Origin of the sequence: Vibrio nigripulchritudo (assembly GCF_027924785.1) — a bacterium.
Classification (GTDB): Bacteria; Pseudomonadota; Gammaproteobacteria; order Enterobacterales; family Vibrionaceae; genus Vibrio; species Vibrio nigripulchritudo.
Genome location: NZ_AP027049.1, coordinates 979,915 through 1,095,257 on the forward strand (window position 1 = coordinate 979,915; position 115,343 = coordinate 1,095,257).

General features: G+C 46.3%; 101 protein-coding genes and 1 tRNA gene (1 of these 102 running past the window's edge). 65 read left to right on the forward strand and 37 right to left on the reverse strand.

From position 1 onward, the window contains the following. Positions 1 to 200: 200 nt before the first annotated feature. From QMG91_RS04750 to QMG91_RS04780, 7 genes are all read left to right on the forward strand, one after another. Positions 201 to 2,510: a helix-turn-helix transcriptional regulator gene (locus QMG91_RS04750; RefSeq protein ID WP_281829199.1), complete on the forward strand. Its 2,310-nt coding sequence runs from the start codon at positions 201 to 203 to the stop codon at positions 2,508 to 2,510. A 248-nt stretch (positions 2,511 to 2,758) separates the two neighbouring features. Then, a complete protein-coding gene (locus QMG91_RS04755; protein ID WP_281829201.1) occupies positions 2,759 to 3,781 on the forward strand; it encodes an ABC transporter permease in 1,023 nt (340 codons plus the stop codon). A 1-nt stretch (position 3,782) separates the two neighbouring features. Then, positions 3,783 to 4,703, forward strand: a complete 921-nt coding sequence (locus tag QMG91_RS04760) for an ABC transporter permease (RefSeq protein WP_223094630.1) — start codon at positions 3,783 to 3,785, stop codon at positions 4,701 to 4,703. 2 nt (positions 4,704 to 4,705) lie between these two features. After that, positions 4,706 to 6,358, forward strand: coding sequence for a dipeptide ABC transporter ATP-binding protein (locus QMG91_RS04765; protein WP_281829204.1), 1,653 nt, complete (start codon positions 4,706 to 4,708; stop codon positions 6,356 to 6,358). Positions 6,359 to 6,389: 31 nt separating this feature from the next. Next, on the forward strand, positions 6,390 to 7,949 hold the full coding sequence (locus QMG91_RS04770) for a hydantoinase/oxoprolinase N-terminal domain-containing protein (protein WP_022551308.1): 1,560 nt from the start codon (positions 6,390 to 6,392) through the stop codon (positions 7,947 to 7,949). Beyond that, positions 7,946 to 9,028, forward strand: coding sequence for a DUF917 domain-containing protein (locus QMG91_RS04775; protein ID WP_004407414.1), 1,083 nt, complete (start codon positions 7,946 to 7,948; stop codon positions 9,026 to 9,028). The genes QMG91_RS04770 and QMG91_RS04775 overlap by 4 nt, the downstream gene beginning before the upstream one ends. Before the next feature lie 77 nt (positions 9,029 to 9,105). Continuing rightward, the gene (locus tag QMG91_RS04780; RefSeq protein WP_022613514.1) at positions 9,106 to 10,668 is read left to right on the forward strand and encodes an ABC transporter substrate-binding protein; all 1,563 of its coding nucleotides are present in this window, start codon (positions 9,106 to 9,108) and stop codon (positions 10,666 to 10,668) included. 91 nt (positions 10,669 to 10,759) lie between these two features. Here the strand turns inward: QMG91_RS04780 and argS are convergent, their stop codons facing one another. After that, positions 10,760 to 12,493: an arginine--tRNA ligase gene (gene argS / locus QMG91_RS04785; protein ID WP_281829205.1), complete on the reverse strand. Its 1,734-nt coding sequence runs from the start codon at positions 12,491 to 12,493 to the stop codon at positions 10,760 to 10,762. A 218-nt stretch (positions 12,494 to 12,711) separates the two neighbouring features. On the opposite strand from argS, the gene QMG91_RS04790 reads away from it, so the two are divergent. After that, the gene (locus QMG91_RS04790; protein WP_281829206.1) at positions 12,712 to 13,314 is read left to right on the forward strand and encodes a VOC family protein; all 603 of its coding nucleotides are present in this window, start codon (positions 12,712 to 12,714) and stop codon (positions 13,312 to 13,314) included. 62 nt (positions 13,315 to 13,376) lie between these two features. On the opposite strand, the gene purU is transcribed toward QMG91_RS04790, so the two are convergent. Further along, positions 13,377 to 14,210, reverse strand: coding sequence for a formyltetrahydrofolate deformylase (purU, locus tag QMG91_RS04795; RefSeq protein WP_004407423.1), 834 nt, complete (start codon positions 14,208 to 14,210; stop codon positions 13,377 to 13,379). A gap of 214 nt (positions 14,211 to 14,424) precedes the next feature. Between purU and QMG91_RS04800 the strand changes: the two genes are divergently transcribed. The 8 genes from QMG91_RS04800 (at position 14,425) to rnd (ending at position 22,280) form a co-directional block, all read left to right on the forward strand. Further along, the gene (locus QMG91_RS04800) at positions 14,425 to 14,622 is read left to right on the forward strand and encodes a hypothetical protein (protein WP_022589972.1); all 198 of its coding nucleotides are present in this window, start codon (positions 14,425 to 14,427) and stop codon (positions 14,620 to 14,622) included. Between the two features lie 116 nt (positions 14,623 to 14,738). Continuing rightward, positions 14,739 to 16,688: an ATP-dependent DNA helicase gene (locus tag QMG91_RS04805; protein WP_281829208.1), complete on the forward strand. Its 1,950-nt coding sequence runs from the start codon at positions 14,739 to 14,741 to the stop codon at positions 16,686 to 16,688. A gap of 1 nt (position 16,689) precedes the next feature. Then, the gene (tsaB, locus tag QMG91_RS04810) at positions 16,690 to 17,391 is read left to right on the forward strand and encodes a tRNA (adenosine(37)-N6)-threonylcarbamoyltransferase complex dimerization subunit type 1 TsaB (RefSeq protein WP_281829209.1); all 702 of its coding nucleotides are present in this window, start codon (positions 16,690 to 16,692) and stop codon (positions 17,389 to 17,391) included. A gap of 56 nt (positions 17,392 to 17,447) precedes the next feature. Further along, on the forward strand, positions 17,448 to 17,744 hold the full coding sequence (locus tag QMG91_RS04815) for a hypothetical protein (protein WP_022551301.1): 297 nt from the start codon (positions 17,448 to 17,450) through the stop codon (positions 17,742 to 17,744). Between the two features lie 89 nt (positions 17,745 to 17,833). Then, positions 17,834 to 18,379, forward strand: a complete 546-nt coding sequence (locus QMG91_RS04820; RefSeq protein ID WP_004407431.1) for a Slp family lipoprotein — start codon at positions 17,834 to 17,836, stop codon at positions 18,377 to 18,379. Continuing rightward, complete coding sequence (locus QMG91_RS04825; protein WP_281830437.1) at positions 18,379 to 19,233, forward strand: alpha/beta fold hydrolase; 855 nt, start codon at positions 18,379 to 18,381, stop codon at positions 19,231 to 19,233. The genes QMG91_RS04820 and QMG91_RS04825 overlap by 1 nt, the downstream gene beginning before the upstream one ends. A gap of 104 nt (positions 19,234 to 19,337) precedes the next feature. Beyond that, complete coding sequence (fadD, locus tag QMG91_RS04830; RefSeq protein WP_004407435.1) at positions 19,338 to 21,020, forward strand: long-chain-fatty-acid--CoA ligase FadD; 1,683 nt, start codon at positions 19,338 to 19,340, stop codon at positions 21,018 to 21,020. A gap of 144 nt (positions 21,021 to 21,164) precedes the next feature. Beyond that, on the forward strand, positions 21,165 to 22,280 hold the full coding sequence (rnd, locus tag QMG91_RS04835; protein ID WP_281829212.1) for a ribonuclease D: 1,116 nt from the start codon (positions 21,165 to 21,167) through the stop codon (positions 22,278 to 22,280). Between the two features lie 94 nt (positions 22,281 to 22,374). On the opposite strand, the gene QMG91_RS04840 is transcribed toward rnd, so the two are convergent. The 6 genes from QMG91_RS04840 to queF form a co-directional block, all read right to left on the reverse strand. Next, entirely contained in the window at positions 22,375 to 23,127 is a 753-nt protein-coding gene (locus tag QMG91_RS04840; RefSeq protein ID WP_200766837.1) for a DNA/RNA non-specific endonuclease, read from the reverse strand. Between the two features lie 179 nt (positions 23,128 to 23,306). After that, positions 23,307 to 24,077 (reverse strand): flap endonuclease Xni, encoded by a 771-nt coding sequence (xni, locus tag QMG91_RS04845; RefSeq protein ID WP_004407443.1) that lies wholly within the window; start codon positions 24,075 to 24,077, stop codon positions 23,307 to 23,309. Positions 24,078 to 24,155: 78 nt separating this feature from the next. Next, a complete protein-coding gene (ppnN, locus tag QMG91_RS04850) occupies positions 24,156 to 25,520 on the reverse strand; it encodes a nucleotide 5'-monophosphate nucleosidase PpnN (RefSeq protein WP_022551297.1) in 1,365 nt (454 codons plus the stop codon). Positions 25,521 to 25,677: 157 nt separating this feature from the next. After that, entirely contained in the window at positions 25,678 to 27,249 is a 1,572-nt protein-coding gene (locus tag QMG91_RS04855; protein WP_004399385.1) for a GGDEF domain-containing protein, read from the reverse strand. A 100-nt stretch (positions 27,250 to 27,349) separates the two neighbouring features. Beyond that, positions 27,350 to 29,614, reverse strand: a complete 2,265-nt coding sequence (locus QMG91_RS04860) for a tetratricopeptide repeat protein (RefSeq protein WP_022597548.1) — start codon at positions 29,612 to 29,614, stop codon at positions 27,350 to 27,352. A 28-nt stretch (positions 29,615 to 29,642) separates the two neighbouring features. After that, positions 29,643 to 30,488, reverse strand: a complete 846-nt coding sequence (queF, locus tag QMG91_RS04865) for an NADPH-dependent 7-cyano-7-deazaguanine reductase QueF (RefSeq protein ID WP_281829216.1) — start codon at positions 30,486 to 30,488, stop codon at positions 29,643 to 29,645. Positions 30,489 to 30,589: 101 nt separating this feature from the next. Between queF and syd the strand changes: the two genes are divergently transcribed. Both syd and QMG91_RS04875 read left to right on the forward strand, forming a co-directional pair. Further along, positions 30,590 to 31,144 carry a SecY-interacting protein gene (syd, locus tag QMG91_RS04870; RefSeq protein ID WP_022551293.1) on the forward strand — a complete coding sequence of 185 codons (555 nt, stop codon included), beginning with the start codon at positions 30,590 to 30,592 and terminating at the stop codon, positions 31,142 to 31,144. Between the two features lie 3 nt (positions 31,145 to 31,147). After that, a complete protein-coding gene (locus tag QMG91_RS04875) occupies positions 31,148 to 31,921 on the forward strand; it encodes a Zn-ribbon-containing protein (protein ID WP_022551292.1) in 774 nt (257 codons plus the stop codon). 60 nt (positions 31,922 to 31,981) lie between these two features. On the opposite strand, the gene QMG91_RS04880 is transcribed toward QMG91_RS04875, so the two are convergent. The 4 genes from QMG91_RS04880 to QMG91_RS04895 form a co-directional block, all read right to left on the reverse strand. Then, positions 31,982 to 32,428 (reverse strand): YaiI/YqxD family protein, encoded by a 447-nt coding sequence (locus tag QMG91_RS04880; protein ID WP_004399380.1) that lies wholly within the window; start codon positions 32,426 to 32,428, stop codon positions 31,982 to 31,984. After that, positions 32,425 to 32,706, reverse strand: a complete 282-nt coding sequence (locus QMG91_RS04885) for a hypothetical protein (RefSeq protein WP_281829219.1) — start codon at positions 32,704 to 32,706, stop codon at positions 32,425 to 32,427. The genes QMG91_RS04880 and QMG91_RS04885 overlap by 4 nt, the downstream gene beginning before the upstream one ends. Positions 32,707 to 33,452: 746 nt before the next feature. After that, complete coding sequence (locus tag QMG91_RS04890; protein WP_004399378.1) at positions 33,453 to 33,752, reverse strand: DUF3301 domain-containing protein; 300 nt, start codon at positions 33,750 to 33,752, stop codon at positions 33,453 to 33,455. Positions 33,753 to 33,772: 20 nt separating this feature from the next. Next, a complete protein-coding gene (locus tag QMG91_RS04895; protein ID WP_281829221.1) occupies positions 33,773 to 34,810 on the reverse strand; it encodes a DUF3549 family protein in 1,038 nt (345 codons plus the stop codon). Positions 34,811 to 34,892: 82 nt separating this feature from the next. Between QMG91_RS04895 and QMG91_RS04900 the strand changes: the two genes are divergently transcribed. Both QMG91_RS04900 and truC read left to right on the forward strand, forming a co-directional pair. Next, positions 34,893 to 35,210: a YqcC family protein gene (locus QMG91_RS04900; protein WP_004399375.1), complete on the forward strand. Its 318-nt coding sequence runs from the start codon at positions 34,893 to 34,895 to the stop codon at positions 35,208 to 35,210. Continuing rightward, the gene (truC, locus tag QMG91_RS04905) at positions 35,204 to 35,938 is read left to right on the forward strand and encodes a tRNA pseudouridine(65) synthase TruC (protein ID WP_281829224.1); all 735 of its coding nucleotides are present in this window, start codon (positions 35,204 to 35,206) and stop codon (positions 35,936 to 35,938) included. Before QMG91_RS04900 ends, truC begins: the two co-directional genes overlap by 7 nt. Before the next feature lie 69 nt (positions 35,939 to 36,007). Here truC and QMG91_RS04910 read toward each other — a convergent pair whose 3' ends face one another. The 3 genes from QMG91_RS04910 to map all read right to left on the reverse strand — a co-directional run bounded on the left by QMG91_RS04910 (position 36,008) and on the right by map (position 40,178). Next, positions 36,008 to 36,391, reverse strand: coding sequence for a DUF3461 family protein (locus QMG91_RS04910; protein ID WP_004399373.1), 384 nt, complete (start codon positions 36,389 to 36,391; stop codon positions 36,008 to 36,010). Positions 36,392 to 36,574: 183 nt separating this feature from the next. Further along, positions 36,575 to 39,196, reverse strand: coding sequence for a bifunctional uridylyltransferase/uridylyl-removing protein GlnD (gene glnD, locus QMG91_RS04915; protein WP_281829226.1), 2,622 nt, complete (start codon positions 39,194 to 39,196; stop codon positions 36,575 to 36,577). A 103-nt stretch (positions 39,197 to 39,299) separates the two neighbouring features. Further along, a complete protein-coding gene (gene map / locus QMG91_RS04920; RefSeq protein WP_022598387.1) occupies positions 39,300 to 40,178 on the reverse strand; it encodes a type I methionyl aminopeptidase in 879 nt (292 codons plus the stop codon). 406 nt (positions 40,179 to 40,584) lie between these two features. Here map and rpsB point away from each other — a divergent pair, with 406 nt between their 5' ends. From rpsB to QMG91_RS05030, 22 genes are all read left to right on the forward strand, one after another. Next, positions 40,585 to 41,319: a 30S ribosomal protein S2 gene (rpsB, locus tag QMG91_RS04925; protein ID WP_004406902.1), complete on the forward strand. Its 735-nt coding sequence runs from the start codon at positions 40,585 to 40,587 to the stop codon at positions 41,317 to 41,319. 130 nt (positions 41,320 to 41,449) lie between these two features. After that, positions 41,450 to 42,292, forward strand: a complete 843-nt coding sequence (gene tsf / locus QMG91_RS04930; RefSeq protein ID WP_004406903.1) for a translation elongation factor Ts — start codon at positions 41,450 to 41,452, stop codon at positions 42,290 to 42,292. Positions 42,293 to 42,446: 154 nt separating this feature from the next. Further along, positions 42,447 to 43,175 carry a UMP kinase gene (pyrH, locus tag QMG91_RS04935; protein WP_004406904.1) on the forward strand — a complete coding sequence of 243 codons (729 nt, stop codon included), beginning with the start codon at positions 42,447 to 42,449 and terminating at the stop codon, positions 43,173 to 43,175. 45 nt (positions 43,176 to 43,220) lie between these two features. Then, positions 43,221 to 43,778 (forward strand): ribosome recycling factor, encoded by a 558-nt coding sequence (gene frr, locus QMG91_RS04940; protein WP_004406905.1) that lies wholly within the window; start codon positions 43,221 to 43,223, stop codon positions 43,776 to 43,778. A gap of 96 nt (positions 43,779 to 43,874) precedes the next feature. Then, entirely contained in the window at positions 43,875 to 44,627 is a 753-nt protein-coding gene (locus QMG91_RS04945) for an isoprenyl transferase (RefSeq protein WP_022551285.1), read from the forward strand. Positions 44,628 to 44,642: 15 nt separating this feature from the next. Beyond that, the gene (locus QMG91_RS04950) at positions 44,643 to 45,485 is read left to right on the forward strand and encodes a phosphatidate cytidylyltransferase (protein ID WP_022598389.1); all 843 of its coding nucleotides are present in this window, start codon (positions 44,643 to 44,645) and stop codon (positions 45,483 to 45,485) included. Between the two features lie 56 nt (positions 45,486 to 45,541). After that, positions 45,542 to 46,750: a 1-deoxy-D-xylulose-5-phosphate reductoisomerase gene (ispC, locus tag QMG91_RS04955; RefSeq protein WP_281829230.1), complete on the forward strand. Its 1,209-nt coding sequence runs from the start codon at positions 45,542 to 45,544 to the stop codon at positions 46,748 to 46,750. Beyond that, positions 46,747 to 48,105: a sigma E protease regulator RseP gene (rseP, locus tag QMG91_RS04960; RefSeq protein WP_281829232.1), complete on the forward strand. Its 1,359-nt coding sequence runs from the start codon at positions 46,747 to 46,749 to the stop codon at positions 48,103 to 48,105. Before ispC ends, rseP begins: the two co-directional genes overlap by 4 nt. 62 nt (positions 48,106 to 48,167) lie before the next feature. Then, the gene (gene bamA / locus QMG91_RS04965) at positions 48,168 to 50,594 is read left to right on the forward strand and encodes an outer membrane protein assembly factor BamA (RefSeq protein WP_281829234.1); all 2,427 of its coding nucleotides are present in this window, start codon (positions 48,168 to 48,170) and stop codon (positions 50,592 to 50,594) included. A gap of 25 nt (positions 50,595 to 50,619) precedes the next feature. Next, the gene (locus tag QMG91_RS04970; protein ID WP_022551281.1) at positions 50,620 to 51,120 is read left to right on the forward strand and encodes an OmpH/Skp family outer membrane protein; all 501 of its coding nucleotides are present in this window, start codon (positions 50,620 to 50,622) and stop codon (positions 51,118 to 51,120) included. Between the two features lie 3 nt (positions 51,121 to 51,123). Continuing rightward, on the forward strand, positions 51,124 to 52,143 hold the full coding sequence (gene lpxD / locus QMG91_RS04975) for a UDP-3-O-(3-hydroxymyristoyl)glucosamine N-acyltransferase (protein ID WP_281829236.1): 1,020 nt from the start codon (positions 51,124 to 51,126) through the stop codon (positions 52,141 to 52,143). 110 nt (positions 52,144 to 52,253) lie between these two features. Then, positions 52,254 to 52,685 (forward strand): 3-hydroxyacyl-ACP dehydratase FabZ, encoded by a 432-nt coding sequence (gene fabZ / locus QMG91_RS04980; RefSeq protein WP_173425408.1) that lies wholly within the window; start codon positions 52,254 to 52,256, stop codon positions 52,683 to 52,685. Between the two features lies 1 nt (position 52,686). Continuing rightward, positions 52,687 to 53,475: an acyl-ACP--UDP-N-acetylglucosamine O-acyltransferase gene (lpxA, locus tag QMG91_RS04985; protein WP_281829238.1), complete on the forward strand. Its 789-nt coding sequence runs from the start codon at positions 52,687 to 52,689 to the stop codon at positions 53,473 to 53,475. A gap of 92 nt (positions 53,476 to 53,567) precedes the next feature. Beyond that, positions 53,568 to 54,716: a lipid-A-disaccharide synthase gene (gene lpxB, locus QMG91_RS04990; protein WP_281829240.1), complete on the forward strand. Its 1,149-nt coding sequence runs from the start codon at positions 53,568 to 53,570 to the stop codon at positions 54,714 to 54,716. A 15-nt stretch (positions 54,717 to 54,731) separates the two neighbouring features. Next, positions 54,732 to 55,352 (forward strand): ribonuclease HII, encoded by a 621-nt coding sequence (gene rnhB / locus QMG91_RS04995; protein WP_281829242.1) that lies wholly within the window; start codon positions 54,732 to 54,734, stop codon positions 55,350 to 55,352. Between the two features lie 88 nt (positions 55,353 to 55,440). After that, entirely contained in the window at positions 55,441 to 58,920 is a 3,480-nt protein-coding gene (gene dnaE, locus QMG91_RS05000) for a DNA polymerase III subunit alpha (protein ID WP_281829243.1), read from the forward strand. 44 nt (positions 58,921 to 58,964) lie between these two features. Next, on the forward strand, positions 58,965 to 59,924 hold the full coding sequence (gene accA / locus QMG91_RS05005; RefSeq protein ID WP_004406923.1) for an acetyl-CoA carboxylase carboxyl transferase subunit alpha: 960 nt from the start codon (positions 58,965 to 58,967) through the stop codon (positions 59,922 to 59,924). 62 nt (positions 59,925 to 59,986) lie between these two features. Continuing rightward, complete coding sequence (gene tilS / locus QMG91_RS05010; protein WP_281829244.1) at positions 59,987 to 61,303, forward strand: tRNA lysidine(34) synthetase TilS; 1,317 nt, start codon at positions 59,987 to 59,989, stop codon at positions 61,301 to 61,303. Between the two features lie 58 nt (positions 61,304 to 61,361). Further along, positions 61,362 to 61,676, forward strand: coding sequence for a c-type cytochrome (locus QMG91_RS05015; protein WP_281829245.1), 315 nt, complete (start codon positions 61,362 to 61,364; stop codon positions 61,674 to 61,676). A gap of 238 nt (positions 61,677 to 61,914) precedes the next feature. Further along, the gene (locus QMG91_RS05020) at positions 61,915 to 62,289 is read left to right on the forward strand and encodes a hypothetical protein (protein ID WP_004406928.1); all 375 of its coding nucleotides are present in this window, start codon (positions 61,915 to 61,917) and stop codon (positions 62,287 to 62,289) included. Positions 62,290 to 62,377: 88 nt separating this feature from the next. Then, a complete protein-coding gene (gene glnB / locus QMG91_RS05025) occupies positions 62,378 to 62,716 on the forward strand; it encodes a nitrogen regulatory protein P-II (RefSeq protein ID WP_004406929.1) in 339 nt (112 codons plus the stop codon). A 64-nt stretch (positions 62,717 to 62,780) separates the two neighbouring features. Then, on the forward strand, positions 62,781 to 63,623 hold the full coding sequence (locus tag QMG91_RS05030; protein WP_281829246.1) for an endonuclease/exonuclease/phosphatase family protein: 843 nt from the start codon (positions 62,781 to 62,783) through the stop codon (positions 63,621 to 63,623). On the opposite strand, the gene QMG91_RS05035 is transcribed toward QMG91_RS05030, so the two are convergent. The 3 genes from QMG91_RS05035 to gloB all read right to left on the reverse strand — a co-directional run bounded on the left by QMG91_RS05035 (position 63,612) and on the right by gloB (position 66,696). Beyond that, positions 63,612 to 64,295 (reverse strand): YIP1 family protein, encoded by a 684-nt coding sequence (locus QMG91_RS05035; RefSeq protein WP_004406932.1) that lies wholly within the window; start codon positions 64,293 to 64,295, stop codon positions 63,612 to 63,614. The genes QMG91_RS05030 and QMG91_RS05035 overlap by 12 nt on opposite strands. Next, complete coding sequence (locus QMG91_RS05040; RefSeq protein ID WP_022551272.1) at positions 64,292 to 65,866, reverse strand: LysM peptidoglycan-binding domain-containing protein; 1,575 nt, start codon at positions 65,864 to 65,866, stop codon at positions 64,292 to 64,294. The genes QMG91_RS05035 and QMG91_RS05040 overlap by 4 nt, the downstream gene beginning before the upstream one ends. A 71-nt stretch (positions 65,867 to 65,937) precedes the next feature. Further along, positions 65,938 to 66,696, reverse strand: a complete 759-nt coding sequence (gene gloB, locus QMG91_RS05045) for a hydroxyacylglutathione hydrolase (protein WP_022551271.1) — start codon at positions 66,694 to 66,696, stop codon at positions 65,938 to 65,940. 39 nt (positions 66,697 to 66,735) lie between these two features. On the opposite strand from gloB, the gene QMG91_RS05050 reads away from it, so the two are divergent. Further along, a complete protein-coding gene (locus QMG91_RS05050; RefSeq protein ID WP_022598411.1) occupies positions 66,736 to 67,473 on the forward strand; it encodes a class I SAM-dependent methyltransferase in 738 nt (245 codons plus the stop codon). On the opposite strand, the gene rnhA is transcribed toward QMG91_RS05050, so the two are convergent. After that, on the reverse strand, positions 67,470 to 67,934 hold the full coding sequence (gene rnhA / locus QMG91_RS05055; protein ID WP_022551269.1) for a ribonuclease HI: 465 nt from the start codon (positions 67,932 to 67,934) through the stop codon (positions 67,470 to 67,472). The genes QMG91_RS05050 and rnhA overlap by 4 nt on opposite strands. A 55-nt stretch (positions 67,935 to 67,989) precedes the next feature. Between rnhA and dnaQ the strand changes: the two genes are divergently transcribed. Then, positions 67,990 to 68,730, forward strand: a complete 741-nt coding sequence (gene dnaQ / locus QMG91_RS05060) for a DNA polymerase III subunit epsilon (RefSeq protein ID WP_022598413.1) — start codon at positions 67,990 to 67,992, stop codon at positions 68,728 to 68,730. Positions 68,731 to 68,738: 8 nt separating this feature from the next. Continuing rightward, the gene (locus QMG91_RS05065; protein ID WP_022551267.1) at positions 68,739 to 69,995 is read left to right on the forward strand and encodes a TIGR03503 family protein; all 1,257 of its coding nucleotides are present in this window, start codon (positions 68,739 to 68,741) and stop codon (positions 69,993 to 69,995) included. A gap of 129 nt (positions 69,996 to 70,124) precedes the next feature. On the opposite strand, the gene QMG91_RS05070 is transcribed toward QMG91_RS05065, so the two are convergent. Next, on the reverse strand, positions 70,125 to 72,695 hold the full coding sequence (locus tag QMG91_RS05070; protein ID WP_045966372.1) for a hypothetical protein: 2,571 nt from the start codon (positions 72,693 to 72,695) through the stop codon (positions 70,125 to 70,127). A 416-nt stretch (positions 72,696 to 73,111) separates the two neighbouring features. Continuing rightward, positions 73,112 to 75,559 carry an acyl-CoA dehydrogenase FadE gene (gene fadE / locus QMG91_RS05075; protein ID WP_281829251.1) on the reverse strand — a complete coding sequence of 816 codons (2,448 nt, stop codon included), beginning with the start codon at positions 75,557 to 75,559 and terminating at the stop codon, positions 73,112 to 73,114. Positions 75,560 to 75,909: 350 nt separating this feature from the next. Here fadE and lpcA point away from each other — a divergent pair, with 350 nt between their 5' ends. Next, positions 75,910 to 76,485, forward strand: a complete 576-nt coding sequence (lpcA, locus tag QMG91_RS05080) for a D-sedoheptulose 7-phosphate isomerase (protein WP_022551264.1) — start codon at positions 75,910 to 75,912, stop codon at positions 76,483 to 76,485. Between the two features lie 14 nt (positions 76,486 to 76,499). Next, a complete protein-coding gene (locus QMG91_RS05085) occupies positions 76,500 to 77,345 on the forward strand; it encodes a class II glutamine amidotransferase (RefSeq protein WP_045966367.1) in 846 nt (281 codons plus the stop codon). A 78-nt stretch (positions 77,346 to 77,423) separates the two neighbouring features. Here the strand turns inward: QMG91_RS05085 and purN are convergent, their stop codons facing one another. Beyond that, positions 77,424 to 78,062, reverse strand: coding sequence for a phosphoribosylglycinamide formyltransferase (purN, locus tag QMG91_RS05090; protein WP_281829254.1), 639 nt, complete (start codon positions 78,060 to 78,062; stop codon positions 77,424 to 77,426). A gap of 3 nt (positions 78,063 to 78,065) precedes the next feature. After that, positions 78,066 to 79,106, reverse strand: coding sequence for a phosphoribosylformylglycinamidine cyclo-ligase (gene purM, locus QMG91_RS05095; protein ID WP_004403425.1), 1,041 nt, complete (start codon positions 79,104 to 79,106; stop codon positions 78,066 to 78,068). A gap of 249 nt (positions 79,107 to 79,355) precedes the next feature. On the opposite strand from purM, the gene upp reads away from it, so the two are divergent. Beyond that, positions 79,356 to 79,982 (forward strand): uracil phosphoribosyltransferase, encoded by a 627-nt coding sequence (upp, locus tag QMG91_RS05100; protein ID WP_004403426.1) that lies wholly within the window; start codon positions 79,356 to 79,358, stop codon positions 79,980 to 79,982. 144 nt (positions 79,983 to 80,126) lie between these two features. Here the strand turns inward: upp and QMG91_RS05105 are convergent, their stop codons facing one another. From QMG91_RS05105 to QMG91_RS05115, 3 genes are all read right to left on the reverse strand, one after another. Continuing rightward, a complete protein-coding gene (locus QMG91_RS05105; protein WP_281829256.1) occupies positions 80,127 to 81,512 on the reverse strand; it encodes a TRAP transporter large permease in 1,386 nt (461 codons plus the stop codon). Further along, positions 81,502 to 82,038 (reverse strand): TRAP transporter small permease subunit, encoded by a 537-nt coding sequence (locus QMG91_RS05110; RefSeq protein ID WP_281829258.1) that lies wholly within the window; start codon positions 82,036 to 82,038, stop codon positions 81,502 to 81,504. The genes QMG91_RS05105 and QMG91_RS05110 overlap by 11 nt, the downstream gene beginning before the upstream one ends. A gap of 81 nt (positions 82,039 to 82,119) precedes the next feature. After that, positions 82,120 to 83,178 carry a TRAP transporter substrate-binding protein gene (locus QMG91_RS05115; protein WP_022598430.1) on the reverse strand — a complete coding sequence of 353 codons (1,059 nt, stop codon included), beginning with the start codon at positions 83,176 to 83,178 and terminating at the stop codon, positions 82,120 to 82,122. A gap of 157 nt (positions 83,179 to 83,335) precedes the next feature. On the opposite strand from QMG91_RS05115, the gene QMG91_RS05120 reads away from it, so the two are divergent. Continuing rightward, entirely contained in the window at positions 83,336 to 84,367 is a 1,032-nt protein-coding gene (locus QMG91_RS05120; RefSeq protein ID WP_004403430.1) for a sensor histidine kinase, read from the forward strand. After that, positions 84,342 to 84,968 (forward strand): response regulator, encoded by a 627-nt coding sequence (locus QMG91_RS05125; RefSeq protein ID WP_004403432.1) that lies wholly within the window; start codon positions 84,342 to 84,344, stop codon positions 84,966 to 84,968. The genes QMG91_RS05120 and QMG91_RS05125 overlap by 26 nt, the downstream gene beginning before the upstream one ends. A gap of 39 nt (positions 84,969 to 85,007) precedes the next feature. Here the strand turns inward: QMG91_RS05125 and QMG91_RS05130 are convergent, their stop codons facing one another. Continuing rightward, a complete protein-coding gene (locus QMG91_RS05130; protein WP_022590013.1) occupies positions 85,008 to 86,252 on the reverse strand; it encodes a uracil-xanthine permease family protein in 1,245 nt (414 codons plus the stop codon). 214 nt (positions 86,253 to 86,466) lie between these two features. On the opposite strand from QMG91_RS05130, the gene QMG91_RS05135 reads away from it, so the two are divergent. Next, on the forward strand, positions 86,467 to 87,753 hold the full coding sequence (locus QMG91_RS05135; RefSeq protein ID WP_281829262.1) for a DUF2066 domain-containing protein: 1,287 nt from the start codon (positions 86,467 to 86,469) through the stop codon (positions 87,751 to 87,753). Between the two features lie 100 nt (positions 87,754 to 87,853). Here QMG91_RS05135 and QMG91_RS05140 read toward each other — a convergent pair whose 3' ends face one another. Continuing rightward, on the reverse strand, positions 87,854 to 90,946 hold the full coding sequence (locus tag QMG91_RS05140; RefSeq protein WP_281829264.1) for a hybrid sensor histidine kinase/response regulator: 3,093 nt from the start codon (positions 90,944 to 90,946) through the stop codon (positions 87,854 to 87,856). A 112-nt stretch (positions 90,947 to 91,058) separates the two neighbouring features. Between QMG91_RS05140 and QMG91_RS05145 the strand changes: the two genes are divergently transcribed. After that, entirely contained in the window at positions 91,059 to 92,282 is a 1,224-nt protein-coding gene (locus tag QMG91_RS05145) for an EAL domain-containing response regulator (RefSeq protein WP_004403440.1), read from the forward strand. An 87-nt stretch (positions 92,283 to 92,369) separates the two neighbouring features. On the opposite strand, the gene minE is transcribed toward QMG91_RS05145, so the two are convergent. From minE to minC, 3 genes are read right to left on the reverse strand one after another with little or no spacing between them, the layout of a single operon-like run. Then, positions 92,370 to 92,633, reverse strand: coding sequence for a cell division topological specificity factor MinE (gene minE / locus QMG91_RS05150; RefSeq protein ID WP_004403443.1), 264 nt, complete (start codon positions 92,631 to 92,633; stop codon positions 92,370 to 92,372). 2 nt (positions 92,634 to 92,635) lie between these two features. Then, positions 92,636 to 93,448: a septum site-determining protein MinD gene (minD, locus tag QMG91_RS05155; protein WP_004403445.1), complete on the reverse strand. Its 813-nt coding sequence runs from the start codon at positions 93,446 to 93,448 to the stop codon at positions 92,636 to 92,638. A 13-nt stretch (positions 93,449 to 93,461) separates the two neighbouring features. Continuing rightward, positions 93,462 to 94,121, reverse strand: a complete 660-nt coding sequence (gene minC / locus QMG91_RS05160) for a septum site-determining protein MinC (RefSeq protein ID WP_281829267.1) — start codon at positions 94,119 to 94,121, stop codon at positions 93,462 to 93,464. Between the two features lie 177 nt (positions 94,122 to 94,298). Here minC and QMG91_RS05165 point away from each other — a divergent pair, with 177 nt between their 5' ends. Further along, complete coding sequence (locus QMG91_RS05165; RefSeq protein WP_004403448.1) at positions 94,299 to 94,574, forward strand: YcgL domain-containing protein; 276 nt, start codon at positions 94,299 to 94,301, stop codon at positions 94,572 to 94,574. A gap of 26 nt (positions 94,575 to 94,600) precedes the next feature. Next, the gene (locus QMG91_RS05170) at positions 94,601 to 95,572 is read left to right on the forward strand and encodes a lytic murein transglycosylase (RefSeq protein ID WP_281829269.1); all 972 of its coding nucleotides are present in this window, start codon (positions 94,601 to 94,603) and stop codon (positions 95,570 to 95,572) included. Positions 95,573 to 95,665: 93 nt separating this feature from the next. Here the strand turns inward: QMG91_RS05170 and QMG91_RS05175 are convergent, their stop codons facing one another. Continuing rightward, a complete protein-coding gene (locus QMG91_RS05175) occupies positions 95,666 to 96,871 on the reverse strand; it encodes a hypothetical protein (RefSeq protein WP_281829271.1) in 1,206 nt (401 codons plus the stop codon). A gap of 208 nt (positions 96,872 to 97,079) precedes the next feature. Beyond that, positions 97,080 to 97,934, reverse strand: coding sequence for a bifunctional methylenetetrahydrofolate dehydrogenase/methenyltetrahydrofolate cyclohydrolase FolD (gene folD, locus QMG91_RS05180; protein WP_004403453.1), 855 nt, complete (start codon positions 97,932 to 97,934; stop codon positions 97,080 to 97,082). A 200-nt stretch (positions 97,935 to 98,134) separates the two neighbouring features. Here folD and QMG91_RS05185 point away from each other — a divergent pair. Continuing rightward, positions 98,135 to 98,211, forward strand: a tRNA-Arg gene (locus tag QMG91_RS05185). A 157-nt stretch (positions 98,212 to 98,368) separates the two neighbouring features. After that, complete coding sequence (locus QMG91_RS05190) at positions 98,369 to 98,857, forward strand: DUF2867 domain-containing protein (RefSeq protein ID WP_281829273.1); 489 nt, start codon at positions 98,369 to 98,371, stop codon at positions 98,855 to 98,857. Positions 98,858 to 98,879: 22 nt separating this feature from the next. Here the strand turns inward: QMG91_RS05190 and QMG91_RS05195 are convergent, their stop codons facing one another. The 3 genes from QMG91_RS05195 to QMG91_RS05205 all read right to left on the reverse strand — a co-directional run bounded on the left by QMG91_RS05195 (position 98,880) and on the right by QMG91_RS05205 (position 104,574). Beyond that, on the reverse strand, positions 98,880 to 101,369 hold the full coding sequence (locus tag QMG91_RS05195) for a hybrid sensor histidine kinase/response regulator (RefSeq protein WP_281829274.1): 2,490 nt from the start codon (positions 101,367 to 101,369) through the stop codon (positions 98,880 to 98,882). Between the two features lie 165 nt (positions 101,370 to 101,534). Further along, complete coding sequence (locus QMG91_RS05200; protein WP_022590020.1) at positions 101,535 to 103,256, reverse strand: methyl-accepting chemotaxis protein; 1,722 nt, start codon at positions 103,254 to 103,256, stop codon at positions 101,535 to 101,537. 181 nt (positions 103,257 to 103,437) lie between these two features. Beyond that, positions 103,438 to 104,574, reverse strand: a complete 1,137-nt coding sequence (locus QMG91_RS05205) for a GGDEF domain-containing protein (protein WP_004403461.1) — start codon at positions 104,572 to 104,574, stop codon at positions 103,438 to 103,440. 640 nt (positions 104,575 to 105,214) lie between these two features. On the opposite strand from QMG91_RS05205, the gene QMG91_RS05210 reads away from it, so the two are divergent. The 8 genes from QMG91_RS05210 (at position 105,215) to QMG91_RS05245 (ending at position 112,909) form a co-directional block, all read left to right on the forward strand. Next, complete coding sequence (locus tag QMG91_RS05210) at positions 105,215 to 105,943, forward strand: response regulator (RefSeq protein WP_004403472.1); 729 nt, start codon at positions 105,215 to 105,217, stop codon at positions 105,941 to 105,943. A gap of 3 nt (positions 105,944 to 105,946) precedes the next feature. Next, positions 105,947 to 107,383: an ATP-binding protein gene (locus QMG91_RS05215; protein WP_004403474.1), complete on the forward strand. Its 1,437-nt coding sequence runs from the start codon at positions 105,947 to 105,949 to the stop codon at positions 107,381 to 107,383. Between the two features lie 155 nt (positions 107,384 to 107,538). Continuing rightward, a complete protein-coding gene (locus QMG91_RS05220; RefSeq protein WP_022551248.1) occupies positions 107,539 to 108,786 on the forward strand; it encodes an ABC transporter substrate-binding protein in 1,248 nt (415 codons plus the stop codon). Between the two features lie 169 nt (positions 108,787 to 108,955). Next, positions 108,956 to 109,879 (forward strand): carbohydrate ABC transporter permease, encoded by a 924-nt coding sequence (locus QMG91_RS05225; RefSeq protein WP_004403479.1) that lies wholly within the window; start codon positions 108,956 to 108,958, stop codon positions 109,877 to 109,879. Continuing rightward, positions 109,876 to 110,763, forward strand: coding sequence for a carbohydrate ABC transporter permease (locus tag QMG91_RS05230; RefSeq protein ID WP_200766869.1), 888 nt, complete (start codon positions 109,876 to 109,878; stop codon positions 110,761 to 110,763). The genes QMG91_RS05225 and QMG91_RS05230 overlap by 4 nt, the downstream gene beginning before the upstream one ends. Positions 110,764 to 110,767: 4 nt before the next feature. Continuing rightward, on the forward strand, positions 110,768 to 111,877 hold the full coding sequence (locus tag QMG91_RS05235) for an ABC transporter ATP-binding protein (RefSeq protein ID WP_281829282.1): 1,110 nt from the start codon (positions 110,768 to 110,770) through the stop codon (positions 111,875 to 111,877). Between the two features lie 186 nt (positions 111,878 to 112,063). Beyond that, complete coding sequence (locus QMG91_RS05240) at positions 112,064 to 112,489, forward strand: hypothetical protein (RefSeq protein ID WP_281829284.1); 426 nt, start codon at positions 112,064 to 112,066, stop codon at positions 112,487 to 112,489. Then, positions 112,490 to 112,909 carry a hypothetical protein gene (locus QMG91_RS05245; RefSeq protein WP_281870184.1) on the forward strand — a complete coding sequence of 140 codons (420 nt, stop codon included), beginning with the start codon at positions 112,490 to 112,492 and terminating at the stop codon, positions 112,907 to 112,909. It begins immediately after the preceding gene. Positions 112,910 to 112,987: 78 nt separating this feature from the next. Here QMG91_RS05245 and QMG91_RS05250 read toward each other — a convergent pair whose 3' ends face one another. After that, positions 112,988 to 114,031 carry a type III polyketide synthase gene (locus QMG91_RS05250; protein ID WP_004406249.1) on the reverse strand — a complete coding sequence of 348 codons (1,044 nt, stop codon included), beginning with the start codon at positions 114,029 to 114,031 and terminating at the stop codon, positions 112,988 to 112,990. A 353-nt stretch (positions 114,032 to 114,384) separates the two neighbouring features. Here QMG91_RS05250 and QMG91_RS05255 point away from each other — a divergent pair, with 353 nt between their 5' ends. Further along, positions 114,385 to 115,343 carry the 5' portion of a TRAP transporter substrate-binding protein gene (locus QMG91_RS05255; RefSeq protein ID WP_045961409.1) on the forward strand. It continues 40 nt past the right edge of the window, so the window shows 959 of its 999 coding nt (coding positions 1-959); it begins with the start codon at positions 114,385 to 114,387; the stop codon falls past the right edge of the window.

Here is a 115,343-nt window from a genome sequence, read left to right on the forward strand (position 1 = left end):
ATAAAGTTGTTTGTTTTTTAAAGCCCATTCAATCCTTTTTGAATGGGCTTTCTTTATGGGATTGAGGTAACACTGGTAATTTTATGTCCTCTGCTTTAGGTTAATAAGTAATCAGTCATTAAGAGGTTGAGTTGTTTATCTGAAGCATGCACGAACGGAAATCTTTGTTATATCGGCTCAGGGACATTGAGCTCCCCATAGTGTTAATCAGCGGTTTTCCGGGAAGTGGAAAAACGCGCACTCTGGAAATGTTTGCCCGACTTCTGGATGTCGATATTCAGGAGCATTTCCTTGGTGCGGACGAACTACGAGAAGGGGAACGGGTAGTCATTGATGCCGGACATGATGAAGATACCTTTCAACTTGACCTTATCTTAAAGCAACTGCCTCAAATCAAACGTAAAAAAGCCAGAATTTACCTAGGGGTCGGTTTGCTGGCTCACCCTCCATCACTCAGTGTTCACTTGCTTTACAAACACGTTGCCATTCTCAATAGTCAGGATCTGTTTTTTTCAGTGGAAGAGATTCGGACTCTAGGCGTAGAAGACGCCGAAACGCTCTATGAGCAGACTGCAGGGTGGCCAATATTGGTCGATTACGCTGAACGGTTAAATGAACCTTTATTTTTGTCTCAATGGCATCATTTTATTGCCGTTAATCTACTGTCCGTGTTTCCGTTTAAAGTGGTCCGAGCGTTGGTGGCGCTGGCGTTTTCTGAAGGCATTCCTCAGGAAAGAGGTGGATTATCAGAATCCGAAATTGCATCTCTATCACCGATTGTCCAAGTAGAACTCGGAGGCAGGCTTCGTTTGGGTATCCCCATGCTAAAGGAACCTCTGCGAAAATTCGCCCGTAAAAATGGTCGCTATCACCAACAGGCAATGCGCATTGTCGCTAAAAGTCATCACGATTCTGGTCAGGTAATCCTCGCGATTACTGAGGCTGCTCAGTCCAGCAATTACGACTTGGCCATTCGTTGGTTTGAAGAAAATGGCAATAGTATGTTTGGTTGCCTGTATGGGTACGCTGCCCTTAAGGCAGTGCTGGCTGTGATGCCAAAACCCATTGTCGAAGGGAACATTTATTTGTGCTGGGCAACCATGCTCTCAAAACTTAAGTCGGGAGATATTGCAGATGCGATTACCCTGTTTGAAGCAATAAAAACCAAACACGCCAGTCAACAGCCCATACTCAGGTTGATGAAGTCCATGCTGGATCCTTTCAAGAGCAGTAAACCCTCAGAGACTTCTTGCCAGCAGCTAGAGAAATTACATCCCAATTTTCTTAACGACCCTATGTACTTAGGTATTCTCCATAACGAATTGTGCGCCAATTACATCGATCTGGAATTGTTTGAGAAAGCCAGTATTTCGGGTGAAATTGCTTACCGATCTTATGGTGATGCTGACGCACCCTATCTGCAGTTTTTTATGTGCCTTCATATGTCCAATATTTGTATTGAATTGGGAAAACTGGATGAAGCTCAGCGTCAGGTTGATATCGGACGAAAGTGTCTGAAATCGGTCAGTTTTGTTGATGAGCTCTACAACGAGATGGATATGCTGTATCTGGAAGAAGCCCGGATAGCGCTCTTGAAGGGCAAATTGTCTCACGCGTTTGATCTCTGGAAGAGTGTCGGGCTAGCGGAAGGTGGACGCGAGATGTGGACTACCATGATGAAAGATTACTGTTGGTGTGGCGTTTTAATCGACAGCCTTTCGTCGGGTAGCACTCAGACATTGCAGAAGCTGGATGGACTAAAAGCCGATTACTGGCAAGTTATGGGGGCGTCATACTCGCGGGAGTTTGATTTAATTCAAGCCTATCTTATGCAGCAGCAAGGGCAATGGTTTCAGGCGGAACAGGCACTTGAGCAATACCGGATGCAAAATGTTGAGAAGCCACAAAATCGGGACAAACTCTTCAGGCTGCTTCAGCTTAGAAATCAGGTGTCGGCTCTGGCAAGGCAGAATCGATCTTCAGTAAAAGAATTGGAACAAAAAATAGCGGAGATCGAACTGGCATTGGAGAGCCAAAGTGACGGTTTGAGCCGCGTATTTATGTCCTTGTTTGTTTGTCGTTTGCGCTTCGCTACCCATGACGAAGGGCTTGCGCAATCGGCATTAAAAGACGCCGTAATCCTGACGACTCAGACAGGTATTCAGTTGCCGTTTCTGATGGAGTCTGAGTGGATACTGGAGCCGCTTAAAGCTTTACAATCCTTGCGGCTGCAAGGTTCTCAGATTTCTGTCGAAGTCCAAAATTTACTCCCACTGGTTAACAGCGCCTACGAAGCAGAACACCTTGTCCGGCGAACCGGCCCCTTTAGCACGAAAGAGACGTTGATCTTATCAAGGCTGAATGAAGGGATGACCAATAAACAGATAGCTCGTCATCAGGGCATCAGTGAAAACACAGTGAAATACCATCTTAAACAGATGTATCAGAGAGCGGGCTGTCACAGCCGACAACAATTGCTACAGGTTGCTCGTGAGCAAAGTTGGGTATGATATCGCACTACCCATTTTTTATTGATTACTACCCAAAATAACCTTCAGAGCGACTCATTTCCCAAGCACTACTTCCATCTTGAACGTCAAATGCGCATCTGCTTTGAGTTTCATTACTGCCCTCCTACCCGAATTAGTTAAAAAACTACCCAAAAGTGTGCTTGTTGCTGTTTCAGGACGGCTGTTAGTTTGTATTTATTGTACAAAAAGCAGTCGGCAGGAAGCCGGATGTTATATGGAGTCAGCACATGGAAGTCCTCAGGATGCTGGCAAAGCGAGTCGCAGGATTTGCGCTGGTTTTGTTCGGTCTCTCGGTCATTATTTTTACTGTCGCCCGGCTAATCCCCGGGGATCCCGCTCGGATTGCGCTTGGGCCGCTTGCCACAGATGAGCAGGTTCAGTCTCTGCGCCATGAAATGGGATTGGATCAGCCTGCAGCAGCTCAGTACTTCAACTATATATCCGGTGTGTTGCAAGGCGACATGGGAGATTCCCTACTCACAGGGCAGCCTGTGGCTCGCGATATTACTAACGCCCTTCCTGCCACACTAGAATTGGTGATTTGCACTGTTTTCCTTATGACCGTCATCGCAATCCCTCTGGGAGTACTGGCGGCTTACCGACAAAATTCATGGATAGATCAATGCTCTCGACTGCTTTCGTTGATGGGGGTGGTCACGCCCGCATTTTTATTGGCGATAATCTTTCAACTGCTTGCCAGTATTGGGCTGATTGACCTGCCTGTTTTGGAGCGGTTGGATGCTGATCTGGCGTTTGAAGCGGATGTCACGGGTCTGATACTGGTCGATAGCATACTGGCGGGTCGCGGAGATGTTTTTCTTGATGGCTTTCAGCATCTGCTGCTACCCAGTATTGCACTGTCCGCAGCGGGCATTGCCCAGGTGATGCGCATTACTCGCTCAAGTGTGATTGAGTTTGCTCATCGCGATCATGTGGATACCTTGCGAGCGGCAGGTGTACCTAAACCTCTTATCACTTTCAAATACTTATGGCGATTAAGTGCCTCTGCGCCACTTACCATTCTTGGGTTGGAGTTTGCGTCTCTGATTGGCAATGCTTTTGTGGTGGAAATGGTATTTGCGTGGCCAGGGATCGCCAGTTACGGAGTGCGCACCATTCTCCACAACGATTTCAACGCGGTAATGGGAGTGGTTCTGGTGTCTGGTGTGATTTTCATCGTCGCCAACCTGACCATCGACATCCTCGTCTCCATTGTCGACCCAAGACTCAGACTCAAAGGAGCCCGCTAATATGGATCAGCAATCCGATTCATTGACCACACTACCCAATGGCTCCGAAGAAGTGTCTGTAAATGAACAGGCTCATACCACCACCTCTTTTCAGAAATACTGGCGCAGATTTTCTGCCAACCCAATGGCGATCATTGGCGCGTTTATTGTGTTGAGTGTGGTGTTGTCTGCGCTGTTTGCTCCTTGGATTTCTCCCTATGCGGATCAGGTAGGCAGCTATGTGAATTTTCGAGCTCGTCATTTAGAACCATCCTCTGAGTACTGGTTTGGTACTGACAACGTCGGACGAGACATTTTTACACGAGTGATTTTCGGTTACCAGGTCAGCCTGAAACTCGTATTTGGTGTGCTAGGTATTGCCATACCCATTGGTGTCACTTTGGGTCTTCTGGCTGCGTATGCAGGTGGCTGGGTTGAATTTGCCATCATGCGGTTGAATGACATGTTACTTGCAGTGCCTCCTCTTGCCTTAGCGCTGGCGATTACTGCCGTGCTGGAACCCAACTTAACCAATGCCATGATTGCGATCTCCTTTTTGTGGTGGAACTGGCACTGTCGGCTGGTTTATCGACTGGCAAAAAGTCTGATGACAGAGGAATTCATCGAGGCAGCAAAAATGGCGGGTGCCAGCCCGTACCACATCTTGGTTAAAGAATTACTTCCCAACTGCATGGGGGCGATCACCGTGAAATCGACCCTTGATGCCGGATTCGTCATTCTGTTTGGCGCCACACTGAGCTTCCTTGGGCTGGGGGTTCAGCCTCCTACACCGGATCTCGGAACCATGGTGGCTTCAGGAGCAGAATATCTGCCGGAATACTGGTGGGAAGCACTGCTTCCCGGTGCCGCCATATTGTATGCCATTTTCGGCTTTAACCTCCTGGGCGATGGTCTTAGGGACATGCTGGATGTGGAGGTGTAACGATGGCGAATAGTGCTCTGGTCGATATCCGCAACCTTAATGTCAGCTTTGAAAACTACGGCGTATCCAAGCAGGTTTTGCATAACGTATCCATCCAGATCCAGCCCGGTCAGCGAGTGGCATTAGTTGGAGAAACAGGATCAGGAAAAAGTGTGACTAGCAAAGCCCTGATTGGCAATCTGCCAGAAAGAACCGCGCGGGTACTTGGTGGAGAAATCGACGTTGAAGGACGGTCCGTTTTTGAACTGGGTAAAGAGGAGCGGGAAGGGCTGAAAGGCACAGTTATGTCAATGATTCAGCAAGATCCTCTGTCTTCATTTAACCCCGTTTTTCGTATCGGAACGCACCTTGATGACGTTCTTAAATACGTTGATAAGCGTGAGGGTGTATCGCGCAGTAAAGCGCAGCGTCAGGAAGCCATTTATGAAGCGCTGAAGAAGGTGCAGCTCAATGAAGTAGAACGCGTGTACAAGAGCTTCCCGTTTCAGCTTTCCGGTGGTATGCGTCAGCGAGTATTGATCGCCATGGCATTACTTCATCCAACCAAATTGCTGATAGCCGATGAACCAGGGACGGCGCTGGATGTGACTACTCAGGCCGAGATTATTCGTCTTATCAACACACTGGTGGAAGAAGAGAATCTAGCGCTGCTTCTGATTAGTCATAATTTAGGGGTAGTCCGTCAGGCATCCGATTATGTGTACGTGATGCAACATGGTCGAATTGTTGAGCATGGCAGCGTAACGGATCTGTTTGCAACGCCTTGCCACCCTTACACTCAGCGCCTGTTTGCTGCTGTTCCTCCTTTATATGGTCCGAATGTTCATTCAACCCCAAGACCAGACAGCAAAACACTTTTGAACATTGCTTCTCTGAGTAAGTCTTTTGTCACGGAAAGGAACCTCTTATATCGCCCGATTCATACCAATCATGCGGTTCAGGATGTGTCACTGACGGTTCGTGATGGAGATATTTACGGGCTGGCAGGCGAGTCTGGTTCGGGAAAGACCACGGTAGCCCGAATGGTCATGGGGCTCGAATCGCCCACATCCGGCGTTCTGAATTTTGGTCAGCAAAGCCTGAGTGAATACCAGTCGGAACACGGGTCTCATGCCGTGCAGATGGTGTATCAGAATCCCGGAGGCTCGCTGAACCCTAAGCGCAGTGTAAGGCAAATTCTCGAAGTGCCGCTTAAGTTTATCGCCGGGCTGAAAGGGGAGGCTTTGAATCAGCGAATTCTGGAGATTCTGAACATGGTGGGGCTCACAGAGCACCATGCAGAACTCTATCCCGGAAACCTTTCTGGCGGTCAGAAGCAAAGGGTCGCCATTGCGAGGGCATTAGCCGCAAACCCAAAAATTCTGGTGCTGGATGAACCCACGTCAGCATTGGATGTTTCGGTTCAAAAGAGCGTGATTGAGCTGCTTAGGCGTCTGCATCGCGAACTTGGTCTGACCTACATCTTTATCTCTCACGATTTAAGTCTGATGCGGAATTTCTGCACTCAGATCGCGGTAATGCTACGTGGCAAGGTGGTGGAAGAAGGCGAGCCAGACAGTGTATTCGAGTCACCAAGACACCCCTATACCCGACGCCTGATAAACGCCATTCCGGTGTTGAGTGAAGAAGAACAAAACAGCAAGCCCTCGCTTTAGCGAGGCAAAGGAAGATAAAACGGAGTTTTTCATGTCTTTAGATTTACGAGTCGGTATCGACGTCGGCGGCACCAACACGGATGCCGTGATAATGAAAGGAAGCGAGTTGCTTGCGTCGGTGAAAATGAACACCACCAAGGACGTGACCAGCGGAGTGAAAGAAGCGCTCAATCAGGTACTAAGCACAGGGAAAGTGGATAAGAAAGACCTCAGTGCGGTAATGATTGGGACAACGCATTTTACCAATGCGGTCGTTGAACAAACCCGGTTAACCCAGACAGCGGTGATCCGATTGGCACTGCCTAGCTCTTCAGCAATTCCTCCCATGGCCCAATGGCCAGAAGGGCTGGTAGATGCCATTGGACGCCACCACTACGAAATTGAAGGCGGCTACAACTTTGATGGCAGAGCCATCAACCCTCTTGACGAATCGGCACTGACTGACATCGCTAATGAGCTGAAAGATAAGGGGATCCGCCACGTGGTGGTGAATTGTGTCTTTGGTCCGGTCAATGACGATATGGAGCGAAGAGCAGCAGAAATCCTAAGTTCAGTCTGGGAAGAGTTTGACATCGTTTGTTCGGTGGATGTTGGGCGCATCGGTTTTCTGGAGCGGGAAAACGCCGCCATTCTGAATGCAAGTCTGCGTGAACTGAGCGAAAAAACCGTTAAGGCGTTCGAACATGCGCTCAATGAGTGCGGTGTTTATTGCCCGTTTTATATCACCCAGAACGACGGCACATTGATGAGCGCAACTTACGTGAAAAAATTCCCTGTGCTGACGTTTGCCAGTGGCCCCACAAATTCCATGCGAGGCGCCGCTTTTCTTTCTGGTTTGAAAGACGCCATCGTTGTGGATGTAGGCGGCACAACCAGTGATGTCGGTCTGCTTCAGAATGGTTTTCCTCGTCAGGCAAACGCGCACGTCGACATCTGTGGTGTGAGAACCAATTTCCGTATGCCTGACATGGTGAGTATTGGTCTGGGTGGCGGTACCCGAATTCATCAGGAAAACGGGCTGATCAGTGTAGGTCCCGACAGTGTCGGCTACCGCCTGAGTAAAGAAGCTTTGGTGTTTGGTGGTAATACGCTTACCACGTCGGACATTGCGGTGGCTCTCGGGCAACTGGAACTCGGTGATCACTCCGCGGTGGATGATTTGTCTGACGAACTTCTCGAAGAGTGCAGCAAGCAAATCGACGAACTGATTTTTGATGCGGTAGAAAGCAACCGCTTATCCAAAACGCCCATTCCGGTATTGGCGGTTGGCGGCGGCAGTGTGTTGGTGAAAGAGCAGGTCGGGGATTTGAAAGTGATTCGACCGCCTCATTTCCACGTTGCCAATGCGGTAGGGGCGGCAATTGCTCAGGTGAGCGGTGAGGTAGACAGAGTCTACAGCTTAGCGGAGATCAGCCGTGAAGAAGCGTTTTCTCAGGCAGAGCAAGAAGCAACGGAACGAGCTATTCACGCAGGAGCGATGCCGGAATCAATCGAAGTGGTGGAAAAGGAAGATGTGCCATTGGCGTACCTGCCAGGTAATGCCACGAGAGTGCGCTTAAAAGTTGTGGGCGATTTAAAGGTGGGATCATGAAAGAACTGACAGTACAAGACATCGAAGCCATCGAAATTGGCGCTGCAATCCTCGGAACCGGTGGGGGAGGTAACCCTTACTACGGGAAGTTAGAGGTTTTAGAACAGTTGCGTCAAGGGCGACGAATTCGCCTGATGTCGATGGAAGAGTTGCCTGATGACGCGTTGGTAGTCTCTATTGGCGAAATTGGCGCACCAGCGGTTTCAGTTGAAAAAATCAATGAAGGCGAAGAGCTAAAAAGGGTTGTGGAGATTCTGGAACGGGAGACCGGGCGCAAAGTAGACGCCATTATCTCCGTTGAAATTGGTGGGGCAAATGGAATCAAACCCATGACCGCAGCTGCTCAGCTCGACTTGCCTGTAGTGGACGGTGACGGCATGGGACGTGCCTTCCCTGAGATGCAAATGACAACGTTCAGCATGTATGGTCATTGCAGCATGCCTGCCGCCATGTCTGACTGCCACGGTAACAACGTGGTATTCCAGAAACTAAAAGACGAATACTGGCTTGAAAACCTTGCCCGAACCACAGTTGTGGAAATGGGCGGTAGTGCCGCCATGGCAGAAGCGCCAATGAAAGGGTCGTTTGTTAAAAAATACGCCATTCCGGGCACCGTTAGCCAGGCATTGAGATTAGGTAAAGCGGTCATGGAGGCGAACGAAGCCAAGCGCAATCCTATCGATGTCATCATGAATTCAGAAAACGGCGTGATGCTTTTCAAAGGCAAGATAGTCGACTTGGAGCGTCGCATGCGTTCCGGCTTCACCGTGGGTCAGCTCACTTTGCAAGGTTTGAGTGAATACCAAGGTGAAGAAGCCAATATCGATATTCAGAATGAAAATCTGGTGTTTCGAATGAATGGCAAAACCATGGTCAGCGTTCCGGATCTGATCGTGGTGTTAAACATTGATACCGGTCATGCCATTACCACCGACGTTCTTCGTTATGGGCAGAAGGTCGCCGTGGTCGGAATCCCTTGTCATCCATTGCTTTGTACGCCGCGAGCACTGGAAGTTGTTGGACCTGCGGCATTTGGCTATCCAGAAATCGAATACCGACCTTTGATCGATCAAGGGTAACTTTTATCGATTAAAGGTAACACGGAAGGAAGTTTGTCCGCCGAATGGCGGGCTAAATAGAACATGGAGTAGAGGTTATGAAGAAAGCAACAAAAGCGCTGGCAATTGCTGGTGTCTTGTCTGCACCATTTGTCGCCGCAGACAACAAACCCGTGGAGATTACCGTCAGCATGGTTCAGATAATCGGAACCATCGACCCGGCGAAAATCACGGACTACACCGAATACATGGGAGCGGTAAACCTGTATGACGGTCTGACAACGGTAAATACATCCGGCGATATTGCCCCTTTGCTGGCAGAGCGTTGGGAAGTGTCTGAAGACGGGAAAACCTATCTGTTTCACCTGAAAAAAGGCGCAACTTTCCACGATGGCAGTTCGGTGCAAGCCAAAGATGTGGTGTATTCCATTCAACGTCTATTGACCCTTAATGAAGGTCCGGCGGGCTTCTTTTCGAAAAGCATTGACCTGGATAAGTTAAAAGCGGTGGACGGGCAGACCGTTCAGATTGGTCTTACTGAACCGTCATCCGCATTTTTAGCCACCACACCGCTTTTGTTTGTCGTGAACAGTGACAAAGCCATGGAAGCAGGTGGCAGCGACAAATGGGCTGAAGACTACATTGCCGAGAACGTACTGGGAGCAGGACCTTATAAGAAAGTGAGCTGGCAACGTGGCAGCCGGATGATGCTTGAACGCTACACCGGATACCACGGTAGTTTTGGTGATAAACCAATAGACAAAGTTCGTCTGTTGGTTACCAATGATGAAGCCACAGTTAAAGCGCTGGCAAACAAGGAAGAACTGCACCTCACCAGTGTTTATCAGGCAGAAGAAACCTATTCGGCACTGGCGAAGCTGAAAAACTATGAAATCGACAAACAGAAAACCGCGACCGGATTCTATATAAAGCTGAACAACAAAGTAGCGCCTACCGACGATGTGAACATTCGAAAAGCGATCGCATACGCCGTGGATTACGCCACCATCAATGAAGTGATATATGAAGGTGAACCTCTGGCAGGACCTTTGCCTCCTGCATTTAAATCGGCTTACCTTGATTCACTTAAGCTCCCTGAGTTTAATCTGGATAAAGCCAAGCAGTATGTTGACCAGTCGAAATACGCAGGCAAAGGCAAAATCCCATTGGTGCTGGGGTATGTCGCAGGTGCGGCGTTTGAGGAGGAAATAGCCCTATTACTGCAATCGACTCTGGAAACCATCGGGTTCAAGACCACATTGCAAAAAGACCCATGGAACCGAGTGACGGAGATTGCGTCAAAACCTGAAACCACCCCGCATGTGAATCAGATCTTTTATGAGCCAGTGTACCCATCACCAGACGCGGTATTCTTCAACCAATACCACTCAGATGCGTCGGGTAGTTGGGCATCCATGTCGTGGCTGCAAGATGCAAAAGTGGATAGCTGGATTGAACAGGCAAGACTGGAAAACGATCCTGCCAAGCGCAATGAAATCTACAAGCAGGTTCAGCAATATCTGGTCGACAATCAGGTCGATATTTTCCTGCAAAATTCAGTGGATAAGCTTGGTGTACACAAATGTCTGAAAGGGCTGAATTACATACCAATGCAGAGTTTTTACTTTGATTTCTCCCGTATGAACTGGGTGTGTGATTAATCCTTAACTTATCTTGATCTAGGATGTTCAAATAAAAAAATCCCTCGAACTGTTCGAGGGATTTTTGTTGAAGATTTAGCTGTCAGCCAGATTACATACGCTCTAGGGTTTCGATACCCAGCAGCGACAGACCTTGTTTGATGGTTTTCGCTGTTAGCGCAGCCAGTTTCAAACGACTTTGCTTCACGGCTTCGTCTTCGGCAATCAGGATTGGGCAAGCTTCGTAGAAGCTGGAGAACTGACCTGCCAGTTCGAACAGGTAGCTACACATGATGTGAGGCTGACCTTCGCGAGCTACAGACTGCACCGCTTCTTCAAACTGAAGCAGTTTCGCGATCAGTGTCTTTTCTTTCTCTTCAGTGATTTTTACTTCACCTTCAAGTGAATCCATAGAAACGCCAGCTTTTGCAAATACAGACGCAACACGAGTGTAGGCGTATTGCATGTAAGGCGCAGTGTTGCCTTCAAATGCCAGCATGTTGTCCCAGTCGAACACGTAATCGGTCGTACGATGCTTAGAAAGGTCGGCGTATTTCACGGCTGCCATTGCAACTGTGTTGGCAATCTTCGCTTTCTCTTCTGCAGCCAGCTCTGGGTTCTTAGATTCGATCAGTTTTGCTGCGCGTTCTTCCGCTTCATCCAGAAGATCAGCCAGACGAACTGTACCACCAGCACGAGTTTTGAATGGTTTGCCATCTTTGCCTAGCATCATGCCGAATGCATGGTGCTCAAGAGAAACAGACTCAGGGATGTATTGGGCTTTACGAACAATCGTCCACGCTTGCATCAGGTGCTGATGCTGACGTGAATCGATAAAGTAAAGTACACGGTCAGCGCCTAGCTGCTCGTAACGGTACTTAGCACAGGCAATGTCGGTTGTAGTGTAAAGGAAACCGCCATCACGCTTCTGAACGATAACGCCCATAGGCTCACCGTCTTTGTTTTTGTACTCGTCCAGGAATACAACTTGTGCGCCGTCATCTTCTTGCGCCAGACCTTTTTCTTTAAGGTCAGCGACGATTTGAGGAAGCATGTCGTTGTACTTGCTCTCGCCCATAACGTCATCACGAGTCAGAGAAACATTCAAACGGTCGTAGTTACGCTGGTTTTGAATCATGGTGATGTCGACCAGCTTCTTCCACATTTCTGCGCAGAACTCGTCGCCACTTTGCAGCTTCACAACGTAGTTACGTGCTTTAACGGCGAACTCTTCGTCTTCGTCGTACAGTTTCTTTGATTCACGGTAGAAAGCTTCTAGGTCAGAAAGCTCCATCGAAACTTCACCTGACTCTTGCTGTACACGTTCAAGGTTAGCGATAAGCATACCGAACTGTGTGCCCCAGTCGCCGATGTGGTTGGCGCGAATCACTTTATGACCCAAGAACTCCAGTGTGCGGACTACTGCATCACCGATAATGGTAGAACGCAGGTGACCTACGTGCATTTCTTTTGCAACGTTTGGCGCAGAGTAGTCAGCAACGATGGTTTTTTCTTCGTCTTTCGCCACACCCAAACGCTCGTCTGCCAGTGCAGCGTCTGCTTGTTTTGCCAGGAACTCTTCGCTTAGGAAAATGTTGATGAAACCCGGACCTGCGATTTCGGTTTTGCTCGCAATGCCTTCCAGGTCAAGAACATCCAGTACTTTTTGTGCAAATTCTCGAGGATTCGTACCCAGTTTTTTTGCTACGCCCATTACGCCGTTTGCCTGGTAGTCACCAAACTGTGCTTTTGCTGATTGGCGAACAGCTGCAGGGCTGCCTGCAGGTGCGCCAGCGGCTTCGAGAGCCTGAGATACTTTGTCGTTAATAAGTGCTTGGATATTCACTCGAGTTTCCTTCAATTCTAAGAATTGCTCTGATGCATTCCCGCAGAGTTAACCCACATATTTGGTGGAGAGGGAATGGATACTTGTTCTAGTTCACAAAATGGCGTTAATCATACCAACTTTCTCTCGGCTCTAGTAGTCGGAAAAAAATGATTTTTTCTACTTTTCGCTACGATATTGATAGAATTGCCGGAAAATCAGATTTTAGTGAGTAATCCATGTCTCCTCTCTCTGTTCGTAAGGACTTAATGCCAGAAAATATAGTCGGCCAACTGCCCGAATTTATGAAGAAAATTGAAGCGTTGGCGGAGCTAGTTCAAATCGACTTAACGGATTATCAAGCCGATCATATTGCGCTTCGAATCAATGATTCAGAGACGGCAAAAGCCGCGCACCAAGCTTGGCTTGGCTGGGGAAAGGAGATTTCATCAGCACAGATTAATGGTCGCCCGATCATAGTGTTAGCATTTAATGATTTGCTTAACGCCAGCCGTTGGGACATTGAGTGCCTGGAGTTGCCCTATCCGGCGTCGGGGAAAACTTATCCAGAAGAATCCTGGGAGCATGTGGAGTTCGTTATTCCATCAACCGCGCAGTCTGCTGACGACTATTTGCTGTTTTTGCAGCAGCAATTTCCTCAATTCAGCCAAGTTTTACCGCAATTGTCGGAAATGGGCGTGAAAATGAAGCTTTCCAGCCCTAAAGGGGAGGGAGAACGGCTGCCAAATCCTACTGTTGCCTTTAAATACAACGGAGTCTGTATCAAGCTCCATCCGCATTCTTTGAAAGACGTAGTGGCATCAGAACAATCTGAACTTTAATTTAGGTTACGACAAAAACGGCGAGATAAAATTATCTCGCCGTTTTTGTTTTTCAATGAGTTTTACAGAATCACAGTTTTGTTGCCGTAAACAAACACGTGATCATTTACCACTTTATTGATGGCTTTACTGAGCACGTTTTTCTCAACATCGCGTCCCGCTTGAGCCATATCGGATGCGCTGAAATTATGGTCGACTGGAATCACGTCCTGCTTAATGATTGGACCTTCATCCAGATCGTTGGTGACGAAGTGCGCGGTTGCACCAATGATCTTCACACCGCGATCAAATGCTTGCTGGTAAGGTTTTGCGCCAATAAAGGCAGGCAAAAAGCTGTGATGAATATTGATGATCTTGTGGTGGTACTGTTCAACGAACGACGGCGTAAGCACGCGCATGTATTTTGCCAGAATCAGGTAATCTGCATCGTAACTATCAATCACTTCCAGCATTTTTTGCTCATGCTCTTCACGAGACAGGTCCACATGGGATACATGGTGGTATGGAATGTCGAATTTTTCCGTCAGATTCTGAAGGGTATCGTAGTTGCCTACAACCGCTGCAATGTCTATATCCAGGCTACCGTCGTAGTTCTTCATCAGAATGTCACCCAGACAGTGCGCTTCTTTCGTCACTAAAATGACGACCTTTTTGCGACCTGAGCCTACCAGTTTTCTTTTTGCACCTTCTGGTAGTGCCTGGTCTAAGTCGAGTAAGAAAGTCTCATCATTAAAGTAGCCTTCAAGTTCGGTACGCATGAAAAAATGACCGCTTGAATTATCAACATATTCATTATTATGAATAATATTGAGCTGATGCTTATAGCAAATATTGGTGATTTTGGAGATGAGTCCGGGGGCATCATTACAATGCGTAAGTAGCGTTTTTCGTTGCATTTTTTTGGTTACTTCCTGTAATAATTTTTTTGATTTCCGAATAAATTTTTTTGAGACAAGAGTGGGCTTTATAAAAAAGAATTCGCGGTGTGAGCCTCAATATGTTGTCTATAATTAATCTATTATGACGGTGGTTTCAACAAAATAAGCAAGTTCAGGAGTCTGCTTAGAAACTCAATGGTTTTTACTCCTGCATATCAAAGAGGTGATTCTGATGGATAAAGAACTGTTAGCCCGTAGATTGTATGTAGAACGCGTCACGTCTCTTGTTGGGAATCACGATATCGATGAAGATATGCTCAACCAGCTCTGGGAAGAAAAAGCCACACCTTCTGAAGCCGCTAATGCACTGATGAGCGATGACTCTTTCCAAGGACCTGCATGGCTTGAGCGCTACCTAAACCGTAAATAAAAGCCAAAGTGATTACTGAAGGGCGCGGATCTCAATTTGAGTTCGCGCCCTTGCTTTAAACCTGCCATAATTCGGTCTTTCTCTTTAGGATCAACAGACCCCAACCTACAGCATTTATGATCGACAAAACTTTTTCCTCCGATGGCGCATTAGGTAAAGCAATCAAAGGCTTTCAGCCGCGTCAGGCTCAGCTTGATATGGCGCGCGCTGTGGAAAAATCCATCAAAGAGCAGTCACAGCTTGTAGTTGAAGCCGGAACAGGAACAGGCAAGACGTTTGCTTATCTGGTTCCTGCTTTACTTAGCGGGAAAAAAACGATCATCAGCACCGGTTCCAAAAACCTTCAGGAACAGCTTTTTCACCGCGATCTCCCTTTAATGACTGATGCTCTTGGCTTCTATGGCAGTGTCGCGTTGCTGAAAGGGCGTTCGAACTATTTGTGTTTAGACAGATTAAGCCGCCAGATGGTGGAAAGTCACTCAGTAGAAGCGGACTCCACATTACTGTCTCAACTGGTGAAAGTGCGGAGCTGGGCGTCGGAGACCAAAAGTGGAGATCTGGGGGAGTGCAGTGACATTGCCGAAGACAGCCCTGTTATCCCTGACATCACCTCAACCAACGATAACTGCTTAGGCAAAGAATGCCCCAGCTATCAGGATTGCTTTGTGGTGAAAGCTCGCCAGAAAGCCATGGATTCCGATGTAGTGGTGGTGAACCATCACCTGTTTTTGGCAGACTTGGCGATCAAGGAAACCGGGTTTGGTGAACTGATCCCCGAGGCGGATGTGTTTGTCTTCGATGAAGCGCATCAGATCCCTGATATCGCCAGCCAGTACTTCGGTTCGTCGATCTCTAGTCGTCAAATTCAAGAATTATCCAAAGACATCGAAATCGGCTACCGCACCGAAGCCAAAGATATGAGGCAGTTGCAGAAAGTAGCAGACAGGCTTGTTCAGTCTGCTATGGACATGCGTTTAGTATTAGGAGAACCGGGGTTTCGAGGAAACTGGCGTGAAGCCATGAATTCCCCTTCGATTGAGCGTGAAACAACAAGGCTGATAGATGTGTTGGACTTAGCCATCGATGTGTTAAAAGTTGCCTTGGGTCGAAGTGAGCTTCTGGACGCGGCGTTTGAAAGAGCCAATGCCATCAAAGCGCGCATTGAGCGAGTCTGCGAAGTGAGTATTACCGGGTATTCCTACTGGTTTGAATGCTCGCCAAGACATTTCTCGTTACACATTACGCCGCTCTCTGTTGCCGAGAAATTCCGAGAGCAAGTTGAGATGAAGCAGGGGGCGTGGATATTCACGTCTGCAACGCTCGCTGTTCAGGATGATTTTAGCCATTTCACGCAACGGCTAGGACTCGCGCCTTCTCAGCAATTCTCTTTACCTAGCCCGTTCGACTATGAGCAGCAAGCCAAGCTCTGTGTACCAAGGTACTTACCTGAGCCAAATAGCCCCGGCATGGCGGATAAGCTCGCCAGAATGTTAGGACCCGTTATTGAGAAAAACGGCGGTCGATGCTTTTTTCTTTGCACCTCCCACAGTATGATGCGCGAGCTGGCAGAGCGGTTCCGGGAACAGCTTTCTATCCCTGTGTTGATGCAGGGAGAAACCACCAAGCAGAAACTATTAGCAGAGTACTTAGAACTCGGTAACGCTTTGCTGGTGGCGACTGGGGCATTCTGGGAAGGGATCGATGTAAGAGGCGATGCACTGAGCTGTGTTATCATCGACAAACTTCCTTTTACGGCACCAGATGACCCTTTGCTTAAGGCTCGAATTGAAGATTGTCGGCTCAGCGGCGGCGAACCTTTTAATCAGGTACAGATTCCAGATGCGGTGATTACCTTAAAACAGGGAGTCGGGCGTCTGATTCGAGATAAGAAAGATCAGGGGGCATTGATCATCTGCGATAACCGGCTGGTGACGCGTGATTACGGCGCAGTGTTCTTACGAAGCCTGCCGCCGATTCCAAGAACACGGGATTTAGGAATCATCAGTGAATTCCTGGTTGATATTGATTTATCCCAACAAGAAACAAATGAAAAACTTGAGGCGTAATGTGAGCGCAAAAATTCTAGCTTTAGACACCGCAACGGAAAACTGTTCTGTGGCACTGATAGTCGATGGTCAACTGTACGCAAGAAGCGAAGTTGCACCCCGTGACCACACCAAAAAAGTGCTGCCTATGGTAGATGAAGTACTAAAAGAAGCAGGGGTGACGCTTCAGGACCTGGACGCTTTGGCGTTCGGACGTGGACCGGGCAGCTTTACGGGTGTGCGAATTGGCATTGGTATTGCACAAGGTTTAGCATTCGGTGCGAATTTGCCTATGATTGGTGTATCAACCATGAAGGCTATGGCACAGGCGACTTACCGCGTGCATGGCAAAGCCTCAGCGGCAGTGGCTATCGATGCGCGAATGAGTGAAGTGTACTGGAGCCGCTATGTGCGTCAAGAAAGTGGCGAATGGGTAGAACACGACGCCGAATGTGTGGTTCCACCTTCTGTACTGGCAGAAAACTTGACGGACGATGGCCAGATTTGGACGAAAGCGGGCACCGGTTGGGACGCTTACTCAGAAGAAATGAATGGATTACCCATTTCTACTGACGCTGGAGACGTGCTGTATCCAGATGCACAGGACATGGTAGTACTGGCACAATTCGAATTCGCGAAAGGAAATACGGTTCCAGTAGAGGAATCTAGCCCGGTTTATTTACGTGATAACGTGGCTTGGAAAAAGCTGCCGGGTAAAGAGTAAAAACGAGTATACCTGAGCTTGTTTTTCGGGCTCAGGTATAAAACCAAAGGACTTTTATGGCATCCATTAACGGTTTACCTCCAGTTGTTGTCCCCAATACCAACAAGACGCAAAAGCAGTCTAAGGTTAAGAAAAATGATGGGAAGCAACCTACAAGTCAGCCTACTAAGGTTGCGGACGCCGTTGCCAAAACTATCCGTCATGTGAATGAGTCGGATATCCATAAAGCACAAATCCAATATGACCTACCTGAAGGGCGCTCTCGTCGGGCGATGGAAGAGTATATGGATGTGATGAACCAGGCTAAAAAAGAGGAACTTGCCCAGCTTTTGGGGGTCGATATCTATATTTGAATTTCAGACCGAATACCAACGTAACATCAAGTTACTTAGGTGTATCAGTTTGATATAGTTGATATCAGTCTTAATTGTCGGAGCATGTTATGTCAGTTCGCCGATCCCTTCTTATCCTATCCGCCCTTCTTATTTCTGCCTGTTCCAGCCTGCCAGAACAGCTCACAGCCCAATCTGAAAATGTGATTACCGATTACCCTACATTTGCGTCATCTTCTGAACAGAATGTGGACGTTCGTTTGGGCGGTCTGATTGCCAGTGTCACCAATTTGGAAAAGCAGTCTCGTATTGAAGTGGTAAACTTGCCCATCAGCAAAACTGGAAAACCAGACATCAGTACCGATGCCAATGGTCGCTTTGTCGCTTACGTTGAAGGGTTTGTCGATCCCGTTACCTTTGCTGAAGGTCGGGTGGTCACTGTAGTAGGTAAATCTCAACCGACAGAGAAAGGCAAAGTAGGGGAGTTTGAATATACATTCCCAGTGATGAATGCTTACGGAATGCATTTGTGGAAGGTTGAAGAGTCTGTGATCATTCATGACTTTGATACTTATCTGTACCCTTGCTACGGTATTCACTGCCGCTCAAGCCGACTGGGTTCCAGTAAGGCAAAAGTCATCCAAGAAGTGAAATGATGGAACAAACACAATATTGGCTGGATGAGCATCAGCGCATCGCAGCCATTGAAATGGGTAACGCAAAAACGGCCGCTAAGACGGTCGTTTTTGTTCATGGCTGGATGGATAACGCCGCCAGTTTTATCTCAGTGATGGCGTCGATGCTCCAGTCAAAGCCAGACTGGCATTTGATTGCGATAGATTTGCCCGGGCACGGTCTTTCCAGTTCCAAGGGAGAGGACAACTTTTATCCTTTTCATGACTATATAGACGATCTTCACCGCACTTTGTTGAAACTTTCAGCGAATGAAGTGGTTTTGGTAGGGCATTCACTTGGTGCATTAGTCACAAGTTGCTATAGTGCCGCGTTTCCTGAAAAGATAGCAGCTTCGGTCGAAATTGAAGGGTATGGTCCTCTGGCTGAAGAAGCAGAAAATGGTGTGAAAAGGCTGCGTTCTGGTATTGAAAGCCGTCTAAAGCATCGCGACAAACCTATCAAAAGCCTGTCCGATCCGGAAGATGCTGTCCGATTGCGTGCTGTGAGGGCACAAGTATCACAAGACCTTATTCGACCTTTGGTATATCGGGCTCTTGAGCAGGTTGAAGATCGTTGGTTCTGGCGACACGATGAAAAACTAAAATGCGACTCTCTGTACCGCATGTCAGCGCCGCATCGCCAGAATGTACTGGATAGCCTCAACTGCCCTCATCTTGTGATATTGGGCGAAAAAGGGTTCAGTAAATTAAAAAGTATGGATAAGAGCGGTCAACCAAGCGAATTCTGGTTTACTGTTCCGGGCGGTCATCATTGCCATTTGGAATGCCCAGACCAGGTCAGTCAATTGATTGTGGATTTGGTTAACAAAATTTAAACAAGTGTTTGATTAATTCGTATCACTATACGAATGACTGTGCTGTAATAGGTCGGTTCATTGGAACCGTACATAACAGCGAGTCAAGTTTGAGGAGTTTATTTGTGGATAAAGTTTGGCTATCACGTTACCCGAGTGACGTACCAGAAACCATTGATCCGGACAGCTACCCATCACTGGTAGAGATGTTTGAGCAATCGGTACATAAATATGCCGACCAGCCTGCCTTCATGAATATGGGATCGGTGATGACCTTCCGTAAACTGGAAGAGCGAAGCCGAGCATTTGCTGCTTATTTACAAAATGAACTCAAGCTTCAGAAAGGCGACCGCGTCGCTATTATGATGCCGAACTTACTCCAATACCCGATTGCTTTGTTCGGTATTTTGCGTGCGGGTCTTATTGCGGTAAACGTAAACCCACTGTACACACCGCGCGAGTTAGAGCATCAGCTTAACGACTCTGGCGCAAAAGCCATCGTAATTGTGTCAAACTTTGCCAATACACTGGAGCAAGTGGTCGACAATACTCCAATTAAACATGTGATTTTGACTAGCTTGGGTCAGATGTTGCCGCGCGCAAAAGGCACATTGGTGGACTTCGTGGTCAAATACGTGAAAGGCATGGTGCCGAAATACGATTTGCCTAACGCGATTTCGTTCCGTAAGGCGATTCGCAAAGGTCGCCGAGAGCAATACGTGAAGCCATTTATGTCGGGTGATGATATTGCATTTCTGCAGTACACCGGTGGTACAACCGGCGTTGCTAAAGGCGCGGTGTTAACGCACCGTAATATGTTGGCTAACGTAATGCAGGCCAAAGGCGCATACGGACCGGTTCTGACGGAAGGTCGTGAGCTGGTGGTTACCGCGTTGCCGCTTTATCACATCTTCGCGCTGACAGTGAACTGCCTGCTGTTCATCGAACTTGGCGGTCGCAACTTAATGATCACCAATCCGCGTGACATTCCAGGTTTCATTAAAGAATTGCAAAAATACCCGTTTACAGCGATTACGGGCGTGAACACATTGTTCAATGCGTTAGTGAATAACGAAGACTTTAAAGAACTGGATTTCAGCCGCTTAAGCATTGCTGTGGGCGGTGGTATGGCGGTGCAGCGTGCCGTTGCCGACAAATGGAAAGAGATAACTGGTGGATTCCTGCTGGAAGGCTACGGTCTGACCGAATGCGCACCACTTGTGGCAGCAAACCCACATGATTCAACCGAATACAGCGGGGCAATTGGTTTGCCTGTGCCTTCTACTGACGTTCGAATTGTAGACGATGAAGGTAAGGTGCTTGCGAATGATCAGGTAGGAGAGCTACAGGTTCGTGGACCACAGGTGATGCAGGGTTACTGGCAACGCCCTGAAGCGACAAAAGACGTGATTGATCAGGATGGCTGGCTTTCTACCGGCGACATTGTGAAGTTCGATGAAAACGGCTTCCTGCATATTGTGGACCGTAAGAAAGACATGATTCTGGTTTCTGGCTTTAACGTATACCCGAACGAAATCGAAGATGTGGTTTCTTTGCACGGTAAAGTGCTTGAAGTGGCAGCAATCGGCGAGCCGCATGAAGTGTCTGGTGAAGTAGTGAAGATTTGTGTTGTGAAGCGCGATCCTAGCCTGACCAAGGAAGAATTGATTGGTCACTGCCGTGAACACCTGACTGGCTACAAGATTCCACGAGTGGTTGAATTCCGCGATGACTTACCGAAAACCAACGTCGGTAAAATTCTAAGAAGAGCGCTTCGTGAAGAAAATCAGGAGAATGCCTCAGCCTAAGTCGGTTGAAAGCTCAGCATAAATTCTCTTTGAGTGTTAAAATGTCAGCAATTGCTGGCATTTTTTATGCTTGTTGATAACCCAACTACTCTTTGACCTGATGAATGGTTTGGGTATATCCAGAATGATGAATAAGAGAATAAAGTGAACTACCAAATAGTCGATACAAAAGAAGCATTGGAAGCTGTTTGTTTAGCTGCGCGCGACGCCGATACTGTGATGCTGGACACCGAGTTTGTCCGAACCCGCACTTTTTACCCTCAGCTTGGCTTAATTCAGCTATTTGATGGTGATGTGCTTTCCCTCATTGATCCTACTGTCATTTCCGACATGACATCGTTTGTTGGCCTTCTTAAAGACACGTCAGTGCTGAAAGTACTTCATGCCTGCGGAGAAGATTTAGAAGTGTTTGCTCACGTGTTTGGCACCATTCCAGTACCTATGATGGACACACAAATCATGGCTGCGTTTTTAGGCCACGGTTTGTCGACTGGTTTTGCTGCATTAGTGAAAGAGTACTTAGGTGTCGAGCTGGATAAAAGCGAAGCCAGAACCGACTGGTTAGCAAGACCTTTAACGGACAAGCAATTGGAATATGCAGCAGCTGATGTGCATTATTTGCTGCCAATGTATGAAAAGCTGGAAGCTGCGGTAAAAGACGCGGGCTGGTGGGAAGCTGCTCAACAGGAATCGGATCTGATTGCATCTAAACGCGTGGTTACCCATAACCCAGAGAAAGCCTATCTGGACATTAAAGGTGCCTGGCAGCTCAGACCAAACCAGCTCGCCATCCTTAAAATTCTGGCTCAGTGGCGTTTAGAAGAAGCGTTAAAACGCGACTTGGCGCTGAACTTTGTCTTCCGCGAGCAAAACCTGTGGGCATGCGCTCGATTTGGTATCAAGGGCTTGAAGCAAATGGAGCAGCAAGGCTTTGATCATCGCGAAATTCGCCGCCATGGCAATACTGTAATTTCCATGGTGAAAAAGGGTGAACAGGTGCCACAAGATGAGCACCCAGATGTGATTGAAAGACTCATGGATAAGCCGGGCTATAAACAGCTATTCAAACAGCTGAAAGACGAAGTCAAAAAAGCGTCTCAAAAAAGCGGATTAGCGACGGAGTTCCTGGCATCGAAAAAACAAATCAATCAGTTGATCAGCTGGGTATGGAAGAAAGACAGAAATCCAGCCAGCGTGCCAGACGTAATGCAAGGGTGGAGAAAAGAGCTCTTTGGAGAGCGTCTGGATAAGCTTGTGTGATACAAAGGCTTCAAAATTAAGTCAGATTAATAGAAAAAATCCAATCGATGACCGATTGGATTTTTTGGTTATTGAAGCAATGTTTTAAGTGTTCTTAATGGCTTGTTGGCCACATTTGAGTCCACTCAAGAGATTCCATGCTGTCTTCAATAGTATCTGGCGTGGTCGAGAAAAAGTCCAACCCAGTCTGACTTTCAACTTCATCGATGGTCGCAATAAAGCTTTCGAGTTCTGCGCCCGTCACCTCTTGATGAGGAACAATAAAGGCAATCGCTTCATCGTGGTTCGGATCGAGGATCACTTTGTAAAACGCACTAGGTATGATGACGCCATCACCGATAATGCTCTCTCCACCTCGGTAGATTGGACCTGTGACCACGTACAGTTCTTGGTATTCGTTTGCTAAATCGCGGACATGTTCCTCCAGTATTCTCCAGCCATTTCGATTAAACCCGGGTAGCTGAGGAGACATGTTACTCATCAGAAAGCTTTGCAGCATGGACTGTCGAGTAAAGTCCATCGTCGCAGAGGGCGCAAGGTGACCTCTGTCGTACCCAGAACCTCGATAATCAGCCAGAGTGGAACGGGCATATTCCGGTAACTCCTGATCGGCTTTGAATGCGTTTTTGCGTTTAATGGACACATTCACGCCGTCTGCGGTGATGTGGTATGCCACCCAGTCTGCGTTTTTGGTGTTGTAGTTGTAGCCCACCGCATAGCCGTCACGACACAGAATTTGATCGCTTTGAGCTGACGGTAATCCTTTCTCAAGATGTTTGGCGCACGTTTGCGCGAATGTTGGGAACGAAAGGATGGCAGTGATAGAGAGCAGGAAAAGTGTTTTCATTATTTTTTATCTCCGTTATTAGGAGAATTAAAAATAACGAAATCTATCAATAAGACTGTGAATCCGGTTCTAAACTAATCAGTACTTTGTAAGATAAGGCTATCCAAGTGTTTAGCTTGTGAATGAAACGGATTACACAACAGGTTTTATAAACGTATTTAATTGACTCGAAATGCAGCTTAATTCTTTGAAAAGCGGATATCTTGCAGGTTAAATCCGAGCTCCATATCCGTTTTAAGAGCGGAGATCTGCTTGCAAATCTTTGCGGACTCGAAATGCTCGTCAAACTTCTTCCGGTATTTTGCCGGGAGGTCTTCCGATGCATTGGCTGTTTCGATATCAGGGTATAGGTTCAGAATTTCTTTCGCTGCTTTAGGACCAATCCCTGGAATGCCCGGAACCTGGCTGGAACTGACGCCTGCTAGCCCCCAGTAATCGGCGAGTTGTTCCGGCTTTACACCGAATTCGTTTTCGATAAAAGGCGCATCCAGCCAGCGATGCTGAAAGTAATCCCGAATTTGCAGGGTAGGGGAAAGCAGTTGGCAATACCCTTTATCCGTCGACACAATGGTGACTTTTTCACCGTGGTTCGCCACCTTACACGCCAAAGTTGCGACAAGATCATCCGCTTCATCACCGTCTGAAAGTAAAGAATCGATCCCTAACTGCCACCAGGCTTCCTGAATCGCATCCAGCCCATTCAACAGAGGCTCCGGCATGGGTTTGCGATTCTCTTTGTATGTGGGAAGAATATCCGCTCGCCACCCTCGGTTTTGTAAGTGGTGATCGAATACGGCGATGATATGGGTAGGCTTTGCTTCAGACAAAATGCGATTCAGGGTCTTGCCAGTGGTTTCGATAGTGCGGGCGATATCGTTTGGATCGGGCTGCGCAGAATGAACTCTTCGGATTAAGTTAAGCGCATCAATGATGACAAGATGAATCGACATTTTTGAATTCTAAAGAAAAAGGGGCGTATGCCCCTTAGTGTATTGGAATCGATGGATGTTGACCATAGAGGAAGGACGCTAGTGGTCAGATAGCGCAATTTTGTAGCATGGAATGTATTCCGAACCCGGAAGCTTCATTCGTTGCTGCTCGACAAAATCGGCCAGCAAACGGTCCATTTTCTTCATCAATGTCGGATCGCCATCGATAACAAAAGGTCCTTTGCGTTTTATTTCTCGGATACCTTCTGCTTTGACATTACCTGCAACGATGCCCGAGAAAGCCTGACGAAGTTTTGCTGCCAGAACTTCTGGCTTCTGATTGAGATGTAAATCCAGATTCGCCATATTGTCGTGTGTCGGTTCAAATGGCAGTTGGAATTCCGGTTCAATTTTCAGTGACCAGTTGTAGCTGTAGGCATCGCCTGTTTCTTTACGGTGTTCACGAACTTCCGGCATCGCTTCTTTAATGATTCGTGCTGCTTTCTCTGGATCCCCAATGACGATTTGATAGCGGCTTTGCGCCTCTTCACCAAGTGTGTCCCCGATGAATTTATCAATGGATCGGAAGTAGGCTTCGCTTTCTTTCGGACCCGTTAATACGATCGGCATCGGCTGATCGACGTTTTCCGGATGCAACATGATACCCAATATGTAAAGCAGCTCTTCTGCGGTTCCAGCACCACCTGGGAATATCACAATTCCATGAGCCATGCGCACAAACGCTTCTAAACGTTTTTCGATATCCGGCATGATGATGAGCTCATTCACTATTGGGTTAGGCGGCTCAGCAGCAATAATAGAAGGCTCGGTTAAGCCGATATAACGCTGGGCATCGTAACGTTGCTTAGCGTGCCCAATGGCGGCACCTTTCATTGGTCCTTCCATTGCACCGGGACCACACCCAGTACAGATGTTGAGTTCTCGCAATCCGAGCTCATGACCCACTTCACGTGTGTATTGGTACTCGATTGGATTGATAGAGTGACCACCCCAGCACACCACTAGGTTAGGATCGATGCCCGGATGAAGCGCGCCAGCATTACGCAAAATACCAAAGACTAGGTTGGTAATGTGAGTTGCGTTAGTCAGGTTCAGGCGCTGATTGTCCGCGAGATGCATATTGACGTAGACGATGTCTCGCAACACAGAAAAAAGGTGTTCTTGAATGCCCGTAATAATAGTGCCATCGACGAATGCATGGTCAGGTGGATTATTGAGTTCCAGTTTGATGCCGCGCTCGCGGCGCATGACACTCACGTCGAATGACTTGTATTTATCAAGTAGCTCTTCGGAATTGTCAGTGTGGCTGCCGGAATTGAGAACTGCGAGGCTGCAATTTCTGTAGAGTTGATAAAGCTCGCTAGAGGCGGTTTTTTTTAGACGTTCTACTTCGATCTGAGACAGCAAATCCATGCTGCCTGCAGGGCTGATATGAGTAATCATAGGCTCCTCCTTTGGGCAGAAAGTCTTTGTTTTTGTTAATTTCTCTACCCTGTCATTTCACCTTACACAGGAATTGGCGGTTTCGCCACCCGGATTTAGCGAATAATTGAGCAATTTGTGGGGTAAGTCTTTGTTACAAGGAGGAATATGCGGGGGTTTACAGCCAGACGAGTTGGTTTGGACCTGTGCGCTTGGCGTTTTTCAGACCGAGCTGCAGTCGTTCCAGTACTTCTTCAGGGGTGTCGGTATCACTGAAGATCGCACAAACTGCCGAGGCGGTGATGGTGATACTTTGATCGCGGAACTTAAATGGAAGTTTGGCAATCTGTGCCTGAATCTTTTGTGTCACAGCATGGGTTTCTGCGTCGACCTGATCTGGAAGCAGCACTAAGAACTCCTCACCAGAGAAACGGGCAACGGTGTCGGTGTCTTTTACGGCTTTCTTAATGGTTCGGGCAATGATTTTCAGTGCCTTGTCACCTGCGCTGTATCCGAAGCTGTCGTTGAGGGTTTTGAAGTTATCAATATCGAGCAACAGAATGCGGAAAGAGTGTTGAGCACGAATCCATCTGCGATATTCCAGCTCCAGTTTGTCTGCCAGAGCTGCACGGTTATAAACCTTCGTGAGGGGATCAAGCAGTAAGCGCTGAGCCTGATCTTGTAGCCTTCTGCGGTAGTCCTGAGTGACTTCCTGAAGTGCTTCAAGTTGATTGTGGCTGTAGCTCAAACGCTCGGTTAAGGCTTGCTCGCGCTTCTCAATATGTTGCAATCTTTCTGTGAGAGAACCTATCTGATCAAGCAAAGGAGCAATCGCCCCTTTCAGTTGTTCTACATCCAAATCCGAGTCGAGGCTGGTTTTGCCTTGGGAAACCAGTTCATTGATCTCAAAATGCATCATCTTACGATGTTCAGAGTAAGACAGGCTCTGCTCAATATTCTGAGATGTGTTCTTTATTGCCGTATTCAGTGAGCTGTTGACTTGATCAAGGAATTGTTCGGACGTTTTTCGCTCGAAATGTGTACCTTGAATAACGAGTTTAAGAATTTGAAGAATCAACTCGAATAATTCATTAGGCGGTACGCCAATGAGAAGTTTTGCTCTGATGTCGGTAAGTAATTCGCCCGATTCACCATCAAAATCCAGTTCGGTTATCAGGTTTTGCAATTCTTCAGACAGACGATCAAAAATTTCCTGGTCGACTGCTTTTTCAAGATTCAGATTATTACGGGAATTTGACGCCATAATTTTAGTGGCGCGCTCGTAAATACCAAGAAGACGAATAGCCTGATCGATTTCTTGAGTGAGTTTTTTACTAGGGAAGTGAAGCAGATTTCGCAGATCACGTTTTAATTGTGCAGGCAGACCTGGAATGCGCTGCAACGTTTCTCCGCTATGTTTAATTCGCTCGTCTAAGTGAATTGTCTTTTTTTCCATGGTCACCGTGTTTTGCTTCAGCATTCTCTCTATGACGACAAGCTTGGGTATTAACTTAGTGACATCTTGATGTTGTTCTAGGTCTTTCTTTAAACCTGTTAAACCCCTATCAAGATCTTGGTTATTACCTTGGCATGCATCACTTAGATTAGCAACTATACGCTTAAGAACGTTTTGCTCTCTTTTAAATTTAAAAAGAGAATCTCGATGCGAAAGACGAGCATGATCTAACTTGCATTTCAATTCATGCAATTCGTCTTTCAACTCTTGCTCAAGAGCATCCAAATCATTCATAAAAAGCAGGTGCCAAAAAACCGCGATGGCGAAAACAGTTATTCGATAATAACAAAAAACAAAATAAGGTCACTTTAATCAGTGGTTAAGTGCTCACTTATCACTCGGATAGTGTCAATTTTTTGATGTCATCCTCATTTTGGCACGACGATTGGACTTTTATTAACCCTTGGTTTAATGCTTGCTTACATGCAAGCCTAATATTATCTGTCGCAAAACTCGCCGCTGGGGCATTTTCAATTGCTCTTAAATAGACCCACTGGCTCTCATCGCTATTTTTTTCTATTCCGCGGGCCAAGTTTGTTGATAGTAATAATATATCTATCAGCTCTTGATCATTTATCGCGGTATATGCTCTTGGCAAGAATGGATAATCTGCCATACCTATGTGAACTTTGCGCGATATTTTTCTTTCTGGCTCAAATTCTGAGATCCAGCTGCAAATCTTATCGAACATATGTTGCGGTTCGACGGTAGTCTTAGTATTGGGCTCTACATAAAGAAACATGGCGTCAGAAAAGTGATAGAGACGAGAGGGTTTCTCGATTTTTGACTTTATAAAATCACCGAAGGATTTTTCGAGCTCCAGCCCTGACTGATAGCCTAATTCAAGATAGGTGTTACGGAGAAATGGCAGGTCAAACATCACGAACCTCAAACGATCGCTGAAAGGTTCATTGATAAGCTCACCCAATTGCCATTGTTCGTAAGTTGCGCTACTTCTGGCTAATGAGTTTTGCAATTTCTTATTCAGCAGTCTCAAGTTTCTAAGACCCGAACGCGCGTGTGTATATAAATCTTGTCGCAGACTTTTTACTTCATTTTTTAGTTTGTCAATAATGTAGCCACGACGCAAAACAAATAGAACCAGCAGTACCGTAATTATAAATAAACCAAATGCTGTGTTCTGAAATTTTCGAAATTCTTGCTGAGCGACTTTTAGCTCACCTTCCAATCCTTTGTAGTGTAAAGATTGTTCAATGATGTCTTTTTGCTGCTTTAATACGTCTTCGTTTATTTCATTCAGACGTTTTTGTTGGTTGGCGTTCAGTATCGAAAATTTCTTCAGCGCATTTAATGATTCAATAAATTCTCCATTTTGCTCATATGCAGCGGATAGCACCCGATAAGATTGTAATAAAATAAAGTTATCGGATAAATCTTGACCTATTGCGAGTGCATTTCGAGCATTTGATAATGCTTTTGCAGTTTGTTCCTGTTGCAGTGCCAAACTGGCAGTAAGTAATAATGTGCGCGCTTTTAATGGTTTTATTTGGGTGTAATTGACAAGATTTTTGGCTTTGTCTAAATATTGCTCAGCTAACGTGAAGTTAAACAGTTGTAAATAAGTGTCAGCAATGCTTAATCTTAATTCAATCACATCGTGAATATCACGAGCGAAGTATTCATGATCGAGTACGTTAAAATATCTTACAAGTGCGAGATTGTATTTCCCTTGAAGAAAATAAATATCCGCCATCTGCTTTAAAACGTCGCCAAGTACCAGCGATTGTTCAAAATTTCGATAGAAATCGGCAGCTCGGGATAAATGCTCTAACGCTTTGTCTAACACCTGGCGTTGCTTAAAAAGCTGTGCAAGTTGGTAGTTTGCTTTGGCTAATTCCTGGCTTTGATCTTTTTCAATGGCCATCCAATAGCCGGTAAGTAATTCTGTTAAAGCAAGGTCGTAAGATTTATATCGTAAGTAATGTTTTCCCACTTCAATGTGATAATTAATGATAGTGTCAATTTTGGTCACTTTCGCCAATATTTCAGACGCTGTTTTGTATTCCAGTTCAGCATCAACTCGGTTGCCATTAACAGAGGCGATTTCGCCTTTGATCATCGCCAGTCGATATTGCAGGCTAGTGACCAAGCTTGAAGAAGTCATTGGTTGCAGCAATGCCTGCTCAATTCTTTGAACTATAGGAAAGACTTTTTTCAAATCATTGGTTTGTAACCATAGAAGCTCAGCCCGCATAAGCTGAGTTTCAAGTGCAATCAGCGGCAGATCATAGTTGCCTGCGAGCCGTTCTGCGTTTTCTAAGTGAAGGAACGCCGTTCTGGGGTCACCAAGTAGCAATTCGGAATGAGCAAGTATTTGCAGGGCATCTATACTGCTGCTTGGCGTTCTCAGAGAGTTATCGGTGTCTTCCCGTGGTAACGCGGAAGGTCCTTTAGGCGAAGCGTCAGTCAGCTTACGCTGACTGAGAAACTTGGTGGCAATTTGCTTGGATTTTTTCGGGTCGATCTCCACCAAATTGGCGGCATCACTGAGAATGGGCGATGTGTAGATTTTTGCCAATGCGGTCTGACTTTGCAGAAAAATAGCAAAAAATAGCGCAGACCAACCAAAAAATTTCATTCCTTTGTACTCCAGGCTTTGGCTTATTTTATTGTCTTGCGAGTCGCAGGTTGTTGTCCGGCTTCGACTGTTCCGTTGAGCGGTAAGGATTGATGTCCAATCCGCCACGTCTCGTGTATCGGGCAAATACCGTCAGAGAAGTTGGGGCGCAATACTTCTGAATATCCGTGAAGATGCGTTCTACACATTGCTCGTGGAATTCATTGTGCTCTCGGAAAGAAACCAGGTATCGGAGTAAAGCTTCGCGATCGATACGACTTCCAGTGTACTCGATCGAAACACTTCCCCAGTCGGGCTGATTTGTGATCAAACAGTTGGACTTAAGCAGGTTACTGACCAGTGTTTCTGTGACCATCTCGTCTGACGATGCGTTGCGTAGTAACTCAGGGTCAAATTCGTAACTTTCGATTTTTATGTCCTGATCATCGATGCATTCGCCTTGCAAGCTGACAATAGGTTGGTTGTCATAATGTGAAACGGGATTAATGACAACTTCAACAGGTTCACCTGCACATTCAGACAAATCTTTAACTAAAGAAGCCTGTACCTGCTCCCAGCTATCAAACTGAGTCTGGTTGTAGCTGTTCAAGTAAAGCTTGAATGACTTGGATTCAACAAGGTTAGGGCTGGTAGCAGGCAACATCACTTCACCTACCGCCACTTGAGGAAGCCCGTTACGATTCAACCAAGACAGCTCATAAAGGGTCCAGATGTCCACACCAACAAACGGTAGCTCACCGGTAAGTTGAATGTCGTCACGGTTCAGGCTTCGGGGAACGCCTTGCAACAGGGAAGGGTCGTATTGGCTGCTGTACTCTGTTTTCTGACCCAGAGTCAAACTAGCCAGCTCTTCGGCGTTCGAATATTTGCTCATACTTACTTTAAAAGATCGATTAGAATACCCCGAAGTTTACTTAATCCCTCTTATTCTGTCATCCGCCAAGGTACAGGACAGAAGATATCCAGGAGCAATCAATGTCTCAAAATGTTGCACACGCCTTAAAGTCTTTCAGCGAACGCTACCTTTCGCAGTGGAATGAAGAACGTTCTAGTTTCCCTCAAAGTGAAGAGCTGGCAGGTATTCCTTCACCATGCATTGAGAAACAAGGTGAAGACTATGTGGAGTGGCGACCTGTGTATCGTGACAGCTGGGCTGATTTCACCAATGTAGAAAATGGCATCGAGCTCACATTGCATGAAGACATTAAAGCGTTTTATAGCTGTCAGTTTTGCGGGGACATGGAGGCACTTTGGGATGGAAAGCCTCTTACGTTACTTCAGGTGTGGAGCGAAGAAGATTTCGTTCGTTTGCAGGAAAACATTCTTGGTCATCTGGTCATGCAGCGTCGCCTTAAACTGAAACCCACCGTTTTCATTGGCTCTACGTCAGCAGAAATGGACGTTATCTCCATATGCAACATTACTGGTGAAGTCATCTTTGAACGGCTTGGAACATCACAGCGTGACATTTTAGCTCCGTCCGTTGAGGAATTCTTGTCTCAGCTAACCCCTGTTGTGGAGCAAGAATAAACCATGTACATCACTGAGCTTTCATTTGAAGTGTACCGGGATACCTCTATGGGAGAGGTAGAAAAAGCGATCAACTACGTTTTGGATTGCTTGAGGTATAACGGGCAGGTGCTAGGACGTGAACTTCCCGTACATATGGATGGTGCCGTCTTTACTGCTCGTGTAGTCTGCCCGGAATCAAACAGCTTACACCCAGATTTTCATAGTGCGCAGGTAAAACACGCTATCAGCCAGCTGGCTGATTTTGGATTGCTGCAACCTAAAGTTCGGGTACTGGGTGAGGATATGAATTCGGACCCCAGTGCGGATTGCATTGAGAGAGAATGGCAGATTTTGTATACCAGCTATTTACATACATGCTCTCCAATTCGATGTGGTGAGCAGTTTCAGCCAGTTCCATTGTATCGGTTACCCCCGGTTGCGAATGGTGACCAGAAGCAGATCATTAAATGGCAGGAAGACTGGAGCGCGTGTGACCAGCTTCAGATGAATGGCTCTGTAGTAGAGCATCCTTCCTTGTACGAAATTTCATCCAGCAAGAGCTTACTGTTTCGACGTGGGTGGGATTTATGCCGACGACTCAAAGTAGTGAGTGGAATTCCAACTTATCTATACATCTACCGTGTCGGTGGCAAAAGCAAAGAAGAAGAGTTAGCAAGAAAGTGCCCGACTTGTGGTGGCGACTGGAAGCTGGAAGAGCCTATACACGGCGTCTTCGACTTTAAATGCGATGAGTGCATGTTGGTGAGCAATTTGTCGTGGGATTTTAAAGACTGAGTAGGTTGGGGGAGCGGGAATTGATTCACCGCTCCTTAGCTTTACTTCAGTATGTTCAGATCACTTACTTTTAGCGATGATTCTGTCTAAGTGATTGGCAAATTCACGCCTTTCAGTTTGAGAAAGAGCAGCCGGTCCGCCCGTCTGAATTCCACTGGATCGCATGGTATCCATAAAATCTCGAATGTTAAGCCGCGCTTTAATGGTATCCCGAGTGTAAAGTTCCCCTCTTGGGCTGAGTGCCTGCCCGTTTTTCTGTATTACCTCATCGGCTAACGGGATATCTGCAGTAATCACCAGATCGCCCTCTTCCACTCGTTGGACTATTTCATTATCGGCAATATCGAAGCCGCTCGATACCTGTAGCATATGGATGTTGTTACGTTTAGGAAGAGGAATACTGTGGTTAGCCACAAAAGTGGTGGTTATCCCTGTTCGCTCAGCAGCCCGTGTTAATGTTTCGCGGATAACCTTCGGGCAAGCGTCCGCATCTACCCATATCTTCATTCTGCTGATTTCTCCAGTGCTTCTAGTCTTTTCGTTAACTCAGCAACCTGTTCTTCTAATGCCGCGATACGGGCATCACTGGACGCCTCTTTTATACCTACTTCCACTTTCGGTACTCGCGCAGAGGCTTTCCAGCTTTTGATTGTGGCGATGATGGCTGGCATAGGAACTGTCGATTTTAATCTTGCTTTGACAAGCGCCACAGTGGGCTCTTTTCCCTGATCAGCGAGAGACTGAATAACGGCTTCTAGTTCGGCAGTGATGTCCTGAGTTTTCATGTCGGATTCCTTAAAATTTCTGAGCTAATGATATATCTAATTGGTCATGGCGAGAAGTGTGCGCCAGCACGTATTTTTCTTTGAGTCTTTTGTCAGTGGCTCTAGTTATTTGCTCATTAGCTTGTGAGAGATCTCTTACAAGCTGTGTAGGAGATGTTTGCTTTTAATATTAGGGAATCATTGAGTTGAATTTCTATCTTATTGTTCTTAAATAATTATTTAATTTATGCGATTTATTCTCAAATAAAAATGTGAGCCAGTTAAGTTGTTCGAATTCGAGATAAACGTAATCTGTTCCCTGTCGGAAGGATTCTGACACGGAACAGGAAACATCCACGGACTGGTTATCTTCAGGATGAAGATTTGGTTATTCAGGATGAATGATCAGCATGGAGCGAACGGACATTGAATGGACTCAATCGTTATCAGGAAGATGACGACTAAGGAAAGACGATGGACACCTCAGGACTGAGGCAGGGAACAAACATCAGGATGATGTAAGGGACACCGCTCAAGGAACAAGTGAGTGCGCTAATCAGGAAGGTTAGCAGATCAGGATAGGATCATGGACACCGCTAGGATGGCGATGAAAGGATTAAGCTGAAGGACACAGCATACTATCAAGGATTTGATGCATGGAGCACCTATAGTAGCCGGATTGCTGCGAGTAAGACTACAGCCCCGATACGAAGTATCGGGGCTTTTCTTTTGTCCGAAAATTGTGACTTATCTTGAGTTCAGGTTACTTACATCCGGTAAGGGGGAATGTCGAAGTGGCTTGCGTGGAACCCCACCATAGTCAGCTCCCCGATGTAGTAATCGTCTCCAAGTGACGAAAATTCAAACTGATACACCGTATGCCAGCCAATTTTGCCTGATTTATGGCGAAATCTATGCCCTTTGAACGACACCGAGAGTACTTGGATTTCAAGTTGTTTACAGCGATGTGCCACCATTTGCTTGGCCAGCTCTGACTGCCTTCGTTGTTGCCAGAAGAGTAAGCAGAACAGAGTCACCAATATAATTGCGAACAGATTTCCTATCATTATTCAGTCCTTTGAGCCACTTACTGGGTGCGAGTGCTTTGCTGTAATTTGATGAGAGCGTCAGCCAGCTCTGGTGAAGGAGCATTGTGAAGCAGCGGAAGCAATACCATTCTTAATTCAGGAAGCATAACTAAGTCAGCAAAAAGCTGGTTAAATAGCCCTTGGTTGCTGGTTTGTGCCAGTCTCAATAAAAATTGACCTGCCCGGTTGGTATCCGCTAAAGCCGCCCAACTTCTTCCTGCTATTCCAATGAGGACTTCCTGGTGGCTTAGCCTTGGGCTTTTTAACACTTCATCGACCACTTTGTTCAGTGAATCAACGGATCCTGAAAGTGCCCGGACAAGCGCTGAGAGTAAGAAAAGGTCAGGGTTATCCGAATGACACTGTTCCAGCGCTTTTTCTTCCAGCGTGGTGCCTAACTTCTCTGGCAAGTCACAATGTTCAAGGACACCAAGTAGTGCATAAAGCGGTTCATTAGGCAGATTCCTGATGGCTTTTCTTAGCATCACACCATTTTGTTCGGCATTCAGGCGCGCGCAAATATCTGCGATCCCCTGAAGACCAATGGTTTGCCAGTTTTCCCAACCCAATCCACCAGTGAAGTAGTGTTGAGCATGCTCGTAGTATTGGCTGGTTGGCATGGTCAGAGAAGCACGTACCTGACTATGGAATACCGCCATTTTGTCTTCCGAAGGTTTGAAGGTGTATGGGTTTTGCGAAAGCTTGTCCTGTTGCTCTTCACTTAGCTCTCCACCCAAACGTGTCCCCATGGCTTCAATAACGTATTTAATGAAATTGCCGGTGTCTGACTGCTTGAGCAATCCACGTTCATCCAAATCAAATTTTAGAAACCAGATCCAAGGTTGTTTCGCCTCGTTCCAATAAGCAATGGCAAGGTGTGCTTTTCTCTGCATTGGATATGGGTAAGCTTGCTGACCTACCTCGACCTTTGAGAAAGCCTGAGGGTCGATTTGAGTGATGCGTCGTCCCAAGTCAAAGACCTGGTATTCACAATGACTGTTGGTCAGGAGTTGGGTAAGAGTATGAATGGTATCCATGGACTAGCTTGTTATCCTATATGTCTTTAGCCAATAGATGGTACTCTATGGGCAATTTTCAAGGTCCACCGAATCGAAATTCATGAATACCGTTCAAATCTCGACACATATCGAGAATCTGAAAAGTGCACTTCAACAACAAGCGTTATGGGAAAGCACACCACCATCTTCTCAGGCACTGTCTAGTGACCAGCCTTTTGCGTATGACACTTTAGAGCCGCATCAATGGCTTCAGTGGGTGTTTATTGTCCGTATTGAAGCGTTGATTCTTGCGGGGCAGACGTTACCAACCGGGTTTGAGTTGTCTCCCTATTTTGAAGAAGTCTGGAAAGACGATGAGAGTAAAGCAAAAGTGTTAGCAGCTGTTTCAGCCATCGATAAGGCGTTTTCATCGTGTTAGAGATTTTATTTCAAGATGAGTATCTGGTCGCGGTCAATAAACCTGCCGGAATTCTGGTGCATCGCTCATGGCTCGACAAACACGAAACCCAATTCGTGATGCAGACTCTGCGCGATCAGATTGGTCAGCATGTGTTTCCTCTGCATCGCCTGGACAGGCCGACTTCCGGAGTACTGGTGTTCGCGCTTTCAAGTGAAGTGGCGTCTGAAGTATCCCCGATGTTTGCCAATCACGATATGCAGAAAACCTATCACGCCATCGTCCGAGGCTGGATTGAAGAAGGGGATACACTGGATTATCCGCTTAAAGAAGAGCTGGATAAAATCGCCGATAAGTTTGCCGACAAAGACAAGGAAGCGCAGAGTGCGATAACCGATTATCTTCCTCTTGGTAAAGTGGAAGTGCCACATTCCACCGGGCGATTTCCGACGACGCGATACGGTTTGGTGGAAATGAAGCCCAAAACGGGTCGCAAGCATCAGTTGCGCCGCCATATGGCACACTTAAGGCACCCAATCGTTGGAGACACCTCTCACGGAGATGGTAAGCACAATCGATTATTCCGGGAGCATTATGATTCGCACCGTTTACTGCTTCACGCGTCTGAACTGGAATTTGTTCATCCATTCACTAATGAGCCTCTTGTGTTAAAGGCACCATTTGATGAAGTGTGGAACAGGCTGCTTTCAGAGTTTGGCTGGAAAACGCTTTTTGAGAAAAAGGGATAAAAACCTTAGCTTGGGATAAAAACAGAAAAGGGAGCTAGACTCCCTTTTTTAATTCACTAAATTGAATTGCTATTTAAGCTTTTCCAGATCCGCTTCGATCTCAGCGATCTTACTGGATACGACTTTTTCTAGGTGTCGTAAATCCGACAGGATTTTCTCTTTCACGTCCACTTCGACCAGTTTTTCTGGTTTCGTAATGGTGTTCAGTTCATCAATCACCAAAGTAAGGTTACGGTTGATTTCAGTGACTTCTTTGTACTGGTGGCTGCCACTGTCGACCAGAACATTCTTGCGTTGCCTTGGGTATTTAAACTTAACGCTTTTGGCAAATAGCTCGCCTTTCTGTTTTTTGAAATAAATCTTAAGTACGTCTTTTTGTGCTTCCTGGCGTAAGGAGTAACGTTCGATCTGTTTTGGGTCCTGAATACCTAACCCAGTGAGGTTTGGATACATAGAGCACCTCGTGATAGCCGTTGAATGGTAGTGCCAACCCTTTTGTTCAATTGGAGTAAAGAACATCGTCGGTTGGTTGAGTACTGTTCAACTTTAGCAGCTATTGATAGGTCGGACAGAGGGATTTTCAGAGGTTTGTGGACGAGATCGCGATATACCGGATCTCGCCCATTATGCGATTGGTTAGTGAGACTGAAGTTCGCTAACGCTTTCTTTCAGCTTGGATTTTAGCTCTGCTTGTTCTTCTTCGCTCAAAGGACCACCATTTGGTGAAGTGAGGATAAACAAATCTTCTGCTCGCTCACCTATGGTGGTGATTTTTGCTGCGTGCAGGTTAATGTTCAGATCCGCGAAAGTCGCTCCCACATTGGCGAGTAGCCCGGGCGTATCCAGAGCGACAAACTCCATCAGCGTGCGCTTTTTGGTTTTGGTTGGTATGAAATCGACTTTGGTCTTCACATTGAAGTGCATCAATTGGCGAGGTGTACGCCGTACTTTAGTTGCGGAGCTTGTCTCATCCAGAACGCTTTGTAATTGTTTGACGACGGTAGCGTGGCGATTTTCTTCAATGGGTTTACCGTGCTGATCCAGCACCATAAAGGTATCCAGTGCGTAGCCGTCTTTGCTGGTCATGACCTGAGCATCGTGGATGCTGAAATTTCTTCTGTCTAGCTCACCTGCGACATTGGCAAACAGATTTGGCAGGTCTGGAGAGTATATGAACACTTCGGTTCCACCACGTGTTGGCTTCTCACTGAGTAATACCAATGGCTGTTCTTTGGATTCCAGTCTTAATAAGTGCTCACCATGCCAGGCAATTTGCTTGTGGGTGTGTCGAAGGAAGTAATCGGCTTTAAATCGCTGCCAGAGCACCTCGATTTCCCTAGGGGTGAAGCCTTCTTTGCGTAGAATTGCTGATGCGAGGTGCTGGTTGTGACGGATACGTTCTCGCACATCAACGGGGTTTTCTAACCCACGTCTTAGCGCACGTTGAGTGGAATAGAATAGCTCTGCGAGCAAAGTCCGTTTCCAACTGTTCCAGAGTTCAGGGTTGGTAGCGCAGATGTCTGCAACTGTCAGACACACCAGAAATTCGAGATACTCTTCGTCGCGTACTTTTTTAGCAAACCCGGTGACCACTTCAGGATCATAGATATCACGACGTTGTGCCGTTACTGACATCAATAGGTGATGTTTAACCAGCCATGACACCAATTTGGCTTCTGGTTTAGATAGCCCGTGTTCAATACAGAAATCGTAGGCTTCAACAGCGCCAATTTCTGAGTGATCGCCGCCTCTGCCTTTGCCAATGTCGTGGAATATCGCGGCAAGAATCAACAGCTCTTTCTTCTGGATACGAGGATACACTTCACAACAAATAGGGTGTTTAGCGTGGTTTTTGGCAAAGCTAAAGGTGTGGATGTGTTTTAGCAGTCGGATACTGTGCTCGTCTACTGTGTACACGTGGAACAGGTCAAACTGCATTTGCCCGACAATCTGACTCCATTGCGGCAGATACGCTGACATTACGCCTAAACGGTGCATTAAGCTGAATGCTTTGTGTAGGGCGTTGGGGTGGCGCACCAAATCCATAAACTTTTCACGCGCTTCAGGAATGGTATGCAGAAATTTATTCAGTCTTCGCCGTGCCGTGCGCAACTGGCGCATGGTTGCTGGTGCGACTCCTTCAATAGAAGAGTCATTAGCGATATGCAGAAACATATCCAGAATGGTTTCTGGTCGAGCCTGAAACAGGGCGGGTTTCCTTGCTTCGATGAGTGGACCCCGGCGCTGGAAGTCGTCGTCTAAAATCTCTGCCGGAAGTTGCTCCCCCTTATTGATGATCGCCTGATCAAACAATTTAAGAAGCATCTTATTGAGCTCTGCTACGCGTCTAAGCGTTCGATAGAACTCTTTCATCATCATTTCGATCGGTTTATTGCCTTCACCAGAGAAACCCAAGTGTTCGGCTACCTGTAACTGGTGAGCAAAGGTCAGGCGGTTGTCATAGCGTTTCAGTTCAATATGAAGGGCAAATCTAACGCGCCATAGAAAATCCTGACACTCAAGCAGCTCCCGATACTCGGCATCGGTTAAAAAGCCGTATCGGCTCATTTCGAACAAAGATGTGGCACCAAAGTGACGCCTTGCTACCCAACTGAGGGTGTGAATGTCTCGCAGACCACCTGGGCTGGATTTGATGTCTGGCTCCAGATTGTAGGTGGTGTCGTGGTAGCGAGCATGACGTTCTTTTTGCTCCTGCAGTTTGGCTTGGTAAAAAACTTCGCTGGGCCAGAACGATTCAGAGTGAATCAAAAGCTTGAGTTTGTGAAAGCTGTCTTCACAGCCACAGATCAGCCGCGCTTCCTGTAAGTTGGTGGCGACGGTGAGATCATCTTTACCCACTTCCTTACATTCTTCGACAGTTCTTACACTATGACCCACTTCCATACGCAAATCCCAAAGCAGCGTAATGAACTCACTGACTTTGGTTTTAACCGAGTCGTCTAAAGTAGATTGGCTGAGAACCAGAATATCAATGTCTGACAGTGGGTGGAGTTCGCCACGACCGTAGCCTCCGACGGCAACTAAACTCATCTCTGGCACTTTATCGAATGCGTAATGTTCCCATAAACGTGTGAGTAACATGTCCATGTATTCACTTCGACCTAGAACCAGATCTGTTACCGGGTGATGGGCAAGAAATTCGTTCTTTTGATATTCAGAGAAAGTGTCGAGCTCGTTACGTAGACTCTCCAGATTCATTGATTCGTTTTTTAGCGTAAGAGGGGATTGAAAGGTCATCCATGCGGTCCGTGCAAACTACTGTTGTCTTAACTGTAACAACTGAGCTTAAAGTTTTCGATGTATAGAAAAGAAAAATCCCAGCCAGGCTGGGATTTTTGAATTATACGTTCTTCATAATTCGGGGAATCGTGTCATCACTGCGTAGTGTCAGAACCTCACAACCAGTTTTGGTTACGAGAATAGTATGTTCCCACTGCGCCGAGTTTTTGCCATCACCTGTGTAAACTGTCCAGTCATCTTCAGAGTCTACGCTACAACCAAATTTACCTGCGTTGATCATAGGTTCGATGGTGAAGCACATGCCTTCTTTCAACTTACGGTTATCGGTGTTTTTGTAATGAACAACTTGTGGTTCTTCGTGGAACTCGCTGCCAATGCCATGACCGCAGAAATCTTTAACAATGGAGTACTTCATTCGAGGATTCTTTTTATTGTTATCCTTGATGAATTTATCGATAGCTGTTCCTAAATCTCCCACTGTTGCACCAGGTTTAACTTTTCTCATTGCTACATATAGTGCTTCTTGAGTTACGGTACAAAGGCGCTTATCCGCAGGAGACACTTCGCCAACATAGAACATGCGAGAGCTGTCGCCGTGGTAGCCTTTTGGACGAACACTTAAGTCGGTGTCTTTGTCGTCTGGAACAATAACAGTGATGTCGATATTGATGACGTCACCGTCTTTCAATACCGCAGGCTTTCCTTTACCAGTAGAGCCTACTTCGTCAACAGAGGCTGGAATGCCATGGCAAACAATGTGATTGATCGATGTGCAGATAGATTTCGGAAAACCGTGGTAGTCCAATGGAGCAGGGTAAGCGTTGTTTTCCAGAATGTAATCGTGGCAAATGCGATCCAGTTCTTCGGTTGTTACCCCAGGTTTGACATGTGGCTCAATCATTTCAAGAACACTAGCGGCAAGCTTGCCTGCAACGCGCATTTTCTCGATTTCTTCTGCAGTTTTAATTTTAATGGACATTGATTTTCTCAAACTCATAAATGCAATCGCAGCATTTTATACCCAAACTAGTTCAAGATGCTAGATTCAGCCACTATTGAGCAGCGCAATTGCATTCATTTCCCCTAATGGAGTGTGACCAGAATCTTTCTCTGGAAGATGTTATGTAAAGCCAAGTCTCAAAGACGGTTTGTATCATTCAGTCAGAGAATTTATTACTAGCTTTACTCGCCGCTTTTATGGTATAAAGCGCGCCGGAATCAAGATCAGTTCTCTCCATTGGCGAAGCTGCTTTTGGCTCCAACAAACTATTTCTTAAATCACACACGTACCGACACATGATCCGGGGTGCTCACTTACTTAGATATAAGAAGTTGAGTCGGACGCATGGGGTATGTGGAGGCCTAACCCCATAGAGGAATTTAAAATGGCAACTGTATCAATGCGCGATATGCTGAAAGCTGGTGTTCACTTCGGTCACCAGACTCGTTACTGGAACCCAAAAATGAAGCCATTCATCTTTGGTGCTCGTAACAAAGTTCATATCATCAACCTAGAAAAAACTGTACCAATGTTCAACGATGCACTAGCTGAGCTAGGCAAAGTTGGCGAGAAGAAAGGTAAAGTTCTTTTCGTAGGTACTAAGCGCGCTGCATCTGAAGCTGTAAAAGAAGCTGCTATCGCAAGCAACCAGTTCTACGTTAACAACCGTTGGTTGGGTGGTATGCTTACGAACTACAAAACTGTTCGTCAGTCAATCAAGCGTCTGAAAGATCTTGAAGCACAGTCTCAAGACGGTACTTTCGACAAACTAACTAAGAAAGAAGCTCTAATGCGTACTCGTGAAATGGAGAAGCTAGAGAAATCTCTTGGTGGTATCAAAGACATGGGTGGTCTACCAGACGCTCTATTCGTAATCGACGCTGATCACGAGCACATCGCAGTTCGCGAAGCAAACAACCTGGGTATCCCTGTATACGCAGTTGTTGATACTAACTCTGACCCAGATGGTGTTGACTTCGTTATCCCTGGTAACGACGACGCAATCCGTGCTGTACAACTTTACCTAAACGCTGCTGCAACTGCAGTAAGCGAAGGTCGCAACCAAGACGTTGCTGCAGCGGCTGCTGAAAAAGACGGTTTCGTAGAAGAAGCTGAGTAATAGCGGCTCTGAGTCACACTTAGTTTTATAGGCAACAAAAGTTAAATATAAGCTAAGTTATAGTTACTATCAGGGGCCGACATCGAGCCCCTGATTTTTACCATATCCAGAATCAACTGAGGAATAGAGAATGGCTGTTACTGCTGCTCTAGTTAAAGAACTGCGCGACCGCACTGGCGCAGGCATGATGGACTGTAAGAAAGCGCTGAACGAAACTAACGGCGACATCGAACTAGCAATCGAAAACATGCGTAAATCAGGTGCTGCTAAAGCTGCTAAGAAAGCAGGTAACGTAGCTGCTGAAGGTACAATTATCATCAAAGAAGCTGACGGCGTTGCTGCTCTTCTTGAAGTTAACTGTCAGACTGACTTCGTTGCTAAAGATGCAAACTTCACAGCTTTTGCTAACGAAGTTGCTGAAGCGGCTCTTGCTTCTAAAGCTACTGCAGAAGAACTACAAGCTCAATTCGAGGAAACTCGTGTTGCTCTAGTTGCTAAAATCGGCGAAAACGTAAACATCCGTCGCGTACAATACGTTGAAGGTGCTGCACTGGCTGCTTACCGTCACGGTGAGAAAATCGGTGTTGTTGTTGCTGGTGAAGGCGACGCAGAAACTCTTAAGCACGTTGCAATGCACGTTGCAGCTTCTCGTCCAGAGTACGTTAACCCAGAAGACGTACCTGCTGACGTAGTAGAAAAAGAGAAAGCGGTTCAAGTTGAAATCGCAATGAACGAAGGCAAGCCTGCTGAAATCGCAGAGAAAATGGTTGTTGGTCGTATGAAGAAATTCACGGGCGAAATCTCTCTGACTGGTCAAGCTTTCGTTATGGAACCTAAGAAATCTGTTGGCGAAATTCTTAAAGAGAAAGGCGCTTCAGTAACTAACTTCGTTCGTCTAGAAGTTGGTGAAGGTATCGAGAAAGCTGAAGAAATGAGCTTCGCTGAAGAAGTAGCGGCTGCTCAAAAAGGTTAATCCTTTGTAGATTGCTTAAAAAAAGACCGTAGCCAAGGCTGCGGTCTTTTTATGACAAAAAGACAGAAGCGTTAATCGTGATGAATACACACTGATAGTTCCAGCATGCATTCATGACTGTTAATCAACAACTCTCATTTGGAAGGTAAACTCCATGACTACTAACCCTAAACCAGCGTATCAACGTATCCTGTTAAAACTGAGTGGTGAAGCACTTCAAGGTGAAGAAGGTTTTGGTATTGATCCAGCAATCTTGGATCGTATGGCTCAAGAAGTAAAAGAACTGGTTGAACTGGGTGTTCAAGTGGGCGTGGTTATCGGCGGTGGTAACTTGTTCCGTGGTGCAGGTCTGGCTGAAGCGGGTATGAACCGCGTTGTGGGTGACCACATGGGCATGTTGGCAACCGTAATGAACGGTCTGGCAATGCGCGATGCGCTTCACCGTGCATACGTGAATGCTCGCGTTATGTCTGCAATTCCTCTAAAAGGTGTATGTGACGACTATAACTGGGCAGATGCGATTCGCGAACTGCGTCAAGGTCGTGTGGTTATCTTCTCTGCAGGTACAGGTAATCCATTCTTTACTACTGATTCTGCTGCATGTTTGCGCGGTATTGAAATCGAAGCGGATGTAGTTCTAAAAGCAACAAAAGTAGATGGTGTATTTACTGCTGATCCGGTAGCAAACCCTGAAGCAGAGCTGTATGATACTCTTTCTTTTAGTGAAGTTCTTGAAAAAGAATTGAAAGTAATGGACTTAGCGGCATTTACATTGGCTCGTGACCACAAAATGCCTATCCGTGTATTCAATATGAACAAGCCAGGCGCTCTACGTCGCGTGGTAATGGGTGAAGCCGAAGGTACGCTGATCAGCGAAGCCTAAATCGGTAACCAGAACACTCTTATAAAAAATTATTAAGGTGAAATTGTGATTAACGAAATCAAACAAGATGCACAAGAGCGCATGGAAAAAAGCGTTGAAGCGCTAAAAAATAACCTGTCTAAAGTACGTACAGGTCGTGCTCACCCAAGCCTGTTGGCAAACATCAACGTAGAATACTACGGTGCAGCGACGCCTCTAAACCAGGTTGCAAACGTAATCGCAGAAGATTCACGTACTCTGGCAATTACGGTTTTCGATAAAGAACTGGCGCCTAAAGTTGAAAAAGCAATCATGCAGTCAGATCTGGGTCTAAACCCAATGTCTGCGGGTACGGTTATCCGTGTCCCACTTCCACCGCTAACAGAAGAGCGTCGTAAAGACCTGGTTAAAATTGTACGTGGTGAAGCAGAAGGCGGTCGTGTCGCTATCCGTAACATTCGCCGTGACGCGAACAACGACCTGAAAGCACTGCTGAAAGACAAAGAAATTTCTGAAGATGAAGATCGTAAAGCACAAGACGAAATTCAGAAGCTGACTGACGCTGCGGTTAAGAAAGTTGATGAAGTTCTTGCTGCAAAAGAAAAAGAGTTGATGGAAGTGTAATATAACTTACACTTTTCTTTTTCAAAGCGCTGTGCCCACAGCACAGCGCTTTTTTTATGCTATTATCTCAACCCCATTAGATTCAATGAATTCTCTATGCTGAACACTCAAGTCTCTCCAGACGCATTCCCCAAACATATCGCTATCATCATGGACGGCAATGGTCGTTGGGCAAAAAAGCAAGGTAAGCCTCGCGTATTTGGACACAAAGCAGGAGTCGATTCAGTAAGAAAAACCATTTCAGCCGCATCTCGCTTAGGCATAGAAGCTATCACTCTTTTCGCATTCAGCAGTGAAAACTGGCGTCGTCCGGAAGAAGAGGTGAGCCTTCTTATGGAGCTGTTTATTACAGTTCTGTCTAAAGAAGTGAAACGTCTTCACAAAAACAATCTGAGGCTTCGTGTGATTGGTGATACCTCTCGCTTTAATCAGAGGCTGCAAAAGAAGATTGTCGAAGCTGAGACTCTAACTAAAGATAATGATGGCATGGTGGTGAATGTCGCCGCTAACTACGGTGGTAAATGGGACATCACTCAAGCCATTCAGAAAATCGCCTCAGAAGCCAAAGAGGGCATTCTTGATCCGCTAGAGATCAATGAAGACCTTGTTGCTTCACACCTTACCATGTCCGATCTACCTGAAGTTGATCTGCTTATCCGCACCAGTGGTGAATGCCGGATCAGCAACTTTGTACTGTGGCAAATGGCTTACGCTGAAATGTACTTTGTCGACCAACACTGGCCGGATTTTGATGAGCAAAGCCTGGCAGATGCTGTGGCGTGGTTTGTTAACCGCGAGCGTCGCTTTGGCTGTACAGGCGAACAGATTCAAGAAATCATGAATGGATAAAAAAGGATCATCAGCTTGAAACAAAGAATTATAACCGCGCTGATTCTGGCTCCATTAGTTGTGCTGGGGATTTTTAAACTTTCTATCCCTCTCTTTGTTGCTGCCATCGCTGCAATTGTTGTGGTGGGCTTCTGGGAGTGGACTCAATTTGTCAAATCATCTAATAGACAGCTTGCTTTGATTCCGTCGCTGGTCGCTTTGGCTGGTTTGTTCTTCTTGTTGCCTTTTGATGTGGCAGCACTTCAGCAGGTATCAAGCGGTCACGTCACTATTCTCACTGTCGCTGGAGTCTGGTGGTTGGCTTCCAGTGGTATGGCAATGTCTTTCCCTAAGTCTGCAAGCTTCTGGGAAAATTCAAACGTACTGCGCCATCTTTTTGGTTTACTGACACTGATTCCTTTTTTTACCTCTGTTGTTCTTCTAAGAAGCGTAGGCTACGACGCCGATCCGTATTACGGTGCTAAGCTTGTCCTGTTTGTTTGCTTTCTTGTCTGGGCGGCCGATAGCGGTGCCTATTTTGCCGGTAAAAGTTTCGGAAAGCGCAAAATGGCTCCTAATGTCAGCCCGAACAAAACTGTAGAAGGTCTGGTCGGTGGCATCATTACCGCATTGGTAATTGGGTGGGGCGCGGCAAATTGGTTTGAACTCACCTTCTCCAGCCCTGTCATAATGGTATTCATTACTCTTGCCACTGTTATCATCTCAGTGTTAGGTGACTTGGTAGAAAGTATGTTTAAGCGCGTATCAGGGATAAAGGACAGCGGAAATATTATTCCCGGGCATGGTGGTGTTCTAGACAGAATAGACAGTTTGACTGCCGCTTTTCCTGTATTTGCCTTACTCTATTTCACGCTTTAATGTTGTAAAAAGGCAGGGAAACTTGCCTTTTCAGGTTCTGTATAACGGTCTTCACAATGCAAAATTTAACCATTCTTGGAGCGACGGGGTCTATTGGTGCCAGCACCTTAAAGGTGGTAACCCAAAACCCAGAAAAATTTAATGTGTTCGCTCTGGCTGCAGGCAGTAACGTTGCCAAAATGCAGGCTTTGTGTGAGCAATGGAATCCGGTCTATGCGGTAATGGCGGATGAAAAAGCTGCTGTTGATCTAAGAGAGTCTCTCAGAAATTCAGGTAGCAACGTAACGGTTTTAGCGGGAAATGAAGGCTTATGTGCTGTCACCTCCATGGATGAAGTGGATACAGTAATGGCTGCTATTGTCGGAGCAGCAGGGCTTATTCCTACTATGTCTGCGGTTCAGGCGGGTAAGCGTGTACTTCTGGCAAACAAAGAAGCGCTCGTTATGTCTGGGCAGCTCTTTGTGGATGCGGTTAAAAAATACGGTGCACAGCTTCTACCTGTAGACAGCGAACACAATGCCATTTTCCAATGCTTGCCTGAATCCATTCAAACCCAACCCGGGCACTGCGACCTGAATGAGGCTGGAGTCTCTTCGATTCTTCTTACCGGTTCCGGTGGTCCTTTTCGTTATTCGGATGTGTCTGTACTCAAAGATGTAACGCCAGAACAAGCCATCGCACACCCTAATTGGTCGATGGGACCTAAGATTTCTGTCGACTCTGCCACCATGATGAATAAAGGGCTTGAGTACATTGAGGCTCGCTGGTTGTTCAATACGCGCCGTGAACAACTTCAAGTGGTTATTCATCCGCAATCTGTCATCCATTCCATGGTGCAGTATTGTGATGGTTCTGTTTTGGCACAAATGGGTGAGCCGGACATGGCGACACCCATCGCATATTCCATGTCTTACCCCGAAAGAATAACGGCAGGTGTCAAACCGTTGGATTTTACCAAAGTGGGTGAACTGACGTTTTTAGAACCAGATTTCGATCGTTATCCTTGCCTTAAGCTTGCTATTGAAGCTTGTTACACAGGACAACACGCAACAACAGGACTGAATGCAGCAAATGAAATTGCTGTGGAAGCATTTTTAAATAATCAAATCCGGTTTACAGATATTGCAGCCATCAATGAACAGGTTTTGTCCAAGCTGTGTGGTCAACAGCAAAACCTTGAGGTTGATTGCTTGGAAAGCTTATTAGAGCTGGATAGAATGGCGCGTATTCTTGCGCATGAACATGTAGGTAAGCGAACAATATGACAGGTATTTTGTGGAACTTAGTATCGTTTATTGTTGCACTGGGTGTACTGGTGGCGGTACATGAGTACGGTCACTTTTGGGTAGCGCGCCGTTGCGGTGTGAAAGTACACAAGTTTTCAATTGGCTTTGGTAAATCTATTTGGAACAAAGTCGGTAAAGACGGCACCGAATACAGCATTTCTATGATCCCTCTCGGTGGATATGTCAAGATGCTGGATAGTCGTGTCGATACTGTTTCAGAAGAAGAAAAAAATCAGGCATTTGACCGTAAATCACTTTGGCAGCGAAGCGCTATTGTGGCAGCAGGTCCGGTATTTAACTTCGCCTTTGCGCTTTTTGCCTACTGGCTTGTGTTTATCATGGGTGTTCAGGCAATTAAGCCTGTTATCGGTGAGGTCACACCCAATTCCATCGTTGCTGAAGCGGGAATTGAACCGGGAATGGAACTAAAGTCTGTTGCTGGAATCAAAACCGCTGATTGGGAATCTGTCAACATGCAGCTTATCGCTCACATTGGTGACGATGAGATGACCATGGCTGTAAAACCTGAAGGCGGCATAGGTGTTGAACGAGTATTCAAGCTAGATTTACGTGATTGGCAATTTAACCCAGAGACAGAATCGCCAATGACAACCTTGGGTTTCAGACCTTACCGTCCGGAAACCACCACTAAGATTGCCCATGTTGGTGAAGGTGGTGCGGCGGAAAAAGCTGGCTTTGAAGTGGGTGACCAGCTTATTGCAATCAATGGTGCCCCTGTGAATGAATGGCAACAAATGGTTAAAGCCATTCAGGATAACCCAGAGCAAGCCATTACAATCTCCGTAGAGCGTGAAGGTCTGACAAGGGAATTACAGCTTATTCCTGACTCAAGAACAGATAAGCAGGGCATTACTAAAGGGTTTGCTGGTATTGCACCAGAGATTGGTGAGTGGCCACAAGATTACAAGTTCGATTTGCAATATGGCGTTGTTGAGTCAGTTGGTAAAGCAGTTGAAAAAACCGGGCAGGTCATTTCTCTGACCTTTAGCTTGCTGAAGAAGCTGGTTGTCGGTGATGTTGGGATAGAAAACCTTAGCGGCCCGATTTCAATTGCAAAAGGTGCGGGCACCACTGCTGACTATGGATTGGTGTATTTCCTAGGTTTCCTGGCTTTGATCAGTATTAACCTGGGTATCATCAACTTAATGCCACTGCCTATTCTTGATGGCGGTCATTTGTTGTTCTTTGCAGTTGAAGCTGTGATCAGAAGACCAGTACCAGAAAAGATTCAAGAAGTCGGTTATAAATTGGGCGGAGCTATTATCTTCTCCCTTATGATAGTCGCATTGTTTAACGATTTTACTCGCCTTTGATATCACCTGATTGGTAGAAGATGGCAACGAATAAGAAGTAGCAAGGAATAATCAGAATAGATATGGCGATCAAGCATTTATTGCTCACCTCTCTGTTGCTCACGAGCACAGTGGTGAATGGTGCAGAAAAATTTGTCGTAGAAGACATCAAGATTGAAGGCTTGCAACGTGTCGCGTTGGGAGCTGCACTCCTCAAAATGCCTATTCGTATTGGTGATTCGGTTGATCAGCAAGATGTGGCAAAGATCATCAAATCCTTATATGACTCCGGCAACTATGAAGATGTCAGAGTGCTTAGAGATAACAACGTACTTGTCATTGAAGTGAAAGAGCGTCCAACCATTGCGAACATCTCTTTCTCAGGAAACAAGGCGATTAAAGAAGAGCAGCTTACTCAAAACCTCGATGCTTCAGGTATCCGAATTGGTGAAGCTCTTGATCGTACAACGCTGAGCAATATTGAAAAAGGTCTGGAAGATTTTTACTACAGCGTGGGGAAGTACAATGCTGAAGTCAAAGCGGTCGTTACTCCTCTTCCACGTAATCGGTCTGATTTAAAGTTTGTATTTACTGAAGGTGTTTCTGCCAAAATTCAGCAAATTAACTTCATTGGTAACTCTGTATTTTCAGATGATGACCTTCGCTCTCGCTTTAACTTACGTGTAGACGTGCCTTGGTGGAATTTCCTGGCGAATGAAAAGTATCAGAAGCAAGTACTGGCTGGGGATCTCGAAGCACTAAGAACTTACTATCTCAACCAAGGTTACTTGAAGTTTCAGGTATCCGACACTCAGGTCTCAATCTCTCCGGACAAGAAAGGTGTGTACATCACTCTAACTCTGGATGAAGGTGAACCCTATTCGGTTGAGTCGGTTAAATTCCGTGGTGAGTTGATCGACAAGGAAGAAGAATTCAACAAGATGGTGCCGTTTGCTTCTGGTGATACTTACGATGGCAGTGCGGTGACATCCTTGGAAGAGAATGTAAAGCGTGTTCTGGGTGAATCCGGTTACGCATACCCTCAGGTTCGTACGATTCCAGAATTTGACGATGAGAATAGAAAAGTTTCTCTAGTCGTCAATGTCGAAGCAGGTAAGCGTATTTACGTGCGTGACATTCGCTTTACTGGCAATAATTCCACTCGTGATGAAGTTCTTCGTCGTGAAATGCGTCAGATGGAAGGTTCATGGCTAAACTCAAAAGCCATTGACACAGGTAAGAGTCGATTAAACCGACTTGGCTTTTTCGAAACAGTCGACGTGCAGACGGTTCGTGTTCCGGGCACTGAAGACCAGGTGGATCTGGTCTATAACGTCAAAGAAGCCAACTCCGGTAGTATCAACTTTGGTGTGGGGTATGGTACGGAATCTGGTGTGAGCTTCCAGGTGGGTTTGCAGCAAGATAACTTTATCGGAAGTGGTAACCGCGTAGGTATCAACGCTTCAACAAACAAATTCCGTAAAAATGTAAGCCTGGAATATCGTGATCCGTACTGGAATCTTGATGGTGTCAGCCTGGGAGGAAAAGTATTCTACAACCAGTTTGAAGCATCAGAAGCTGGCATTGTTGACTATACCAACGAAAGTTACGGTACACGTCTGACATGGGGTTTCCCGTTTGATGAGTTGAATTTCTTCGAAATTGGTGCAGGTTATACGCACAACCGAATTTCTAATTTGGATGAGTACGTGCAGATTGAGAAATTTCTTCAAGCGCAAGAAGACAACCTAGACAAAAACGACCGAAGCTTGAAAGTTAACGACTTTGATTTGTCACTGTCCTGGACGAGAAACAACCTGAACCGTGGTTTCTTCCCTACAGCAGGTAATCACCAGCGTGCTTTCTATAAAATGACAGTGCCAGGGTCAGATGTTCAGTATTTCAAACTGCAATACGATGTAAGACAGTACATCCCTCTGACAAAGAAACATGAATTTACCTTACTATTGCGTGGACGTTTAGGCTACGGAAACGGTTATGGTAAGAATGGTGACAACGACAACCTGTTCCCATTCTACGAGAACTTTTACGCTGGTGGTTTCAGCACTTTGCGTGGATTCCGCTCCAACAGTGCGGGTCCAAAGGCGGTGTACAACGAGAATCACATAGGCGGGAACAATTCCCAGTACACGGTGACCGATGATTCAGTCGGTGGTAACGCCATTGCCCTGGCCAGCATGGAGTTGATTTTCCCGACTCCATTTGCATCTGATGAAGCGCGCAGCCAAATCCGAACCAGTGCATTCATTGATGCAGCTAGCGTCTGGGATACAGAATTCAACTACTTGGATCCTGAATCAGGAGTAAGCTCTGGTGGTCAGTACTACTACGATTACTCTGATCCAACCAACTACCGAATGTCTGCAGGTGTTGCCCTGCAATGGATGTCGCCTATGGGACCTCTGGTTTTCTCGTTGGCGAAACCTATCAAACAGTTTGAAGGGGACAAAGACGAAGTCTTTACCTTTACAATTGGTCGAACTTTCTAAAACTTAGGAGAGAATTTTGAAAACAATGTTAAAAGCAGCAGGACTTAGCCTTGCCATTCTAGGCACATCTTTTTTTGCCAATGCAGCAGAGGCAGCACAAAAAGTAGGTTATGTGAATACTGCGCAAATTTTCCAGGCTCTCCCGCAACGTGAAGCAGTTCTTCAAAAGCTTCAGGCAGAGTTTAAAGACCAAAATGCCGAGCTTCAGGCTTTAGAAGCAAAGATCAAGACCAAGGTTGAACAAGGTCGTCGTGATGGCGAGCTGCTTGGTGAAGACGGGGTGCGCAAGCTTCAGATTGAGATTGGTCAGCTTCAGGCTGAGTACAAAATCAAAGCGCAGTCACTAGAGCAGACTGGTCAGAAACGTGAAGCGCAAGAAAGACAAAAATTGCTTAAGCTTATTCAAGACACAGTAGCAAAAGTAGCTGAGAAAGAAGGTTTTGACGTAGTTATTGACGCGACATCTTTGCAATACGCGAAACCTGAGCTAAACCTGTCTAAAAAAGTAATCGAACAACTTAAATAAACTATGACAACATTAACCCTTGCAGAAGTTGCGAACATTGCAGGTGGTGAGCTCCACGGAGACGGCGCGGTAGTCGTCTCTGAATTTGCTGCCATGGAAAAGGCTGGTAAAGGTCAGCTGACTTTCCTATCTAACCCTAAATTCAAAAAGAATCTGGAATCTTGCCAGGCGGATGCTGTGCTTGTCAGAGAACCTGATCTGGACGCGTGTCATGGCAATGCGATTGTCGTTGATGACCCTTATGTCGCCTACGCTCGTATTGCACAGGCTCTGGACACAACACCAGCACCAGCAGAGGGCATTGCAAGCTCCGCGGTGATTGACGCTTCTGCGACTCTTGGTAAAAACGTTTCAATTGGTGCGAATGCTGTTATCGAATCCGGTGCCATTCTGGGTGATAACGTGGTTATCGGCGCAGGTTGCTTTGTTGGTAAACAATCGCAGATTGGAGCAAGTACCAAGCTATGGTCTAACGTCAGTGTTTATCATGGTGTGACTATTGGTGAAAGTTGCCTGATTCAAGCTAATGCCGTAATTGGTTCAGATGGCTTTGGTAATGCGAACGAAAAAGGCGAGTGGGTAAAAATCCCTCAGGTTGGTGGTGTTTGTATTGGCAATCGAGTAGAGATCGGAGCATGCACCACCATTGACCGTGGTACACTGGACGATACGGTTATTGAAGATAACGTTGTTCTAGATAACCAGATTCAGATAGCGCACAATGTTCACATTGGCTACGGAACTGCAATGGCAGGCGCTGTCATCGTTGCAGGCAGCACGCACATTGGCAAATATTGTCAGTTTGGCGGTGGCGCGGTAGTCAATGGACACATCACAATTACCGACCAGGTTTTTGTTACTGGTATGGCGATGGTTATGAGAGACATCGAAGAAAAAGGTGTGTACTCCTCCGGTGTGCCAGTGCAACCAAACAAAGAATGGCGTAAAATGGTGCCACGTGTACACAAGATTGCAGAGCTAGACAGAAGACTCAAATCTGTTGAAAAAGAACTCAAATCCTGACACGAAGCGTTTAACTTTAAGCCTGCGACTATGCAGGCTTTCATTCGTTTGCTAACGAATAGAATTTAAAAAATTATAGGAATATGACTTTGACTACTGAAAAGAAAACGATGGATATCACGGAGATTCAAACACTTCTTCCACATCGCTACCCTTTCTTGATGATTGATCGTGTTACTGACTACGAAGAAGGCAAGCGCCTTGTCGGTCTGAAAAATGTGTCAGTGAACGAACCTCAATTTACAGGTCATTTCCCACAACTTCCGGTTTTCCCTGGCGTACTGATCCTTGAAGCTATGGCGCAGGCAACAGGTCTATTGGCGTTCAAAACCTTTGGCGCACCTGCTGAAAACGAGCTTTACTACTTCGCAAGTGTCGATGGCGCTAAGTTCCGTGCCCCCGTTATGCCAGGCGATCAGTTGATTATTGAAGTCGAATTTTTGAAAGAACGTCGTGGTATCGCAGCGTTCAACGGTACAGCAACAGTGGACGGCAAGGTAGTGTGTTCTGCTGAACTAAAATGTGCTCGTCGAGAGTTTTAATATGATTCATGAATCTGTTTCCATCCATCCAAGTGCCGTAATCGAAGGCAATGTTCGCATTGGTGCTGGTACAACGGTTGGACCTTTTACGTACATTTCTGGCGATATCGAGATCGGAGAAAACAACGAGATCATGTCTCATGTTGTGATCAAAGGTCCTACTGTTATCGGCAATGAAAACAGAATTTTCCCTTACGCCATTGTGGGCGAAGAGTGCCAGGATAAGAAATACAGCGGTGAAGACACGCGTCTTATCGTCGGTGACCGCAATATCATTCGCGAAAGTGTTCAAATGCACCGAGGTACGGTACAGGACAAAGGGGAAACCCGAGTCGGTAGTGACAACCTTTTCTGTGTTAATGCCCACATCGCACACGATTGTGTGGTTGGTGATAACGTAATTCTTGGCAACAACGCGACGCTAGCAGGTCACGTAACCGTTGAAGACTATGTCATTCTTACTGCGTTGTCTCCAGTACATCAGTTCTGTACGTTAGGGGCGCACTGCTTTGTCGGTGGTGGTTCAATTGTGGTTCAAGACGTGCCGCCATTTGTCATGGCACAAGGTAACCACTGTAAGCCGTTTGGCATCAACATCGAAGGTTTGAAACGTCGTGGTTTTGAAAAGAAAGAAATCCACGCGATTCGCCGGGCTTATAAAGCCTTATACCGTAACGGTCTCACTCTCGAAGAAGCCAAAACAGAGATTGCGAAAGAAGCCGATGAATACGCGGTGGTTCAGCAGTTCCTAGACTTCTTAGGTAATACTCAGCGTGGCATCATTCGCTAGACTTGTTATTCCGTTTATTGATTGAAAAGATCGCTGATTTCAGCGATCTTTTTGTATTTTCAACACATTGAAATTCAACATTGAGGTTGGTGATGAGCTTAAATGAAGCGCCATTGAGAGTAGGAATTGTTGCAGGTGAATTATCAGGTGACACTTTAGGCGCTGGGCTAATGCAAGCCATCAAACAACAATACCCAAATGCCGAATTTGTTGGTATTGGTGGCCCGAAAATGAATGCACTGGGCTGCGAATCCTTGTTTGAAATGGAAGAGCTGGCTGTCATGGGGCTGGTGGAAGTGCTTGGGCGTTTGCCTCGCTTGCTGAAAGTCAAAGCTGAACTGGTGAAGCACTTTACCCAAAACCCACCAGACGTATTTGTAGGTATTGATGCGCCTGACTTCAACCTCCGTCTTGAATTGAGTTTGAAGAATGCAGGTATTAAAACCGTTCATTATGTCAGCCCATCAGTATGGGCGTGGCGCCCTAAGCGAATATTCAAAATCGACAAAGCGACGGATTTGGTGCTCGCATTCCTACCCTTTGAGAAAGCTTTCTACGACAAGTACAACGTCGCCTGTGAGTTTGTTGGTCATACACTTGCCGACTCCATTCCTCTTGAACCTAATAAAGCAGAAGCTCGTGAGCTTCTGAATCTTGAACAGGACAAAAAATGGCTTGCCGTTCTTCCAGGTAGCCGAGGCGGTGAAGTCGGCTTGATTGCGGAACCTTTTATCGAGACCTGTAAGCGACTAAATCAGAAGTACCCAGATGTGGGATTTGTTGTTGCTGCGGTAAACGAAAAGCGTCGCGACCAGTTTGAACAAATCTGGAAGGAACAAGCACCTGAGCTCGATTTCACTATCGTTCAGGATACCGCAAGAAACGTCATTACCGCGTCTGATGCTGTGCTTTTGGCGTCAGGTACAGTGACTCTGGAGTGCATGCTATTAAAGCGTCCTATGGTCGTTGGGTATAAGGTAAATCGTCTGACAGGCTGGATTGTGCAAAAACTGGCGATTACCGAGTTTGTGTCTCTCCCAAACATTCTGGCAGGTAAAGAATTGGTGAAAGAATTTATCCTGGACGAATGCCACCCTGATTTTCTTTACCCTGAAATTGAAAAAGCGCTACTTGGAGACAATCAGGCGCTAATCGAAGAGTTTACCGAAATGCATCACTGGATTAAGAAAGATGCCGATAAGCAGGCTGCTAAAGCTGTTTTGAATTTAATCGGAAAGTAACAATAAGAATCTGTTATGGCAAAAAAAGAACAAATAGAATTCCCTCCTTTTGAATACCCAGAAGGTTACCAGTTGTTTGCTGGTGTGGATGAAGTAGGGCGCGGACCTTTGGTTGGAGATGTAGTGACAGCAGCAGTCATATTGGACCCCGCTAATCCAATCGAAGGGCTGACGGATTCAAAAAAACTGTCGGAAAAAAAGCGCCTCGCATTGTTTCCAGAGATCCAGGAAAAAGCTCTGGCGTGGGCAGTAGGGCGTTGCTCGCCTGACGAAATTGATGAACTGAATATACTTCAGGCAACCATGGTTGCTATGCAGCGTGCGATTGCCGGGCTGAAAATCCAGCCAGATTTTGCTCTGATTGATGGTAACCGTGTTCCTGAACTGCCTATGGCAGGGCAAGCGGTAGTCAAAGGTGATCTCAGAGTGGCTGAAATCAGTGCCGCCTCAATTATTGCCAAAGTTGTGCGAGATGCGGAAATGGACGAACTGGACAAAAAGCATCCGGAGTTTGGTTTTGCCAACCATAAAGGTTATCCGACCAAGGCACACTTCGAAGCAATTGAAAAACATGGTGTGATATCTGAACACCGAAAAAGTTTTAAGCCTGTAAAACGCGCTCTTGGGATCGAGTAGCTTCTCTTGCCACTGGATTTAAGTATCATAGAACGTCATTAGGTCGCGAGACCCTAGAAGAATTAACCATACATTCAGGATCACTTTGATGTCTGACCCGAAATTTATACACCTACGCGTTCACAGTGACTTTTCCATGGTCGACGGGTTGTCAAAAGTCCCGCCTATCGTAAAGAAGGTCGCTGAATACGGCATGCCAGCGATGGCACTGACCGATTTCACCAACTTATGTGGTTTGGTGAAGTTCTACAATACGGCGCATGGCTGTGGGGTAAAACCCATTATCGGAGCAGACTTTACGATGCAGTCGGAAGAGTTTGGCGACGAATTGACTAAGCTCACCGTATTGGCATCGGACAATACCGGTTATAAAAACCTTACCTTGCTCATTTCTGAAGCCTATCAACGAGGACATGTTCAGCATCAGCCTGTTATCGATAAAGCATGGTTAGCCCAGTACAGCGAGGGATTGATCATCTTATCCGGTGGTCGTGTGGGTGAAGTAGGGCGTGCGCTTCTCAAAGGCAATCAAGCCTTAGTGTCTGAATGTGTCGAGTTCTACAAAACTCATTTTCCAGATCGCTTTTATTTGGAACTAACCCGAACAGGTCGTGCCGATGAAGAAAGCTATCTGCACTTCGCACTGGAGCTGGCAGATAAAGCAGAGTTGCCAGTCGTTGCAACCAACGACGTAGTCTTTATTACTGAAGATCAGTTCGATGCTCATGAAATCCGGGTTGCCATCCACGATGGTTTTACGCTTGAAGATCCCCGTCGACCAAAAAACTACAGCCCGCAGCAATATCTTCGAACTGAAGATGAAATGTGTGAGCTGTTTTCAGATATTCCAGAAGCATTGGAAAACAGTGTCGAGATCGCCAAGCGCTGTAATGTCACCGTGCGCCTTGGGGAATACTTCCTTCCTAACTTCCCAACCGAAGGTCTGGCGATTGAAGATTTCCTGATCAAGAAATCCAAAGAAGGGCTTGAGCGTCGACTTGCGTTCTTATTTCCAGATGAAGAAGAGCGAGCGAAACGTCGCCCAGAGTACGATGAACGTTTAGATATTGAACTGGAAGTAGTTAACAACATGGGATTCCCAGGCTACTTCCTGATCGTAATGGAGTTCATCCAGTGGTCAAAAGATAACGATGTACCAGTAGGTCCCGGTCGTGGTTCTGGTGCAGGCTCACTGGTGGCTTATGCACTGGACATCACCGACCTTGATCCATTGGAATACGATCTACTATTCGAACGATTCCTAAACCCTGAACGTGTTTCCATGCCCGATTTCGATATCGATTTCTGTATGGATAAGCGAGATCAGGTGATCGATCACGTAGCCGAAATGTACGGGCGTGATGCGGTATCTCAGATCATCACCTTCGGTACCATGGCGGCAAAAGCGGTAATCCGAGACGTAGGTCGAGTGCTAGGGCACCCTTATGGCTTTGTTGACCGCATTTCAAAACTGGTACCGCCTGATCCGGGTATGACGCTAGAGAAAGCGTTTGCAGCCGAACCTCAGCTTCCTGAAATCTACGAAGCGGATGAAGAAGTTAAAGAGCTGATCGATATGTGCCGTGTGCTGGAAGGGTGTACACGAAACGCCGGTAAGCACGCGGGTGGTGTTGTAATCTCACCCACAACCATTACTGACTTTGCGCCTATTTACTGTGATGCAGAAGGTAATTTCCCGGTTACTCAGTTTGACAAGAACGATGTAGAAACCGCGGGCTTGGTAAAGTTTGACTTCCTGGGTTTACGTACATTAACCATCATCGACTGGGCGTTGGGTCTGATTAACCCACGCTTAGAAAAAGTTGGCAAAGAGAAGGTACGCATTGAGTCCATTCCACTTGATGACCAAGCCTCTTTTAATCTGCTGCAAAACTCTGAAACAACTGCGGTATTCCAGCTTGAATCCCGAGGGATGAAGGAACTGATCAAACGCCTTCAGCCGGACTGTTTTGAAGACATCATCGCACTGGTAGCCCTGTTCCGTCCTGGTCCACTTCAATCAGGCATGGTAGATAACTTTATCGACCGTAAGCACGGGCGTGAAGCCATTTCCTACCCGGATGAAACCTGGCAGCATGAGTCGCTCAAAGATACGTTGGAGCCGACCTACGGCATCATCCTGTATCAGGAGCAGGTAATGCAAATTGCGCAGATCCTAGCCGGTTATACGCTGGGTGGTGCAGATATGCTTCGTCGTGCGATGGGTAAGAAAAAGCCCGAAGAGATGGCGAAGCAACGTGCCGTATTCGAAGAAGGTGCCGTGAAGAACGGCGTTGATGGCGAATTGGCGATGAAGATCTTTGACCTGGTAGAAAAATTCGCAGGTTACGGCTTCAACAAATCTCACTCAGCTGCATACGCACTGGTTTCCTACCAAACACTTTGGCTTAAAACTCATTACCCGGCGGAATTCATGGCGGCAGTAATGACTGCTGATATGGATAACACCGAAAAAGTAGTCGGGCTGGTGGACGAATGTTTCCGCATGAAGCTTAAAGTGCTGCCACCAGATATCAACTCGGGTTTGTATCGCTTTAATGTCGATGATACCGGTGCCATTGTTTATGGTATCGGTGCTATTAAAGGTGTGGGTGAAGGTCCAATCGAGAACATCATCGCAGCACGTGAAGAAGGTGGATACTTCAAAGATCTTTTCGACTTCTGTGCTCGGATCGACCTTAAGAAAGTCAACAAAAGGGTTATCGAAAAACTCATCTACGCAGGTGCACTAGATCGCTTGGGTCCACACCGAGCCGCGATGATGGCATCCCTTGACGACGCTGTAAAAGCGGCGAGTCAGCATCATCAGGCTGAATCATTTGGACAGGTGGACATGTTTGGTGTTCTCACCGATGCTCCAGAGGACGTAGAGACAAAATACACCCAAGTTCCAGCGTGGCCGGAAAAGGTATGGCTGGAAGGGGAGCGTGAAACACTCGGGCTCTATTTGACTGGGCACCCAATAAATACCTACATCAAGGAACTTGGTAAGTACACCAGTTGTCGATTAAAAGACGCTCAGCCAACAAGACGAGATCAATCCGTCACAGTAGCGGGTTTAGTGATTGCTGCCAGGGTGATGACCACCAAGCGTGGTACTCGCATTGGTATTATGACACTGGATGACCGTTCCGGGCGTATGGAAGTGATGTTGTTCTCAGATGCGCTCGAAAGATATGCAGAACTGCTTGAAAAAGATAAAATTTTGGTGGTTTCTGGACAGGTCAGCTTTGATGACTTCAATGGTGGCCTTAAAATGTCCGCGCGCGAGGTCATGGATCTCGGAAATGCGCGTGAAAAATACGCTCGTGGTTTGTCCGTTTCTATACAAGAACAACAAATTGATGAACATTTCTTTGAGCGCTTCAATCAAATATTGGAGCCTCATCGAGCGGGAACAGTGCCAGTTAATGTATATTATCAGCGCAGCGATGCGCGGGCGCGAATAGCACTGGGCGCCGAATGGCGAGTAACGCCAACCGATACATTACTTGACGATTTAAAGCAGCTACTTGGCCAGGGCCAAGTAGAACTCGAATTTAACTAATTCAGTTGTCAAACAGATGACAGCTGACCAACAAGGATTCATAGATGAGCCTGAATTTTCTTGAATTTGAAAAGCCTATCGCTGAACTGGAAGCAAAAATTGAAGCATTGCGCGACGTTTCTCGTCACGGCGGGGATGCTTCTGTTGATCTGGATAAAGAGATCAAACAGCTTGAAGACAAAAGCCTGGAACTGAAAAAGAAAATCTTCAGTGATCTGGGGGCATGGCAGGTGGCTCAGCTTGCAAGGCACCCACAGCGTCCATACACGTTGGACTACGTTGAACACGTATTTACAGAGTTTGATGAACTGGCCGGTGACCGCACTTATGCTGACGACAAAGCAATTGTTGGCGGTATTGCGCGTCTTGAAGGTCGCCCGGTGATGATCATCGGTCATCAGAAAGGTCGCGAGACGAAAGAAAAAGTGATTCGTAACTTTGGTATGCCAAAGCCGGAAGGTTACCGCAAGGCGCTTCGCCTAATGGAAACGGCTGAGCGCTTCAACATGCCAATCATTACGTTTATCGACACAGCAGGTGCATACCCAGGTGTTGGTGCTGAAGAGCGCGGTCAGTCTGAAGCAATCGCAAAAAACCTGAAAGTGATGTCTGGTCTTAAAGTGCCAGTTATCTGTAACGTTGTCGGCGAAGGCGGTTCAGGTGGTGCACTGGCAATTGGCGTGGGTGACTACGTGAACATGCTTCAGTACTCAACTTACTCGGTGATCTCACCTGAGGGCTGTGCGTCTATCCTGTGGCGTGACTCTGATAAAGCACCACAAGCAGCAGAGGCGATGGGTTTGATTGCTCCTCGTCTTAAAGAACTGAAGTTGATCGATGAAATCATCGATGAGCCTCTGGGTGGCGCACACCGCGACAAGATTCAAATGGCAGAAAACATGAAAGCAACACTGGTTCGTCAGTTAGAAGAACTGGAACAGCTTGACCATGAAACTCTGCTTGAGCGCCGTTTCCAGCGCCTGATGAGCTACGGTTACTGCTAAGCGAGTCATTTAGATATAGAATAAAGCGAGCATTTAGCTCGCTTTTTTATTTTGGAACTCCCGTGCTAGAAACCGAATTTAACCGCCAAATTCATCAACATATTCAACCATCAGGAAAGATCGTACTTGCTTTGAGTGGTGGGCTGGACTCTAGAGTTCTGTTGGAACTGTTGGCAAGGTTCAAGAGAGACCACCCCAACAGTGATGTCAAAGCGGTCTATGTCCATCATGGTTTGAGTGCCAATGCCGACCAATGGGAAAACAACTGCAAAGAGTGGTGTGCGCAGTCTCAAGTGCCCTTTTCCTGTGAACGTGTTTCCTTAGATACTCAAAGCTCTGAAAGCCTCGAAGAGCTTGCCCGAGACGCTCGTTATCAGGTACTAGAAAAGCACATAGATGAAGGTGATGTCCTACTAACAGGGCAGCACTTGAGCGACCAAAGCGAAACCTTTCTCTTAGCCCTGAAAAGAGGCAGCGGTCCGAAAGGTTTAGCAAGTATGGCACAATCGGCTCCGTTTGGGCGCGGAACACTTTTGCGACCTCTGTTTAATGTGCCCCGTCATTCCATCGAGCGTTTTGCTCTAGATAACAAGCTCAAATGGAATCACGATGAAAGTAACGAAGACACTCAATTTGACCGTAATTTTCTCCGCCATAAAGTCATTCCACTACTCACTGAACGCTGGTCTGGTTTTGAAAAAGCGGTCCAGCGGAGCTCGACCTTGTGCGCCGAACAACAACTTTTGCTGGAAGAACTTCTTGAAAGTAAGTTGAATGAAGCGATAACGAAAGACGCGGGAATTTCCATTCCATATCTGGCTGAGCAAAGCCACCTTGCGCGGGCTCAACTTATCCGGATGTGGCTTGAGCGACAGAACGCAAAGATGCCATCGCGCAAGCAGCTTCAGCTTGTCTGGGATGAGGTTGCCTGCAGTCAGAGAGATGCCAATCCCAATCTGAAGCTGTCGTCTGGTGAAGTTCGCAGGCATGATGACAAACTGTATTTGGTGTCACCTCAGAGAGACCTCTCCGACTGGTCACACATTCTCGACGTCAACCAGCCTCTTATCTTGCCTGATGGGCTTGGTCATTTGACTTTAAAGAACACCGACCTGAATCCTCAAGGCTTACTTTTACGGGCGCCATTACAAAGCGAAAAGGTCACTGTGCATTTCTGTCCTCAGGGGCTCAGCGCTAAGCCTGTTGGAAGGAATGGAAGTCGTAAGCTTAAGAAGCTGTTTCAGGAATACGGAGTGCCCAGCTGGAAGCGTAGGCAGATGCCCATTGTGATGTATGACGACCACATCGCTGCCGTTGCCGATCTATTTGTTACACAAAGGTTTTGTGCTCCAGATTGTGAGCTCGTTTGGGTTCACTAATCCAAATTTGTGCCACAATCGTAGAAAAATAAAACCCTAATAACAACATGGTGAAGCAATGAAAAATGTAGCAATAGGTTGCGCGCTTAGCGCCGCAATCCTGAGCGGTGGTGCCTACGCCGCTGGAGATGTAAATGCAGGCAAAGCGAAAGCTGCGGTTTGTGCAGCGTGTCACGGAGCTGATGGCATTGCCCTTATCGACGGTTATCCGAATTTGAAAGGACAAAACAAGAAATACATTGTCACTTCTTTGAAAGCGTATAAGGCGAATCAGCGCACCGGCGGTTTGGCTGCCGTAATGTCAGCTCAGGCAATGGCGCTCAGTGATCAGGATATGGAAAACCTTGCTGCTTACTATTCGAGCTTGAAGTGAAACTCGACATTATTAATGTGATCTTATGCCCAGTCTTGGATTCAGGACTGGGCATTTTCATTCTTATTAATAAAAGAAAAGGTATAACTGATAAGAAGGAGTAAAGCAGAGGTATTGTTCTGCAATCCTATTGTAAGGGGCTCAATTCAGTCTAAACTTTGAATTGGGATGGTATCAAACTAAATGGATATTAAAGGTTACTATCGAACGACAATAACGGACAACAAGGAGTGTTGCCATGAATTTAGATTCGTCACACCGCAAGCGCTTTTCATCTGAACGCATTGTTGCGCTTATTCTCATCGGCTACCTAGCTTTCCACTCACCGATATTGATTCAAGCTCTTTCTCAAACTGTACTTAAACTGATCCCTGCAACGATTATGGCTCTGACTTACATCAGTGGTTTACTGGCTGTCGCGGGTCTTTGGCGTCAAAGAACCTGGGGGTATTTGCCCGTGCTATTCTTTATTCCGGCGCTTACTTTGTTTTCTGGCGTATTGTCTTTTGACGGGAATGGAATACTTTTCAAAGACTTCATTCTAATGATGGCGAACATTGGTGTATTTCTGTTTGCAGCATGGGGATTAATGCAAAAAATGAATGCCGCTTGATTCGATTACGCAGTTTTAGCTGGCGTATCTTGATGTTACATAGCGATGCAGTAATAATATCTACAAACGAATACGTGAAGGGAAGACAATGAAAAAAATTGAAGCAATCATCAAGCCGTTCAAATTGGATGATGTACGTGAAGCGCTTGCAGAAGTCGGGATTACAGGTATGACTGTATCTGAAGTGAAAGGCTTTGGTCGTCAGAAAGGTCATACAGAACTGTACCGCGGTGCAGAGTACATGGTCGATTTCCTACCGAAGGTAAAGCTTGAGATTGTTGTTTCGGAAGACGTTGCTGACCAGTGCGTGGATACTATTATTGAAACCGCTCAAACAGGTAAAATCGGCGACGGAAAAATCTTCATCACGGATGTTGAGCGTGTAGTACGTATTCGTACTGGAGAAGAAGACGAAGACGCGATTTAAAGTCATCGCTTTAGTTTGAGAATAAAGAAATGGAGCCTCGGCTCCATTTTTGTTGGAGTCAGAGATGAAAAAAACGGTATTAGGCGCTGGATTGGTTGCAGCATTCATCATGGTTGCCCATTGGTCTCTGTTTTCTGTTCCTGAAAAGCCTGTGTTGATTTCACTTGATTCTGCTATTCAGAGAACAGATGAAGTTTGCTACCAAACGGAATCGTCTGAGTCGATAGACCAGAACGGTTCACTCAATCTGTTAGTCTGGAACATCTATAAGCAAAACCGTGATAGCTGGTCTGAAGAACTCAGTGCTTTATCTGAAAGTGCTCAGCTGGTCATGCTTCAGGAAGTTAGCTTGAATCCTACCTTTCTAGATTGGCTGACGGAACATTCGTGGGCAAGCAATCAGGTCAGTGCCTTTAAGCTTTTTGAAACCAGCGCTGGTGTTCTTAATCTGGCTCCTCATTTCCCCTTGCAGGCTTGTGCTTACACTCAGATTGAACCTTGGTTAAGATTACCCAAGTCTGCGCTTTACGCGACGTACGCGCTTTCTAACGGTCAGACATTGGCGACAGTGAACATTCACGCAGTTAACTTCACCATTGGAACCAAAGAGTTTGAGGCACAAATAGATGCGCTTAAGTCTGCCGTGGAGTCACATCAGGGACCAATCATCATTGCTGGGGATTTTAATACCTGGAGTGAAGAACGAACTCAGGAATTGAAAAAGCGTGTGGAATTGCTTGGATTGAAAGAAGCCCGTTTCTCCCCAGATCAGAGGACTGAGTTTGTGACCGGATGGCCTCTGGACCATGTTTTTTATCGAGATTTGAATTTCAAAAGTGCAAAGGCACCGCTATCCGGTGCCTCTGATCATAGTCCTATGTGGGTGGAGTTTTCACTAGTTAAATAGTGCGAGACCCACAAGCATTGAATAAAACAGTAACCAGGGCAGGATGGCGATAGCCAGCGCTTGTCCTTTTTCGAACTCAGTCCACGCGCCTAATGCAGCGTAGCCAAGCACAATGTACCAGGGAAGCAGCAAAGGGAAGGAACTGGTAAAGAAATACCAACTATGATCGGGTGAAAGTTTGATTAACCCGTTCAGGCTATTCAGATCCGCTGCGTAACTGACAATCTGCCCATGATTAACTAGCAGGCTAATGTAGCTGGCTAAATCGCCTAGCACGGCAGGAAACAGCATCACACAGCTTGCCGCGACCCATTTCCAGTAACCCATCTTATATTGGCTTTGCTTCGTCGCGAGCGTAAACCAGAACCCCAACAATAAAACCGCAAAGATACGCCCTGCCACATCCAGAATCACTTCGCCAGCCAGCAAGGTATTACTGTTGATGAGTGCCTGCTGGTCTTCAGGAATCGTCATAGTGGCGATCAATTGTGATTTAAGCCACTCAAAATCAACCACATCAAAGTATGCCCCCCAAAACAGGAAAGGGCTGATCAACAATACGATGAAGGGCTGCCAGCCCCAGATGCCTTTTTGGTACAGAGCAGCAAAACATTGTGTTGGAGAACGGAAAATGTCCACCAACATGATCAATGAGTTTTTAGAAGGGGTCATGCACTTACCTTAGTCACGTCAACATACAACTTTAGTTTCTGACCTGGTTGTAGGTATTTTGATTTATTCAAATCGTTCCACTTAACAATATCGCCTGTTTTCACTTTGAACTTAGAAGCGATGCCACTGATGGTGTCACCTGAACGCACTTTATAGAACACAGGGCGAATGATGGCACCGTCCGAAGAGTCTTTCCAAATAACCAGCTTTTGCCCGATTCGCAAGGTATCGCGTGGTCCCATGCCATTCCATTTTGCGAGCGATTTGTGGGAGACCTTATGCTTCTTGGCAATAGACCACAGGCTATCCCCCGACGCTACGGTATGGTTAAGCTTGTATTTTCCACGGGTACGGGACTGAGTTTTAGCCAGGCGGTTGTCAGCGCTCAGAGCGTAAATGCTGTCATCTTTGGTTGATGTAGGGATCATCAGGTTTTGACCAACCCAAATGCTGGTGCTTTTTAGCTCGTTGGCAGCCTGAATCACCTTGGTTGTGGTGTTGTATTTTTTCGCCAGTACGCTCAAGGTGTCACCGGATTTCACCTGATGACGAACCAGCTTCATGCCATTCCCACGGTTTTCCATTACCCGCTTATTAAACTGTTCCACCTTTTCCAGAGGAAGCAGAAGGTGATGGGGACCATCTGGGGCTGTCGCCCACTGATTGTATGCGGGGTTGTAGCTCTGCAGCTCTGAAACGCTTAAACCTGCGTACTTTGCAGCAATCGCTAAGTCTAACTGTTCTTTCGGGTTAACTTGCGCAAGAACAGGCTGGTTAGCAATCGCAGGAATATTAATGCCATATTTCTCCTGGTTAGCAACGATATCCGCCAGAGCTAACAATTTAGGTACATAACCACTGGTTTCCTTTGGCAGAGACAAAGAGAAGAAGTCGATAGGCTTGTTGGCTTTCTTGTTTTTACGAATCGCACTGGAAACGCGTCCACCGCCGCTGTTATAGGCTGCGATGGCATGGTTCCAGTTACCATCAAAACGTCGGTTCAGGCTTTCCAGATAATCGAGAGCGGCATCCGTTGAGGCAGTAACATCGCGTCTGCCGTCGTACCAGTAGTTCTGTTCCAGACCGAACATCTTTCCGGTGCCAGGAACGAATTGCCAGAGACCTGCGGCACTGCCATGAGAATAGGCAAATGGGTCAAATGAACTTTCGACGACAGGAAGTAGTGCGAGCTCCAGAGGCAAGCCACGTTTTTCAATCTTTTCAGTAATTAAGAAGAGGAAAGGCTCGGCACGTTTCGCAACTGTCTGTAAATGGCGCGGGTGTTTTAAATACCAGGTACGATAGTAGTCTACTTTCTTGTGATCTGGGATTGGCATCTCAAGCTGCATCGCAATACGCTGCCAAACATCAAGCTGACTTTGAGGCGTCACTTCCGGAATTTCTTTGACCGTTTTTGTGTCCGTTGATTGGGTTTTTGACGGTTTTGAAGGGGTCGTAACCTGAGTGTTTTTCTGGTTAGTTTCCGGTTGTGTTTTATTGGGTGTTTCCGACGACGTTAACTGACACCCTGTCAGAAATAACGCCAACACCCAACTGTGCTTTAGTCTCATTGATGCAGCCTTTTAATTAAATGGCTGCTGATAATACTTGTCTCCCTATCCAGGTGACAAGCATCAAATCGTTAAAATTCGTTCTTCCACTCACGAAGGGCAGAAAACACTGCAAGCGGTGACCTATCCTGAGTGCGGTGAGAGACGGCTTTGATCACACTTTCTTCCTGACAACGGAGGAACGGGTTAATCCATTTCTCTTGTCTTAATGTGGTCGGAATAGTGGGTTGGTTTTGGGCACGAAGGCGATTAACTTCGTCGCGATACTCTTGCAATTGAGGATTATCTGGTTCCACTGCAAGAGCAAAAGCCACATTTGATGACGTGTATTCATGGGCGCAGTAAACCTCCGTTTCCTGAGCCAATGCGGATAGTTTGTTAAGGGATTCAAACATTTGAGCGAATGTCCCTTCAAACACCCTGCCGCAGCCTGCTGCGAACAGAACGTCACCACAAAACACTTTGCCATCGCCGACATAGCCAATATGACCTAAAGTATGACCAGGCAGCGACAAAACAAGAAAGGTCTCACCGAAGAGCTCTATCTGGTCACCATCGTCTACCGGAGTGGTAAGGGTAGGGATGGGTTCGCTCGAAGGTCCGACTACTTTGCAGTCTGGGAAGGCACGGATCAGGTCTGAAACACCACCAATATGGTCATTATGATGATGGGTAATCAGAATCGCTTCCAACTGCAATCCATGTGATTGGATATACTCCATAACGGGAGCAGCATCACCCGGATCGACAACGGCACAACGCTGATCGCTATTTTGAATGAGCCAGATGTAATTGTCGTTGAATGCAGGTATGCTTTTGATGGTTAACATATTTGGAACTCCAGTCCCCAGATATTTAGACGGATTATTATGAAGCCAGCTCGTACATCACGCAAACTTGAACAGCCACATTCTTGGGAACAACTCAAAAATGGTCAGTGGGTCTCTGAATCTATCCAAATGCGACTGGATGAATGGTGCCCGAAACTGTTTGGCTATCATATGCTCAAATTGGGCGGGCTGAGTTGCGAACTGAGCAGCACCAACTGCAATATTCAGCATCAGGTCTTGCTGGATATTGAAAACCCGCTGCACAACGTGATTGCTGATGCCTACGACCTCCCTTTTTTAGAAAAAAGTTTCGATGCGGTGTTGATGGCGCATCAGCTCGACTACTGTAATGACCCACATCGCCTGTTAAGGGAAATTGACCGCGTGATGATTGATGACGGGTATTTGATTGTCACAGGCTTTAATCCCATTAGCGCAATCGGGCTTTCAAGCCTTATGCCCTGGCGTAAAAATAACCTTCCCTGGAGTGGAAGAATGTTCACGCCGAATCGAATTCGTGACTGGTTAGGTGTACTGAATTATCAGGTCGTGCATTCAGACAGTTATGCGCTACTGCCATTCGGGAAGTACCGCACATTATGGACTTGGATGGAAAATTCGATGGGAGACTGGGTTAGCCCGTTAGGCAGTTTGTACTTCATTGTTGCGCGAAAACGCACTTACCCACTGAAACCGATCAAACCCCATTGGCGACTGAAGAGAAACCTATCGCCAATTGGAGTGAATTATAGAGTGTCTTCGGATCGCCAGAATTAGCTTGGCTGGTAACCGGTATCTTCTTCGGTAGGCGCTTCTGCCGCCGTCCGTGCGAGTTCGTCGCAGATTTCGTTCTCTCTGTGTCCTGCGTGCCCTTTCACCCAGTGCCATTCAATTTCATGGCGTTCTGTCTCTTTGTCCAACGCTTGCCATAAATCGGCGTTTTTCACCGGCTTTTTATCTGCGGTTTTCCAGCCACGTTTTTTCCAGTTATGGATCCACTGAGTAATGCCTTGTCTTACGTATTGGCTGTCGGTGGTCAAAATGACGTGGCAAGGTTCTTTCAGTGTACTCAGGGCGACAACAGCTGCCATCATTTCCATTCGGTTATTGGTTGTCAGCTGGTAGCCTTTAGACAGGTACTTCTCGTTTTCTTTGTACCTGAGTACGATTCCGTATCCACCCGGACCTGGATTGCCTAGACAGGAACCGTCCGTGAAAACTTCAACTTGTTTCGCCATGATTTGATACTATTGGTTGTTATTGCGAATTGAACATAGTCTGACACATATCTTTATGAATACCAGCAACAATTCTGCGCACCAGCGAATCGTGGTGCTCGATACCGAAACCACAGGTATGAACCGGGAAAGCGGTCCTCACTATTTAGATCACCGTATCATCGAAATCGGTGCGGTAGAAATCGTAAACCGAAAGCTGACCGGTAAGCATTTCCATGTGTACTTGAAACCTGACCGTGAAATTCAGCCAGACGCAATTCTGGTTCATGGTATTACCGACGAATTTTTGGTCGACAAACCAGAGTATCGGGACGTCCACAAAGAGTTTCTTGAGTTTATCGACGGTGCAGAACTCGTCGCGCACAACGCGCCCTTCGACGTCGGTTTCATGGACTATGAATTCGAGAAGCTGGATCCCACCATTGGCAAAACGGAGCAGTACTGCAAGGTAACCGATACCCTTGCCATGGCGAAGAAAATCTTCCCGGGCAAGCGAAATAACCTTGATGTGTTGTGTGAACGCTACGGTATTGATAACTCTCACCGAACGCTTCACGGGGCATTGCTCGATGCCGAAATTCTGGCAGATGTTTATCTGTTAATGACAGGTGGGCAAACCACACTAAAATTTAATAGTGATGAGCAGGGCGACGGCGGTACTGGCGAAGCGATTAAGCGTGTTGCTTCAGGAAGAAAGTCCCTTAAAGTTATTCGTGCTTCTGCCGATGAAATAGAAGCGCATGGTGCGCGACTGGATATTGTTGAAAAAGCAGGCGCTTGCCTCTGGCGTCAATAGGAGAGTGTATGTGGCGGATTTTGATTCCATTGTTGATGTTGTTTGCAGCCACCGCTGTAGGCAGTGAAGAATCGGAATCCTCCATACGGTTGTTAGATAACCGTTTCCGCGTAGACCCCACCATTTCTCAAGCCTCCTTTGTTATTTATCGGAAAAAGAACAGCCAGTCGGTTGTCTTGATCCGACCAGACGGCAGCAAGTATTACGCCTGGAATCATCCGGAAAATGTTCGCTGGTACGAAGAGTCTGGTATGGACATCATTTCCATCGACAACCCGATGCCGGGTCCATGGCAGGCGGTTGGTAAAGTGCATCCACAGAACAACATCAAAATTCTTTCTAATCTTCAGTTAAGTGTGGATCGTTTTCCTCAGCGTCTTTACCTTGGCGAAAGTCTTAAGTTTACCGCCCGATTGCAACATGATGAGAAACCCTTGGTTCTCAGAGATTTTTTGGATCGGGTGAATCTAAAAGTTACTTTCACTAAATATGTCGAAAACGAAGAAACGCTAAGTGCCGATGCCAAACCCAAGCCTCAGGTAATGGGAGATTTTGAAGACAACGGGCAGGGGCTGGATGAATACCCTGCAGACGGTGTTTTCACAGTCGAGCTGCCCATCCAGATTGAACCCGGAAAATATCGAGCACGAATCACATCTGGCAATGGGGTTTTCCTAAGAACTATTGAGCAGACAATTTTGGTCTATCCGACACCGATTTCGACTCAGTTTATTCAGGCGCGAAGTGAAAAACTGGAGCACTCCATCAATGTGACGGGTGAAGAAGGGGCAATTGAGCCTGGATCGGTTGCCGTTACGATTCATCAGACATCTCCTGAAGGGAAGGAAATGGTCACTCAGGGTCAGTCTGAACAAGATGGCGTTAAGGCAAACTTCGGACTGCCAAATAATGCCATGCCCGGAAAACATACTTGGGCAGGCATTGCTTACGCAACGGAAACTGCCACTGGACGAGAGTTAATTTTCCCGCTGGCAGAACAGTCTTTCAGTGTCGTGGAAAAAGTTGATGTTGAGGCTTCTATGGAAGCTTACAAGAAAGAGCAAGAAGAAAAGCGGATGCTTGAAGAACAGGCGATGCGTGAAAAAGAGCGTGAAGACGAGCGTTTTAAAGGGATGATGATCATTCTGATTGGTAACCTGATCGCCATTATTCTGGGTATTGTTATCTGGTTTGTGCTTCGCAAGGTTCGAATGCAAAGAGCTCAAATTCCAGAGATGCAGCTTTCCATGCCGCCGAAGAGTTAATCTAAATAACTTGTTCCCGGCATAAATAAAAAGTTAACCAACAAATTAAAAAAGGGTCTGACCGTATGGTCAGACCCTTTTAACTTTCAATGTTTCCGAAAATCAATATTACCGATAAAGCGGGTTGGCTTAGTCGGTCAGTTTCAGGTTACGAATTTCGAAACCGTCACTGTTTTGATCGTACCCAGACTGATAAGACGGGATCTTGTGAGTGCGATCGACGAAGCGGATAGCGCGTAGCTTACAGCTGTCGTACTTGTCATCGTTAAACGTCTTGTTGATCTTATGTGCTGTGATCAACAGGTTGTCTGGGAATGTGGTTTCCAGAGTTTCCCAGTTCAGCACAGTTTCATCATCTTGTTCACAAGCCAGTAGTACTTTAATTAAACCTTGCTCTGCATAGCGCTGGTAATCCCAGTTATTGCCTGTGAATTCTTCAAGAGACAGAGTCTTATCCTGAATGTCACAACCAGCATAGACACCGTTGTATGCCAGGTTCAGAGTTGAGTAACCACTTTTACCTACAGAGTAGTAGTTTTTGTGGTGGAAGATGTTTTGTGGGTCGTAACGGAAAGGTTCGTTTTCTAAACGGAAACCTGCTTTGTTTACCACAAAGTTACCCAGAGCAGAATCAATGCTCAGGTCACAAGACTCAGGTACTGGGGTAGGTGCGCCTGTGGATGTTAAACACTCTTTCTGAAGGTCCAGATCATCCGGGTGGAACATCTGACACGCCACTTCAAACGGGTTCGCTTTGGTTTCGTCTGACACCACTTTAGTGACCAAAATACCGTAAGAGTCTGGGTGACCAGTATCTTTTAGCGAAATAGGGGTAAAGAAACGATCCGCCGTGAAGGTGATCTTCGCAGCTTTAAACCCTTCATTCTGAGCTTCACTTGAGGCATAAAGTTTATCAAAGCTTACGTTACCGCCAGCACTAAAGTTACTGGTCAGTTTGATTCTGTCGCCTTTACGAGCGATAAAATCGTTGGTGAATGCCCAGTGAGTTGTGCCGTTGGCAATTGCACCAGTGGCTGGGTCGTAAGTGTTAGAAACACGGATTTGATAAACGCGACCCGCCTGACCTGTTGTCAGGTTGTACACGTTTTGGAAAGCGCGGGAGTGAATGTAAGCGCCTTTGTTGAAAGCACCAAATGGCACCGCTAAACGCTGTTTGGTCGGGTCAAGAGACTGTGAACCTACAGCGTTGTTCGAACCATTGTTGTCTTCAAGCAGATTGTCATCGTCTTCTACTGAAACCGAGAATGAATCCGAAGGCAGTGTGAAGGTGTAACCCACTGGGCTGCCGTTCTGACCAATACCCGTATCAGACATGTTGAACACCTGAGTCAGAGTGTAAACATCGTCTAGTCCGTTAACAGTTGGAAGAATCGGCAGATATGAAGTGTGGCTATCGTGCTCGATTTCAGGAATACCAGAAACTGTCACGCTCTCAATATCACCCGCCGTTGTGGCAACCAGCTCACGATAAGCCTGATCTGGATTGATGCTGGTGCTGTAGTTACGTTTTTGGTAATCCACGTCCAGTTCGTAGGTTGCACCAGGAACGGTTGGCAAGAAGCTTTCGATGATCACAGTTGAAGCCTGACGACCAGAGAAGTTCAACGGATAGCTGGTTCCATCAACGTAAATCGATGTGCCACGCTGACAGTGGTAGTTACCTGAATCCAGCTCAGACGTATGTCCAGCAGCAAAGTGTCTGCCATAGGTACGGTGTGTACCTACTTCGAGTCTTGCCGGGCAGTAGTCTTCAACGAGCTCACGAATTTTGTCGACGCCGATGCTGGTTTTCAACGTTTCAAAACTTTCATCACTCAACAGTTTGCGCAGAGTACGCTCTGTCCATTTCACCTGGAACAGGATCTCACGACCTTCTACAAACGTGTTCTTGTCGTCTTCAGTAACAGGCTGACCATTATTATCGAATTCGACAAGACCCCATGAACCGCGGTCATACTGATCAGTGAAGTCGTTGAAGTCTTGAATCAGCTGCTTATTGGTAGGAATGGTCGCGCGAGACAAAACGCGCATAGAGCGTGGGTGTGAGAAATCAAGATAACGTCCGTTGTAAGCTCGAACGTTCTTCATATCTTCATTATTGGTGTCTTTTGTAAACACGGCCAGACGGTTGTAAGACAGATTGTCCCAGTCGCTCAGCATAACAGCTAAGCCTTCAGGGGCAATCACATCAACCTGATGACCACGAATGTAGTAAGGCAGTGAGTATCCAGAGCGTTGACCAGCTTTAAGACAGTACTCTGCACCAGTCTGACGGCTAACGATACATGCTTCGTCTGGTTTAGCTGTGCTCACTACTCGCATAGAACGTGGGTTTGAGAAGTCGAGGTACTGCCCGTTACGGGCTAAAACGTGTTCCATCGCTTCATTGTGAGTATGGCGTTCAAAAACGGCTAAACGGTTGTATGAAAGATTATCCCAGTCACTCAGCATTACACCCAGTCCTTCTGGTGCAATAACGTCAACGTCGTGACCACGAATATAAGATGGCAATGAATAACCAGAGCGTTGCCCGGCTTGCAGGCAGTATTTAGCACCCGTATCGCGGCTTACGATACATGCTTTTGCAGGCTCTTGTGCCGATGATGTTGTTGCTTGGACTGGCGCTTGAACGCCCAAACCAAGTACAACGGCAGATAGCACTAATGGAGTTCTTAGCATTATTCTCTTCCCTCTGAGAGCTAATGAATTAAATAAACAACTTTCGCTTTAACTACTGATTTAAAATAAGTCTTCGCTTATTTAGAATTCACTTTTTTATTTGTTTGAGAGTAAGAACGTCCCGCATCCTAAATATTAAAAGGAAGTGAATATAAGCTCAGAATAATTAAATTGTTATTCATCACCATTATTTTGAGGCTGACTTTAAACTCAAATACGCCGTAGGTGATGTAAATTTTTGTCGAGGGGATTGTGGATTGTTTGGAGGAAGATCTCTATTGCTCTTTTGTATTAATTTTGAGACTGATAGTTTATGTCTCAAGTTTGAGAGAATTTTTGGAGTCACCTAAGTGCATGTTTAAATAAGTATTAGGAACACAGGTAGTGCTCCTAATACTTAGCTTGCCTGTTTAAGGCTACGCAACTTCATCCATTTTTGAGTGAATTTCGTGTTGAGCTGCTAAAGCGTTAAAGTCGAAATCGTCCACATTGATGGTTTCTAATCTAAGTTTTTCAGCAAGTACTAATAAATCGGCTTCTTCGCGAGAAATAATATTATTCTCAATGCCAATTTCAGCCACCTTATTTAATTGCATGAACGGCTTTTTCTGGCCGATGGATTTACAGATTTTATTAAAAACAGGCTCAGCTTGAAGAATGGTTTCTAATGCGAATTCCAATTTTCCAGCTGGATTGTTTTCGGTGGGTAACAGGTATTGATTGCGTCCGATGCGTGAGCGAGTTTCACTTGGCTCCTGTAACAATGCAGCAACCTTGTGGTCCAGATTGTCCGAAGGTGATTTTCGTACACGTCCAAATGGCAAAATTACCAGGCGCAACACTCGTCCAACCCAAGGGCTAGGGAAGTTCGCCAAGAACTCGTCAATAGCGGTTTCCGTCTGAATCAAGGCATCTTGCATACCCCAGTCGAGTAGCGGAAGATCTTCGACCTTTCTTCCCTCTGTTTCAAATCGCTTTAGTGTTGCACTGGCAAGATAAAGCTGACTCAGAATGTCTCCAAGCCTCGCACTCAAACGCTCTTTACGCTTGAGCGAACCGCCTAAAACTGCCATGGACACATCAGATAGAAGCGCCATGTTAGCACTGTAGCGATTGAGCTGCTGGTAGTACCGACGTGTCTTGTCGCTCGTTGGACTTTCAGATCCCCAACCATCCGTTAAGCCAAGCCATAAACTGCGGGCAAAGTTACTCATCGTGAAGCCGATATGCCCCATCAGCGCTTTATCAAACTGGTCCAGAGCATCTGATTTGTCAGAGTGCGCCGCGTTCATTTCCTGAAGTACAAATGGATGACAACGGATTGCACCCTGACCGTAAATGATCATCGAACGCGTCAGTATGTTCGCCCCTTCTACGGTTACCGCAATAGGTGCCCCTTGATAGCCGCGGGCAAGGAAGTTGGAAGGGCCCATGCAAATGCCTTTACCGCCTACGATGTCCATAGCGTCAATGATGCTTTTCTGCCCACGATGAGTACAGTGGTACTTCACGATGGCAGAAATCACTGAGGGTTTTTCACCCATATCGATACCTGCTACGGTCAGGGCGCTTGCAGCATCCATCACGTACGCATTTCCGCCTAGACGTGCCAATGGCTCTTCGATACCTTCCATGTGACCAATAGGCTGTTTAAACTGACGACGAATACGAGCGTATGCGCCAGTCGCCAAGGCAGCCGTTTTAATACCGCCCGTTGAGTTAGAAGGAAGAGTAATTCCGCGACCAACGCTCAGACATTCAACCAGCATACGCCAGCCTTGTCCTGCCATTTTGGGGCCGCCAATGATGAAGTCCATTGGAACAAACACATCTTGTCCTTTGGTAGGACCATTCTGGAACGGCACATTAAGAGGGAAGTGGCGACGACCAATTTCCACTCCGTCGATATCGGTTGGAATCAGGGCACAGGTAATACCCAGTTCTTCGGTATCACCCAGCAGACCTTCTGGGTCACGCAGTTTAAATGCCAGCCCCAGCACGGTCGCTACAGGAGCTAGGGTAATGTAGCGCTTGTTCCAGGTCAGGCGCATACCTAATACTTCTTTGCCTTCCCATTCCCCTTTACAAACAATGCCGTAATCAGGAATCGACCCTGCATCTGAACCCGCTTCTGGGCTCGTCAGGGCAAAACATGGGATCTCCTTACCTACAGCAAGGCGAGGCAGATAATGGTTCTTTTGTTCTTCCGTCCCATAGTGTTGTAGCAGTTCACCCGGCCCCAATGAGTTCGGAACGCCTACTGTAGAGGAAAGTACACCGGATACGCCGGTCAGTTTTTGAAGTACTAAGGATTGAGCGTAGGCAGAAAATTCCAGACCACCGTATTTTTTCTTGATGATCATGGCGAAGAATTTGTTGTCTTTCAGGTACTGCCAGATTTCAGGAGGGAGGTCCGCTAGTTCGTGTGTAACCTGAAAGTCACTGGTCATCTTACAGACTTCGTTAACTGGACCATCAAGAAATGCCTGTTCTTCGGCCGTTAATTTCGGAGTTGGGATGGATTGCAATTTTCGCCAGTCTGGTTTGCCTTTGAATAGTTCTGCTTCCCACCATACCGTGCCTGCATCCAAAGCTTCCTTTTCCGTTTGAGACATAGCAGGAAGCACTTTCCTAAAAAACGTTAAGGCTTTAGCACTAAACAGTGACTGTCGGATGGCAGGAACGCCAATGACTGCACAAATCACGATGTAGATCAGCCAGGCTGTTCCTCCGGTAGCACCAAGCAATGTAGTTGTCAAGAGAGTGGCACCAACGAGTAAGAGAGATTGTATCAACGATGCCCGGTGGTAGAGCACTAGCCCGACGGCCAGTGCCAGAGCGATAGTAGAGAGCAAGATATCCATAATTATTATCCTTTTTAATGACAGTTTTCTGTCTTATTCAGGTAAGAGGTCATACCAGTTAGTTTTGATTGTAACTCACTTGTTACCAGTATGTAAATTGGATTCTTGCTCAAGATTTGATCGCGATTTGGTGAGGGATTGCTCAATCCGTTTTTGAGCTAAAATTTCTGCCATCAATTGAAGGGATTCTGCGCTCGGCTATCGACAGGAATTCAATAATAAGTAAACTCATAGATACTCATGCGAACGTTGATTACGACGCGGTATGAAAACAGATTCCTCAGGTATAAGAAAAAGGTTGGCTCTCCACAATGGAAGGCTGAAAGCAAAACAACTATTCAGAGATAACCATGTACCAAGACCTTATAAAAAATGAACTGCAAGAAGCTGCCGAAGTCCTGAACGCATTTTTAAGTGACCAGGAAAATATTGAGCAGATAGAAAAAGCGGCAAAGATGATTGCCGATTCTTTTAAGCAAGGCGGTAAAGTTTTGTCATGCGGTAATGGCGGCTCCCATTGTGATGCGATGCATTTTGCAGAAGAGCTAACGGGTCGCTACCGCGAAAACCGTCCGGGTTACCCAGGTATTGCGATTTCAGATCCAAGCCACCTTTCTTGTGTCAGTAATGATTTTGGCTACGAGTCTGTGTTTTCTCGTTATGTCGAAGCGGTAGGTTCGAAAGGTGATGTTCTGTTTGGGCTCTCCACTTCTGGAAATTCTGGCAATATTCTTAAAGCGATTGATGCGGCAAAAGCCAAAGGCATGAAAACCATTGCTCTGACGGGCAAAGATGGCGGAAAAATGGCTGGTCTGGCGGACATTGAAATTCGCGTTCCGCATTTTGGTTACGCTGACCGCATTCAAGAAGTACACATCAAAATTATTCATATTGTTATCCAGCTCATCGAAAAAGAGATGGAATAGGAGTACCACGACTTATGTGCGAATTGCTCGGAATGAGCGCCAATGTGCCAACGGATATTTGTTTCAGCTTCACGGGGCTGATGCAAAGAGGCGGGAATACAGGTCCTCACCGCGATGGTTGGGGGATCACCTTTTACGAAGGAAAAGGGTTTCGGACGTTTAAAGATCCGAAACCCAGCTGCAGATCGAAAATTGCAGAACTGGTGCAGAATTATCCGATCAAAAGTAAGGCCGTAATCAGCCACATTCGACAAGCGAATCGGGGAGGGGTGAATCTAGAAAATACGCATCCTTTTACCAGAGAGCTTTGGGGGCGTTACTGGACTTTTGCGCACAACGGTCAGCTGTCTGGTTATGAAGGTTTGCATTCGGGGTCAACTCGTCCAGTGGGCGAAACAGACAGTGAACTGTCTTTTTGCTGGTTACTTAACCGATTACAGGAACGATACCCAGAACCGCCGCAAGACATGGTCGGCGTTTTCCGATACATAGCAGAATGTTGTGATGAACTGAGAGAACTCGGAGTATTCAACATGCTATTGAGTGATGGTGAATATGTGATGACGTACTGCACCAATCATCTGTATTGGATAACCAGACGTGCGCCATTTGGTGAAGCCAGTCTGATTGACGAAGATGTCACCATCGATTTCCAGCAAGAAACCACACCGAATGACATTGTGACTGTGATTGCGACACAGCCTTTAACAGACAATGAAGAATGGTTTCGAATGAAACCGGGAGAGTACAACATCTTCCATTTTGGTGAGCTGATAGATGGCAATCACGATGCGTTAGAGCATGTGCCGTATGCCGAAGCAAAACCAAGATGTCAGGCACCAACTGAACCGCTGGAATAGTGCCTCAACGCCATTACAGCCGAGACTAAGATACAAAAAAGGTGACCATCTGGTCACCTTTTTTTCATTCGCCTGAAACTACTCTTCAGCGTATCCGAATTCACCCAGAACGTTTCCGTCCAGCACGGCTTTTCCAGATTCCATTTTCAGTCGACCGGAAATAAACCATTGCGCTACCAGAGGGTAGATTCGATGTTCCTGAGTTTGTACTCGAGACGCCAGTTCTGATGCGTCATCTTGCTCAAACACCGGCACTTTTGCCTGAAGAATAACAGGACCGCCGTCGAGTTCTTCTGTCACAAAGTGCACGCTGGTGCCGTGTTCAGAATCTCCCGCATCTATGGCGCGCTGGTGGGTATGCAACCCAGGGTACTTCGGCAACAGAGATGGGTGGATGTTAATCATCTTGCCCATGTAGTGGCGAACAAACTCTTCGCTCAAAATACGCATGTAGCCAGCGAGAATGATCAAATCCGGTTGATACTTATCGATTTCAGCCATTAAAGCCAAATCAAACAGCTCGCGAGATTCAAATTCCTTGGGGTTCACAGAGTGAGCATCAATCCCACTCTGTGCCGCTCTTTCCAGCCCGTAAGCGTCAGCCTTGTTGGAAAAAACCGCGCTAATTTTTCCGTCAATGCTCTGGTTTTCACAGGCATCAATCACTGCCTGAAGATTACTGCCATTACCGGAAATTAAGACAACGATGTTTTTCATTGCTTAGCGAATCTCTACTTGCTCTTCACCAGCTTCAGCCGATGCGATTTCACCGATAACCCAAGCGTTTTCGCCTTCGGCTTTCAACAGCTCAACCGCTGCATCAGCCTGGTCTTTTGGTAGCGCAACAATCAGACCAACACCACAGTTGAATGTGCGGTACATTTCGTGTGTTTCAACGTTACCTTTTTCTTGTAGCCAAGAGAAAATTGCCGGCCATTCCCAGCTGTTGCCATCGACAACGGCTTTAGTGCCTTCAGGTAGAACGCGTGGGATGTTTTCCCAGAAACCACCACCTGTGATGTGAGAGATAGCATGGATGTCATGCTCTGCAATCATCTTAAGTGCTGATTTGATGTAAATTTTGGTTGGCTCAAGCAATTGCTCGCCGATCGTGCGACCGTTCAGCTCTTCGTTCAAATCGGCATTTGAAACTTCAAGAATCTTACGGATCAGAGAGTAACCGTTTGAGTGAGGACCGCTAGAACCGACAGCAATCAGTGCATCGCCAGCCGCAACTTTCGTACCGTCGATTACTTCAGATTTTTCTACGACACCAACACAGAAGCCAGCAACATCATAATCTTCGCCTTCGTACATGCCCGGCATTTCAGCCGTTTCACCGCCAATTAACGCACAGCCTGCTTGCACACAGCCTTCACCTATACCAGCAACAACATCTGCTGCTGTGTCTACGTCCAGCTTACCTGTTGCGTAGTAGTCCAGGAAGAACAGAGGCTCAGCGCCTTGAACGATAAGGTCGTTCACACACATAGCAACCAAGTCGATACCAATGGTGTCGTGTTTTTTCATATCCAATGCAAGGCGAAGCTTTGTGCCCACGCCATCTGTGCCAGATACAAGCACTGGTTCGTTGTATTTTGTTGGCAATTCGCAAAGTGCGCCAAAGCCACCGATTCCGCCCATTACTTCAGGGCGACGAGTGCGCTTAACCACACCTTTAATTCGGTCTACCAGAGCATTACCAGCATCAATATCTACACCAGCGTCTTTATAACTAAGAGAAGAGTTGTTACCACTCACGGGGATGTCCTCGTCATAGGTTGGATGTGAAAAACGGCGCTATTCTAACAGGGGTTGAAAAGAAAAGGAAAACGTTTGCGCAGTTTTTTTTCTTCGCGTTTTCGTCGCTTAAATCAAGCCCTGTAAAGGCTGGATAGTGATTGATTTTTCGGTCAATTAGGGTTGGAGGGAAAAGAGATGCAGCTCTGTAACTATTCCGACCAGTTCGGTATAATCCCAAGGTTTATTTAAAAATTGTCGGAGTTGGAAATGAAAGTTGTTGAAGTAAAACACCCGTTAGTTAAACACAAACTGGGTTTAATGCGAGAAGGTGACATCAGCACTAAACGTTTTCGTGAGCTCGCTACTGAGGTAGGCAGCCTGCTTACTTACGAAGCAACCGCGGATTTCGAAATGGAGCGCGTCACCATTGAAGGTTGGAATGGTCCGGTAGAAGTTGATCAAATTAAAGGTAAGAAGGTCACCGTGGTACCAATCCTTCGTGCAGGTCTGGGTATGATGGACGGTGTACTAGAGCACATGCCTAGTGCGCGTATCAGTGTCGTCGGTATTTACCGAGATGAGGAAACACTGGAGCCAGTACCATACTTCAACAAGCTTGCATCCAACATCGATGAGCGTATTGCCTTGGTTGTTGACCCAATGCTGGCAACGGGTGGCTCGATGATCGCTACTATCGACCTTCTGAAAGAAAAAGGCTGTAAGGCTATTAAAGTTCTGGTTCTGGTTGCGGCGCCAGAAGGTATCGAAGCACTGAAAAAAGCACACCCAGACGTTGAGCTTTACACGGCTGCCATCGACGAGAAGCTGAACGACAAAGGTTACATTGTCCCAGGCTTGGGTGATGCGGGTGACAAGATTTTTGGTACTAAATAACCTCGTCTCCTTTTCCAGTTTAGAGTCAGCAGACCCTACCAAAACCGCATAAAAATACCCCCAATTGAATGAATCAGTTGGGGGCCTACAAAGAGCACCAACTCGGGTGCAAGCGGAGTTAAAGCTCTGGAAGCTGTTCTCTTCCTAGTTGTATGCGACCGAAGGCAACCAAAGAGCCACACTCGGCCAGAACAGAATCAGTAGAAGCGCAATTAGCTGAAGAATGATAAATGGCACCACGCCTTTGTATATTTCAGAAAGCTTGATTTCAGGGGGACACACTCCTTTTAAGTAGAACAGAGCAAATCCCACTGGGGGTGTTAAAAAGCTGGTCTGGAGAGTCATCGCTACTAACATCACGAACCAAACCGTAGTCGAATCATCAATGCCTGCGAACTCACCGATGTTGAGATCCAACCCTGTCACTACTGGGGCAAGAAGGGGCAGAATGATTAACGTAATTTCGATCCAATCAAGAAAGAAGCCCAGCAGAAACACCATCAAAAGTATGAAAGCGACTATGCCGTAGGGGCCAAAAGGCAGTTGCTGAAAAAGGCTCTCTATGAATTCATCCCCTCCTAATTCCCTTAACACCAAAGAGAAACAAGTCGCACCAATGAAAATGGCGAAGATGTAAGCCGTTGTTTTGTAACTCTCTAGTGTGACTTCCTTAAGAATGGCAAGAGAGAATTTGCGATAGTAAATTGCCAGTAGGGTTGCCCCCGCTGCTCCAACACCGGAGGCTTCAGTAGGGGTTGCAATACCCGCGAAAATAGAGCCCAGTACTGCAACAATCAGAAGCAGGGTAGGGATCACCGCTTTGATGACCTGCCAAACAATCGCAAAGGAGACTCTTTCTGCGGTATCAGGCAGTGGCAATGATTTCGGTCTGAACATGCCGTAAGCCAGAAGGTATAGGATGTACATGGAACCAAGTGCCAGACCCGGGAAGACCGCTGCCATAAATAGGTCGCCCACTGACAACCCCAGTTGATCTGCCATGATCACCAACATGATCGAGGGCGGAATCAGAATGCCTAAACACCCAGCAGAGGCAATGGTTCCGAGCGCCAGTGGTTTGTTGTAGCCTTGTTTTAACATAGATGGCAGCGCCATCATGGCAAGCAGAACAACCGAAGCGCCAATAATGCCTGTAGAAGCAGCCAAGATGATGCCGATGGATACAACGGTAATCGCAAGACCGCCATGAACCTTGCCAAACATCGCCTGCATGGAAAGCATTAAACGGTCCGCAACCCCAGACTTGTCGAGCATGTTACCCATGAATATGAACATTGGGAGCGCGACCAGAATCCAGTTATCCATGATCTTATAGAGGCGATTAACCAGTAGTCCCAGAGTTTGAAAATCGAGCCCGGTGACTGTGTCCAGATAGATGTCAGAATAATAAGCAATCCCAGCAAAGATGATCCCAATTCCGCCCAGTACCCAGGCCACTGGAATCCCCAAAAAGAGTAATAAAATAAAACTCCCGAACATCGCGAGGATAAGTATTTCATTAATTTCCATGAGCCCCTCCTGATTGAAGCTGTGCAAAAGAGCGCAGAATTTTAGAGAGACCGGCTAAAGCGAGAAGAACAACAGCAAGCGGGATGGCTGATTTAATCAGCCAACGGAAGGGCAGACCAGATGGCGCGTTAGAGCGTTCGCTTACCCGCCACGATTCGTATACAAAATCCAGTGAATGAATAAACACTACGAATACAAAAGGGAAAAGAAACAACGAAATGCCAATGATCTCAATCCAGGCTTTCGCTCTTGGGCTAAAGTGCTGATACAAGATGTCTACGCGAACGTGTGAATTGGTGGTTTCAGCGTAAGCCAGACCAAATAAGACGCCCAAAGCATACAGATGCCACTGTAGCTCTTCCAATGCGATCAGACCATGTGAGAACCCTTTTCTCATCACAACCTGAACCAGAATGACGATGACCAGAAGGACGTATACCCAGGCGATGCCATAACTTAAATGTTTTACAAACTTGTCTATCCTGTTCGAGGTTCGAGCAGGCAGAGACGTTCTAGTGTGGTTCACTGCAATTGCCTTTTTATCAAAAACCAATACATCTCACCCAAATCGCTGTTCATGCGATTTGGGTGTACTTCAAAAAGGGGATTACTCACCAGTTCTTGGTAAAAATGCTTTGTCAGACCACACTTTGTAGTTGGCGCGGAATTGCGTTAGATCTGCCCAAACCTTGTTGAAGAATGGGTCTTTCTTCTGCTCTTCAACTACGTCTAGCCAGGTATTTTCAAACAGATCCAACATGTCCTGACTCCAGTAGAGCTGCTTGACGCCACTCTCTTTTGCCTTAAGCATTGCGTCGTATTGAAGAGATTCACCTTCTGCCATCGAATAAGTCATGGAAGCCATACAAACCGTCTCAACCGCACCTTGTTGATTGGCGTCCATTTTGTTCCAGGTATCTTTGTTGATAAGCAGTTCCCAAACGGTCGACTGCTGGTGCCAGCCAGGGAAGTAGTTGTATTTCACAATCTTGTGGAAGCCCAAACGCTGGTCAACAGCTGGCTGAGAGAACTCTGTGGCATCGATTGCCCCTTTTTCGAGTGCACCAAATATCTCTCCACCCGGAAGCTGAACCGTACTTACCCCAAGTTTTTCCATGATTTGAGCACCGAAACCAAAGAAACGCATGTTGAGACCTTTTAGATCTTCCGGTTTATTGATTGGCTTGGCGAACCAGCCGGACGTTTCAGGAGAGTTAATCGCACATGGCAGGACTTTTACGTTGTAACCCGCCTGATCATACATTTCCTGATACAGCTTGTTTCCGTTACCAAAATAAAGCCAGGCCATGTATTCAGGGGCTTCTGGTCCGAATGGTACTGCAGAAAATAGCGGAGCCGCCGGGATCTTCCCTTTCCAGTAGCCCGCTGTGGTGTATCCAGCATTCACTTTTCCTGTCGATACGGCATCGAGAATCTCGTTTGCTGCCACCAGCTTACCGGGTTCATAGACCTTCATTTTTACTGAACCACCAGAAGCGACAGGCAGCTGTTTTGAGACCCATTTCATCGGTGTACCCAAAGCAGGAAGGTGGGTACCGATAGCGACTGGTGTCTTAAGCAATACCTTATCTGCGTGGGCAGGAAGCGCCAAAAGTGCTGTAGCCACTGCGATCGCTACCGTTGATTTTCCGATGTACTTTTTCATTATTCACTCCTTGAATATAACAATGTGCCATGTTGTAAGCTCTGTCTGAGTTTTCATGTTACAAATATGTAAATATTTTAAAATTCGTAAGACAGCGTACTTAGATGGCGTACTTTCATGGATGGAAAGTAAGCAGTACTACGTAGGGAAGCGGCGTATGACGAGTGATGAAGTTCGATTTAAGAGAAGGACGATTGTACTTTCTCAGATTCCAGTTCTCCTGATCATCCTTTATATATTGATTCACGTATATGCGGAAAAAGACCCGTTGTTTACTCAGGAGTATTCTCAGCGGGTATCTGAACTGACCAGAGCGGAACTGGACTACCACGGTGTGGTATTTGAGAGTCCGACTAGTGAGCCTCAGATTATTGTAAAACCAGACGGCATCAGTTCATTTCTGGTGGAATTGTCCATTTTTATTTTCATCATCTGTGTACTGGTTGCAGGGTGGATAAGCGCCATACACATCAATCGTAGTGAACGGGCAAACAGGCAGCTTCAGGAGTTAAATAAGCGGCTGATCAATATGCAGGAGGAAGAGCGCGCCCGAGTGTCCAGAGAGCTGCACGACGGCATCAATCAAATCCTGGTATCGACAAAACTTCGCTTCGACAATATTGAAAATGCCAGCGAAAAAGCCTCGATTGCTGAACAGGTAAAATTGGGGCGGGAAAACCTAGAGCTTGCAATGGACGAGGTCAGAAGAATATCGAAGGCACTTCGCCCTTCTTTACTCGACGATTTCGGTTTGCTCGTGGCGATCAATAACCTGTGCAAGGAGTTCCAGAGCCGAACGGGCATCAAGGTGGTGTTTGAATATCAAGTCGATGAATCCTTGTTTACTCGCGACATGGAACATTCGCTTTATCGGGTCACTCAAGAAGCGCTGTGCAATGCAGAAAAGTATTCACAGGCTCAGGCAATAGACATTGTTCTTCAGGAAGAAAAATCGCACCTACTCTATACGATTGCCGATGATGGCGCAGGGTTTGAACCCTCCCATACCCAAGGTTCAGCGTCGGAATATGGAATTGGCCTCAAGAATATCCGCGAGAGAATCGCGTTGTTAGATGGGCATTTTGAATTGAACAGCGATTCAGAAGAAGGCACCGAAATCAGAATTATGCTCCCACTGAGCAACAGCGATTTAAGGGAAGAGCATGACCTCGATTTTACTGGCAGATGATCATACGTTATTTCAGGACACACTCGCCGAATGTCTCGGTAAAGAAAGCCAGTTTTCAATTATTGGACAGGCAGAAAACGGGTTGGAAGCGGTTCACCTTACGCAAAAGATGAGACCCGATATTCTCCTTACAGACATATCAATGGAAAAGATGTCTGGGATTGAGGTGCTAGAGGCTTTAAAAGAACAAAACTCGCGCTCAAAAGTGGTGATCCTCAGCATGCACAAAGATGAGGAATACGTCACATCAGCAATTCGCTCTGGCGCTTGTGGCTACATTTCAAAGGACATTTCATCGAGCGAGCTGGTTAAGGCGCTTGAGGTGATTGCCAGCGGCGGTACTTTCTTTAGCCAGAGCATTTCCGGTCATATTTTTCAGGCATTCAGTCAGAAACAAACAGGCAGAGTCAGCCTTACGCCAAGAGAAAAGGACGTGTTAATTAAGATCGGGGAGGGGCGGTGTAACAAATCCATCGCGAATCAGCTCGATATTAGTGTTCGCACCGTAGAAACTCACCGTTTACGGATTAAGAAGAAATTGGAAATTAAAACGACGGCTGGGTTAGTCAAATACTGTATGGACAAGGGGTGGTTAACCTGAAGAAGCAGCGCTTGCTGCTTCTTCAACTACATCGTTTCTTTAGCTTTGACTGGTCTGTTCGCTATCAATCGCCGGAGTCTGCCCCATGTCTTTTGGCAGAATCAGATTCAGCAAAATAGCGACAATACCGCACAGGCTAACGCCTTGAAGGCTGAATTCGCCCACGCCAAACGCCATACCTCCAATACCAAACACCAGAGTCACCGCCACAATCACCAGGTTGCGAGACTTGTGCAGGTCTACGTGATTTTTAATTAGGGTGTTCAGACCCACTGTCGCAATAGAGCCAAACAGCAGGATCATAATGCCGCCCATAACCGGTACAGGAATGGTCTGAAGCAATGCGCCCAATTTCCCCACCAGTGCCAATACGATAGCCGTAATCGCCGCCCAGGTCATGATGACAGGGTTGTATGCTTTAGTCAGCATAACAGCACCTGTGACTTCACTGTAGGTTGTATTCGGTGGCGCACCAACCATAGAGGCTGCCATTGTGGCTACTCCGTCACCAGCAATGGTGCGATGTAATCCGGGCTTTTTCAGATAATCTTTACCCGTAACGTTTGAAATCGCCAGCATGTCTCCAACGTGCTCAACGGCCGGAGCAATGGCGACAGGAATCATAAACAGAATGGCATTGATATTGAATTCAGGCGTTGTGAAGTTTGGCATTGATAACCAAGACGCCTGAGCAACCGGAGTGAAATCGACGATGCCGTAAGCAAGGCTCAGCGCGTACCCGACAGCAATACCGCCAAAGATTGGAAGCAGTTTGAGAAAACCTTTGGCGAACACGCTAATGGCAATAGTCGTTGCCAGTGAAGCAGAGGCAATAATCAGTGCCGCATTACCATCCACAAGCTGTACTGCGCCATCCCCTGTTTTCCCCAGTGCCATATTAACCGCAACCGGAGCAAGCCCCAGACCGATCACCATGATGACAGGACCAACAACCACAGGTGGCAATAATTTGTGAATGATTGCTACACCACGCACTTTAATCAGCGCACCTAAGCAGACGTAAACCAGACCAGCGCACATCAAACCACCCATGGTGGAAGCGACGCCCCAGGTCTGAACGCCATACATGATAGGAGCGATAAACGCGAAAGACGAAGCAAGGAAAATAGGCACGCTGCGACGGGTAATAAACTGGAATAAAAGGGTGCCGACGCCCGCGCCAAATAGTGCCACACTCGGGTCTAACCCCGTAAGCAGTGGAACAAGTACCAGTGCACCGAATGCCACAAACAACATTTGAGTGCCTTGAAGGATCTGAGTCATGATTCTCTTCCGAAGTTAAAATTTGCGGGATTTTATCATCTCGAAATCGATTGCATCGATAAATAGATCAAAGAATGTCACATAGACTGATTATTCATATACAGAGAATTTAAGGTGGGTGCTGGGGTATATCACTGTATTCGCGATGTTTCCTTGCCCCTAAATCGAGAGTTGCTTATCATTTGGAGTTCATTCACGTTGTGACAGAGTATTTATGTATCGGATAGCTTGTTTGTTGTTGAGTTTGCTCGCTTTTCCTGGTTTTGCGCTGACCAAAGTAGACATTTTTCAATCAGAAGTTGTGTTGTCTGCGGAAGAAAAAGCCGAAGATCTGGCAAAAGCCCAAGGTTTAGAGCAAGTACTTATAAAGGCATCAGGTCAGAAAGATGTAGCCAGTAATCCGGTTATTGAAAAGGCAATGAAGTCGACCAGCCCATATCTTTCTCAAATCAGCTTTGGGAATCTGGATGGTCAGGAAACCCTTAAAGTCGCATTTAACCCTAAACAGATTCAGGGGCTACTGACTCAGGCAGGGTTACCTTATTGGTCTGAATCCCGTTCTTCCGTTCTGGTCTGGATTGTGGAAGAAGATCGTTATGAGCGTCAGATCATCTGGGAGCAAAGTGGCTCCAATGTAACCCAATTGCTGAATCAGTTTTCTGATTCGCGAGGCTTGCCAGTTACCGTTCCAGTCGGCGACTTTGATGATGTTACAGGAATCTCCGCTCCAGAAATATGGGGTGCATTTGTTGACCCTATCAGCAAAGCCAGCCAGCGTTATCCAGCGGATGCGGTACTGGTGCTGCGTATTCAACACCTAAGTTCTGGGCGTGCAACGGTTCGCTGGACTTTGTTTGACCAGACTCCTTCGCAAATGATTGGCTCTCAGCAGTCTCCAATGTCTGGTCAGGAGCGCGGCGAGTTTTCTGCATCTCTGCAGCAGGTTGTCGATCAGGTCAGTGATTACTTTGCAGGAAAGAGTGCAGTACAGGTATCCGATGTTTCTACAGAAAACGTCACTGTTCAGTTTTTGGAAGTAAAAAGCTCACGCGACTTCTTCCAGCTTGAATCTTTGTTCAAATCATTAAACTCCGTGGCTTCTACTGAAGTACTGAAAATTCAAGGCAGTGAAGTGACCTTTAAGGTTCATCTGCTTGCACCGATGGTGGATTTCCAGCGTGAGTTGAATAACTTTAAACAGGTCAGAGAGTTTTCTCTGGAGGTTCCAGTTGAATCGGAACCTGTTTTGGTGGAGAGCACTCCGGTAACCTCTGACGATCCTCAGACGGCGGAGCCAGAAGTACTGCTAGAAACAGTTGCCGAAGAGACGATTCCTGAAGAAAACATTGATTCGAATGCAGCAGATGTGTTGCCAGAGCAGGATGAACCTGTCGCAGGATCTGAAACTTCAGAATCTTTTGTTGAGCCAGTTGAAGAAACTGTTGAGGTTGAACTGGAACCGCAAGAAAAAGCGGACCTTGTTTACGAGTGGTTGGGATAAGACAGCACTCAAGTAGAGTCAACAGACCGCAATCAAGTTTTAGTTAAAAAAGGAGCAGCCGGTTGGCTGCTCCTTTTATTTCGGAACTTGTGGCTTAATTCTAATCGTCGCCAGCTTCGTCCAGCACGGCTTCAATTTTAGGCAACAGTGCTTTCAGTTCACTCATGGATTCAAGCAATGAGTTTTTGTCGCCTGTTTTAGCATGTTGCTCAATGGTCTGGGTGAGGTGATAAAGGGAATCTAACCCTATGGTCGATGCTGATGATTTCAGTTTATGGGCAATGTTTGCCACCACACTCATTTCAAACTCTTCACTTTCTATTTCTGCCATCGCCTGATACTGAGGCAAGCTAAGCTGAATAAAATCGCGAATACTCTGTTTGTATGAGTTTAAGTCGCCCCCAAAGACCGTATCGACCACCTCCAAATTAAGGCTAGGGTTAATCATAGCGGCGTCATTCTGATTGGCTTCAGGCTCTTCCTTGATCCAGTCACTGAGCATCTTCTTCAGCTTTTCCAGCTCAATAGGTTTTGGCAGGTAATCATCCATACCTGCGGTTAAGCATTTCTTCGCTTCACCGATCATGGCGTTGGCCGTCACTGCAATAATTGGAATACGGCGACCTTTTTCTATCTGTTTCTGCCTTAACGCAGTAGTGAGCTCGTAGCCATCACACTCTGGCATATGGCAGTCAGTAAGCACCAAATCGAACTCATGCTGCTCGTAGATGGCTTGCGCCTGCAATCCGTCGTCAGCTAGTGCGCAATCGTACCCTAGCGCCTTAAGTTGCTTCTTAATCACTTCCTGATTCACAGGGTTATCTTCGGCAACCAGGATGTAACCTTTACTTTCGCCAGAATGCTCGGCTTCCACTTCCTGGATCTGTTGTTTATCAGGGGCGATATCAAATGGACTTTCCATCCCTAGCACTACGCGGATACCGTACCTCAAATTAGAAAGTTTCAACGGCTGAGCGGATATTGAGAAAGTCCGGTCGGTGATTTGCGACGAGATGTTAGCCTGTGGAAGTAAATCCAGATACTTAATTGAATCCCTTAGATTTGCTGGCTCAATTGCTATCAGCTCTGTCATGTTATCGGTAATGATAATGCAGACGGGAGAATCCAGTTCCAAGCTAGGGAAGTGGTAGCGATCGAGTTTCTTCCAGGGGATCGCCAGCGATTTTAGATAACTCGGAATATGGCTGTTTAACCAGTCAGAAGAAAGGTCGATAAAGACCTGAGTATCCGCGATTTGCACAGGTTTGACAGTGTTTCCTGGCTGAGATGAATATGGGAATGTCAGATGAAGGCTAAAGGTTGTTCCTTCGCCCACTTCACTGCGCACAGAAATTTCACCGCCCATTAGTTCAGTCAGATGTTTGGAAATGGATAAGCCCAAGCCAGTTCCACCGAACCGTCGAGTGGTATCCGATTCCGCCTGAGTAAATGGCGTGAAGAGATTATCAATATGATCCTGATGGATACCGATTCCGTTATCGCGTATATCGAACTGTACCGTGATTTCGTCTTTGCTTATGAAATAAGGATGCACCTCGATGTAAACCTCACCTCTTCGGGAAAGTTTGGACGAGAACTTAATGGCATTTCCGATGATGTTAAACAGAATTTGGCGTAATCGAACAGGGTCTCCCTGTACCTCTTCTGGAAGTTCAGGGGCAATGTAAAGCTGGAAGATAATCCCTGCATTTTCCGCACTGGGCGACAGAGTGGATACGACGTTCTCTAGTGTTTCACGAAGTGGGAGAGCCGTTTGTTCTACGTCCAATTTCCCTGCTTCAATCTTAGAGAAGTCCAGAATGTCATTGATGATATTGAGCAGGGAGAAAGAGGACTCGCGCACGGTTTTCAACATGCGTTGCTGCTCGCGATTGACGCGTGTGGTATTCAGCAAATCAATCATGCCAATGATACCGTTCATTGGAGTGCGGATCTCATGGCTCATTGTCGCAAGGAAATTGGCTTTAGCTTTGGTTGCAGATTCTGCATTGTCTCGGGCGATGATCACTTCTTGCTGGTACTGGTTGCGTTCTATCTGATTCTGTCTGAATGCTTCCAGCATTCTCGCCATTTCACCAATTTCATCGCTGCGGTAACGATAGGGCACTTTAATGCTGGTATCGCCTTTGATCAGGCTTTTCATTTGCATGTTAATTTTCAAAAGCGGCAGGCTGAGTGAACGATAGATGTACAGAATGACCACCGAACAGAAGACCAAAACGGCGAAAATGGACCCGAACAGGAAGTAGTTGTAGTTGTTGGTCAGGTTATCCAGAATGGCCAGGCGTTCGGTCATCTGACTGTCCAGTCGAGTCGAAAGCAGGCTTATGGTGTCAGCCAGTTGTTTGTATTCCCGACCACTGATTTCCTCGACTGCCTGCAAAACGCCTTGTTTATCGTTGTTGTCGTAGCGGCTGAATATTTCAAAGCCACCATTTCTCATCACACGCAGCTCGGCACGAAGCTGTTCGATCAGTTCGTGGGACGATGGCTCATTAAGTAGATACTTTAGCCACGTCAGCAAAAACTCTGCCCGCTGGACGGTGGCAGAGAAATCTTCTTTCACTCCCTGCGAGCCAATCACATATACAGTGAGCATCTGATTCAGGTCATTGATCAACTCAAACAGCTCATCACTTTGCAAAGAAAGGTTTGCAGTGTGAGCTGTAGACTCAAGAGTTTGTACTTTCTCGGCAAGGGAAAGGAGTGATTGACCTGTGGTATTAACCAGAGAATGAGCCTGCGATTTTGCCCAGGTTTCATCATTAGGATTGTAAAAAGCGAAAATATCCAGCTTAACGCGGTTTTCAAACTGGAAGAAAAGGCTGCCTAATTCCTGGGAGGTATTGATATCAATGGCGTTGGATTTTTCAATTCTATCAAGGTGATGGAAGAACTGAGTACGGTGTTGTTCGAAGGTTTCTTCTCGTGATGCATCACCAAGAATATAGTGCAGCATATCGGCATTCATATCGCCCAGTGCATCTTGCATTTTTACCGCTGCAAGCTCTCCAGGAATGTTTTCGCTGCTAATTGTTGCATTATTTTCCTGAACTTGAGAATAAAGCTGAAAACTTACTATCGCTTTAGTGACAACAATAGCGGCAATTGCCAACATAGCAATAGTGATCTTACCAGATATCATCTGCCACTTGGCGAGGAAGTAACTCATAATCGTTCACCAAAATTACAAAATGTAAGTTTTTGTAACATAATTTGTATGATAAAGTAAGTTAAATATCAATATAGAGTTAAAGGACATTTCCGGAGGCGGGTAAGTAGTAATGACTGAGCAACCCTTTGAGCATCTTCACGTTCTGGTGATCGACGACGATCCATTCATTTTGAATATGCTCGAAAGAGCCCTCGCTGCGATGGGCATTGTACAAGTTACGCTGACCACCAATTCTGTAGAAGGTGCAGAGGCGATTGCGTGCCAGTTAAACCCAGTGAACGTGGTGATCTCTGATCTCAATATGCCTTCGTTAGATGGGGTAGAGCTGATTCGTCATATGGAAGCACTGAACCATAGTGCTTCTTTGATTCTTATCAGTGGTGAAGACGACCGTATTTTGCAAACGGCGGTCAAGATTGCTCAGGAACGCGGAATTCCGGTCTTAGGTGCGCTTTCTAAACCGATCAATACCGAAGAGCTGAGAAAAATGTTCAGTTCATCTGGCTTGATTGGCAACGGAGAAGGGTATCGAGTCAACCTGACCGCGATTGGAGCAGAACTAAGACAAGCCATTGTAAAAGGTCACATCGTGCCTTATTACCAGCCTCAGCTTTGCATTCAAACGCGAAAGGTTGTGGGTGTAGAAGCATTGGCTCGCTGGCACCACCCAGAAAGAGGCACTATCCCGCCAAACGTGTTTATCCCCATCGCAGAAAAGCTTGGGTTGATTAATCATCTGACTGAAATGATTTTCAAACAGGGAATTTCAGATCTTGCCCGATGGAAAAAGAGGGGCTGGGATTTGATGCTGTCTGTGAATTTCTCTCACTACTGTTTATCCAATCTAGAGATCCCTAGACAGGTAAAAGAACTGGTCACTGAACACAATGTTCCGGCACATCATGTCGTCATCGAGATTACGGAATCTTTGTTAAGCAAAGATGCCACGACCAGTCTGGATATTCTGACGCGTTTTCGTCTCAAGGGGTTTGGTCTTTCGATAGACGATTTCGGGACGGGCTTTTCCACTATGGAACAGCTGCAACGCGTGCCATTCACAGAGCTAAAATTAGATCGCTCCTTTGTTCATGGCGCTGAAAGCAGCAAGGTAAGTAAGGCCATTATTGAAACCAGTCTCTCATTGGCGAAGAAGTTAGAAATCTCGACCGTGGCTGAAGGAGTAGAGACCTTTCAGGAGCTGGAGTTCGTAATGAGCAATGGCTGTGATCTGGTTCAGGGCTACTATGTTTCACCACCTCTGAAAGGTGAAGAATTCGAAACCTGGCTAGAAGACAACGAAAGCTTTGAACATCTTTTCGTTAAGCCAAGCTAGCGTTTGAATGAGTTGAATTTGATAAGAAAACAGCGGCAAATGCCGCTGTTTTTTTGTAAAACATTATTGTCAACAGACCCTAGTAGACTACTTATCTTCGTCTGGCAGCTTAACGTTAAGCTCCAGTACCGACAGGTCATCGTCATTTTGCTCCAGAGAAACATTGACCATTTCTGGATCGATATCGACGTATTTACTGATGACCTTCAAAATATCTTCTTTCAATTGTGGAAGATAGGTCGGCGCAGCGGAACCTTCTTTACGACGTTCCGCCACAATGATTTGCAAGCGTTCTTTCGCGACGTTAGCGGATGTTTTCTTTTGTGGTCGGAAAAACTCCAGTAAAGACATAATTAGCCCCCGAATAGTCGTTTAAAGATGCCTTTTTTCTGCTCAGTCAGGAAACGAAATTCTTTTTCGTTACCCAGTAAGCGTTCTACAGCATCATCGTAAGCAAGCCCTGCGTCCGACTCTTCATCAAAAATCACTGGCACACCTTTATTCGATGCGTTTAGTACTGCCTGGCTTTCTGGAATCACACCTAACAATGAAATGTGCAGAATTTCTTCTACATCTTCCACACTCAGCATTTCACCCTGTGTAACACGTGCCGGGTTGTAGCGAGTCAGTAGCAGGTGCTGTTTTACTGGCTCCAAGCCTTCTTCTGCACGGCGGCTCTTCGAATCCAGAATGCCCAGGATTCTGTCGGAGTCACGAACCGATGAAACTTCAGGGTTAGTGGTCACAATGGCTTCATCTGCAAAGTATAGTGCCATCAATGCACCTTGCTCGATGCCTGCTGGCGAGTCACAGATGATGAAGTCGAAACCCATCTCATCCATTTCATTCAATACACGCTGTACGCCATCACGAGTCAGTGCATCTTTATCACGGGTTTGCGAAGCCGGAAGAATGAATAGGTTTTCTGTACGTTTGTCTTTGATCAGCGCTTGGTTCAGCGTGGCTTCGCCATTAATCACGTTAACAAAATCGTAGACGACGCGGCGCTCACAACCCATGATTAAATCGAGGTTACGCAAACCAATATCAAAATCGATTACCGCGGTTTTTTTGCCTTTTAGCGCGAGCCCGGAAGCAATCGCTGCACTTGAGGTGGTTTTACCTACGCCACCTTTACCTGATGTAACAACAATGATGCGTGCCATCAAATTATCCTTTTTAAATCGTGAGGGTATCGATTGTCAGTTGGTCTTCATGCATGGTTAACATGATCTTTTTCTGCCAATACGCACTGTCAATTTGGTCGCTAAGCCAATAGTTTCCAGCGATGGAAATCAGCTCTGCCTGTAAATCGTGACAAATGATCTTCGCTTCTTTCTGTCCGCTTGCTCCGGCAATCGCACGCCCACGCAATGTGCCATGAATGTGAATACTGCCGTCTGCAATCACTTCTGCCCCTGCACTTACATGGTTCAGAATCACCAAGTCGCCGTCTTTGGCGTAAACCTGTTGTCCTGAACGAATAGGGGTTCGAATGACTTTTGTGGGTGCCATCTGAGCGGGAGCTGTGGTTGTCTTGCTTGAAGACATTACGGCGAAGCCTGCTTCCTTTGCCAAAGATTGCGAACGTTTGTCTTTGCAGCCCGTTACACCAACCGGGATCATTCCCGTCGACATAACGCCCGATTTCAAATGTTGGAAATCAATATCACCAGACATTTGTTCAACGTTAAGCACTACCGGTGCATGTTGAAAAAAAGCAGGGGCTTGTTCGACTTTGTCGTGCAGGAAGCGCACACTTTCACTTACATCTGTACCAGAAAGGTGAAGAACAGATAAGGTAAAACTGCTGCCTTTGAGATCTGTGTTTGTTGTCATGGTTAAATTTCAAACAATTTGGGTTATGGTCGGACCCTAAAATGCTAGCATGTTATATTTCTACACATTCCTCATCAAGCAACTTATTGTCAAATAGACGCTTTACGTTCAAAATCTCTCAAACTTTACGAAAACTTCACTTTTTAGCGAAGAAAAATACGCAAAAATAGGTCCCATATGTTGTGTTCTATCTACAAAAGCCCTAAAAAAGAAGGGGCATACCTGTACGTTCCAAAAAAGGACGACTTTTCTGAAGTGCCTCAGCCGCTGAAGGATATGTTTGGTAAACCCATCTTTGTGATGGTGATTAAGCTAGATGGTCGCCAACTGGCTCAGGTGGATATTGAGAAAGTGAAAGAATCTTTGGAAAGCGAAGGCTTTTTCCTTCAACTGCCACCACCGCCAGAAAATCTATTAGAAAAATACAAAGAGCAAAAGGCCAAGCAAAAATAAGACATTGGCCGCTCAGGGAGAAAGGCTTGAAAAAATTACTCGTAGCGCTTTTGGGTTTAGGGCTTAGCCAGGCGGCATTCGCCCAAACCGCCAGTTTTGAAGATTACATCGAAGGGCTGAAAAGCGAAGCCTTGGAAAAAGGGATTTCCCAGGCAACCATTGATAGTGCATTTAAAAACGTCAGCTATAAGCCGCGCGCGGTGAAAGCAGACAGGAATCAGCCAGAAAAAAGACTGACTCTGGATGAGTACATTCCACGTGCAGTCCCAAACTGGAAGGTAAAGCAAGCCAAGGCACTTTATAACAAGCACTACACTGAGCTGAAACGCATCGGTGATGAATACGGTGTGCAGCCAAGGTTTATTGTTGCCCTATGGGGGGTGGAAAGTAACTTTGGCAAGCTGACAGGCGGTTATGGGGTTATCGATGCATTGAGCACGCTGGCTTATGACGGTCGCCGCGAAGCATTTTTTCGTAAAGAGACCATGGCAGCTTTAACCATTCTTGATGAAGGGCACATTCAGGCGCACAAGATGAAAGGTTCATGGGCAGGGGCGATGGGGCAGTGTCAGTTTATGCCTAGCTCGTTCATTGCTTATGCCGCCGACGGCAACAATGATGGCAAGAAAGACATCTGGAACACCAAGTCTGATGTTTTTGCCTCTACGGCGAACTATTTAAGTCAGTCTGGGTGGGACGATAAGTACACCTGGGGTCGCCAGGTTACTGTGCCAGCCGGATTTGATATGAAGCTAGAGGGGCGTCAGAAAGACAAAGCCAAAACTCTGGCTGAATGGCGCAAACTAGGGCTGACACGCATCAACGGGAAGCCGTTGCCTCAGCCAAAAGAGGACATTGATGCGTGGCTAATCATGCCAGACGACGAAGATGGACGTGCCTACCTTATCTACAACAACTATCAAGTGTTGATGAAGTGGAATCGCTCATACTACTTCGGTATTGCGGTGAGTCACTTAGCAGATAAGATTGTTTATTGATTTGCAGTTCTGCATTAACAATAAAGGCTGAACCCCTCCATAGAGTTCAGCCTTTTTATTTTTTAGCTTTCTAGTTCTTTAGTTTAGATATGGCTACTGAGGCTGACCTTTCAGCCTTCTTATGAAAGATTTCGCAACCGCTTTTCTTTTACTTCCTTCAGGGAAAACTCTTTGAGCGAGGGTTTTATCTGTGCGTTTTAGAATGGCGGGAATTTCGGAAACCCAAGACTGGTTGATGTCATTTTTCTTTGCGTGCTCTAAAACTTGTTTCCATTCTTCTTTTACAGCATCGTTTTTCAGAACGATCCCACGCAGCGCTTTGTGAATATCGGAGCCCGGCAGGCTTTTAGGAATGCCATTGCCTGTCGCTAAAAAGTTGAGCTTGGTTCTCAAACACTTTTCACAAACACCACAATTTCGGTCTTTAAGATCGCCTTGCCAACATACTCGTAAGTTGTCGATTCCTTTCTGCCAATTTGCTATTTCATCCACTTTTTCTGTTCTGCTGTGGCTGGCTCCATCATGAATAACTGCGAAACTACTGGAACTTAGCAAGTGGTCAGTAATTGGAGACGATCCCCAAGGAATGACTAAGCTGTCGTAGGGTTCGCTGCTGCCAACAATGCATATGTCAGCTTCTCTTTTCATGTTACTGAGTGTAGCGACAAGAGCTGTAGAAAATGCATGTTCCCAGTTCACTTTTGACCAGAGTCGATAGTTAGTCTTGATGGCGACCAGAGGAATATCGACATCGCTCAACGTAGACTCAGAGCGCTTGAATGCGTTTTCAAATGCTTCGTTATCATTCAGAGGGATATCGAAACCATGCACCAAGGCAGATAGCCTGATGTTTTGAGAGCGGTAACCCGCAAGTTTTTTATGATGACGCCAAACGGAAAAGGTCGCGTCGACACCACCAGAAAACGCACAGATAGCTTGGTTACGTGGCAGTACCGGATCGCTATTGACCACATCAACTTTAATATCAACGATGTGGTAAAGCTCTGGCAGCCACTTGTTCCAGGCTGACTGAAATTCCTCAATGTTTCCAAGTAAGGTGCGCGAAACCTCACCCTTTACGTGAACTTCCCGCTGCTCCTGCATTGCATCCATAATGACAGCTAGAACATAGGAGTCACAATCGGAGTCATCGAGTTGGTTCACTTTATTTTCGATTTCAAACCACAGCTCATCAGAACTCTCAAGCTTATGGTCTGTGTACCTTTCTACAGTACATCGCCTGATGTACGTAGCATCACGCAATTCGGGTTTCTGCGGTAAAATAACAAAAGATTTCAAAATGCATCCTGCATATTTTATTTTCTAATTCTTTCGATATTTTGAGGAAAAGTTGTGCAAAAGCAAGCTTTGGAAAGTGTGAAAAAAATACCAGAGAAAATGAGGTTATTAGTAACAAGGTATGTGGGTAGGAGAGGGGATTTCTGCTTAAAAAATAATGCTCTACCCCTAAAGGGGTAGAGCATTATTGCAATATTCAGATGAGTGATTAGCTGTTGTATTGCTCGCAGGCAAGCATCGTATTTTCAATCAGACTTGCAACGGTCATAGGACCTACACCACCTGGTACCGGAGTGATAAAGCTTGCGTTTTCTTTTGCTACGTCGTATTCCACGTCACCGACCAGCTTTCCGGAATCAAGACGGTTAATACCGACATCAACCACAATTGCACCTTTCTTAATCCATGCGCCTGGAACGAAGTTAGGCTTACCAACCGCTACGACAACCACATCCGCCTGGCGTACGTGGCTTTCTAAATCTTTCGTAAAGCGGTGACAAGTTGTTGTCGTGCAACCTGCCAGCAGCAATTCAAGTGTCATCGGGCGCCCAACAATGTTGGAAGCACCAACAACAACAGCATGTTTACCACGAAGCTCAATGTTGTAGCGTTCAAGCAGGGTGATGATGCCTTTTGGCGTACATGAGCGCAGTTTAGGAATACGCTGACTCAGACGACCAACGTTGTAAGGGTGGAAACCATCAACGTCTTTTTCAGGCGTGATGCGTTCTAAAACTTTAGTGCTGTCGATACCTGCTGGCAGCGGTAGCTGAACCAGAATACCGTCAATTTCACCGTCTTTGTTGAGCTCGTCGACCAAAGCCAGCAATTCTTCTTCTGTTGTATTTGCTGGTAGATCGAAAGACTTAGAAACGAAACCTACTTCTTCACACGCTTTGCGCTTACTGCCTACATAGACTTGAGAAGCTGGATCTTCACCAACCAGAACCACAGCAAGACCTGGCGCGCGTAGCCCTGCATCAGTACGTGCTTTTACACGCGCTGCAACTTCTGATCGAACAGTTTGAGAAATGAGTTTGCCATCAATATTTTGAGCAGACATGTTATTCCTTGAGTTTTGGGGGCTGAATTTTTGGCGTATTGTCGCAAAAAAATATGACAATATCCATTAAGCAAACGATTGCTAAAGGAGGTTTCGGTGTCTTTTTCCCCATTCCGACTTTTTTTTGGTCATTCGAATCATAATGTTAGATAAATTCGTTGACCTTAACCAAGCATCTCGTATAATCCTGTCCCTGTAGCGCGCCCTTAGCTCAGTTGGATAGAGCACGTGCCTTCTAAGCATGTGGTCGCAGGTTCGAATCCTGCAGGGCGTGCCATTTATTCAAACAAAACCCCGATAACTCAATGAGTTGCCGGGGTTTTGTCGTTTAATACTGCCTTGTTTATTCCTCTTTCCTCTGCATGACTTTTCTAACAACACATTAAGGCTTGTTGGAGTAGGCTAATTCGAAACATTGAGTCTTGGAGAAGTTTATGACATTCCAATCAGATGCCCGTATTCATCAGTTTACTTCTGAGTCCTACTTTCGCGATACGTTCACTACGTTGATTGAGAACCGTGGAGAGTCTGCCATGGAGGTGTATTTAAGATTGGTGAGTACCACTCCTTCATGGGTCAACCAATTGATGGACGCTCGAAATCGAATTGTGGGTCTGTTTGGATTAAAGAACTTGGGAAGACTGACCGATGTATTGCCGAACAAGACCGCGAGTGAATATCAGGCAGGCGACATGGTCGGAATATTCTCTCTTCATAGCATTTCGGATCGTGAAGTGATCATGGAAGATGACGATAAACACCTGAATGTGAAAGTGTCACTGTTTTTAGAAGACAAAGGTGGGTACACCAAGGTATATGCTACAACCACAGTACACGTGTACAACATGCTGGGACGCGCTTACATGTTCTTTGTCACGCCGGCGCATAAGGTGATTGTTCCGGCGTCTTTGAAAAACTTATAGTTTCGAAATTCAGCGGAGTCGGCTACGACTCCGTGCTTTCCTGTACACCCTCGACGTATTTCTCCATCTTGGCGATGAACACAGCTTTGGTGAAAGGTTTAGGTAAGTAGTCGTCCATACCCACATCAAAACATTTTTGAATATCGTCTTCCAGCACACTTGCAGTAAGCGCAATGATTGGAATTGGGGATAGCTGATTACTGTTTTCGTAAGCCCGAATTTCAGCCGTTGCCTCAAAACCATCTTTGACAGGCATCATGCAGTCCATTAGCACAGCGGCATAGCCTTTAGGGTCTGCCTGATACGCGTCTACCGCTTCCTGTCCATTGTTGGCAATGAACACTCTAAGCCCCATTCTTTCCAAATTAATCTCGGCGACCTTCTGGTTTACGGCATTGTCTTCAACCAACAGAATCTGGCTGGTGGCAGAGCTGCGTGACTCGTTGAAATCGGGTTCATTGGTGGCATCGGGTACGTGCTGAGTCTGGCTTTCTTTTAATACCGTAAGCAATCGCAAACCAAATAAAGGAGCGGTCAGATAACCATCCACCAAATGTTCAAAGTTCAAATGTTCCTGATGATTGTCGCGTACCACAACAAGCGGCAAATCTGAGTGGGAAAGCCTCAGTTGAGACAAGGTCGCGCTGGTCTCTTCTGATGTCGTCTGAGCACATACGGCAACGCAATTATGAGGCACTTCCTGATCGCTGTTGTCCATATCGTAAGGCAGATAATTGACGGAGAAATGATCCAGTTCATCGCAGATAGGTGAGTCAGAAGCAATATTGACGAGCAACACCGACGGAAGATTCCCAATTGGAACCTGATGCCCTTGTTCAATGGGGCAGGTAATCTCAAATTTAAATTCACTGCCTTTTCCTTTGGCAGAAATCAGCTCCAGTTTTCCTCCCATCAGTTCGACTATTTTGTCACTAATGGCAAGACCGAGCCCGGTGCCTCCGAATTCCTTGGAGGTGTCACTGTGCTCTTGCTCAAATGCCTGGAAAATCTTCTGTTGCTTGGCAACATCGATGCCGATTCCGGTATCGATCACCCGGAAAAGCAAGCTGATTGAATCTGGCTCAAAAGTTCGGCTTGATAGAATTAAGGAAACCGACCCTTCTTTGGTGAATTTAATGGCGTTGGACGCCAGATTCATCATGACCTGACGCAGCTTGTGTTCATCGACTTTTACGTGTTCTGGAATTGCGGTTGAGACGTCTACGTTTAACTGAATGCCAGACTGATGCGCTTTAGGTGCAATAAGTGCAGCGGTGTCATAAATCACTTCTCTTACATTAGAGGTATGAGGGGAGATTTGCAGCTTGCCGGACTCGATTTTCGATAAATCCAGCACATCGTTAATCAGCATTAACAGGGTTTGAGAAGAGGAATCTATGGTTTTCAGATAATCCTTCTGCATGGCTGATAAACGTGTGCCTTTTAAGATTTCTGCCATGCCAATAATGCCATTCAGCGGCGTACGGATTTCATGAGACATATTGGCGAGGAAGGAACTCTTGGCCCGGTTGGCCTTTTCGGCGTCGCGCACCGAGACTTTCAGTTTCTTCTCAATTTTCGTGGCATTCATTACCAATATCAAAAGTGAAAATGCTGTCGCGACCAACATGATAACGAACAAGATTAACTGGTAAGTACTGATGGTATCTTCAGACTTTAAAAGAACGGTATCGATATGCTTGCTCAGTTTCAAAAAATTGGCTTCGATCTGATGGGCGGTTTCGCGCAATGCTCCATGCTGCCCCAGAGTCTCACTTAAACCAAGCACTCGAAGGCTGAAAAGTAAGTCATGTACTTGCTCCGAAGATTGATCCAGTAGCACCATGGCATATGTGTCTTTGTCAGGGTTTAAGCCCGATTTCAGTGCGACCAAATTATCTATGATGCTTTTCTTCTCGGAAATATCTTTGCGATACAAACTTTTCAGAAGTTTGTTTTCTACCTCCAGCAAGAAGGTCTGATTTGCTCCCATCTCCAGAACCAGATGTTCGGTTTCAGCAATCACTCGCTCAACAGTTTGAGAGTCGTTAGGCAGTTCCTGACGCAGTTTAGCGAGGTTGAGCAACAACTTATCGAGTATGCCGTCAGAAGGGGAATAAATGTGTAAGAAGGTAACAGCGAGAGCATCAAAACGATCCTGATACTGAGTGACCGAACTGAGTGTGTTTTTTAGATCGTCGCGGACATTAATTTTCCCCTGATTACTGAGCAGATAGATGGTATTCAGGGTTTGCGACAGCACCACAATTTCGTCGTCAAAACGTTTGACGTATTTTTCGTCCTTTCTGGCAAGGAAGTCCTTTTCGTGACGCCGTAATTGCAGCAGCGAGGTATGCGCTTTAGCCAGATTATGGCGGATCGTATTCAGATTGCTTTGTTGCGCACTAAAGTATCCATTAGCAAACACCCACAATAGGAAGAGGGCGAATATGGTTACGATAGATAGGGCAATCTGACCTTTGATGGTTTTTGAAAATGCTTTAACGATCATTGGCATACCGAATGTGAACAGTCATCATCTAAACGTAGAAAGAGATAGAGTGTTTTTAAAGCAAAGCAAAGCACTAAATGGTTGAACTGTGACCTTTATGTGACAAAAAAAGGGTGCCATAACAAATGACACCCTAATGATACGTTTATGTGATAACTATGACGCTTACATATTAGCGAGTTCTTTAGCACTCTGATCCAGATTGGAAGCTGACACTTCTACCTGTTCAATTGAGCGCGCGACCTGATTAGTCAGCTCGTTTATCTGAGACAGGCTTTCGTTGATCATATTAGACACCTTGGATTGCTCGTCGGTAGACTGAGCGATTTCAGAGTTGAGGCTGAAAATAGTGCCCGTGGTGTCTTTGATTTTAACGAAGACTTCACCAATCTTATCGATGCTCTCATGAGCCGTGGACATTAGCCCAGCTGCCTGATTGATGGTACCACCCATGGAATTGGTTTTTTCTTGCAGGCTGGCAATAATCTCTTCGATTTCGTTGGTTGAATCCTGTGTACGTTGAGCCAGAGAGCGAACTTCATCTGCTACCACCGCAAAGCCTCGACCCTGCTCACCGGCACGTGCTGCCTCGATAGCGGCATTCAGTGCCAGCAAGTTAGTTTGTTCTGCAATCGACTTGATTACGTCCAGCACGCCAGATACCTGAGCACTTTCAGAAATCAACCCTTCCATCGCTTGCTGGGTGTTGCCGAACTCGCTTTGCAGCGTGGTCATGGACTCCACTGCCAGTTGCATGGACGATTGTCCTTCACTTACGTTGCGGTCATTTTGTGAGGCTTCATTCTCGGCATTTACTGTGACGTCTGTAACTCGTGTCAGGGCTGTAGCCATCTCTTCTACCGCAACCAGTACAGAATTGGTTTCCTGTGTCAGTGTGTCTGAAGTCATACGACTTTCAGATACCACTCCATGCGTTTGAGATGCCAGATCCTGAACGTGTGCCGAGACACGGTTCGAGGTTTCTTTAGTCGTGTGCAGAGATTCCAGCAAGCTGTTAATCTGCTGAGCGATTTCCCCGATTTCACCATTGCCCACATTGTCAATTCGAAGCCCGAGGTTGCCACTGCTCTCAATGTTTTTAAGCTGGACACTCAAGTTGGTCACTGGCTTGGTCACGACTCTGTTTACCATGACAAAACCGATGACAGCCGCGATGAGTAATAAGGCCATCAGAGCTAAGGTGATTATTACCGCTTTCTCAAGAGAAGAAAAGTCTCGCTCCAGATAACTGAAGGTTCGGTTCTCAAGCTCAGAGAAGAAACCATCGATCGGTTTCATGATTTTGGCTTTTTCAACGTGGTAGGTTTTACTGTGAAGCAGTTCCGCCGCCATCGCAGTATCCGGCTCTTTGCGTAAGGTATATTGACCAGAATTCGGATCCTGGAAAATACCCTTAACCGCGTTCATAGCTTTCACTTCCAGATTCACCAGAGCATCTGAGTTACCTTGTGCTTCTTTTAGTAACGCGAACTCTTTGTCTGAGAAGCCTAAGTCCTTCATTCGTTGCTGAATTGAAATGGTCTGACCGTCCGGCTTTGGTTTTTCGCCGTAGTTAATCACCAGATCCCAGTATATTTGGTGATACTTTTGCGGCAGTGGTTTTTCACCATTACGAATCGCCAGTATGTCCATATACATACTTTCGTAATCGTCATTACCTGTCAGTGCGTAGGTTCTTGCTAAACGGGTCAGGTCATCGGAGCTCTGTCTTAGCTCATCAGCAACCTGATACGAGGCGTAGCGTGTTTCCGAAGTCTGCTTTAGTTTGTCTGCAGAGCTTAGAATTGTGAACCCTAACACTATGGTGATGCCCGCAATGATAGACATAGCACCGAAGACATAAGCCATTATTGCTCTGGTTTTCATAGTTATTTCCTTGGACTGTCACGACTAGAAAAAGTGTAGTCCAAGATTTTGGAAAGCGTTACATAGAGGAAAAAATTGTGAGCCCGGCTCAGTCACTCTGGTGCACAGACGCTCAGACGCATAGCTGCTTTGGCGTGGATAGTTATTGTGGTGTGAATAGCTATTATGGTGAGTATAGCTATTATGGCGTGTATTGAGGGCTAAAGGTCTGGTTGTCTTCTTCGTTGTCGGCTGGTGCAATGACGACCTGATTTCTGCCGAGCTGTTTGGCTTTGTAAAGTGCCTGATCTGCGCGTTTCAGCGCGTCGGCAACCGTTTCGGAATCACGAAACTGAGAAACACCCAAGCTGATGGTGATTTCTAATGACTGACTACTGCAGTAGAGCACGGCAACCCGAATGCGTTCGGCAATGTCTCCCGCTTCATGCAACCCGACAGGGAGAGAGAGCAGAAACTCTTCGCCACCATATCGACCAACTGAAGAACCTTCTGGTAAAAAGTCCGCTTCCAGCGTTCGGGCAAGTTCGGACAGCACCGCGTCACCCATTAGGTGACCATAGGAGTCATTGAGCTTTTTGAAGTGGTCTACGTCGCAGAGAATTAAACTTGCCTGTTTGGCGTTGTCTTTGATTTGGCGTGCTTTGTCCAGAATAACGCGGTGGTTGTATAGGTTGGTCAAACTGTCTCGCTCGGCCAAATGTTTCAGTTTTTCTGCGTAGCTTTGGGCTCTCATCGCTTCCATTCGATAGCGATAAACGTGTCCAGACATCATAACCATTAGCATTATCATGACGGCAAAATAAGAAAACTGATGATCAAGGAAACGAGCGTAATCTGAGGTGTAATGCGTCACCAAGTCAGGGTAATAGGTTTCCACACTAAACAGAATAGATGGCAGGCAGATCGCGAAGGTAATGAAAGGCCATTTCAGCATCGCCATTTCTCGCAACACACTTTGGGTGTACAGCGCCGTTACCAGACAATACAAGGCAGTCGGACCGTATGATCCTGAATTCGAAAACCAGGTCATGGGGATCACAAACACCATCAGGCAAGTGGCAAATAAAACGGCAACAGGTCGATAGCGATCTTTAAAGCGAGAGTAATACCACATCACCCCCATTAAAGCGGCAACGACATAGAGAATAATAGAAAAGTGAATGGGTGTAATTTCAGCGACGGTATTAAAAACGCCTACAATGACCATGAAAATAGAAACAAGCAGCAGGAAAACGTGATGTACTCTATTGAATACATCTTCGCTGTCGCCAGATATCCAACGCATTACTTGCTTTAATTTTTCAAGTGCTTTGTTCAAATGGACTGTTTTCCTGAATTAATCTAGACGCATAATATGAGAACAATTTACGAGTGTTTCTCTACTGAAATTTGTCGTTGAAATGATAAGCGTTGAAATCAAAATGTGCTCAGATTCTAACAAATAATTTATAAACACCTCAATGTATTGAGTGTTTTATCGCAGAATCTATTAAACATAAGCCATATAAATGAGATCTGTGTCATACAAAATTATTTTCATTCGATTAGAATTATAAATTGCTAATAAACTCTTTGAATATTCGGAAATTAGTTAACACAGATATTTAAAACATTCTTTCAATTTGAAAAGATTTGACTAAACAAATGAGCGCGTTTGTTTAAGTGAATATTGAATTTGAGCCAGAAATAAAATAAGCGCATTTCCCTTCTTTATATTTAATATTGGTTTTTACCTTATAATTTAGATGAATGTGCTTTGGTATTTCTGGTTGAAAACTATTCAATATCAATCGGTTATTCGGAAGAATTATTGCGAGCATGAGTTCATATAAAAATTATATGTGCTGATAACAGGCTCAAACTTTATTGATAAAGTTGCCAAACAAAAAATCAGACAGGCTAGAATAAAATTACTGAAATGAATGAGCTATGCTCAAAACAAGCAAAAGGCAACAGGTATGCAGGCAAAAACTCACATTCTGGTAGTGGATGACGACAGCGAAATCCGAGAATTGCTGGAAGAGTACTTGTCTAAAGCTGGGTTTGACGTCTCTAGTGTGGAAGATGGAATCGCCCTACATGAATTTATTTCTGAGCAAGGTTACCCGGATTTAATTCTGCTGGATGTAATGTTACCCGGTGACGATGGATTTACGCTGTGTCAGAAAGTGCGTAAGCATTCCAACGTTCCTATCATTATGCTTACTGCGGTTTCTGACGAAACGGATCAGATCATTGGTCTGGAAATCGGAGCCGATGACTATATTGCCAAGCCCTTCAGCCCACGCCAATTGATGGCTCGCATCAAAGCCCTGTTGAGAAGAATGCACACCCTGGAGGATGAAGCCAATGCCACGCCGTCGCTCTCAAGAAGCATAGTGTTTGGTGACTGGCGGCTGGATACGCTCTCTCATCGGGCTACGCATCTGGAATCCGAAGAGGTAATTGAATTTTCCGGCAGTGATTTTGCTCTGTTGATGCTGTTCCTTTCTCACCCTAATGAAATTCTGGATCGTGATACGATTTCTATTGCCACAAGGGGCAGGGAAGCGCTGCCTTTTGAAAGAGGTATCGACGTGCAGTTGAGTCGGCTTCGCCAGCGCTTGGGTGATAAAGGCAACAAGTACATCAAAACCATGCGCGGTAATGGTTATATGTTTACCGCGTCTGTTACCTATGAGCGCTGATAGATGCGATTCCGCTGGCCCAACTCACTTGTCGCGCGCACGCTGCTTCTGACTTTACTTGCCGTGGTGGTAGCGCAAGGGATAGCGACATCCATCTGGTATTCACAGTCTAAACAAAGGGAATATGAAGGCATTCGTTCGGCGTCAGAAAGTATGGCGAACATGTTTGCTTCAACTGTCACCTTTTTTCAGTCGCTTCCCAGAGAATACCGCCATATTGTGCTCGACCAGATACGGAATATGGGCGGAACGCGCTTTTTCGTCTCTTTTAACGAAGAACGGTTAGATATAGACCCTGTCCCTGATTCCAAGCTAAAACGCATATCCATGGATGCGGTTGAACAGGTGCTGAGCACCAAGCTTAGAAAGGTCAAGCAAACCAATGTTGAGTTCTCGCGTCCCGATACCTTGCGAATACTGAAGAACGACATCTATTTGAGTGATTTACCTCGCTCGTGGGCACATCACACCCTAACGTTAGAACCTTTAAACCCGCCGATTCTGGTGGTGCAGATTGAGCTGGATACCAATCAATGGCTGTACATAGCGGCACTACTTCCGGCACCTTACATCAGCTTGGATGACACCATTCTTGGCAGTGACCAGGTACTGTTTTTAGTATTCTCGACAACCTTGTTGCTGCTTCTCACTTATTTGATGGTTAAGCGTCAGGTTCGCCCTTTAAGAAGACTGGCGAAAGCAGCCAACGACATGAGTATCGACGTTGAACAGTCGCCTCTGGCAGAAGAAGGAGCGGAAGAACTGATCACCGCAACTCGGGCGTTCAACCGGATGCAGTCTCGCATTAACCGGTATATTACCGACAGAGAGCACCTCTTTTCTGCCATTTCGCACGATCTTAAAACCCCGATTACCCGTTTGCGCATTCGAGCCGAGTTACTCGAAAGCGACCAAAAGCGTTTTAAGTTCAACAGAGATTTAGACGAACTTGAAATGATGGTGAAAGGGGCATTGCAGTGTGTGCGAGAAACCGACCTGCACGAAAACAACGCGCATGTTGATTTGGGGGAAATGCTGGAATCCATTGCAGAAAGTCATAATCAGGAAACCACCAAAGTCTTTTTGCCTGAAGACTCGATTCCTCCAATTTGGGCGAAGCCCCTTGCCATGAAAAGAGTGCTGACTAATTTGATCGACAACGGCGTGAAATACGGTCACCGGGTTCATGTCTACGTTTACGACAATGAAGAAAGGCTGGAGCTGATCATTCTGGACGAAGGGAAAGGCATTCCCGAGAGCAAATTAGACATGGTGTTTGAGCCTTATTACCGACTCGCCAACGACAAAGACGGGCATGGTCTGGGGCTTGGGATCAGCCGAAATATCCTTCATGCACATGGTGGAGATCTCATTATTTACAATTCTCTCAAGGGCGGCTTAGAAGCAAAAGTCCTTATCCCACATGACCCTGAGCTGTAATGTAACATACTCGTTACATTAGGCTTACCCTTTGTTTCAATCTTCCGTTTTTTCCATGTTTAGACTGAAGGCAAATGAGGAAATGCTTGTTTGTATCCGTTTCCCCGTTTTTGCCTAATCCAAGACCGCAAGGTCAAATAACATGGACGATAACAATGAAAATGAATAAAACTCTGATAACCCTATCATTGCTGGCTGCTACTTCTTATGCACAAGCTGGCGAAGTTGAAGTACTTCATTGGTGGACATCTGGTGGTGAAGCGAAATCCGCAGCCGTACTGAAAAGCAAAGTAGAGCAGCAAGGTCACTCTTGGAAAGACTTTGCTGTAGCTGGTGGTGGTGGTGAAAGTGCGATGACCGTACTGAAAACCCGCGCTGTTTCAGGTAACCCACCTTCGGCAGCCCAGATCAAAGGACACGACATACAGGAATGGGGTGACCTCGGTTTCCTAACCAGCCTTGATGACGTAGCAAAAGCGGAAAAATGGGAAACTAATCTTCCTAGCGTTGTGACCAAAGTGATGAAGCACGAAGGCAGCTTTGTGGCAGTTCCTGTTAACGTACACCGCGTTAACTGGCTTTGGGCAAACCCAGAAGTATTGAAAGCCGCAGGCGTTTCAGTACCGAAAACACTGGATGAATTCTTTGCAGCGGCTGAGAAAATCAAAGCGGCGGGCTACATTCCTCTAGCGCACGGTGGTCAGCCATGGCAAGACGCAACAGTATTTGAAGCGGTAGCACTGGATGTGTTGGGCAGTGCCGACTACAACAAAGCGTTTGTTGATTTGGATATGGACGTACTTCAAGGACCTAAGATGGTCGAAGTGTTCGAGAAATTCCACAAGATCCGCGATTACATCGACAGCAACTCTCCAGGTCGTGACTGGAACGTCGCTACCTCTATGGTCATCAATGGTGATGCCGCCATGCAAATCATGGGTGACTGGGCGAAAGGTGAATTTGCTGCTGCGGGTAAAATGCCGGGCAAAGACTACATCTGCGCACCTGCACCGGGTACGGATGGTCAGTTTACCTTCAACATCGATAGCTTTGCTTTCTTCAAGCTGAAAAATGCAGAAAACGAAAAAGCACAAAAAGCGCTGGCGAAAACTATCCTGACCAAAGACTTCCAAGAAGTATTTAACCTGAACAAAGGCTCGATCCCAGTTCGCTTAGACATGGACATGACGAAGTTTGATTCTTGTGCTCTGGATTCTATGGCGACCTTCAAGACCAGTGCTGAGAGCGGCGATCTTGTGCCAAGTATGGCGCATGGTCTGTCGACGACCAGCTACGTTCAAGGTGCGATTTACGATGTGGTGACCAACTACTTCAATGACCCGTCTGCCAATGCAGAAGAGACGGTGAAGAAGTTAGCCAAAGCAGTGAAAGCTGCCATTTAAGACTCGATTCGAAGCCAGCAGTTTTTCCAAGTTTGCTTGTATAGCGGTCTGCTGGCTTTGATATCGACATTCCTAAAGAACACCCCCTGAAGGAAGGGCAATAATGCCCACTCTTCCTCTAGTACCGCCGCTTGCGGCGGTCGTGAGGGTCCCCTAACAAGGATAAGTTATGGAGCATGTTTTGACAGTGCCTAAGACTAAGTCGGCACCTAAGCGAAGCTTTGCCGACAAACTACAAAACTGGCTGCCAAAAATTGTTATGGCTCCGACTATGCTCGTCACTGTGGTGTGCATATACGGTTACATTTTTTGGACAGCAGCCTTATCGCTGACCAACTCCCGCTTTCTACCCAGCTTCAAATTTGTGGGTTTTGCTCAATACGAAAAACTGATGGACAACGATCGTTGGATCACTTCGATCACCAATCTCGGTCTCTTCGGTTTACTCTTTATGTTGATTGCCATTGTGCTTGGTGTCGGTTTGGCTGTCTTGCTTGACCAGAACATTCGCCAGGAAGGAGCAATCCGCACTATTTACCTTTACCCAATGGCGCTCTCGTTCATCGTAACGGGTACCGCGTGGAAGTGGATTCTAAACCCAGGTCTGGGCATCGAAAAACTGGTGCACGACTGGGGATTCACCGACTTCAAATTCGACTGGTTGGTTAATTCAGACTTCTCTGTCTACACGCTGGTTATTGCCGCCGTATGGCAGTCATCAGGGTTTGTAATGGCGATGTTCCTTGCGGGGCTTCGTGGTATCGATTCTTCCATTATTAAAGCCGCGCAAATTGATGGGGCAAGCTTGCCAAGTATTTATCTGAAAATCATTCTGCCTTGCTTGAGACCCGTCTTTTTCAGCGCAGTGATCATCACATCGCACATCGCGATCAAGAGTTTCGATTTGGTCACCGCATTAACTGCGGGTGGACCGGGTTATTCATCCGACTTGCCGGCGCTATTCATGTACGCACATTCCTTTACCCGAGGTCAGATCGGTTTAGGTGCTGCCAGTGCCATGATGATGCTGGGCGGTATTCTGGCCATTCTTGTGCCTTACCTTTACTCTGAATTAAGGGAGAAAAAGTCATGAGTAAGCCGTTTAACTCTCGCCCTTTTAACTCTCGCTCTATTAATTTTGGTCGAGCGTTGATTTATTCCGCACTGATTTTCTTCTGCCTTGTTTATCTGATGCCGCTGTTTGTAATGGTGATTACTTCATTCAAAACACTGCCAGACATCAAAGCGGGCAACATCATGTCGTTGCCAAAAGAATGGGTGTTTGACGCATGGGGCAAAGCCTGGTCTTCCGCCTGTACTGGCGTGGCATGTGAAGGGGTAAAAGGTTATTTCTGGAACTCATTCCAGATGGTGATCCCTGCCGTCGCCATTTCGACCTTATTAGGTGCGTTCAATGGTTACGTAGTCAGCAAGTGGCAATTCCGAGGTTCTAACCTGTTTTTCAGCCTGTTGCTGTTTGGGTGCTTCATTCCGTTTCAGGTGATTCTACTGCCGATGGCTGCCACGCTCGGTAAGCTTGGGCTGGCAAACACCACCACGGGCTTAGTGATTGTTCACGTAATTTACGGTTTGGCATTTACCACCTTGTTCTTCCGTAATTTTTACATTGGTGTCCCCGATGAGCTGGTGAAAGCTGCGAAGCTGGATGGCGCTGGGTTCTTTACCATTTTCTTTAAAATTCTACTGCCGTTATCACTGCCCATCATCATGGTTACCGTTATCTGGCAGTTCACCGCAATTTGGAACGATTTTCTGTTTGGCGTGGTGTATTCCGGTTCAGAAACGCAGCCCATTACCGTGGCTCTGAACAACTTAGTGAACACCAGTACAGGTGTGAAGGAATACAACGTAGACATGGCCGCAGCCATCATCGCTGCTCTGCCAACCTTGATTGTGTATGTATTAGCAGGCAAGTACTTCGTGCGTGGTCTCACCGCCGGATCAGTAAAAGGATAAACTTATGGCAACACTACAACTGAATAAGATCCGCAAAACCTATCGCAATGCGGACCAGGAAACCCTGAAAGGGATTAACATCAGCATCGATTCTGGCGAGTTTCTGATTCTCGTCGGACCGTCTGGATGTGGCAAGTCTACATTGATGAATACCATTGCGGGGCTGGAGGACATTACCTCGGGTGAGATTGTGATTGACGGCATAGACGTCGCACAAGTCGAGCCAAAAGATCGCGACATCGCGATGGTGTTCCAGTCTTACGCGCTGTACCCAAATATGACGGTGCGAGGCAACATCGCCTTTGGGCTGAAAATCCGCAAAATGCCGACGGATCAGATTGAAGCCGAGGTTCAGCGAGTGGCAGAAATGCTGCAAATTGACCATCTATTGGATCGCAAACCGTCGCAACTCTCCGGGGGACAGCGTCAACGTGTCGCCATGGGTCGCGCTCTGGCTCGTAAACCTAAGCTCTATTTGTTTGATGAGCCACTGTCGAACCTTGATGCCAAGTTGCGTGTTGAGATGCGCACTCAAATTAAACGTCTGCATCAGCAATTGAATACCACCATTGTTTACGTGACGCACGATCAGATTGAGGCCATGACACTGGCGGATCGCATCGCGGTGATGAAAGACGGTGAACTTCAGCAACTGGGTACGCCAAAAGAAATCTACAACAAGCCAAACAATATGTTTGTGGCAGGTTTCATGGGTTCGCCTTCAATGAATTTCATTCGTGGCAAAGTGGACCTGAACAGCAACGACCAACCAGTGGCAAAAGTGAAAGATGGAGAAGGGCACGAACATGCGATCCGTTTGCCAGAATCGCTTCGTCCGCGAGACGGGCAAGATGTAGTGATTGGTCTGCGTCCTGAAAACATCACTGAGCAAGTGGATGACGACAGTCACGCCACCAAGCTGCCACTGAAAATTGAAGTGCTTGAACCAACCGGACCAGACACGATTGCGATGGTGAAAGTGAATGAGCAGGAAGTCGCGTGTCGATTGTCTCCAGAGTTCGATGTGAATGTCGGAGAAGTGACGGAATTGTACTTTGATTTGTCGAAAGCGGTGTTCTTTGATGCGAACACAGAAATTCGTATTGAACATTAGGGTCTGGAGAGAAAACTGACAAGGGTTTGAAGTTCGGGAGTTTGAACTTCATGGATCTGTGACAATGCAAAAGATAGAGGGATCTTTTGTTGTCAATTTGCGCCCCATTGTGGGCGCTTTTTTTGTATACAACTCATCTAACTAGATATAGTTTGATGAGTTGTATACTCATTGTGATCCGGTTCTATGGTAATTCGCTGGCTGATTTTTGTATTTATTGTTCTGATTGCGCTCTTGTATCTTTCAGGTGTTTTTTATTTCTGGGAACCTGATGATATTAAAAAGGGTTCGCCTGCCTATTATTTAAAGTTGCCAAAAGAGGTTCGGGAGTTCGATTACTACCAATTAATTGACGATGTGACTTTTTCCTATCGAGTTGCAGACGGTGTCAAACCAACCATCATCACAGCCAAATTTATGCAAAGTACTCCCTTTTATTCTTTCAGGCATCAGTTGGTGAAAGCTGGTTTTCAGTGCGAAGGTATTGCTGAGAGCCCCAGTATTCGATGTGCAGGAAAGTACGTTGATGGAAGGGTTTCATTCATTATCAGACGTCTTGAGAATGAAGCGTCAGAAGTGGAAGCGACCTTTGTTGGTGTCGGAGACAGCTAAATGCAAACAATTAAAAAATCAGGAAAGAGCCGGTTACTCTATCTAATTGGCGCATGTTGCCTTGCGTATCTGCTTTGGTCTCTGTTTTACATTAATCACTTGTCAAAACAAGTTGAGACTGAAAAATCCAGAGTGATGAGTGTGGCGAGAAATCTGGAACTGTGGAAACAGATTACGATCAAGAATGATGGTCATCTGGACCAGAATACACTTATGCAGGAAAACCAAGATATACATATCGAGCTTGTTGAAAATGCCTATGTAGAAGAAGGGCATAAATTCTACATGATGTACTATTCAGAACCTGCGAAAGAACAGGACTTTAAGCGTTATTTCTCTGAACTGGTTCTTGATGACTACTTTTACATCGTGACGGGTTCTGATGGAAAGATTAAAGAATTTTTCTGGGATAAACCTTAGTTTCTGGGATAAACCCTAGGGCTTAGCCGACTTGAGGATAAGGGTGTCCGAATTTGGGTTCAGACACCCGTTGTGGTTTTACTGCCAAGTCCCTAACGCCATTTCGGTGGTGAATCCCGGACCGAATGCTGCCATCACGCCTTGTTCTCCAGCCTTTCTGTGCGCAAAACTTCTTCTCAGTACATCAATCACAGCGGCACTGGACGTATTACCCGTTTCACGCAGACATGCGCGAGAGTGGTCTAATGCGTCTGACGTAAGTTCCAGAGTTCGTTCAACTTCATCCTGAATTCGTCTGCCTCCAGTATGGAACAGATAGAAATCCAACTCTTTCGATGCTTTTTCTTTGCTCGACTGTACGAACTGATCAATGACCGGTGCGACTCGTTCAATTGAATACATGACTTCTTTATCGAGTGAGAATTTAAAGCCTCGTGGCGTCATGTCATAGCGAATGAACGCTTCACTTTCAGGCAGAAAATGACAGGCAGAGTGAGTCAGTTTCATGCCACTAGTCTGGTCATCGCCTCGCATAACTACTGCGGCGCACGCGTCTCCAAACAGCGAGTTAGTGACAAAGTCCTGAATGCGATTGGCGTACTTATCGAAACAGAGTGATGACGTTTCCAGCGCGACAATTAACGCGTTGTTTTGTACAGACTGGTTGCAGTGGTCAAAAGCGCGGTTGACGGCAGCAGCGCCAGCAACACAGCCCATTTGCGCCATGGGTAGCTGAATGGTTGAGTCTTTCAGATTCAGAGCATTGATCAGATGAGCGGTGAGGGAAGGCATCATAAACCCAGTACAGGATGTGACGATAACCATGGAAATGTCCTTGGGTTGCAACCCGGCGTTTTCGATAGCCTGGCGTGCTGTCTGTTCAGACATCAGACGCGCCTGCTCATCATAAATCATACTGCGCTCATCGAAATCTTCCAGCGAGACTACTTTGTCCAGAGGAACGATCAGATGGCGTTTATCAATGCTAGAATTACGAACCATATCAAACGCTTTTTCGGCGTGTGGTTGGTCACTGTGTAACTGACGAAGGCATTCAATGATCTCTTCCTGAGTCACGGTGTACTCTGGGAAATAAACGGAAGGCTTACTTAAAACACTCATAACGGTTCTCCTTTCATATGTTTTATAAATGATCATTTAGATATTTTGATTTTATAAAAACAACGAGAGAGTTTTAGAAGTATGAAATTGGTTCCGCATACTAATGAGACTGGTGGAATATATACTTTTGCCATGCACCAATGTTTCATTTTCCACCCATATCCCCTGATTTAATGGGTGGATTTCCACCCACTTCCATTCCTTCGCTCTGACTCGCACACTTTGTGACTTTCGTGCAGCCCTTATGGTTAAAGGGTTGTTAACAAAATGTATTAAGTTGGTCTGCGTTTTGCCTTATAGAACCTACACGGTCTTCATTGATGACGACCAAGTGTTAAATAAGGAGAATAAAAATGTTAAAGCCTCTTACCCTACTTTCTGCCTCCATCCTGGCGCTAACCAGTTTTCAAGCGGCTGCTAACTGTGACCCTGGCGAAATTGTGATCAAGTTCAGCCACGTAACGAATACCGACAAACATCCAAAAGGTATTGCAGCTTCTCTTCTTGAAAAACGTGTCAATGAAGAGATGAACGGCAAGGCATGTATGCAGGTGTTCCCAAACTCAACCCTTTACGATGACAACAAAGTACTGGAAGCGCTTTTGAATGGTGATGTTCAGCTAGCGGCACCTTCTTTGTCTAAGTTTGAAAAATTCACCAAAAAATACCGCATCTTCGACTTGCCATTCCTGTTTGAAGATGTGGATGCCGTAGACCGTTTCCAGAACTCGGAGTCGGGCGAGAAACTGAAAAACGCGATGAAGCGTCGTGGATTGAAAGGTCTGTCTTTCTGGCATAACGGCATGAAGCAGATGTCGGCAAGTAAGCCACTGCTTTCTCCTGCGGACGCAAAAGGTCTGAAGTTCCGTGTTCAGGCTTCAGATGTTCTGGTTGCGCAATTTGAACAGTTGGGTGCAAACCCGCAAAAGATGTCGTTCAAAGAAGTGTATGGCGGTCTTCAAACTAAAGTTATCGACGGACAGGAAAACACCTGGTCGAACATTTACGGTAAGAAGTTCTTTGAAGTTCAGGATGGGATAACAGAAACCAACCACGGTATTCTGGATTACCTGGTTGTTACGTCTAACAAGTGGTGGAACGACCTGCCTGATGATGTGCGCACAGAATTTCACGCCATTTTGAAAGATGTGACGGCAGCGCGTAACTCGGCGTCTTCCGAAGTGAACGAGCTGAACAAACAAAACATCATCGCTGCTGGTGGTGTCGTTCGTACACTGACTCCTGAACAGCGTCAGGAGTGGGTAACCGCTCTGCAACCTGTATGGAAGAAGTTCGAGAAAGATATCGGCGC

What these genes read in the sequence shown, in the direction of transcription:
- QMG91_RS04755 (WP_281829201.1), top strand. Translation starts at nt 2,759, where the DNA reads ATGGAAGTCCTCAGGATGCTGGCAAAGCGAGTCGCAGGATTTGCGCTG.
- QMG91_RS04760 (WP_223094630.1), top strand. Translation starts at nt 3,783, where the DNA reads ATGGATCAGCAATCCGATTCATTGACCACACTACCCAATGGCTCCGAA.
- QMG91_RS04765 (WP_281829204.1), top strand. Translation starts at nt 4,706, where the DNA reads ATGGCGAATAGTGCTCTGGTCGATATCCGCAACCTTAATGTCAGCTTT.
- QMG91_RS04770 (WP_022551308.1), top strand. Translation starts at nt 6,390, where the DNA reads ATGTCTTTAGATTTACGAGTCGGTATCGACGTCGGCGGCACCAACACG.
- QMG91_RS04775 (WP_004407414.1), top strand. Translation starts at nt 7,946, where the DNA reads ATGAAAGAACTGACAGTACAAGACATCGAAGCCATCGAAATTGGCGCT.
- QMG91_RS04780 (WP_022613514.1), top strand. Translation starts at nt 9,106, where the DNA reads ATGAAGAAAGCAACAAAAGCGCTGGCAATTGCTGGTGTCTTGTCTGCA.
- QMG91_RS04790 (WP_281829206.1), top strand. Translation starts at nt 12,712, where the DNA reads ATGTCTCCTCTCTCTGTTCGTAAGGACTTAATGCCAGAAAATATAGTC.
- purU (WP_004407423.1), bottom strand. Translation starts at nt 14,210, where the DNA reads ATGCAACGAAAAACGCTACTTACGCATTGTAATGATGCCCCCGGACTC.
- QMG91_RS04800 (WP_022589972.1), top strand. Translation starts at nt 14,425, where the DNA reads ATGGATAAAGAACTGTTAGCCCGTAGATTGTATGTAGAACGCGTCACG.
- QMG91_RS04805 (WP_281829208.1), top strand. Translation starts at nt 14,739, where the DNA reads ATGATCGACAAAACTTTTTCCTCCGATGGCGCATTAGGTAAAGCAATC.
- QMG91_RS04815 (WP_022551301.1), top strand. Translation starts at nt 17,448, where the DNA reads ATGGCATCCATTAACGGTTTACCTCCAGTTGTTGTCCCCAATACCAAC.
- QMG91_RS04820 (WP_004407431.1), top strand. Translation starts at nt 17,834, where the DNA reads ATGTCAGTTCGCCGATCCCTTCTTATCCTATCCGCCCTTCTTATTTCT.
- QMG91_RS04825 (WP_281830437.1), top strand. Translation starts at nt 18,379, where the DNA reads ATGGAACAAACACAATATTGGCTGGATGAGCATCAGCGCATCGCAGCC.
- QMG91_RS04840 (WP_200766837.1), bottom strand. Translation starts at nt 23,127, where the DNA reads ATGAAAACACTTTTCCTGCTCTCTATCACTGCCATCCTTTCGTTCCCA.
- xni (WP_004407443.1), bottom strand. Translation starts at nt 24,077, where the DNA reads ATGTCGATTCATCTTGTCATCATTGATGCGCTTAACTTAATCCGAAGA.
- ppnN (WP_022551297.1), bottom strand. Translation starts at nt 25,520, where the DNA reads ATGATTACTCATATCAGCCCTGCAGGCAGCATGGATTTGCTGTCTCAG.
- QMG91_RS04855 (WP_004399385.1), bottom strand. Translation starts at nt 27,249, where the DNA reads ATGAATGATTTGGATGCTCTTGAGCAAGAGTTGAAAGACGAATTGCAT.
- QMG91_RS04860 (WP_022597548.1), bottom strand. Translation starts at nt 29,614, where the DNA reads ATGAAATTTTTTGGTTGGTCTGCGCTATTTTTTGCTATTTTTCTGCAA.
- queF (WP_281829216.1), bottom strand. Translation starts at nt 30,488, where the DNA reads ATGAGCAAATATTCGAACGCCGAAGAGCTGGCTAGTTTGACTCTGGGT.
- syd (WP_022551293.1), top strand. Translation starts at nt 30,590, where the DNA reads ATGTCTCAAAATGTTGCACACGCCTTAAAGTCTTTCAGCGAACGCTAC.
- QMG91_RS04875 (WP_022551292.1), top strand. Translation starts at nt 31,148, where the DNA reads ATGTACATCACTGAGCTTTCATTTGAAGTGTACCGGGATACCTCTATG.
- QMG91_RS04880 (WP_004399380.1), bottom strand. Translation starts at nt 32,428, where the DNA reads ATGAAGATATGGGTAGATGCGGACGCTTGCCCGAAGGTTATCCGCGAA.
- QMG91_RS04885 (WP_281829219.1), bottom strand. Translation starts at nt 32,706, where the DNA reads ATGAAAACTCAGGACATCACTGCCGAACTAGAAGCCGTTATTCAGTCT.
- QMG91_RS04890 (WP_004399378.1), bottom strand. Translation starts at nt 33,752, where the DNA reads ATGATAGGAAATCTGTTCGCAATTATATTGGTGACTCTGTTCTGCTTA.
- QMG91_RS04895 (WP_281829221.1), bottom strand. Translation starts at nt 34,810, where the DNA reads ATGGATACCATTCATACTCTTACCCAACTCCTGACCAACAGTCATTGT.
- QMG91_RS04900 (WP_004399375.1), top strand. Translation starts at nt 34,893, where the DNA reads ATGAATACCGTTCAAATCTCGACACATATCGAGAATCTGAAAAGTGCA.
- QMG91_RS04910 (WP_004399373.1), bottom strand. Translation starts at nt 36,391, where the DNA reads ATGTATCCAAACCTCACTGGGTTAGGTATTCAGGACCCAAAACAGATC.
- glnD (WP_281829226.1), bottom strand. Translation starts at nt 39,196, where the DNA reads ATGACCTTTCAATCCCCTCTTACGCTAAAAAACGAATCAATGAATCTG.
- map (WP_022598387.1), bottom strand. Translation starts at nt 40,178, where the DNA reads ATGTCCATTAAAATTAAAACTGCAGAAGAAATCGAGAAAATGCGCGTT.
- rpsB (WP_004406902.1), top strand. Translation starts at nt 40,585, where the DNA reads ATGGCAACTGTATCAATGCGCGATATGCTGAAAGCTGGTGTTCACTTC.
- tsf (WP_004406903.1), top strand. Translation starts at nt 41,450, where the DNA reads ATGGCTGTTACTGCTGCTCTAGTTAAAGAACTGCGCGACCGCACTGGC.
- pyrH (WP_004406904.1), top strand. Translation starts at nt 42,447, where the DNA reads ATGACTACTAACCCTAAACCAGCGTATCAACGTATCCTGTTAAAACTG.
- QMG91_RS04945 (WP_022551285.1), top strand. Translation starts at nt 43,875, where the DNA reads ATGCTGAACACTCAAGTCTCTCCAGACGCATTCCCCAAACATATCGCT.
- ispC (WP_281829230.1), top strand. Translation starts at nt 45,542, where the DNA reads ATGCAAAATTTAACCATTCTTGGAGCGACGGGGTCTATTGGTGCCAGC.
- rseP (WP_281829232.1), top strand. Translation starts at nt 46,747, where the DNA reads ATGACAGGTATTTTGTGGAACTTAGTATCGTTTATTGTTGCACTGGGT.
- bamA (WP_281829234.1), top strand. Translation starts at nt 48,168, where the DNA reads ATGGCGATCAAGCATTTATTGCTCACCTCTCTGTTGCTCACGAGCACA.
- QMG91_RS04970 (WP_022551281.1), top strand. Translation starts at nt 50,620, where the DNA reads ATGTTAAAAGCAGCAGGACTTAGCCTTGCCATTCTAGGCACATCTTTT.
- lpxD (WP_281829236.1), top strand. Translation starts at nt 51,124, where the DNA reads ATGACAACATTAACCCTTGCAGAAGTTGCGAACATTGCAGGTGGTGAG.
- fabZ (WP_173425408.1), top strand. Translation starts at nt 52,254, where the DNA reads ATGGATATCACGGAGATTCAAACACTTCTTCCACATCGCTACCCTTTC.
- lpxA (WP_281829238.1), top strand. Translation starts at nt 52,687, where the DNA reads ATGATTCATGAATCTGTTTCCATCCATCCAAGTGCCGTAATCGAAGGC.
- lpxB (WP_281829240.1), top strand. Translation starts at nt 53,568, where the DNA reads ATGAGCTTAAATGAAGCGCCATTGAGAGTAGGAATTGTTGCAGGTGAA.
- rnhB (WP_281829242.1), top strand. Translation starts at nt 54,732, where the DNA reads ATGGCAAAAAAAGAACAAATAGAATTCCCTCCTTTTGAATACCCAGAA.
- dnaE (WP_281829243.1), top strand. Translation starts at nt 55,441, where the DNA reads ATGTCTGACCCGAAATTTATACACCTACGCGTTCACAGTGACTTTTCC.
- accA (WP_004406923.1), top strand. Translation starts at nt 58,965, where the DNA reads ATGAGCCTGAATTTTCTTGAATTTGAAAAGCCTATCGCTGAACTGGAA.
- QMG91_RS05015 (WP_281829245.1), top strand. Translation starts at nt 61,362, where the DNA reads ATGAAAAATGTAGCAATAGGTTGCGCGCTTAGCGCCGCAATCCTGAGC.
- QMG91_RS05020 (WP_004406928.1), top strand. Translation starts at nt 61,915, where the DNA reads ATGAATTTAGATTCGTCACACCGCAAGCGCTTTTCATCTGAACGCATT.
- glnB (WP_004406929.1), top strand. Translation starts at nt 62,378, where the DNA reads ATGAAAAAAATTGAAGCAATCATCAAGCCGTTCAAATTGGATGATGTA.
- QMG91_RS05030 (WP_281829246.1), top strand. Translation starts at nt 62,781, where the DNA reads ATGAAAAAAACGGTATTAGGCGCTGGATTGGTTGCAGCATTCATCATG.
- QMG91_RS05035 (WP_004406932.1), bottom strand. Translation starts at nt 64,295, where the DNA reads ATGACCCCTTCTAAAAACTCATTGATCATGTTGGTGGACATTTTCCGT.
- QMG91_RS05040 (WP_022551272.1), bottom strand. Translation starts at nt 65,866, where the DNA reads ATGAGACTAAAGCACAGTTGGGTGTTGGCGTTATTTCTGACAGGGTGT.
- gloB (WP_022551271.1), bottom strand. Translation starts at nt 66,696, where the DNA reads ATGTTAACCATCAAAAGCATACCTGCATTCAACGACAATTACATCTGG.
- QMG91_RS05050 (WP_022598411.1), top strand. Translation starts at nt 66,736, where the DNA reads ATGAAGCCAGCTCGTACATCACGCAAACTTGAACAGCCACATTCTTGG.
- rnhA (WP_022551269.1), bottom strand. Translation starts at nt 67,934, where the DNA reads ATGGCGAAACAAGTTGAAGTTTTCACGGACGGTTCCTGTCTAGGCAAT.
- dnaQ (WP_022598413.1), top strand. Translation starts at nt 67,990, where the DNA reads ATGAATACCAGCAACAATTCTGCGCACCAGCGAATCGTGGTGCTCGAT.
- QMG91_RS05065 (WP_022551267.1), top strand. Translation starts at nt 68,739, where the DNA reads ATGTGGCGGATTTTGATTCCATTGTTGATGTTGTTTGCAGCCACCGCT.
- QMG91_RS05070 (WP_045966372.1), bottom strand. Translation starts at nt 72,695, where the DNA reads ATGCTAAGAACTCCATTAGTGCTATCTGCCGTTGTACTTGGTTTGGGC.
- fadE (WP_281829251.1), bottom strand. Translation starts at nt 75,559, where the DNA reads ATGGATATCTTGCTCTCTACTATCGCTCTGGCACTGGCCGTCGGGCTA.
- lpcA (WP_022551264.1), top strand. Translation starts at nt 75,910, where the DNA reads ATGTACCAAGACCTTATAAAAAATGAACTGCAAGAAGCTGCCGAAGTC.
- QMG91_RS05085 (WP_045966367.1), top strand. Translation starts at nt 76,500, where the DNA reads ATGTGCGAATTGCTCGGAATGAGCGCCAATGTGCCAACGGATATTTGT.
- purN (WP_281829254.1), bottom strand. Translation starts at nt 78,062, where the DNA reads ATGAAAAACATCGTTGTCTTAATTTCCGGTAATGGCAGTAATCTTCAG.
- upp (WP_004403426.1), top strand. Translation starts at nt 79,356, where the DNA reads ATGAAAGTTGTTGAAGTAAAACACCCGTTAGTTAAACACAAACTGGGT.
- QMG91_RS05105 (WP_281829256.1), bottom strand. Translation starts at nt 81,512, where the DNA reads ATGGAAATTAATGAAATACTTATCCTCGCGATGTTCGGGAGTTTTATT.
- QMG91_RS05115 (WP_022598430.1), bottom strand. Translation starts at nt 83,178, where the DNA reads ATGAAAAAGTACATCGGAAAATCAACGGTAGCGATCGCAGTGGCTACA.
- QMG91_RS05120 (WP_004403430.1), top strand. Translation starts at nt 83,336, where the DNA reads ATGACGAGTGATGAAGTTCGATTTAAGAGAAGGACGATTGTACTTTCT.
- QMG91_RS05125 (WP_004403432.1), top strand. Translation starts at nt 84,342, where the DNA reads ATGACCTCGATTTTACTGGCAGATGATCATACGTTATTTCAGGACACA.
- QMG91_RS05130 (WP_022590013.1), bottom strand. Translation starts at nt 86,252, where the DNA reads ATGACTCAGATCCTTCAAGGCACTCAAATGTTGTTTGTGGCATTCGGT.
- QMG91_RS05135 (WP_281829262.1), top strand. Translation starts at nt 86,467, where the DNA reads ATGTATCGGATAGCTTGTTTGTTGTTGAGTTTGCTCGCTTTTCCTGGT.
- QMG91_RS05140 (WP_281829264.1), bottom strand. Translation starts at nt 90,946, where the DNA reads ATGAGTTACTTCCTCGCCAAGTGGCAGATGATATCTGGTAAGATCACT.
- QMG91_RS05145 (WP_004403440.1), top strand. Translation starts at nt 91,059, where the DNA reads ATGACTGAGCAACCCTTTGAGCATCTTCACGTTCTGGTGATCGACGAC.
- minE (WP_004403443.1), bottom strand. Translation starts at nt 92,633, where the DNA reads ATGTCTTTACTGGAGTTTTTCCGACCACAAAAGAAAACATCCGCTAAC.
- minD (WP_004403445.1), bottom strand. Translation starts at nt 93,448, where the DNA reads ATGGCACGCATCATTGTTGTTACATCAGGTAAAGGTGGCGTAGGTAAA.
- minC (WP_281829267.1), bottom strand. Translation starts at nt 94,121, where the DNA reads ATGACAACAAACACAGATCTCAAAGGCAGCAGTTTTACCTTATCTGTT.
- QMG91_RS05165 (WP_004403448.1), top strand. Translation starts at nt 94,299, where the DNA reads ATGTTGTGTTCTATCTACAAAAGCCCTAAAAAAGAAGGGGCATACCTG.
- folD (WP_004403453.1), bottom strand. Translation starts at nt 97,934, where the DNA reads ATGTCTGCTCAAAATATTGATGGCAAACTCATTTCTCAAACTGTTCGA.
- QMG91_RS05190 (WP_281829273.1), top strand. Translation starts at nt 98,369, where the DNA reads ATGACATTCCAATCAGATGCCCGTATTCATCAGTTTACTTCTGAGTCC.
- QMG91_RS05195 (WP_281829274.1), bottom strand. Translation starts at nt 101,369, where the DNA reads ATGATCGTTAAAGCATTTTCAAAAACCATCAAAGGTCAGATTGCCCTA.
- QMG91_RS05200 (WP_022590020.1), bottom strand. Translation starts at nt 103,256, where the DNA reads ATGAAAACCAGAGCAATAATGGCTTATGTCTTCGGTGCTATGTCTATC.
- QMG91_RS05210 (WP_004403472.1), top strand. Translation starts at nt 105,215, where the DNA reads ATGCAGGCAAAAACTCACATTCTGGTAGTGGATGACGACAGCGAAATC.
- QMG91_RS05215 (WP_004403474.1), top strand. Translation starts at nt 105,947, where the DNA reads ATGCGATTCCGCTGGCCCAACTCACTTGTCGCGCGCACGCTGCTTCTG.
- QMG91_RS05220 (WP_022551248.1), top strand. Translation starts at nt 107,539, where the DNA reads ATGAAAATGAATAAAACTCTGATAACCCTATCATTGCTGGCTGCTACT.
- QMG91_RS05225 (WP_004403479.1), top strand. Translation starts at nt 108,956, where the DNA reads ATGGAGCATGTTTTGACAGTGCCTAAGACTAAGTCGGCACCTAAGCGA.
- QMG91_RS05230 (WP_200766869.1), top strand. Translation starts at nt 109,876, where the DNA reads ATGAGTAAGCCGTTTAACTCTCGCCCTTTTAACTCTCGCTCTATTAAT.
- QMG91_RS05235 (WP_281829282.1), top strand. Translation starts at nt 110,768, where the DNA reads ATGGCAACACTACAACTGAATAAGATCCGCAAAACCTATCGCAATGCG.
- QMG91_RS05240 (WP_281829284.1), top strand. Translation starts at nt 112,064, where the DNA reads ATGGTAATTCGCTGGCTGATTTTTGTATTTATTGTTCTGATTGCGCTC.
- QMG91_RS05245 (WP_281870184.1), top strand. Translation starts at nt 112,490, where the DNA reads ATGCAAACAATTAAAAAATCAGGAAAGAGCCGGTTACTCTATCTAATT.
- QMG91_RS05250 (WP_004406249.1), bottom strand. Translation starts at nt 114,031, where the DNA reads ATGAGTGTTTTAAGTAAGCCTTCCGTTTATTTCCCAGAGTACACCGTG.